This window comes from Pararcticibacter amylolyticus (assembly GCF_003130405.1).
GTDB lineage: Bacteria > Bacteroidota > Bacteroidia > Sphingobacteriales > Sphingobacteriaceae > Arcticibacter > Arcticibacter amylolyticus.
Map to the genome: position 1 here is coordinate 90,989 of NZ_QEAS01000005.1, position 115,343 is coordinate 206,331.

Here is a 115,343-nt window from a genome sequence, read left to right on the forward strand (position 1 = left end):
GATTACAGACAGTGTAACCATTAGCATGACGGGGAATGTTTCGGTGGAAGATCCATGGATTAAAACAGCTCTGCCGGATAAACAACGTGCCGATCTTACAGTTGAGGCTAACCTGCGAAACGTGGCCAGCCACCCGGTTTCCGGAGTTTTAAGCGCAACCATCTCTCCCGGAAATATAAAGGTAAACCGGCTCGTTACGTTAGAAGCGGCCAGCACGAAGAGTGTTTCTTTTAGTAAGGAGGCTTTTCCCCAGCTTTCAGTTAAAAAACCCAAACTATGGTGGCCAAACGGATATGGCGGAAAATCCGACGGCACGCAGCATCTCTATACGTGCAAACTTGAGTTCAGAGAGAATGGTGAGAGCTCAGATGCCGTAGCAAAAACTTTTGGAATCCGGAAGGTAAGTGCAGATACGACCTCTCTGAACGGGCCAGTACAATTGTATGTAAATGATGTTCCAATCCTGGTAAAAGGGGGAAACTGGGGAATGTCGGATTATATGCTCAAGGTGAGAGGTAAGGATTATGAGCCAAGAATCAGATTTCATAAAGAAATGAATTATAACATGATCCGCAACTGGACCGGCGAAGTTACCGATGAGGATTTTTATGATTATTGCGACCGGTACGGGATTATGGTATGGGATGATTTTTGGCTGAACAACTTCGGGCCGATCGATAGCCTCGAAGTATTCAGGGTAAACGCTGTTCAAAAAGTGAAGCGCTTAAGGAATCATCCCTCTATTGTCATCTGGTGCGGGGCCAATGAAGGAGTTCCGGGCGGAGATCCTGAAGGGGCTTTGAATATGGCGATAAAAAATGCCGTAAGAGAAAATGACCTGACTGATAAATTATATATTCCACGTTCAAATGCCGGGATCACGAATCCCAACTTTTCGATTAAGGGCGGTAGCCGGAATTTATCAGGCAGTGGTTTATGGGGTAACGTTGACCCCCGGACATACTTTACGGACCCGCATAATGGTTACCTGTTTTCAAAAGATAGCTGGGGAATGCGCAGTGAGCTTGGGATGGCCACTTTCGTAAATGTGGAGAGCTTTAAGAAGTTTATGCCAAAGGAATATTGGCTTCCTCCAACTCCTGAAGCCGTTGACAGCAAAACAAATATGTGGGCCAGGCACTTTTTCAGCACTCATGGTGAACTGGGGGGAGGAGCGACACCGGTGAGGTATATTCAGGACATCAACCAAAGCTATGGTCCTTCAAAGTCCCTGGATGACTTCTGCAGGAAAGCGCAGCTTCTCAATCTGGAGACGATGAAGGCAATGTATGAGGCATGGAACGATCACATGTGGAAGGATGCTTCCGGAATGCTGATCTGGATGAGCCAGTCGGCCTATCCAAGCATGATATGGCAAACGTATGATTACTACTTCGATTTAACCGGCGCCTATTTTGGAGCAAAATCGGCATGCGAACCCATTCACATTCAGTGGAACCCGGCAACCAGTTCTGTGAAAGTAATCAATAACAAACCTTATATGCTAAGGCAGGTGCTTGCGGAAGCCGAAGTGTATAAACCAGACGGCAGGAAGGTCGCTTCTTATGGCAAGAGAAGGGTACTGGATGTGCCGGCTACTTCTGCTGCAGAAGCCTTTATCGCTTTTAAAGAGGGGGACGAGTCCAGTTTTTCAGACGTTTATTTTTTGAAGCTTAAGCTGAAGGATAAAAGGGGAAAGCTCTTGTCTGAAAATTTCTATTGGATTGGTCGTAAGTATCAGGATTATAAAGTGCTAAACGACCTTCCCTCCGTCAACGGGATGCTGATCGTCAGTAAACCAAAGGTAAATACCGCAGTAAACAAGATAAATAAGGTGTTAAACTACAGAGTAACGAACCATTCGGTGAAGTCAGCCGCTTTTGGTATAAGAGCACAGTTGCTCCGGGAAGATGGCAGTCAGATCTTGCCTGCGATTATCAGCGACAGCTATTTTACGTTGATGCAGGGTGAATCGAAAGAGCTGAGCATAGAAGTTGATCCCAGCCTGTTAGCATCCGGATATAAGCTTGCTTTAAGCCCTTACAACGATAGATAAACTGTCAGGAAATTCACAAATATCATATATCACTACTTCAAATGAAATATTTTAGAAAGAAATGGACCAGAATCTTTGTATTCGGAATCCTGACAGTTGCGTCCTTCCATTCTTATTCACAGACAATTGTTTCGGATAATAAAGAACTGGAAAAAGCTTTTAGTCTTGCCATAAAGGTAGTGGAAGGGAATGTACGGGACGGAATATTGGCGGCAGGCGGGGACTATGGCGGAGAATGGACCAGGGACATTGCTATTAATTCATGGAACGCTGCCAGTCTTTTATGGCCGCAGGTAGCGGAGAAGTCGCTCTGGAGTGTTACCATTAATAGAGATACTATCGGTCATCAATACTGGGATAAGATTATCTGGTCAATTGCAGCGCTTCATCATTATTATGTGAACGGCGACAGGATGTTTTTGAAGCAGGCTTTTATCTGCAGTAAAAACACGATGAAGCAGTTAGAAGATACTCAGCTCGATCTGCATTCCGGTCTTTTTATGGGCCCCTCAGTTTTCAACGACGGCATTGCCGGTTATCCTGAACCCATTTTTGACCCCGGGAACCTGTCGACTTTTGTTCTGGATCACCCAAATTCCCACCGGATTAAATGTCTTAGTACCAATGTAACTTATTATGCGGCTTATAAGGCTCTGGAAAAAATGAGTCAAATCCTTGGAGTACATGAAGAAGGAACGTTTCGTAAAAAAGCGGTACATCTCAAAGACAACATTCTCAAAAAACTGCATAACACCAATACTTTTAGTTATCTGTTAGATCACAACGGCAAAGCCGATCGGTCACAGGAGGGGCTCGGTATTGCATTTGCCGCCCTTTTTGATATTCCCGATATAAAAAAGGCAAAGGCAGTTATTGCTAAAGCTCACGTTTCCAAATTTGGAATCCCTTCTATCTATCCGGATTTTCCGAGATACTCACCTGATACTCCGGGGCGCCATAATAACATTATATGGCCGATGGTCAATGGATTTTTTGCAAAGGCGGCAATTCATACCGGAAATTACCACCAGTTTGAGCATGAATTGAACAGTCTTACACACCTGGCAATAGATAAAGATAAGGGCAACATGGATTTCCGTGAGATATATAGTCCCTATACCGGAGCCGCTTTCGGAGGTTGGCAGAGTAATCAATTAACACCTTCCTGTAAAAGACAAACCTGGTCGGCTACTGCTTATATTGACATGGTGCTCTATGGAGTGGTCGGTATGAGGTTTAATGATGCTGAGGGAATAACTTTCAAACCGTTTATGCCTGCAAATATTTCGAAGATTCAAATTAACGATCTTAAATACCGTAATCGGTACCTGAATATTTCGGTGGAAGGCCGCGGAGCAAAACTTAAGAATATGTATGTAAACGGGGTGAAAGCAGCGAGCTCTGCTATCGGACACTTTCCTCTGGAAAAGAATGATATCAGGATCGAGATGACATTGTGATTGATGTGATCCATCTATTAACAGCTACACTAACTATTTTGAATTTATGAATAAAAAAATCAGCATTTTCCTGGTCCACTTCATCGTGCTTTCCTTTAAACTGGACGCGGCGACTGTAGATACTGTTTCTGTCTATAGTGAGAGTATGCATAAGAGCATAAAAGATGTAGTTATCAGACCTGCAGGGTACAATTCCTCTCAAAAATATCCTGTATTATATCTGCTGCATGGATATAGCGGGAACTATAGCGACTGGATAAAGAAAGACTCCGAACTGCCCCGATTGGCAGACGAATACGGAATGTTAATCGTTTGTCCTGATGGCGATTTTGCAAGCTGGTATTTTGATAGCCCTGAAGAGAAAGGTTCCCGGTATGAAACTTACATTGCTAAAGAGCTGGTGACTTATATTGATAAACATTACCCGACTGTAAACAATCGTGCCGGCCGGGCCATCACAGGGTTAAGCATGGGTGGACATGGGGCACTCTACCTGGCGTTCAGGCATCAGGATGTATTTGGAGCTGCCGGCAGTATGAGTGGCGGGGTAGATCTTCGTCCTTTTCCTGACAGTTTCGGACTTGATAAGGTTCTGGGTGAGTACAGCCGATATCCGGAAAGGTGGGAACAAAACAGCATCGTGAATATGCTTCATATGATTAAGAGTAATTCGCTCGCTTTAACTTTCGACTGCGGTGCCGACGACTTCTTTTGCCTGTATAATAATCAGTTGCACGAAAAACTCCTGGAACGCAAAATACCTCATGACTATACCTCCCGCCCGGGCGGTCACTCGTGGGAGTACTGGTGTAATTCAATAAAGTACCAGGCGATGTTTTTTAGCACCTTTTTCAACTCAACCAACAAGATGAAAGCAGGTTGAGATCCCCGCTGCATTCTTTTCAGCATCGTATCCTGAAAAAATAATTATCTTGATCTCTTTATGAAAAGATTAATTGCAATCGTCATAGTTCTTTCTTTTTGCAGCCAGTTATTTGCGCAGAAAAAAGATCTGAATTATTTGAAGTATTCGGTAGAAGAGGCGCCTGAATGGTCCGCACTTTTCAGGCGCAATTCAGGCTGGTTCGGAGGAGATGGGATTTACACTATTCCACTGAATTCCCCCGAAAATAAATCCGCAGGTCAGGGCACTCAAACGCTTTTCCTATTTAGCGATTCAATGATTGGGACCATTAAAAGCGATTCGCTCCGGGACGGCTTTAGGATGATCCACAATTCAGTTGCAATATTGAATGGAAACAGTCCATTGTCTGAGAATATGAAATTTAACTGGAAGCGAAATTCAAAAGGAGATGCCGAATCTGTATTTGAACCCAGTACTCCAAAAACGCAAAAGGGAGATTATTATTGGTTAGGGGATGGTTTTATAAACCGAACACTGAATAACACTCTGTATATATTTGGCTATCGGATTCATAATGTTTCTGAGGAAGCTTTCGGTTTCAGAGAAATCGGGAATACACTGATCAAAATACCGGCGGGTTCCAATCCTCCGTTCTCTGATTATCAGCAAATGGATACCCCTTTCTTTTTACAGGACGGAGATAATGATATAGGCTCTTTTGGAGCGGGGATTTTTGATAATACAAAAGGCTCGGGGGCTCCTTCTCCTGATGGTTACGTTTATATCTACGGTGTAAGGGGGAGGTCGAAGAACCTGCTGGTAGCCCGTGTAAAGCCCGGAGATTTTGAGCGTTTTGGGCAATGGCGTTTCTGGGATGGTAAAGCTTGGAACGCAAACATTCACAAAGCTGCAGCCGTGACCGATGGTGTTTCAAATGAATTGAGTGTGTCCCCCTTGCCTGATGGCCGGTTTGCACTTGTATTCCAGTTGGGTGGGATAGGAACTACGGTTGGCTTGCGTTTAGGTGCCAGCCCGGCGGGGCCATTTGGGCCTGTTATTAAGATTTGGGATAGTAGTAAAGATGCGGAGGAGAAGACTTACATCATGTATAACGCCAAGGCACACCCCAGTTTGTCTGCTCCCGGAGAGCTTCTGATTAGCTACAACGTTAACTCTGTAGATTTTATAAAGGACCTTAAAAGGAACCCATATCTTTATCGTCCCCGGTTTATCAGGGTGAAGTTGCTTTAATTCATTCAGACGAATTGATCGTAGAATTTTTGCATCTTTACTAACCTTTTATGAATTCGCGCGCCAATTTTCTAGAAAAGAGATACCGAACGGTTTTTTCATTTGTGGTTACTCTGTTTTTCTTCTGGGGGGTAGCCCTTACATTAGGGGACGTTTTAAACAGACATTTTCAGGCCGAGTTAAATGTTTCGAAATCCCGTTCCGGGTTAGTTCAACTGGCGATGTTCGGTGCTTATGCAGTAATGGGTATCCCTGCAGGGATTTTTTTGAAAAGGTTTGGTTATAAAAAAGGTATATTACTTGGATTGTTTCTGTACGCAAGCGGAGCCTTTTTATTTGTTCCTGCTGCTGATGCGCGATCGTTTAATTTTTTTCTTCTTGCTTTATTTATCCTGGCATGCGGATTAGCTACCCTGGAAACGGTGGCTCATCCCTTAGCTGCTGTGCTTGGTGAGGAAAGTACTAGTGATCGTCGTATTAATTTTTGTCAGGCTTTTAACGGTTTAGGCGGCGTTATAGGTCCGGCTATTGGTAGCTTTTTTATATTGAAAACTTCCGGTAGCGATCAGTCGGATCTATTAGCTGTCAAGAACCTTTATCTTGTTATAGGGTTTGTTATTCTATTGGCGGGAATGGTGTTTTTTTTCGTACGCGTTCCTTCTTCATTAAATAGTCATACGGAAGATACCAGGGATTCTTTACCAGATAAGAATAACCTGCGTGATAAAAGGCTATTCTCTCAGAACCATTTCCTGTTTGCCGTAATCGCTCAGTTTTTTAACGTGGCAGCACAGGGAGGAACCTGGGCCTACTTCATCAATTATGGTCACGAAGTGATGCAGTTTACAGATGAGAAAGCGGGATATTTTTTTTCATTAAGTATCGCAATGCTAATGGCAGGGAGGTTTGTTGGCACTGCTTTAATGCGATTTATAACTCCCTTTCACCTGCTGGCTATATTTGCATTGGCGAATGTTGTCATGTGTCTCATAGTTGCGCAGGGGGCCGGGTGGGTGTCATTTGCTGCCTTATTATCCATCAACTTCTTTTTCAGCATTATGTTTCCCACGATCTTCAGCCTTGGCTTGAAGAATCTGGGGAAGGATGTGCAGCAGGCATCCTCGTTCCTTGTTATGGGAGTAGTAGGGGGAGGGCTTTTTCCTCCTCTGATGGGCTTGATAGCTAACCATAGTGTGACTAAGGCATATTACCTGCCCATCATTTGTTATCTTGTTGTTTTTGCTTTTGGTTTTTTCTATCCGCGGCTGGTTGAAAGAGCAAAAGTTTGAGAGTTAAAAGGTAATCCTGGTACATCTATACACCATGGCAGCGCCTTATTTTTTTAAAGTATATTTAATAAAAAACAATAGTGAAGAAGTTATCAATTGCAGATATTGCTAACCAGCTTAATGTTTCTAAAAGTACAGTGTCATTTGTTCTTAATGGAAGAGCGGAAGAAAAGAGGATCAGTAAAGAACTGGTAAACCGGGTAGAGAAATTTGTCAAAGAAGTTGGCTATACTCCCAGTCCAATAGCGCGCGGACTACGAACGGGTAAGTCTAATATTATTGGTTTAATGGTTGAGAGTATTTCGGACCCTTTTTTTGCCGATATAGCTAAACTAGTGGAGAGCACTGCCTATAAAAAAGGCTACCGGATCCTTTATTGCAGTACAGATAACGACACCGAAAAAACACGGGCGCTCATTGAGGTTTTCCGGGAAAGAAACGTGGACGGCTGTATTATTTCTCCGCCGGTAGACGTTGGTAGCGAAATTAATGCTTTAATAAAGGCAGGCATGCCTGTTGTGTTGTTTGACCGGAACTTACCTGATGCCGGCGCTGATTATGTTGAAATAAACAACGAGTCCAGTGCGTTTAATGCTATCAGGCTGTTTATAGATCAGGGCTTCAAAAACATCGCATTTATCACATTCTCCTCTTTACAAACGCAGATGCTGGGCCGCTTATCCGGATATAAATCAGCGATCGGGCAGGAGGGAATGGAAGCTCATGTTCTGGAAATTGATTATAATCCCGACGAGGACAGTATGATAAAGACTGTGAACGAGTATTTTAGTAAGAATAAGAATATTGACGCTGTCCTTTTCGGCGCAGTTCAGGCTGGAATTTGTGGATTAAAAGCTCTGACCCAATTGGGCTTGAAGATACCCGAGGACGTGGCGGTGATCTCATTTGACGATCATGACGTTTTTAAATTGTTTGCTCCTCCAATTACTGCCATAGCTCAGCCAATTGAAGAAATTGCCGGTCGTATTATCAGCCTTTTGCTGGAAAGGCTGAACCCCGGACAAAGTCATTCCCAGTCACAAAAAATAGTCCTGAACACCGAGTTTAAATTAAGACGTTCGCATGTAAACAAACATCTGCTTTTAGGGAAAGTGTGAATATTAGTCCTGGTTAAAAACACCTGACCTGAACGGGAGCTGGCAACACCTGTATGATATTACCGGCGTCCCGCGATGCCTGAAGTGTAATAGTCCCAGGCCGCTTTCGCGATATCTGCTATTATTTCTTCTCCGTCTTTATACCTTTCGGTCGTGTTGTGAACAAATACAGAGATGATGAAATAATTTCCATCCGGAAGCTTTACAATCCCGATGTCGTTTATGGCCCCTGTAAGTCCTTCTTTATTGGTAAAAGAACTTCCTGTCCTGTGGGCTACCTCTGTTTCTTTCGGTAGTTTACCTTTAATTCTGTTCAGGCCTACCGATGTTTCCACCAGCATTTCATAGAGCAATTTCGTTGACTTCCTGCTCAGGATTTTTCCGTTGTAAAAATCATCAAGCAGGCGCGTCGAAAAATTAGGGGTGGTAGTGTTCAGAAATTGTGCGTCCCAGCTTTTGTGCATTTCTTCTTCATTGTTTTTGATAATGAAGGAGGGATCATTCAGGAAGTTCGAAATCGCTCTTACGCCCCCTGCCAGCCTGATCAAGAGGTCGCCCAGATTATTGTCGCTATGAGAAACAGTCCAGCGTAGTGCTTCTTCCAGAGTGATCTGGATATCACCTTTCGGATACTTCTCTCTGAAGGGGCTCCATGTATCTTCCAATAACTCGTCTTTTCGTACAAAAATCTTTTGCTTCAGGGAAAGTTGCTTGTTGTCAACTTTATTTAAAACGGCCAGAGCTATATGGAATTTGAAGATGCTGATCATAGGATAGTGCTGATTCCCACGTATATCCATGGTTTCTCCGGTTCCTGAACTCTGGATTGAAACGCCGATATCGGCTTTTTTAGTAGAGATTATTTGTTCAACCCGCTGTTTAAGATCGGTCTGTGCGAAAATTTGAGCGGTAGCTAACAGGGAAAGCAGTGTGAAAAATAGCCTTGTCATTTTTAATGTTTCTCAGCAGAGGTAAATTTATTATCAGAAATGCCCCGGTTAGCTGCTATAGTTTTATAGTTCCGGTTATACCAGATAATGAAACTGATCCAGATGGCCAGCAATACCGCAATTAATATTAATTCTGTTCTGTGCAGGCCATGCCTGAAAAAATTGTTCAGCGAATGGAGGCCGGCCACTGCAAGCAGCGAACAGGTGCTGCTGTACACTTTGCCTATTCCCCAGGTGCCGAAGAACAGAATGCCAAAGAAAATTAAGTTAGTGATGGTCCCTTCAAAGTTCAGATGCCAGACAAACCAGAGCACCGTGATGATGCTAATAGCTTGAAATTTTGGTAAGTGTTTTAGCTGTTCCTGCAAGAATCCACGCCAGCCAATCTCTTCGAGCAGGCCGTACACAAGAACGGTGAAGAGCAGCAATACCGGGAATTTACTTTCCTGGATACTGCTTACTGTGCCTATCAGTACTACGGGTAATATCCAGAAGATCACGAACGGTAAAAGTATATTATTATAGTTGCCTTTCAGTGAAAATCGAACCGGTATGCGGAATGCTTTGACGGCCACCCAGGCTCCTATAGCGGGGCCGCATCCCCGCAGCAGTATTATCAGATACCCGTTGTCTGTAAAATTAAGAAGGGTTGTTTTAACTGCCAGATAGCGAAACAGAACAGCAATTATATAAAACAAGATAATGCCCTTAATGTGGGTCTTTTTTTTCATGTCTTGAGTTTTGGAATTTGAGCGCCTAAAAATAGCGATAACAGGCTTATGTAAAATTGACGATAGGTAAGTTTTGTTATTCAACAAGTCTTTTCCTGAGCCTGCTCAAGCTTTCTGCCGTCAGTCCCAAATAAGATGCGATAATCTTGAGTGGCGTACGCTTAAAAATTTCAGGGCGTTGTTTGATCAATCTGAGATAGCGTTCCTCCGGGCTTAGAGTCAGAAGGTTGATCTGCTCCTGCTGCTTGCATAAAAACATACTTTCGGAGATGCTTTTGCCGATCCGTAAACCGATTTCATTGCGTGAATATAGCTCGTTTAAATCACGACAGCTGACAGACCACAGGGTGCAATCCTCCAGAGCTTCTGTTTTGATGCCTGAAGGTTGTTGTTTGAGGAAAGAGTAGTAATCGGTCATAAAACTGTTTTCGTACAGCAGGTTGATACAGATGTTTTTTTTGCCATTCCATACAAAGAGTCCTGCAGAGCCGGTAACAATGATATTCAGATACTTTTCGATTTCATCGTAGTCTTTGATGATTTCATTTTTCCCGAACTGCCGGATGATGATCTTCCTGGAAAATGTTTCCCAGATACTTAGTTCAGCATCGTAGTACGGAGCAAAAATTTGCTGGAGCTGTTGTGGTGTGGGCATTCGGTTTTGTTTTGCATTTTTTGACTATGCTAACGACGTCTCTGACAAACAGCTTTTATGGCAGGCATGACGGTCTGTTTATTTTTTTACAAGAGGGAAAATTTCCCTTAAACGATTGTTTCGAAGCCAGATGCTTGCCCACATCAATACTGCTATATATACGGGAAACAGCATATGACTGAATAAAGGACTGTCTATACGTACTTGCGATGCGACCGCTCCACCAAGATGGGCTGTTAGCAGAACAGCACCTAAGATCCTGGTTCGGGGCATGATGAAAAGAATGGTAGATATAAGGGCTGTACAGCCGAGAATCAGAATATGATACTCCTTGTAGCCCAGTTCATTTACGGTAGTCCGGATCACTGGTTGGGGCTTGATAAATTTGATAATGGCGTCGAATAACATAAATAAAACGACTAACCAATGCATGATGATGCCTGTAAGGCGGCTCGTTTTTGAGATTTGATTGTTTTCCATGATACCGTTGTTATTGGGAATAAGTAAAGCGATCATTCAGCACTCCGGATTTGCAGCATCTTTTCATTGCCGGAGCTTCCACAGCATCAATACCGGGTGAAGCTTCTTCATTATTCCGGCTGAGCTTGCAGCAAAATTACTAATTGAAAACCTTGTTTGGAAATAGCTTAAACTCTATCGCTATCCCACCGGTATAGCTGATCAGAAAAGAAATAAAATCCAACACTTGTAATGTATTCTCTGAGAGTTGTGGGAACGGTTCCATTTTACGGGATCGTTCCCAGATAAAACAGGTTCTTTTTTGTCACGTTCTGCGGGAGTTGCTGTCTATTTTAGCCCAAATGATTCACTATTGCTGACATTTACTCTCTGCATGGGAGCTGGTTTTCCACTCTTTATATGTTGCACAGGTGTTCAGTAAGTAAACTATTAAAATGAAGTCATATACATTTTTTCTTTTTGCGTTGCTCTTATTCTCTTTTGCTGCTCAGGGACAAACGAATGCTCCTCAGTTAGGAAAGAATACAGTCAAAGAGGTAATTGCAGCGATGACGATTCAGGAGAAAGCGCAGTTGGTTGTTGGCGCCACCGAACTGAAAAAGGCATCTTCAGCAGATACCGGGACGACTATCGGTTTTACAGAACAGAAAGTGCCGGGAGCAGCAGGAATTATGGCTGCCATTCCCCGTCTTGGTATTCCTGCGCTTATTGTGAGTGACGGACCTGCCGGAGTGCGTATCAACGTTGTCCGTAAAACTGATAAGAGCAGGAGGTATTATGCTACTGCCTTTCCCGTAGGAACGTCATTGGCATCTACCTGGGATACTGAGCTGGTGGAAGAAGTGGGGCGTGCCTTCGGAAATGAGGTAAGGGAATACGGAATAGATATCCTTTTAGCTCCCGGTATGAATATCCACCGGAATCTGCTTAATGGGCGGAACTTTGAGTATTATTCTGAGGATCCCCTGATATCCGGAAAAATGGCGGGAGCCATTGTCCGGGGAATCCAGTCGAACGGGGTAGGAACCTCTATCAAGCATTTTTCGGGGAACAACCAGGAAGCCAACAGGAATGGTGTGAATGTTATTGTATCGGAAAGGGCATTGCGTGAGATTTATCTGAAGGGTTTCAGAATTGCGGTAAAGGAATCGAATCCCTGGACAGTGATGTCATCTTACAACAAGCTTAACGGAATTTTTACTGCCGAAAGTTACGACCTTCTGAGTACAATTTTGCGGGATGAGTGGAAATTTGAAGGGTTTGTCATGTCTGACTGGGGAGGTGGAAGAGACCGTCCTGCTATGATCAGAGCAGGAAATGACCTTATTATGCCGGGAAGGCCCGGACAATCGGATATGATCGTTGCTGCAGTAAAAAATGGGACACTCAGTATGCAGGCCCTGGACAGCAGTGTTGAAAGGATCCTGAATATCATTTTAAAATCCCCCACTTTCAATAAGCGTCCTTATTCTGACAAGCCGGATTTAAAAGCACACGCTGAAGTAGTAAGAAGGGCAGGGGCCGAAGCCATGGTACTTCTGAAGAATGAAAGGCAGACACTGCCCTTCGGCAGTAAAGTCAAGAGTATTGCTGTTTTTGGGAATACCTCATTCAAAACAATAGCCGGAGGCTGGGGAAGCGGCGATGTGAATAAAGCATATGTGATTTCGGTAATAAAGGGGATCGGCAATGCCGGTTACAAACCGGATGCGGACCTTAAAAGGGATTATCTGCGATACTTTACGAAAGATTCTGCAGATCAAATGGCCGCAGGGGCGAAATGGCCAAAGGCAGCACCGGAACTGATGCTACAGGATAGTGTGATTTTTAAAAAAGCGGAAGAGTGTGATATCGCAGTGCTAACAATAGGAAGAAATTCGGGAGAGACCTCTGATCGTGATCTGGAAAAGAATTATCATCTACTGCCTGCCGAGATTGCACAAATGAATAAAATTGCAGCTGCTTTCCACGCACGGGGGAAGAAACTGGTGATCGTTCTGAATGTTGCCGGAGTAATTGATATGAAAGGCTGGAAGGAGAGTGCGGATGCCATTCTGCTTGCCTGGCAGCCCGGCCAGGAAGCGGGAAACTCGGTCGCTGATGTTTTGAGCGGAAAGGTGAATCCTTCCGGAAAACTGGCCACTACCTTCCCGGTGAATTATGAGGATATATCATCGGCAAAAAACTTCCCGGGAACACCAGTTGAGAAACCGTTGAATGTGACCTATCAGGAAGGTATTTATGTGGGATACCGGTATCACGATACGTTTAAAGTACCGGTAAGCTACGAGTTTGGCTACGGTCTGTCTTACACGAAATTTGCTGTTACAGACTTTAGACCAGGCAGGCCATCTGCGAATGGTAACTTTGAAGTGACTTGCAGGGTTAAGAATACCGGAACCGTAGCCGGGAGGCAGGTTGTGCAGCTGTATGTTTCTGCGCCGGTTAAAAACCTGGATAAACCAGCCCAGGAACTGAAATCGTTCGCTAAAACCAAATTATTGGCTCCCGGCGAATCCCAGCAGATCCGGTTTTCTATAAAAGGAGCAGATCTGGCATCTTTTTATTCTGACCGGTCTGAGTGGATTACTGACGCAGGAAGGTATGAAGTCCGGATTGGATTCTCTTCAAGAGATATTGAGAAGAAGGGGACTTTTGTTCTGAACGCCAGCATCCCTGTAGAGAAGACTCATAGAGTTTTACAGCCGGTTGAGCAGATTAAAGAATATAAACCATAAATCAGGAAGGCACTTATAATCATACAATGCACACACTCAGATTTCGAATTTTTAATACATTAGCCGCGATACTGGTTGGTATACTGGCGAGTATGCAGCCGGACTTTGTGTTAGCGGCAGGAGCGGCTATGCATCCGCAGGAGCAGATTGATTTTGTGAAAAAGCAGTTAGAAGAAAGGAAAGAACCCTATGTATCGGCTTTTAGCCTGTTAATCCACAGGGCTGATTCCTCATTTTCTATCAGGCACCACGCTGTGGAGGATTTTAGTGTTCCTGGTTTCTACCAGGATAAAGAAGGACATCGCCGGTTATCTGTGGGACTGCAGGTAGATGGGATGTCGGCTTACAGTTGTGCCCTTGCCTGGAAATTCACCGGGAAGAAAAAATATGCAGACAGAGCACTGTATTTTATGAATTCCTGGGCAAAAATGAACAGGAAGTACTCGCAGATGGACGGTTCCCTGGTGATGTCATACTCCGGGACTACGCTTATGATCGCTGCAGACCTTTTGAAGGATTATAAAAGATGGAGAACTGCCGATCAGGAGCAGTTCAAGGTGTGGACTAAAAATGTGTTTCGTCACGCTGCAAACAGTATTCGTTTCCGGGATAATAACTCGGGCGACTGGTCGAGACTGGCGTCAGTGCTGGCGAATGCTTACTTAGATGATGCGGAAGATCTGCAGGAAGATATCCGTCTTATCAAAAAAGATCTTTTTGATAAAATAGCAGAAGACGGCCACATGGTGGAAGAGGTGAAGCGGCAGGGGAATGGGATTTGGTACACTTATTTCTCGCTGGCACCTTTGACGGCATCGATGTGGGTGATTTACAATGAGACGGGTGAAAATTTGTTTTTCGCCGAAAAGAATGGTGCTTCAGTTAAGAAGGCGCTTGATTACCTGTTATACTATAACCAGCATCCTCAGGAATGGAAGTATTTCAAAGATCCGGTAACGGGCAGTGTACATTCTATGTACGGGTTCTGGCCTGCGAATTTACTGGAGGCCATGAGTAATATATATGACAGTGAAGATTATCGCGCGTATGTTGCCCCACATCGCCCTGTTATGTATGGAAAACACGACTATGCCTGGACATTTCCAACATTGATGCCTTTAAGTTTAAACGGATATAAATAGATTTGATAGACTTGTATTTATTCGTGCTAACCCCTCTAAGGGGGCTAGCACGAATTGTCAATCTAAAGTTCCGTTAATAAGGTTTTTTACCTGATTAACGAGTTTATCCAGATCAAATGGTTTGGACACGAAGTCAGTCGCTCCGGCGTTCATTGCAATACTCCTGCCGTCGTTGCTGGCTGATATGACAATGACCGGCAGCTCCCTGGTTGCTGGATTATCACGCAGTGTGCGCAGTACCTGATCGCCGGAAAGTACCGGCATCCACAGGTCGAGCAGCAGCAGGTCCGGGTGCTCCCGGTCAACGATTTGGGCTACATTCAGACTATTTATCTCCGGTATTGTCTCATATCCTTCGTCGCGCAGTACGAGTTCCAGGAGATCCAGTATGCCTTCATCATCATCACAGATCATTATTTTAGCGCGCATCAGTTCCTCCTTCGGATTTGTTCATAGGCAGAGTGAAACTAAATGTGGAGCCTTTCTGCGGCTCGCTTTCTACCCAAAGGGTTCCATAGTGGTTACGGATAATTTCGGCACATATATAAAGGCCGATACCCATGCCGGGAAAGCGTTGTTGGATATCGCCGACCCTGTAAAATCGGTCAAAGATCTTGTTTTGCTCATCCCTCGGGATGCCGACCCCCTGATCGGTGACAGCCAGTTTTACATAATCACTAACAACAGACAGGTGCACATGAATGGTTTTATGGTCGGGTGAATATTTCACAGCATTGCTTAAAAGGTTGGTCACCACTTGAGTGATATGAGATTCATCGCCATTAACGTTTGAATTCGTTTGGCCTGAGATGGTGATCTGGTAGGAACGGCTTCCCTGGCTAAACCCCTCGACTGCTTCGCGAACCATTTGGTCGAAGTCAAACGGCTCTTTATGGAGTTCGATCTTACCAGCCTGTATGCGGGAAACATCGAGCAATTCGCCGATCAGGTTATTCAACCGTTCTACGTACATAGACGTTTTACCCACTGCGCTCTTCAATTTTTCGTCGCTATAATGGGCAGTTAACCGGTTGATGATCTGCACATATCCCTTAATGGTGGTCAGCGGCGTTTTTAGTTCATGACTGGCAATGGACAGGAAATCATCTTTGCGCTGTTCAATAGCCCGTCTGTCGGTAATATCTTCAATAGCGATCAGGATGCGGTCTTTATACTGACCTTCCAGTTCGATGCGGTGCGCATTGAGTAACATAAGCTTTCTGCCGATATGGGGAAAATCATGTGTCACTTCGAAATCAGTAACCGGATTATTAGTCGGCAGGATCTGTTCCAGTAATTTTTTTAATTCAGGAATATTCCACTGCCCGTTGCCGAGATCATATAATTTTTTGCCTTCAGTTTCTTCTCGGGAAACCTTAAATGTACGGATGAAGTGATCATTGACGCTAAGTACGTTCAGATCCCGGGAGAGCACCACGAGGCTCTCCCGGACTGTCTGTACAATACTGGATAAATATTCTTCATTTTCTCTCAGGTTGTTGGTTCGTTCTTCGATGCGCCTTTCCATTTTAACCTGATTCGCCTTCAACTCGTCTTCAGCCTTCTTACGCCGGGTAATATCATTCTGAACGCCGATAAAGTAGTTTACTCTACCTTTGCTGTCCCTTATCGGCGACATGTACAGTTCGTTCCAGAACAACGTGCCGTCTTTTCTATAATTGCGGATATCAACCACGAGGTCGCTGCCGTTTTCAATAGCCTCACGCATTTTACTACGGACGGGCTGATCGCGATCTTCTTGTTGTAAAAAGCGGCAGTTATGACCGATGATCTCAGACCGTTTATAGCCTGTTATCTGCTCGAAAGCCCGGTTGCAATAAATGATCGGGTTGTCGGGCTGCTGGTTATCTGTAATGATAATACCAGACAGGGAGGCGTCCAGCGCCTTTGTCAGCAATTCAAAATCCTGTTTGTAAGTGTCATTAGAGAATTTGAATTCTCCTTTGTTTAAGCTATCCAATAGAATATCGCGGTAAATTTAACTTAAGGTAGTAACGCTCTTCAGGCTGATCAGTTTGATCAGAGATCAATTAATTTTCTTAGTTAGAATTCGTTACAAACCTGTACCTGGAAATCTGCTGCGCTACTTTACCTGCGTTATTACTTTTGTCGCCGGCGGGCCGAGATAGGATCTTTTCATCCCACCGAAATCAAGCACAATCTTCGAAATAACCAGGCCCGGATCGCCGCAAAGGATCCTGAGGGTATGTTTGCCCGGACTATTGATGTGAAGTACTGATTTTTTGACGGCACTGTTTCTCAGTACATTTTCGGACCATACCTGTGAGTATTCCATTGCCGATGTGGTGGGTTGTGATACAGGACCATCATCGATACATACACCATACTTGGTCTCTCCGCCCGAGGTTTCGTGCCCAAGAACCTTATCTGTACTTAGCGGAAAGGTTGGCAGGGCATAGGTATACACGTCCACCGAACCTGCATGGAATGTGTAAAAGTCGTATTCAAGACATGGCACAGTGCTGCTCATCGGGTTTTGGAAAGGAGCAGCCGGATCACCCAGCTGTACAGAAGCGCCTTCGTAACCAAGCCCGGGCACAATCCTCATTTTAATGTCTTCCGACTCCCGCTTATTCTGAAATTCCGATGCGTTGATGGAGATATACCCGTTGTCTTCCATAAACAGGCCATTGACATCAGCCAGGGTGGGGGATGCCGGGTTGAACACAGAAATCAATACGGATTCTTTTTGCTTGCCGGAAGTGATCGCAACCGAGCCTGAAACTCGTTCTCCCACGGGAACTTTTTTCCAGTCTACCGATACCCATATCCGGTCTTCTGTATCCGTAGATCCTCTTTTTGACTTCACGACGATCCAGTCGGCGGAGCTCTTCAATACCCATTTCAACGGACTTCTGCCTGAGTTAAAGATGTCGAAATAGTAAGATTGTCTGTTGTAGGTATTAAAAGAAGGAAGAGCATGAAAACTTCTCTGTCCTTTCAGTACATCCTCACCTTCAGCCAGGACGTTTAATACAGATGGTCCTGATAATGTAACCGAATCAAGGCGGGGAAGCTCAAAGTACGAAGCCGTAACTCCCTGCACCATGGACATCATTTGGTTCCATTTGCCGTTCAGCAATGAATTATATCCCCGGGTGATCACCTGTAAGCTGTCGTAGTACACTTTCACCTGCTCTTTCAGCTCGTTGGTGGCTGTCCGTTGCTGCCGGGCATACCATCGGTTTTTCTGAGCAGTCAGGTGCATTTTGTTCATCAGTTCGGCTCCTTTTACCGGGTAGTACAGCAATTGGTAAAAGGATGGTTTCTGATCGTCGTTAAGCTTGTCCATCAAGCTCTTGGCTAAACCTCCGATCCTCCCGTATTCCTTCAGCCTGGATTCTGCTTCCTGGTAGTTGGAAAAGGAAAAGTCGGTATCGGTGGTTCGTTCTCTTCCGTTTTTGTAGGTGTTCCATTCATAGCCCCATCCCATGGCTTCCGGTTTGCGCGAAAAGGCCAGGTGATAGTAAGCGGTTGTGATATCCAGTAACTGGTCGTAATATTCTTTTCCGAACAGGTTGCTCAGCCACGTTGCATGGTATCCTGCAATTACGTCATAATTGAATTTATCAATATCATAAGCCATGTCCATGAAAAGGGTAAAGGGGAATTCGCATGACTTAATATCTCCCACGTTGAGCAGCCACAGCCGGTCAGCGGAGGTGTCGTAAGCCTTGCGCAACTCTTCATACATAAGAGCCGGTGGCGTAGAGCTCAGCCATAAATAGTCGTGCGGTTTGCCCAGATAAGACGCATGGTAATATACTCCCGACCGGCCTGAACGTTTCTGTTCGGCGGCGTTGCTCAAACGCTTTAAATATCCGTAATTGTCATCCGGCCAGACAATCGTGACATCCTCAGGCAGTTCTAGCCCGTTGGTGTAGATATCAAGTACTTCCTTATAAGGGGTAAATGCCTGGGGGATTTGATTGGCGGGCTTCCCGAGCACATCTGTCAGGATCTTCCGCTGATCGCGCAAAGCCTCGCTTAATACTTTTACACGGTCACTTACCGAGCTGTTAACTGACATTGCTTTGTCATGTATTCCCCTGAGAGCTAGTGTGTAGACGTTTTCGAAAGCAGCATTGCTTCTAACACGGTCCCTGAGTACCTTATTAATGCCCTCTTTGTTCGTCATGTAGTCCCATTCACCCATTGTTTTTTTATCCCATTCACTGGCATTGTTAAACAACAAAGGTTCGGCGTGTACCGAGCCCATCACAATCGCAAAACTATCGGCAAGGAGTTTGTTTTCAGGTATTTGGTTAAAGGCAGTACTTGCTTCGTGCATGGCCGGGCACAGGTAATTTGCCTTTGTCCGAAGTAGTAGCTCAAAAATCTTCGCGTATGTTTTTGGGCCAATATTTCCCTGTTTCACGTCGAATGTCTTTTTTGCCCAGCGAAGCAGACCCCAGTCTTCGTCGTTTACATAAATCCCGCGGTATTTGACAGAGGGCTCGCGCGACAGCGTGACTGGTACCCGGAGGGTAAGCTGTGATCTTTTTACGATCGGCGCATCTGCCCACCAGTACCATGGAGACACTCCGATTGCTTCTGAAATGGAAAAAACACCGTAGGCAGTACCCCGTCGGTCACTGCCTGCTATGACCAGTGCTTTCTTTACTCCCGGAGCGGGATTGACAACAAGTTGAATGAGGTAAGATTCCCATTTTCCTTTTAAGCCATTGGCTTGCAGTTTTCCCTCCCGGGCCCACTTGTCAATCAGCCCGTTGCTGCCCAGTGTCCCGATAATGACACTGTTCTCTGCAAGCCGGGATTCTGATGTGATGACAGAAGGGAGCTGTCCGGTTACATTCTGAATATCTCCGGCAAACAGGCGGGTGGTTCTTTTTACAACCTCATAGTCTTTGGAATCGCAGTAAAGTATAGTTTGGGTCTGTGGGCCGGCCAGTCGGAACTCATTTTGAGTGACAGCATTGCCGGCAGACAAGCTTACCTGTGCCCGGCCGGTTTGTACCAGCAGGCTGGATAAACCGATCATCAGGAACATCTTTATTTCTGTAAGATGAAAACTGTTCATTTGTCAGGAATCTATATTTCTTAATTCTGTAGTTTTTGGTCAGCTACCCTCTTTTATTGGTTTTACTATGGAGCAAAGTAAGCCAATGAAACTTATAAAATCAGTTCAATTATTTGTCGATTCGTATCAGTTTGAACGGAACTACCCGGTTGATTTTTTGCTGTGTCACACGATTAGCCAAAGAATCCTTTCGGAATCACACCTGAAATACCGGCTGTGTGCTTTGATGAAATGTGATTATTGTCATGTTTTATGTTGGCATATAGAGATAAGTGTTGGATTTTTTAGTATTCGTTTGTATTTAACAGATTGTTTATCAAGTGTTTGTTGTTTTTGTTGGTGAGATTTTTTAAAGGTGGAGGTATCGGGCCATAATGAGGATAGAAGTAAATACACACCTTTGACTTGCTAACCTCTAAATGCAATATATATGAGAATTTTTACCAATTATTTACTTTTTTCAGTCATCTGTCTGCTCGCCCTAGGCGGATGTAAGAAGGATGAAGAAAAGAACAATGGCCCTGATCCTGGCCAGCCGGTTGTGTTCAGTGACTTCAGTCCCAAAAAGGGCTCTGTTAGTTCCAGGTTCTACATTTATGGAACAAATCTTGGTACCGATATTTCACGGATAAAAGTGTCTATCGGAGACCGAACCCTGAATGTTATAGGAGTTTCCGGCGATAAGGTTTATTGCATTGTTCCAAAGCGGACTAACACAGGCCTGGTAAAGGTAGTGATCTCCGGTGATGACGGGACGCCTGTTGCCGAGCATGTCTTCAGTGATCAGTTTACGTATGAAGCAAAAACATCAGTAGGAACCCTTGTAGGAAAAGTAGACCAGTATGGAAATTCTGCTGTTGTAGATGGCACTTTTGAAGAAGCAGGCTTCAACAATCCAACCTGGGCCCTTTTTGAGCCGCATACAAATACGCTTTTTGTGGTAGAGAGGGATAGGCTTGTCCGAAAAGTAGACATTAACGAAAGGCAGGTGTCTACTCTTATCACAAACGGTCAGGCTTCATTTAAGCAACTTCAGACAGCAACGCTGAGCTTCGATAATGACACATTGTTTTTAGTAGACGATAATGGACAAAATAATAAGAATTTTGTAGCGATTGCCTACACGCTTCGGTCTGAAAACTTCAGAAGAGTGCATCCTTACCTGTATGATCGTACCAGCTACGCCTGTGCTCATCACCCGGTAGACCATGTGATGTTTTTTAATACCTGGTGGGGCGGGGGATTAATGAAAGCGTTTTATGATCCTGTAATTGGAGGTCTAAATTCAAAAGAACTTTTCAGGGTGGGGGGAAATAATGATATTAAGACAACCATCTTTTTCCACCCGTCGGGTAACTATGCTTACTTTCTGGAAGGCGGATGTGTGTACAAAAGCAGGTATAACTGGAGCACCAGGGAACTGGAGGCACCTATTGTCTTTGCCGGGGCCCAGGGTTATCGAGGAGATATAGATGCTATCGGCACCTCGGCCAGATTTTCTTTCCTTTACCAGGGAGTATTCGTGAAAAATCCGGATTACGCCGGGAAGGAAGACGAATACGATTTTTATGTCTGTGATGTTGACAATCATAGTGTCCGTATTGTATCGCCCACAGGTGAGGTGTCTACATTTGCCGGAAAGGGAAGCCCTTCTTCCGATGGTAAAAAAGAGGGATATATCGATGGCGATCTGCGGAAAGAGGCTCGCTTTAACAGACCGAGCGGGATTGCGTACGATGCCGAGCATGAAATCTTCTACATCACTGAAATCAACAATAAAAGGATCCGTACCATTAGTGTTGAATAAGGTATAAGCACTGTTTAACCAAAGTTTTTCAGAAAAATATTATCTGCTCCGTTTACGTGGTTGAAACGGCCATGGTATGGCATTTCAGATAATACAAATCATAACACATGAAGAAATACATAATTATCCTTTTATGGATGTGGGGTTGTTTTGCGCAGGTATTTGGGCAAAACGACAGAATCCCTGTGACTGTCAAAGGCAGGGTAGTAGATAAAAATAATGAAGCCCTGCCAGGGGTTTCTGTAACTGTTAAAGATCAGCCCGGGCTGGGCGTTCCCACCGACGTGAATGGAAAGTTTACAATTAAAACGGATAAGTACAGGGTTCTGGTATTTTCCTTTATTGGATTTGTAACCCGCGAAGTACTGATCAAAGATGAACTTGAGATTAATGTTGTTCTGAAGGAAGCAGAGTCAAATGCACTGGATGAAATTGTAGTGACGGCGACTGGTCCACAGAAGAAGGTGACCGTGACGGGTGCCGTTACCACCGTAGATCTTAGTACATTAAAAACGCCTGGTTCCAGTATTACCAATGCATTAGCCGGGAATGTTGCAGGCGTTTTAACCATGCAGCGCTCAGGACAACCGGGTAATAACTCGGCAGAATTTTGGGTTCGTGGTATCTCTACTTTTGGCGCGGGTACAGCAGCCCTGGTTTTGGTGGATGGTTTTGAGAGAAGCCTGAATGAAATCAATATTGAAGATATTGAATCTTTCTCTGTACTTAAAGATGCTTCCGCTACTGCTATATATGGGTCACGCGGGGCAAATGGTGTGGTATTAGTTTCTACTAAACGGGGGAAAGCTGGTAAAGTGGCAATAAGCGGTAAGGCAGAGGGCTCTTATAATACCAGGACCTATACACCGGAGTTTGTAGGTGGATATATCTATGCTCAATTAATGAATGAAGCGCGGAGTACACGCAACCAAACCTCTTTTTATACAGATGACGATCTCGGACTTATACGTGATGGTCTGGATCCGGATCTTTTCCCCAATATCAACTGGATGAAAATGTTCCTCAAAGATGGCGCCTACACCAAGAGAGGTTCATTAAACTTTGACGGCGGGGGAGCTACCGCAAGATATTTTGTGTCGGGGAGCTATATTGATGAGGGAGGAATGTATGCTGTCGACGAAACGATAAAAGATTACAATACCAATGCCAATTATAAAAGATGGAATTACAGGACAAATGTAGATATGAACCTGACGAAAACAACCTTAGTGAAGGTTGGAATAGCAGGATCACTTGGTAAGCAAAACTTACCCGGAGGTACATACGATGAAATTTGGGCCTCATTAATGGGGCAAAATCCTATCGCTATTCCGATTCGTTATTCCAACGGGTATGTAGCTTCCAGGGGAGGAGCGGAACGGAATAACCCCTGGACCTTAATTACCCAGCAAGGGTACATCGAAAACTGGGAGAATAAGATCCAGACCAATGTGACCCTGGAACAGGATCTGAACTTTGTTGCCAAAGGACTCCGTTTTGTAGGAAGATATGGCTACGATACGAATAATAAAAACTATATCAGACGAATGAAATGGCCGGAAGGATGGGAAGCGGAAAGATCAAGGGATCCGGATGGTAACCTGATATTTCATCAGCGTATTGGTGAAAGATTATTGTTCCAGGTTTCTGATGCCAGTGGCGAGCGCTTAGAGTTTTTGCAGGGCGAGCTTCATTATGCTAAAGATATAGGCAATCATAACTTCGGGGGTACACTGCAATATACCCAGGAGAAAAAGGTAAATACCTCCAACTATGGCGGAGACCTGATTCAGGGTATCGAACGTCGTAATCAACGGCTTGCCGGTCGGTTTACATACGGGTACAAGTACCGGTACTTTGTTGATTTTAACTTTGGCTACAACGGTTCGGAAAACTTTGCAACCGGTCACCAGTTCGATCTTTTTCCTGCCATTTCTGGTGCATGGAACATTGCAGAAGAGCCATTTATAAAGAAAAACCTGAGTTGGATGAATATGTTCAAACTTCGTTACTCTTATGGTAAGGTGGGGAATGACTACATGCCAACGCGTTTTCCATACCTGGCTTCTTTCAGAACTTTTAATAATACGGACGATCCTGACAAGGGGTTCAACTGGGGGGATATTGAAAGCAACTATAAGTTTCCTGGCTTAACCTATGACAATATAGCCTCTAATGCGGTGACCTGGGAAGTGGCAACTAAACATAATTTGGGTCTCGATTTTTCATTGTTTCATGATAAGATCGGCGGTGCTCTGGATTATTTTCATGAACAAAGGGACGGAATCTATATGCCGCGGTATTTTGTCCCGGCAAGTGTTGGTCTGCAGGGAGCCGCGCCCAGTGCTAATGTAGGGTCTGCAGTATCAAGAGGCTTTGACGGGCAGATAAAGATTTCACAAAATATAGGGAAGGTAAATTTCACCCTGCGCGGTACCATGACGTATGGTAAGAATGAGGTATTGGAGTTTGACGAGCAGTATAGTAATTACCCTTACAATACCAAAGCCGGATTTAGGGTCAACCAGAACAGAGGCCTGGTTGCTCTGGGGCTCTTTAAAGACTATGATGATATCAGGGATAGCCCGGTACAGACTTTTGGATCCGTGATGCCCGGAGATATCAAATATAAGGATATAAATGGCGACGGTAAAATAGATGCTGATAATGATGTAGTACCTGTTGGGGCAACTCCTTACCCCAACTTGGTTTACGGATTTGCTCTTGTCACCCAGTGGAAAAACCTGGATATCAATATATTTTTTCAGGGTGTAGGTAAATCGTCTTTTTTTATCGATGGTTATACCGTATACCCTTTCAGCCAGGGGGACTGGGGGAACATCCTGACAGACGTGGTCAGATCAAACCGCTGGGTCCTTGGTGAAAACGAAGATATAAATGCAGCATATCCCAGGCTAAGTTATGGTGGCAATTCGAACAATTACAGGCCTTCATCATATTGGCTGAGGGAAAGTTCCTATTTGCGTCTTAAAACAATGGAAGCGGGCTACACCCTGCCAAAGAGGATTATTAATAAATTCCATGTGAATAATCTAAGGCTGTTTTTCATGGGCACCAACGTGCTCACCTTCTCCAAATTCAAGTTGTGGGATCCTGAAATGAACAGTTCCAATGGTCAGCAGTATCCGCTCGCAAAGACCTTCACCTTTGGCGTAAGTGCAACCCTATAAACTAAAAGAAATGAAAGCAAAGTACATCATCATTATACTGCTGGCTGGCTCAGGTCTTTTTACGAATTCCTGTAAAGATTACCTGAATGTAGAACATTACTTCAACGACAGGCAAAGCGAAGAACGGATATTTAACAGCAGAGACTATACGGAACAATGGCTGGCCTATTGTTATAATCAACTATTAAACTACAATCTCGAAATCGGACATAAAAACTTTACTGTTTCCAACTATGCAGATGACATGTTTTATAACGAAGGAGGAAACGGCGCTGATTACAGGAGATTTAAATTTGGAGAGTATGATTATAACTGGTACAAAGACTCATGGTCGCAATCCTATGCCGGTATCCGTCAGGCCTCGGTCATGATCAACACCATGGCAGAAGGTGGTACTTTTTCTGATAAAGAAGTGGCTCAGTATAAGGCAGAGGCCCGTTTTATAAGGGCTTATTTATATTGGTTGCTCCTGCGAAAATATGGTCCGGTTCCAATCATGCCTGAAAAGGGAGTGGATTATGATCTGACTTATGATAAGTTGTCGTATCCCCGCAACACCTACGATGAGGTAGCTGATTTTATTTCGTCTGAAATGGTTTTGGCAGCTAAAGATCTGCCATTAAAAAGGGACAATCGTAATATTGCCCGTCCTACACGTGGTGCTGCTTTAGCCACCAGGGCAAAGGCATTGCTGTATGCAGCCAGCCCCTTAGCTAACGGCAATACCGAGATGGCCATTTTTACTGATAGTGAAGGGAAGGTGCTGATCTCTCAGCAATACAGCGAAGAAAAGTGGGCGAGAGCGGCAGCCGCCGCTAAAGATGTTATGGATTTGAATGTGTACAAGCTTTATACCGCTGAAATAAAGAATAAAGGCACAACGGATTATCCGGCAACCATAATCCCTCCCTATAATCCCAAATACTCGAACAAAAACTTCCCTGAGGGATGGGCTAATATAGATCCGTTCGAGTCATACAGAGCTTTATTCAACGGTGACCTGTATGCCGCCGAAAATCCTGAGATGATCTTCACCAGAGGTGAGAATCAGACCGATCAGGAACATGGTGTGATTGCCTTAACAAGGCATCAGATGCCCCAGATGGCCGGAGGTTGGAATTGTCACGGCCTTACATTAAAGCAATGTGATGCTTATGACATGTCGGACGGACGGCCGTTTAACCGGGCGGAGATTTTAGCCAAATATGGATCCAATATGTTTGTGCAAAGCAGCGAAGTAGATCAATTTAAGCCTCTTAAGGCGAATGTTTGGAAAGAATTTGCAAACCGGGAACCGAGATTCTATGCATCAGTAGCTTATAGCGGAGCAGTGTGGACTATGTCAAGTGCGACGAACGATCCGGGTAACAATACCAACAAGCAGGTGTTTTATTATCGTGGCGAGAATGAAGGCAGGGTAAACGGTGATCGCTGGCTGCCCACGGGGATTGGAATGATGAAATATGTCAACCCGAAAGATAATGCTTCTAACGGTGGTAATATCTATCCGAAAGTAGAGATTGCCATCCGGTATGCAGATATCCTTCTCATGTACGCGGAAGCGCTTAATGAACTGTCTGGCTCTTATAATATACCGTCCTGGGATGGAACGACTACCCATGCCATCTCAAGAGATATTAACGAAATTGGCAAGGCTATTTCTCCTGTACGTATTCGCGCGGGGGTGCCTGATTATGAGATGCAGGTGTATGCAGACAGAAATAGTTTACGTAATAGTATTAAACATGAGAGGCAGATTGAATTGCTGGCAGAAAATCAGCGTTACTATGACTTAAGAAGGTGGAAAGACGCACCTGTGGAAGAAGCGAAGCAGATCTACGGTTATAATACATTGATTACTAAAGGAAACGCAGCTCTCTTCTACTCGCCTATACCGGTACCTCTCCTGCAAACCGCATTTTCCCTGAAAATGTATTTCTGGCCTATCGACTGGGATGAGTTGCGTAAGAATAAACGTATGACGCAGGCACCGGGTTGGCCCTCTTTTGATTAACGTATAATGGTTTATTATTATGAAAAGTTTCTATAAATATATCGTCGTACTGACGTTGATTATGCCTTTTGCGGCATGTAATGATGAATGGGAAGAGGAATTATACACCAATTTGGTATCTTTTAAGGCTCCTGTTGGAGGTGAAGGCGTCACTGAAATCTATCTCCGTTATAAGAAGGATGGAGAGGTGGAATATAACCTTCCTGTAATTGTCAGCGGTTCACAGGAGAGCGAAAAGGATCTGAATGTACAAATAGAGGTTGATAAGGACACGCTGAATATTTTCAACCAGGAAAAATACCAGTACCGGACAGATTTGTATTTTAAACAGTTACCTGCTCAGTTTTTTGAACTGCCTTCCGGTCCCTGCTTTATTGCGAAAGGATCACATACCGCAAACCACAAGATTAAATTCAAGTTCTCAAACCTCAATCTTGTTGAGCGATGGGTACTTCCCCTCACAATTAAGGATGATCCCTCTTATAAAGTGAATTATCGGAAAGGCTGGAGGAAAGCATTGCTTTATGTAAAACCATTCAATAGCTATTCAGGAAGCTATTCTGCGACGTCAATGAATATTTATTTTGATGGTGAGAATAATTCGAAGGCTATGGTTATGAGTACCAAAAACGCCTGGGTGGTCGACGAGAATACAGTGTTCTTTTATGCCGGGATGGTAGAAGAACGCTCTGAGGAGCGTGGTGATTATAAGATTTTAATGCGCTTTGGTGAACCTGTTGAAAATGCAGACGGTACTAAAACAGGCACTCTTACTGTAGTAGCAGAAAATCCTGCTATAAACTTCGAGTTGCTGAACCAGCCCACTTATCAGATCAAAAAGGTGGTAGATCCGACCTTGCCTTATCTGGTTAGTGAATACTGTACAGTTAACATTAATTATAAGTATAACGATATCACATCCATTCCTAATATGCCCATTCGATATAGAGCAGAAGGTTCAATGACAATGGAGAGGAGAAAAAATACAACTATTCCCGACGAGGACCAGGCGATACAATGGTGATACAATTTATCATTCAGCATCTTCCCGTTTTATTGGGAAGATGCTGAATGGATATTGCTGAATGAATTCGCACAAATTTATCTTTCATTGTATGCGGGTGGTACTTTGCTGTCACAATGAGACAAATAGACAAAATCCTGAACAGTAGTTTACCGGAGTAATATGCTATTTTTGAAATGAAAGGAACCATTTTGTAAACACACAAATGAAAGGGCATACCGGTGGAATAACGGAAATGACACGGTGGTAATGATAAACTATGACTTTAAGATTCTGTTTAACATTAATTTTTGCTTTTCTATGCCTGAGCAAGGTAGGGGCTCAAACAGCAACTTCTTCTTCTTTAGATCAACTTATCAGAAGAGTGTTGCCCAGGCATTACACCTCTTTTTCAACTGAGCGTATCTCTTCTGAAAATGGGAAGGACGTTTACGAGATCGAAAGCATCGGTCACCGGATTGTATTAAGGGGAAGCAGCGGAGTTGCCACCGCATCTGCCTTGTATCAGTATCTTACTGAATTTTGCGGTGCACAGATTACCTGGAATGGAGTGAATCTGGAGCTTCCCGCAGATCTCCCGCTTCCGAAAGAAAAAATCAGGAAGGTGACACCCTACGATTACAGATACTACCTCAACTATTGCACGTTTAACTACAGCATGAGCTGGTGGGACTGGGAGAGATGGGAAAAGGAGATTGATTGGATGGCTCTGCACGGCCTTAACATGCCCCTGGCTATCACTGGCGAGGAATATACCTGGTACTTATTATATAAAGAAATGGGCTTCAGTGATGATGACTTGAAAGCCTTTTTTACCGGGCCGGCTTATTTCGGGTGGTTCTGGATGGGCAATATGGACGGTTGGGGAGGACCGCTTCCGGTTTCCTGGATGAAGAGCCATTTCGAACTGCAGAAAAAGATACTCGTGAGGCAGCGTTCTCTGGGTATGAAGCCTGTGCTTCCCGCTTTTACAGGTCATGTTCCTGCCGCCTTTAAAAAGAAGTTCCCAAATGCGAAGCTGAAAGCCACCAACTGGAATAACGGCTTTGCCGATACGTATATACTGGATGCAGAGGATCCGATGTTTGCGGAAATTGGAAGAAAATTCCTGGAGAAACAAACCGCCCTGCTGGGTACCGATCATCTGTATTCTGCTGATACATTTAATGAAAACGAACCTCCTTCTGATGAGCCGGAATACCTTGGTAAACTGAGTGCAAGGCTTTACGACGGCATGAGACAGGCAGATCCCGAAGCGGTTTGGGTAATGCAGGGATGGCTGTTCTACAGCGATCGTAAATTCTGGAAGGAGCCGCAAACAGAAGCTTTGCTGAAGGCTGTGCCGGGAGATAAGATGATCCTGCTCGACCTTGCCACGGAAATAGAACCTATATGGAAGCGCACTCGGGCTTTTTACGGCAAACCATGGATCTGGAACATGCTTCATAATTTCGGGGGGAACACGAATTTGTTTGGCCGGATGGATGTCATCGCCAAAGCCCCTGCAGAGGCATTGAATGACCCGAAGAGCGGAAGCCTGAAAGGAATAGGATTGACCATGGAAGGGATTGAACAAAATCCTGTCATGTATGAACTAATGGCGGCCAATATATGGCGAAATACAACAATAGACCTGGATAAATGGCTGCCCCGGTATGTTCGCAACCGTTATGGTTCATCCGACCCTCATGCCCTGAAGGCATGGGATATTTTGAGAAAGACAGTATACAGAGTGCCGGCTAACAAATACATCAGGGACGGAGCTGAGTCTATTGTGCAGGCAAGACCAACGCTTGACTCCATGACCCAATGGACTAAAACAAAACTGAATTACAATGCCGCAGACTTGTTACCGGCCTGGGACGAACTGATTAGCGCCGCTAAGACATGCAAAGCCAGCGATGGTTATCAATACGACCTGGTAGATTTAAGCAGGCAAGTATTGGCAAACTATGCACTTCCACTGCAGCGCGAATTTGTTCAGGCTTACCGGGAAAAAGACCTGCGCCGGTTCCAGTCGGCATCTTCGATGTTCATTATCTTAATAGAGGATATGGACAGACTTCTGGCTACCCGGAGAGACTTTATGTTAGGTCCCTGGGTCGCGGATGCCAGAAAGTGGGGGACCAGCAACGCTGAAAAAAAACTGTATGAAATGAACGCGAAAGACCTCATCACCCTCTGGGGCGGACCCGATAGTCCCCTGCATGAATATGCTTGCCGGCAATGGAGTGGATTGATGAATGATTTTTATAAACCCCGGTGGCAACTATTTTTCAGCAGGGTCTCAGAAGCTCTTCAATTGCAGAATGAACTTAACCAGAAAGCATTCCTCCAGGAAATCAAAAAATGGGAATGGCAATGGGTAAACCAGCAAAAGGAATATCCGGTGAAGACAAAAGGTGATCCCGTACAAACGGCGATCGCGATGCACCAGAAATACCGTAAATTGATGCAGGGGCTCCGTTTCTGAGCCAGACGCGAAAACCTTCAGAGAATGTTGTCTCAATCGGTATGCTTTGTATGGATCAGTTAAAGATCTGACTGGTTAGTAAGGAAATATCAGAAAAGGAACAGCCGGAGGCATATCCTCCTGTCCGCCTTTAAACAATTCAATCACTTCATCACAGTGAAGATGATTATTCACCATTACCAGTAACTCGTTTTGCATACCATGCACAAGTACGTCCAGAACTTTTTGCGTTTGCTTTTCTTTAATGTTATCGAATCCCAGTTTCTCATATCGTACAATAGAGCCGATTGTTTCTTTGAAAAGGGACCTGGCATATGTCTGTTCCATATCCGGAAGGCCTTTTGCAGCGAGGTGAGCAAGAAGAATATGCGCATTAAAAGGCTTTCCAAAAGAGGCAAGGAAGCGTACTATGTTTAACTGGCAGTATCGCAAGTCGGTGAGGTAGGCTATTCGTTCAAACGAAATGATCCCGCCTTTATCCGGTAAAAGCAGCAGCGGACATCCTATCCTGGAAAGGATGGAACAAAATCCGCCAAATTCAGATGCAGAGCCACTGTCTGTTGCATATCCACGAACCACCATCCAGACATCCTGTCCGTTAATGACATCTGCCAGTTCCGATATGACAAGGGCCGACGCATCCAATTCATTAATAGCAGGGACAAATTTATCCAGCGTTGCTTCAAACAGGTCAGAATTGAGGTCTTGCTCAAGCTCCAGTACCGGAAGACCCGGCTTTCCGCTCCTCCCTGCAGTTACAAACACTTGTTTAGGTTTCTTTTTTAAGTTTGCAATCAGGATATTGGCCTGGTGCTGTTGGGCAATGTGCATGACATTTTTTGCAGCCATGACCGAAGCGTCCGAACCATCGTTGATAAAAAGGATCTTTTTCATCATTATTATGAGGTGAATGTTTAATAACTCATGCCATTATTATTGGTTTTTCATGCCTCAGTTAATTAACAAAGCGATAATTCGCAAAATTGTTTGAAAGAAAGAGGTGTTTTGGCACTGTTGTGACACCACGGATGCTCCTGATATTTTACAAGATCTCAGGCTCTGGCGGAAATAAGGTTAAATGTATTTTTAACATTTAAAAAATATGATTAATCTTGCTTTAATGTAACCAATTTTCAACAGGTCATTTTCCTGGATAAAAGGAGGTGTTTTGCTTTTCGGGATGGTGGAAAAAGACTTGTTTAAATTTAACTGATTTATAGATCGAATGAGTTTCTTTATGAGCATGATTAGAAATATCCTCTCCGTATTCCTGGTGTTTTGTTGTTTTTTTTGTGCTATTGCGCAGGATATCAGCGTCTCCAGCCCTGATGAAAAGCTTGTCGTCAAGCTCTCGCTGGATCAGGGCAAACTTTACTACAACATTTTCCTGCATGGAAAAGAAATGCTCGAAAAATCTCCTTTGGGATTGCGTGGCGGCCAGGTTGACTTGTCTTCAAATCTGAAGCTGACGGATAAAAGCATATCGGTTATAGTTGAAACCTATTCAGAACAAAAGATAAAGAGAAGCACCGTCCGGTATCTGGCAAACGAGCTGGTGTGCAAATTTGAGAATGGGAATAAGAATCGTTTGGAGGTGATCTTCCGGGTAAGTAACAATAACGTTGCCTTCAGGTATCATATTCCGCAAACGGGTGAAACCGCTAATCTTATTGTAGATGAGGAACTGAGTGGTTATAAGTTTCCGCCCGTCACTACCACTTTTTTAACACCCCAGGCTACACCGATGATTGGATGGATGAAAACGAAACCAAGTTATGAGGAAGAATATACGCCGGATCAGGCGATGGGCATTCCGTCCAGGTATAGGGTGGGGTATACCTTTCCTGCCCTGTTTCATGTGGGCGATATGGGCTGGGTATTACTATCCGAGACGGGTGTAAACAGCTTGTATTGCGGATCTAAATTAAGTGAAGGAACAAAAGACGGATTCTACAAAATAGCTTTTCCCGAAAGTGGTGAAAACAACGGTATCGGCAGTGCCAGGCCTGCCATTGCTTTACCAGGCTATACGCCCTGGCGGACTCTCACCGTGGGGGCAGACCTGAAACCTATTGTGGAAACGACAATTCCGTTTGATCTGGTAAAGCCGGAATATAAGCCATCGCGCAATTATTCCTTTGGCCGCTCTACCTGGAGCTGGTTACTTTGGCAGGACGAAAGTATCAATTTTGAAGACCAGAAGAAGTTTATCGATCTTTCCTCGGCTTTGGGGTATGAATTTGTCCTGGTAGATAATTGGTGGGATACGAAAATTGGCCGTGAAAAGATTGAGCAGCTGGCAGCATACGGAAAAAATAAAGGTGTCAGTTTATGTCTTTGGTACAATTCCAATGGTTTCTGGAGCGACGCTCCGCAGGGCCCTAAGAATAAGATGAATACATCTGCACCGAGGAAGGAGGAAATGGCCTGGATGCAGCGTACAGGAATAAAAGGAATTAAGGTTGATTTTTTTGGGGGAGATAAACAGGAAACACTGAAGCTATATGAAGATATTCTTTCGGATGCTAACGATTACGGGCTGGCTGTTATCTTCCATGGCTGTACCTTGCCGAGGGGATGGGAAAGAATGTATCCGAATTTTGCATCCAGTGAGGCCGTATTGGCTTCTGAAAATCTGATCTTCACCCAGCATGCTAATGATACCGAGGCATTCAACGCGAGTCTGCATCCCTTCATCCGCAACACAGTGGCTTCAATGGACTTCGGGCCTGTATTGTTAAATAAAAGGCATAACCGCGACAATAATGGAGGAACAGTACGGAAGACAACGGAAACATTTCAGCTCGCTACATCTGTATTATTCCAGTCGCCTGTTCAGAACTTTGGCATTACTCCCAATAACCTGGCCGAAATGCCTGCCCATGTGATTGATTTTATGAAACAGGTGCCGACCACCTGGGATGAGACCGTTTTTCTTGATGGGTATCCGGGAAAGTATTGTGTGCTTGCCAGGCGCCATGGCAATACCTGGTATATCGCAGGAATAAATGCTGAAGAAAAGGAAAAAACGATATCCGTTTCTTTACCAATGTTATCTGGTAAAGACTTGCTGCTTTATTCCGATACTAAAAGCAGGGAACCCAGGCGGGAGTCTGTACGGCTTAACAACAACAAAAGTATAAAGCTTACGATGATGCCGGGAGGAGGGAACATCATTGTAGGCCGGGATGCTGGTACATAACGGATGTATGAAGATATATATGAGGATCTTATTCCTTTTTATAGCTTTGTTTCAGGTCTTGTTTCTTGCAGGCCAACCTCCTACGGTTAAGTACTTGTCTTTACAAGAAGGTCTATCTAATCAGCAGGTACTTGATCTTGCTCAAGATGAATCAGGCTTTGTCTGGATTGCTACAGAGTTAGGACTCAATAGATTCGCCAGCAATTCCTTTAAGCAATATTATAAGTCGGAAAAGGCGGATGGAGTGTCTGTTAACAGTAATGAAATTAATACGCTTTTTTACAACAACGGTCAGCTTTATATCGGTACGAGGGCCAATGGCCTTAATGTACTCAACCTGCAAACAAACAGGTTTTCCTATTATCTTCATGATCCCAATAACAACAAGTCTATTGCCACAAATGATATCACTGATATTATCAAAGGTGAAGATGGGTATTTATGGCTCGCCACCTATCACCAGGGAATACAGCGCTTCGATCCGGTAAAGAAAGAATTTGAACATTTCAATAAAAAGCGGATTCCGTCTCTGCCGGAAAACAGTATCTGGTCGCTGGCATTTGATCAACAGGGATTAATGTATGTCGGCCACGTCGGTAAGGGGCTGTCGGTCTTTCATACTCGAAGCGGCAAAGTGGAAGTTCTGAATAAGGAGCGTACTAATGGTATGCTGCCGGATGATGAGGTAAAAGCTTTGTTTTGTGATAGTAAAAATAATATCTGGATTGGGACGAGAAAGGGTTTAGCGGTCTATAATCCCCTTAAACGAAGCATACAGAGTATAAGCCTTGTCAGGCAGGTGAGACAGCCTTTTGTTTACTCCATTAAAGAAATAGATGGCGCCATTTGGGTCGGGGCTGAGTCTTCTCAGCTATTTATCGTCAAGCCTGAGTATGGTATTAACAAGGATGTCCGTAATGTGCGGTCTGTTATTCCGTTTAATCTGGACAAGGGAACCAACTCCTCTGTCCAGCATATAGCCGCGGATAGCTTCGGCAATATCTGGTTAGCAGTATATGGTGTGGGGGTAGGAGTCGTCAGTCATCTTAAACCTTTTTTTAAGGTTTTTCCGGGGGAAGGCATGTCTGCTGGCAGCTTTGGAAAACTGACAGCTGTTAGTGGTATTCTTCTGAACAATGATAATAGTATGTGGCTGGCCACAGTAGGGAATGGGGTTGTTCAGATGAAGGAAGGAGAAGGATTGAAATATCCCAGCCGGGCTAACGGAGGAGCAGACGATTTCCTGCTTTCTGCTTTTTGCGATCGTAAAAACAATAAGTGGTTTGGCTTGCAAAGTGGGGGAGTCGCTGTATTTAATAGCGAAGAAAAGCGTTGGCAGCAAAAGGGGAAGCTGGAGAATATGACCGAAGTGAGGGCTATGATAGAAGACAGCCACGGTCAAATGTGGTTTGCTGCCCAGGAAGGCTTGTTTACACTGGTTCCTGAACAACAAAAATGGCAGAAGCTGATTATCAACAATCCAATGCTGGGTGATTATGCACCCCGTGCACTTGTGGAAGACAGTCGCGGTTACATATGGGCAGGTACTTATGGACAGGGACTTTATGTATTTAACAGGGATTTGAAGCTTGTCCGGAAAATATCAAAGGATGATGGGCTAAAATCTAATACGATAAACCATCTGTTCCGTGATCATAGAAATAATATCTGGATTGCGACCAATGAGGGTATAGCAGTACAGTATGTTAGCAGTGAGCTGGGTCGGATAGAAAATATTGTACCTCCCGGATCGGATGCATGGCTCATAGTTAACGCTATAGCGCAGGATCGGAGTGGAAACCTCTGGTGTTCTACCAAGTCTGGCCTGCTGCGCTATTTGCCTGAAGAAAGACGCTTTCTCAGCTATGACCGCGCTTTTGGCCTGCCTCTCGGTGGTTTTGTAAACAACAGTGTTGCTGTAGATCACAAAGGACGGATGTTCTTTGGGATGCCGGGAGGAGTTTGCTATTTTGACCCCGGTGAAATTCCACTGAAGATAGCGATGTCTTCCATAATGGTGAGCCGCTTTACGGTATTTAACAATGGCGAATCTCACACTCAATCTGAAAAGTACCCTTCTCTGGCACAGGAGATCCTACTGAACCATGATGAGAATAGTTTTCGTATTGAACTTGCTGTAATGGATTATGCCCTGAACGATCTGGTAGAATTCAGTTATAAACTCCAGGGACTTGATGAAGACTGGATTTTTATGGGTAGTGAGAAAAACCTGGATTTTCGGAACATTCCATACGGAAAATATGAACTTCGGATACGTACTCGTCAAAAAAACGAAAACTGGCCGGATAACTACAAACGCTTATTTATTGTTATATCTCCTCCATTTTATTTAAGTCCTTATGCGTTCGTCTTTTATGGTCTGCTTGTAGCGACCATTGTTTTTGTTGTCGTTTTCTTCTATATAAAAAAAATCAAAGCAGAAGCGGAACTCAGGTTGAAGAAGCACCAGCTTGTGCATGACGAAAAACTATATACGGAACGACTGAATTTTTTTACCAATATCACCCACGAACTTCGGACCCCTTTAACTTTAATTCTGGGCCCTCTTCATGATCTGCTTAACGAAGATAAGCTTTCATCAAGGCATCGGGACCTGGTTCAAACTGTGCAGAAGAGTGCTAACCGGCTTTTTGCATTGGTCAGTCAGCTGCTGGAATTCAGGAAAGTAGAGTCCCAATACAAGCAATTGGTGTTAGGAGAAGGCTTCATCGGTGAGATGCTGCAGGAGATTGTTGCCAAGTATGCAGAGTCAAATAGCAAGAAAGCTTTCTCTATCTCCTGCATAGTTCCCCGGCCTGACGTGAAGACTTCTTTTGATGCAGAAATCGTACAGCTGGTGATGGATAATTTGTTGTCGAACGCATGTAAATACACCTCTGCAGGTAGTATTGAGGTTCGATTGGAATATGAACAAGACCGGTTAAGCACATGGGCCGTCATTTACGTAAAGGACTCCGGCTGCGGCATTGCACCTGAATATCTGGATAAGATATTTGATAAATTCTACCAGGTACCGCGTTCGGCCATGCAGGGGACGGGGGTGGGTTTGGCTTTGGTCAGGGAACTGGTTGCTATCCACCATGGAAAGATTTTGGTCAAAAGTGAGCCTGAAAAAGGAAGTGAATTCTGTGTACGCTTGTTAACAAACGCTGTTGCGACAGGCGGCAACGAAAAGGATGAATCACTTTCTTTTACAGACGGGACACACCATGTGGATGGAGACCATTCTCCTTTGTTATTGCTGGTAGAAGATGATACGGATCTCCGGGAATATTTAACATCGTTGCTGCGGCATCGATATGAGATCATATCTGCAGAAAATGGCAGCAGTGGCTTTGACATGGCCACGAACCGGATCCCGGACCTGATCCTGAGTGATATTGTTATGCCGGATATGGATGGGTTCGGTATGCTCAAGAAACTGAAACAGGAAAGGGAAACAAGTCATATTCCGATTATATTCTTAACGGCTAAAGATGGAGATACTGACAGACAACATGGCTACGAATTGGGCGTTGACTCCTATTTAACTAAGCCGGTGAGTGCTCAACTCCTTTACCAGCGTATCGAAAACCTGCTGTTAAAGAGGAAGGAGACCTATGCTGAAGTCCTGGCACAATTGTCAGTGCAAAACGAGCCGGAGACAGCCCGGTCAGGGCGGGAAGAGGAATTGTGGCGGGAGAATGCTTTTGTGAGGGAGTTTGTAAGCCTGGTAGAAGAGTGCATCCTTGATGAAGTTTTAGACGCCGCTACTCTGGCGGAGAAAATGAACATGAGCCAGTCTACTCTATACCGAAAGCTCAAAGGCCTCACGGGTAAGAATATCAATCAGCTTGTTCGTAAAGTGAGAATTCAAAAAGCGGCAGAACTTCTGCGTTCGGGACAATATAATGTAACTGAAGTCTCTTTTATGGTCGGGATTAATAGTTCTATCTATTTCCGGCAATGCTTTAAAGAAGAGTTCGGATTGCTGCCTTCCGAATATCAAAAAGAAGCTTTAAACAGCAAACAACGCTAATTTGACGAAAAACTAGATGCTAATTGACGGATCTCTATACGTTCGGCGATAGCTGGATCTCCTATGTTTGATTTCATAAATCAATTATAAATCCATTTACAAATGAGTAGAACTAACAGATTATGAAAAACCTGAAGATTATTTTTATCTGCATAGCGGTGTGGGCGGTTCCCATATTGTCTTATGCGCAGCGTAAGATTTCAGGACAGGTAATCAACAAGGACAATGAGCCGGTTAATGGTGCTACAGTACTTGTCGAGGGCTCGCCTACTGAAATAACGGACACTGACGAAAAAGGTAATTTCAAATTAACGGCGTCAAAAGGCACGTTGCTGGTGACTTGCGTTGGTTACAAGAATCAGCGTGTTGCTATCGGGGAAAATACGCAGCTTTCTATCGTCCTGGAAAAGGATGATCGGTTGCTGGAGGAGGTCGTTGTTGTGGGGTACGGGACACAATCCAAACGCAACATTACAGGTGCGGTGAGCAATATCAAATCTGAAGATATTGTTCGGTCGTCTTCCTCCACAGCAGCGGGTGCTTTAGCGGGAAAGGTACAGGGGGTTTCTGTGCGTGCAAAAGACGCACGCCCCGGAAGAGGTGCAAGCATTGAAATCAGGAATATGGGAAACCCGCTGTATGTAATTGATGGGATAGCGTATGGCGGACAAACCGGAACGGACTGGGTGGGAACACAAAATGGCTCTGGTGCTGATATTTTTAATTCCCTTAATCTGGAAGACATTGAGAGCATTTCTATCCTTAAGGATGCGGCAGCTGCAGTGTATGGTTTCAGGGCGTCGAGAGGCGTTGTATTGATCACTACGAAGAAGGGAAAACGTAACGAAACTGCAAAGATAAATATCAATGGCTACCAGGGCTGGCAAAACCTGACGCGCTTTCCGGACATGGCGAATGCCGCCCAGTATACCCGGGGACTTGTTGAAGCTGCCCAGAATGAAGGACGGGACCCTAATTCCGTTTATTCGTCCCAGGAACTTGCGAAATGGCAGGCTGGTACAGAGCCCGGATATAAAAGTTATGATTACTATGATATGGTAATCAGGAAAAATATTCCGCAGCGTTACATCAATGCAAACGTAACAGGAGGAGCAGAGAAATCTAGTTACTTCCTTTCCGCAGGACATATGGATCAGGAAGCCATGATGAAAGATTTCTCTTATAAACGGACCAATTTACAGGCCAATATGGAAGCTGCTATTTTTGAGGGCTTTAGTATTGGAACACAAATTTCGGGACGCCAGGAAACGACTAAGGATGTGGGCCTTCCCGGCGGTGACGGATATTTCTCTTCCATTATCGCTATATTCAAGAACAGACCAACAGTAGGTCCTTATGCAAATGATAATCCGGAGTACCCGAACCACACAAACGATTTTCCGTATAACCCGGCCTTGTTCAGCCGGGATATAGCAGGATATAAAGACAATATTTACCGTAGCGGGAATATTAACCTTTTTGCTTCTTATAAAACGAAGTTTGGACTATCTGCCAAAGGGACAGTCTCCTATAATTATACCAACAATAAATTCGATGGGTTTCAATATACTTATGATGTTTACAGATATGAAAATAGCAGCTATATACGTACCGGGGGAAGTGATGCGGGATGGCGATATGAAACACAACGTGAACTGGTCTCGCGGTTTGCTCAGCTTCAGGTAGATTATACAAAGCAGCTGGGTAATCACAATTTCTCAGCTATGCTGGGGTATGAAAGGTCTGACTGGGACAGAACCTATAAGGGCTTAGGCGCTAATCCCTCAAGTGACTACATCCCCTTAATGAAGCTTTCGGAGCTGAATGGCCTTTCAGACGAATGGGCTTATGAAGCGCGTGCCGGATATATAGGACGAATCAATTACAATTACAGGGGGAAATATTTACTGGAATTGCTGGGACGTTATGACGGATCATATTTGTATTATAAGGGAAAACGATGGGGTTTCTTTCCCGGCGTGTCTCTGGGATGGCGCATCTCCGATGAAAGTTTCTTTGAGCCGCTTAAGAATACTGTCTCTGATATGAAAATAAGAGCGTCTGTTGGGCAAACGGGGCTGGAGGAAGGGGTCGGTATGCACGACTATTTAGCCGGCTACAATTTTGGTCAGGGTGATGCCATATTAGATGGAAGTTATATTCCGGGTGTTCAGCCCCGTGCATTGCCAATCCGGAATCTTTCATGGGTGAAGAACACCAATTATAACATCGGAGTGGATGTGGCACTATGGAATAATAAGCTGACCATTACGGCAGATGCTTTTAAGATCATACGCACAGGCGCCCCGGCCAAGCGATATGACGTATTGCTGCCGGTTGAAGTCGGATATGATCTTCCAAATGAAAATCTTAATAAAAACGGATACTACGGAGCAGAAGGTATTGTTACATACAATAATAAGATTGGTGAGGTTAACTATGTTTTAAGTGGAAATGTCACATTTTCCCGCTACAAAAGTTTAGAAACTTATAAGCCGCGCTTTAGCAATTCCTGGGATGAATACAGGAACTCTGCTGAAGAACGCTGGGGTGGTGTCTGGTGGGGATATCAGGTGATCGGACGTTTTAAGTCGGAAGAAGAAATCAGGAACTATCCGATCAATAATGACGGAAATAATAACAGGACACAACTGCCCGGTGATTTGATTTACAAGGATGTCAATAACGATGGTATTATCAACTGGATGGATGAACGCCCCATTGGATATCCAACGGGATGGGCGCCAATGATGAGCTTTGGAGGTCGTATAGGCCTGGATTGGAAAGGCATCGACCTGAACATAGATCTGGCTGGAGGAGCCGTTCAATCATGGTTCCAGGACTATGAACTGAGAAACGCTTTTCACGGAGGGGGAAATTCGCCGGCCTATCTTCTGGAAGACAGATGGCATCGTGCGAATCCTTACGATCCTAACAGCGAATGGATCCCAGGTTATTATCCGGCAATCCGTAATGGCAACACAGGACCCAACAGCGCGAACAGCGATTTCTGGCTCACTAATGTGCGCTACCTCAGGGTGCGAAACCTGGAGCTCGGATATAATCTGCCCAGGGCGATAACAAGCAAAATCAGGGCTGAGAAAGTTCGCTTCTATGTCAACGGATCTAATCTGTTTTCTTTCGATAACGTAAGCAAGTTTCAGATCGATCCCGAAATTGAAGCACGGGCAGCTGTTGTGTATCCTCAACAAAAGGTATTTATGCTGGGATTCAATATGACATTTTAAGGAACCGGAAATGAAAAGACTATATATATCTATTGTTTTATTAATATGCTTCTGCATGTCAAGCTGTAATCATGACGACTGGTTTGACCGTGATCCGAAACAGATGATTACCGATGATCAATTATGGAATAACCCAAAATTGATAACATCTTTACTCGCAAACTACTATAACAGGTTGCCAACCCTGCATGGAGTATTCAATACAGGGGGAATGACGGAGATTGACGATGCAATGTGGTCAGGTCATCGCGATCAGAACTGGAGAAATGATTTTCAGTTCGGAGATGATTACGGCCGCTATTGGGATTACGGACTTATCCGCGACCTTAATCTCTCTCTGGAAAATATCGGGAAGTTAAGCACACAGCTGTCTGATGAGCAAAAGCGGCAGTTTATAGCTGAACTTCGCTTCATTCGTGCTTTTGTTTATTTCGAAATGGTAAAGCGCATGGGGGGAGTGCCGATCGTGACGACTCAGCTGATCTACGACTTTAGTGGTGATCCTACGCCATTGCAGGTCCCGCGTGCGAAAGAATATGAGGTTTACGATTTTATTTTTACAGAACTGGAAGCCATTAAAGAAGATTTAGCCGGAAATATCAAAAGTAAAACCCGGGCTAACAGGTACGCGGTGCTCGCCCTTGAAAGCCGGGCTATGCTCTATGCCGCTTCTATTGCTAAATATAACAGCTTAATGGGCTCTCCTGTTACAACTCCGGGGGGAGAAGTGGGAATTCCGGCCTCAATGGCAAATGATTATTACACTAAATCATTAACGGCTTCAAAAGAGATTATCAGCGGCCCCTACAAACTTTTTAACGAGAACCCTGATAAAGGCGCCAACTTCTACGACATGCTGAATAAGAAAACAGGAAGTGAGGTAATCTTCGCTAAAGATTACGTGACCGGTTTGAAAGTTCATCGTTTTGCTTATGATAATATTGTTAAAAGCCTTACCGAAGATAATGAATCTTCTTCGACGATATCTCCATCTCTCAGTTTCGTCGAGAGCTTTGATTATCTCGATGGAAGTAAAGGTGTTCTGCATGATAGAGACGCAGCTGGTAACTATATAGCTTACTCCCGGATCAGCGATATCTTCGCGAATAAAGACGCCCGTTTGTATGGTACCGTTGTCTACCCCGGTACAACATTCAAAAATCTTCCGGTGAGCATACAGGCAGGCGTGGCTGTATGGAATGATGGAACTTATCAGTTGACAACGGCGGCAGAACTGGGAAAAAACTATACAGATGGTCAGCTCTGGACTGGATTTGACGGGCCTAAGGACGATGCGATGGATGTAAGTAATACAGGGTTTTATATTCGTAAATTCGTAAGTGATGCCCCGGCGGCAAGCACGAGGGGAACATCTGCCGCAAATTGGTGGCCGTGGTTTCGCCTTGGCGAGATTTATCTGAATGCCGCGGAAGCTGCATTTGAACTGGGGCAGGCAGATGCACGCGACTATATTAATACATTGAGGGAGCGGGCTGGTTTTCCGGCGAATAGCATTCAAACCCTGACAACGGATATTATCCGTAATGAGCGCCGTGTCGAACTTGCATTTGAAGACCATCGTTACTTTGATCTGAAAAGATGGCGTATTGCACATTTAGTTTGGGATGGATCTGAAAATGATCCTAACGCTGTAGTCCATGGGTTATTCGCGTACCGGGTGATAAGGCCAGGACATCCCGATAATGGCAAATTTATATTCGAGCGTGTAAGGCCAAGCCGCTTCCGGAGGGCGCGGTTCTTCCGTTTGGCTAATTACTATTCTTCTATTGCTCAGGACGTATTGAACAAAAATCCAAAACTCGTTAGAAATCCATTTCAGTAATCTTATTGCGATGAAAAGTAAGCTTTTAATATCCCTGGTCATAACGGCTGGTTTGCTGTTTACAGGTTGCGAATATGATAATTTTGAGGCTCCCGGAGCCATGCTTTCCGGGAAGGTGGTGTATGAAGGAAAGGCAGTTGGTGTGCGAAGCAACGGTCCCCAGCTGGAACTTTGGCAGGATGGTTTTCCGCTTCGCTCGTTAATACCAGTGTTCATCAATCAGGATGGAACTTTTTCTGCCAGTTTGTTCGACGGAAAATACAAACTGGTTCGCAAAGGAGATTCACCATGGCTGCAGCAAGCGACAGATACGATCATTGTGAATGTTAAAGGGAATACCTATTTAGACGTCCCCGTAACACCCTATTTCACCATTACTGATGAGTCTTTTCAAAAGTCCGGGAACACTGTTACGGCGCGGTTCGCTGTTAATAAGATCGTAGAAAATGCCAGGGTTGAATTGGTGCGCCTTTATTTAGGCAAGTCAATATTAACGGATCAGGTACAACGCGAACTCCGGGTAGATGGTAATGCTGATAACCTGGTGTTTGGCCAGCAAACTGTTATCGCGGGCGAGATTCCAGACAACCTGAAAAACCTGGACTATGTATTTGCAAGGCTGGGTGTTAAATCAACTTCATCCGGAGAGTATTATTACACCCCGGTACAAAAAGTTGCTCTGAAATAAGACCCGGTTTTGCGGAAGAGCAATGCGGGATTCCCCTCATTGCTCTTATATTGTGATTTGACTCCATTGCAGATGTTTTATAACATATTTTAACAATACGATTACCTTCAATGATTAAGATGAAGAAAGAATACGGATGCACGCGCTTAGCGCTCCTCATTACTCTTATAACCGGTTTTCTTGCAAATTCCTTCGGGCAAAGTTATAGATATGGTCCGGCAGACAAAGATTTTGCAGGCTACCTGTTTGCCTATTTCAAAGGAAACGCAGTAGAAGATGAGGCGGTTTGCTTTGCGATCAGTACGGACGGGTACACCTACCGGGCGTTGAATGAAAACAAGCCTGTTATGGATTCAAAGAAGATCAGCAGCACAGGTGGCGTGCGCGACCCGCATATTCTTCGCGGAGAAGACGGCCGCTCGTTTTACATGGTTCTCACTGACATGACTTCGTCAAAAGGCTGGGATTCTAACCGTGCGATGGTTCTTTTGAAGTCTGATGATCTGTTGCACTGGAAACATACTGTCATTAATATACAACAGCGTTACAAAGGGCATGATAACCTGAAGCGCGTGTGGGCTCCTCAAACCATATATGATTCAACTGTTGGTAAGTATATGATATACTGGTCCATGCAACACGGCAATGGGCCTGATATCATTTACTATGCTTATGCGAACAGTGCATTTACTGACCTGGAAGCAGAGCCTAAGGTTTTGTTCCGTCCTAAAAATGGCAAATCATGTATTGACGGCGACATCATCAGCAAGAACGGACTCTTCTATCTTTTTTACAAAACAGAGGGCGATGGGAATGGAATAAAACTGGCAATTACCGATTCCCTGACATCCGGAAAGTGGATTGAACAACCTGGTTACAAACAGCAAACCAGGGATGCTGTAGAGGGATCAAGTATATTTAAGCTGAACCATTCGGATAAATATATACTGATGTACGACGTATATGGCAAGGGAAAATATCAGTTTTGCGAAACGGTAGATCTGGATAGATTTAAAGTGATAGATCAGGATGTAAAGATGGATTTCCATCCCCGGCATGGATCTGTTATTCCGGTTACCCGTAAAGAACTAAAAGCCCTGACTGGGCGTTGGGGAGTGCCTCAGGGGATGGAAATAACGATGAGGAAGAATCCGGTGCTTGATGGATTTTATGCTGACCCTGACGTGCTGTACTCCAATAAGACCAGGAAATATTATATCTATCCTACCAGTGACGGGTTTGACGGCTGGGGAGGCTACTATTTTAAAGCATTTTCTTCAGGAGACCTGACAAATTGGACCGACGAAGGAATTATCCTGGATTTAAAGAAAGATGTCTCCTGGGGAAACCGTAATGCCTGGGCTCCGGCCATCACTGAAAAGAAAGTAAAAGGAGGTTATAAATATTATTACTACTTCACTGCTGCTCAAAAAATTGGGGTTGCTGTATCGGACGGGCCTTCTGGTCCTTTTGCGGATTCGGGCAAACCTCTGATTGATTTTAAACCTGAAGGAGTGAAAGGAGGACAGGAGATTGATCCCGCTGTGTTCAACGATCCGAAAAGCGGCAAAAGCTATTTATACTGGGGAAACGGGTACCTGGCAGTTGCAGAACTCAATAAAGATATGATTTCGGTTAAGAGAAACACCGTAAGAGTGCTGACGCCGGATAAAACGTTCAGGGAAGGTGCTTATGTGATATACCGGAATGGAACGTACTACTTTCTATGGTCAGAAGATGACACACGCAGTGAAAATTACCGGGTACGCTACGGGACGTCCAGATCGCCGTTGGGGCCTATAGATATACCGGAAAATAACCTGATTCTTCAAAAAGATCCCTCCCTTGGTATTTATGGTACCGGACATTGTTCTGTGCTGAAAATTCCCGGAAAGGATGAATGGTATATAGTCTATCACCGGTTTAATTACCCGGATGGAATACATATGGGGGATGCAGCGGGCTTTAATCGCGAGGTTTGTATGGACCGCCTGTTTTTTGACAGCAAGGGATCTATTCTTCCAGTGGTTCCGACACTGTAGTGCCTGCAATCTCAGAATGAAACGCAGGTCGGCGGAGCCTTCTTCTGCACATACAATACCAGGGCCCGGATTTCAAATCCGGGCCTTTCCTATTAAGACAAAACTCTTTGTTCTTGCACAGTAACCCCAATTTTTTCATAAACTGATACGAATCGACAAACGATTGAACAAATTTTATAAGTTTCATTGATTTACTTTGATCCTTAATAAAACCAATAATAACACGCAACGCAGGTGCACAGGTATACAAGCATTACATCTGCAAGGCATAATGAACGTTTATGAAATTAAAATCACTTACCTTAATTGTTGCAGGCTTAATTTTGCAGGCCACCTCTTTTGCTCAGGTCAATGTTGTTGAACCGGCTAAGGTATGGTCGGAAGAAAAAGCGAACGAATGGTACAAACAACAACCCTGGCTGGTAGGCGCTGATTATATACCGGCAAATGCAATTAATCAATTGGAAATGTGGCAGGCCAGCACTTTTGATCCCCGTACCATAGATAAAGAGCTGGGTTGGGCAGAGGGCCTCGGGATGAATACGATGCGGGTATTTTTGCATAGCCTGGCGTACAAAGCAGATCCTGCAGGTTTTAAGTCACGTGTAGGGCAATTTCTGAGCATTGCAGATAAGCATCACATAAAACCGATGTTTGTGTTTTTTGATGATTGCTGGAATAAAGTCCCTCAAATGGGCAAACAACCTGAAAAGAAAACGGGAATACATAATTCAGGCTGGATGCAGGATCCGGGCGATCCGGCTTATAATGAACCTGCAAATTATCCCGCTCTGGAATCGTATGTGAAAGATATATTGAAGACCTTTTCACATGACAAGCGTATCCTGCTTTGGGATCTTTACAACGAACCGGGAAACAGCGGGAAGAAGGGCACCAGTATAACTTTATTGACGAAAATCTTCACATGGGCACGGGAGATTAATCCTGATCAGCCAATTACTGCCGGACTTTGGAGTTGGGGCGAAAGCTTTCAGGAGCTCAACAGGTTTCAGCTGGCTAACTCCGACGTCGTTTCATACCATTGTTATGATGAACCGGAAAGGCATCTGCGCACTATAGAGCTGCTGAAGTATTACGGAAAACCACTGTTCTGTACAGAATATATGGCCCGTACCCGTAACAGTACGTTTATCAACACGTTGCCATTACTTAAAAAGCACCAAGTTGCGGCTATAAACTGGGGATTTGTCGACGGGAAAACCAATACGAAATACGCATGGGATACCCCTATGGCAGATGGTGGTGAACCAAAATTGTGGTTTCATGAAATATTCAGAGCAGATGGTACTCCCTATAAAAAGGAGGAAACAGACCTGATCCGTAAATTAACCAGCACCAACAGTAGTGTTAATGCTACTGGCAGTCTAGTCAAATAGAAAACCATCATAAACACATACATAGAACACTAATTTAAATTCATGAAAAGGTACAGATTCATTTATGCTGTATTATTGACGGTGTTTGCAGTGAACATTGCAAATGCTCAGAACAGCAGATCAACAAAAACACAGTCGCAGAACAACACACTTAGTACACAAGAAAAGAAAGAAGGCTTTCAGCTGCTTTGGAACGGGAAAGATTCAAAGGGCTGGCGGGCCTTATTTAAGGACCATTTCCCGGAAAAAGGCTGGCAGATGAAAGACGGAATTCTCACCGTAAAATCATCAGACGGACAGGAGCAGGGGTCTGGCGGCGACATTGTGACCATCAAAGAGTACTCTGCTTTTATATTGAAATTTGATTTCAAACTCACTGAAGGTGCGAACAGTGGCGTTAAGTATTTTGTCACAGAAAGGGAAAAAACCAAACTGTCGGGTATTGGCCTGGAATTCCAGGTGCTTGATGACGACCGTCACCCTGACGCAAAACTGGGTAAGAACGGAAACCGCAAACTGGCATCTTTATACGATTTGATCCCATCGAATAAGCCAGCCTCAGTGATAAAGCCTATAGGTGAATGGAACTCCGGTGAGGTAAGAGTATACCCTAATAACCATGTTGAACACTGGCTGAACGGAGTTAAGGTGGTTGAGTATGAGCGTGGATCGAAGGAGTTTAAGAATCTTGTTGCAGGAAGCAAATACGCAAAGTGGGAAAACTTTGGTGAAGCGCCAAAAGGCCATATCCTGCTGCAGGATCATGGTAATGAAGTTTCATATAGAAACATCAGGATAAAAGAGCTTAATTAACCGGTGAATGGAGAAATCTAGAAGGGATTTTATTAAGACTGCGGCAATCGCCGCGGCTGGTACCTACGCAGGAACACTTGGCATGACGGCAAAAAGCTACGCTAGTATTCTGGGTGCTAATGACAGGGTAAGGGTAGGAGTGGTGGGTTTTTCAGACAGGTTTAAAGATACGCTGTTTCCATGTTTTCTGAACCATTACAAAGAACTGAACTTCGATATGGTTGCTGTTTCCGACCTCTGGAGCTATCGCCGGGAACTGGGAGCAGAGCATATTAAAAGTAAGATCGGTCATGGTGTTAAAACCTGCCGGAACAACGACGAGCTTTATGCTTTGAAAGATCTGGATGCCGTAATCATCAGCACTCCTGACTTTTCACACGCTTTAAATGCTATTGAGGCAGTACAGGCAAAAAAAGATGTGTACTGTGAAAAGCCTTTTGCAGAAACGATGGACGATGCGCGAGCTGCTTTGAAGGCCGTAAGGGCATCAAAACAAATCCTGCAAATAGGATCACAAAGGCGCAGCGGGCAGAATTATCAGGCTGCCGCTGAGTTTATCAAGCAGGGGAAATTTGGCAATATTACTATGGTCGAATTGAGCTGGAACGTCAACCAACCAGGGCGCTGGCGTCGCCCGGCCCTGGTAGCGAAGCTTAAAGAAGAAGATACCGACTGGAAGCGGTTTTTATTAAACCGGCCCTTTGAGCCTTTTGATCCGCGGATATACCTCGAATACCGGCTGTTCTGGCCTTACTCTTCCGGGATGCCCGGACAGTGGATGAGCCACCAGATCGATACTGTACATTGGTTTACCGGTTTACAGCATCCGCGCAGTGTAACCGCTAACGGCGGGATCTATCAATGGAAAGACGGCCGCCGTAACTGGGATACCACAACTGCCGTTTTTGATTACGGTCCGGCTGACGATTTGAATAAGGGATTCCAGGTGGTATTTACATCGCGGATGCATAACGGGGACGAAAAACCTGCTGAGATCTATTACTCCAACGGAGGAGAATTGAATCTTATTACCAATACGGTATCGCCGCAGGGAGGCCTTACAGCCGGCGCTGCTTCAGCAATGGGCATGAAACCCAACTTATTGCCGGATGTAAAGCTGGCCGCGCCATCTTCCGTGATTGCCTCGGCCAATACGGGCGCCGATATATTGAGTTCCAATCACATGCGAAACTGGCTGGAGTGCATCCGCAGCCGGAAAGAACCTAATGCGCCGGTAGAGGCGGGCTACCAGCATTCTATAGCAAACATCATGACCAACGCTGCTGTGCGTACTGGCGGAAAGGCAACATTTGATGCTGCCACCCAGGAAGTGATGGTAAACGGTAAAGTGTTTAAATATTAATATTACGACAGAGATGAACAGAAGATTATTGACATTATTACTCCTCTTGCCCTTTCATGTTTTATTCGCGCAGAAGAACCTTCTGACGGATTTTCCGAAAGGCTATACACCCCAGGAAGTTGGAAAGCGTCTGGCACACCGTTTTGTAGGTGGAAAACATGCGCTTCATGCAGGGAAATGGATCAGCTACCCGGAAACGTTCAATTGGAATGGTTCCCTTAAATTTGCTGCACTAACAAAAGATAAAGAGCTTCTCAAGCTTTTGCAGGATAAGTTTGAGCCGCTGTTTACGACTGAAAAGCAGTTGCTGCCTATTATGAACCATGTGGATCTGAACATGTTTGGAAGTTTACCTCTGGAGCTTTATCAGATCACAAAGGAAAAGCGATACTTCGAATTAGGAATGCCATATGCCGATACTCAATGGATTGTTCCGGAAGATGCCAGTCCACAAGCAAAGGAATGGGCTGAAAAAGGCTATTCATGGCAAACACGCCTGTGGATTGATGATATGTATATGATCACCATCGTACAAACACAGGCTTATAAAGTGACCAAAGACAGGAAGTATATAGACAGGGCGGCCAAAGAAATGGTACTTTACCTGGATGAGCTGCAGCGCCCTAACGGACTTTTTTATCATGCTCCTGATGTACCGTTTTACTGGGGGCGTGGCAACGGATGGATGGCTGCAGGTATGACAGAGTTGCTTCGTTATCTGCCAAAAGATAACAAAGACCGCCCGCGTATTCTTAAGGGTTATCTGACCATGATGAAGAGCTTGAAAGAACACCAGGCTCCATCCGGTATGTGGAATCAGTTGATCGACGACCCACAATGCTGGGCTGAGACATCAGGTACAGCTATGTTTACATATGCTATGATTACAGGAGTGAAGCAGGGATGGCTGGATAAACAGGAATATGCACCTGTAGCCCGGAAAGCCTGGATGGCGATGGTCCCGTATATTAATGAGAACGGTGCAGTGAGGGAAGTTTGTGTCGGAACAAATAAGAAGAACGACAAACAGTATTATTATGATCGCCCCCGTAATGTAGGTGATTATCATGGGCAGGCTCCCTATCTCTGGTGCACTGTTGCCCTTTTAGAAAAGATGTAAAACAGACCTGAACCGCTTCATGTCAATAGTAGCGTGCTAATAGATCCCGGGGCTTTTCCCCGGGTTTTTTTATTCTTTTTTATCTTTTCCCAGTGAACTGATATATTCCTGCGGTGGTACATTGAAATATCTCTGGAAGTTTTTATTAAAGAGGCTCTGACTGCCGTATCCCACCATTTTTGCAATTTCAAACATTGAGAACTCATTTTGAGCAATGAGCTTTGTAGCCTTTTTGAGCCGCGTCACGTCTATCAGTTCTTTTGGTGATAACGCAGAAAGAGACTTGATCTTCCGGTAAAAAGTAGGCCGGCTCATATTCATGTGTTCAGCGAGCTGATCAATATTCAGATTAGGATCTTTGAGGTTTTTGCGGATATAATCATCCAGCTTCTTCAGAAAGGCCTCGTCTGTTTTTGAGTGAGCCATAACGCGGACATCCTCAAAAGGCGAGCTTGCGAAATGCGCCTTTATCTTTAACCGGTTAGCCAGCAGATTCGCAATCTGTACCAGCAGTAGCTCAGGAGAAAATGGTTTCTGGATATAGAGATCGGCACCAACCTCTAATCCTTCAATATGCGACTGGTAAGTGTTTTTTACGGTTAGCAGCACCACAGGGATATGGCAATATTCTACATTCGTTTTAACCAGCCGGCAAAGCTCGAATCCGTCTATTCCCGGCATCATGATATCTGATATGATGAGGTCAACAACTTCAGTATCCAATATCTTTTGAGCCGCTTCTCCGTTTTCAGCAAGATACAGTTTATAGGTGTCACCCAAAACCTGAGACAAAAACTCCAGGATATCCTCGTTGTCGTCTACAATCAGAATTCTGTATGTCATGTTCATTTTATCTTTTTCCAATTGCTTAGTTTAAATTCAAATTCCTGATGAACCGGTAAAGTTAATTGGAAAACCACCATATTGGTATCACTTGATATCAATTTAATCGAACCATTATGTAATTCTGCCAGTGATTTAGCGAGAGGAAGCCCGATCCCGGTTCCAGGTTTGTCTTTGCCGCGTAACCTGAAGAATGGTTCAAATATGCGTTCACTGAATTCTTCAGGTATGCCTTTTCCATCATTGCTGAACAGAATGGTGAATTGATCGTCACCCGCCTGAACCTCATTTAAGCTTACTTTGGCCGTTGTTGCAGCATATTTAATAGCGTTCGAAATCAGGTTACTGCAGATCTTTATCAGCGCTTCCCTGTCTGTAAAGGCAACTACAGGAGTGGCAGGGAACACCGCGTTTAAAGTTATATTGTTTTTTTCGGCTTCCTGTCTGAACGCTTCGATCTGGGTTTTCAGCAGACCGTTAATGTCGGTGTTCACGAAGTTTAAACCGAACTGGTTCATTTCGGTTTTCCGGAAGTCAAGCAGCTGGCTGGTCAGTTCTGCCAGACGTTTCGCATTTCGTTCTACCATGCGTAAACTGCCTTTCATGCTTTCCTCCGATGTTTTAGCTGCCATGAGCTGGACCGGTCCCAGGATCAACGTGATAGGCGTTTGTATCTCGTGCGCGATGTTGGTAAAAAACTCAATCTTGGCCTGGTATATCTCTTTCTCTTTTTCGTGTTCAAATAGTTTCAGCTTATTCAGGTTTTTACGTTCAATATAACGATGGTAGTAACGCACAGACCAGAACAGGCAGAATCCCAATATAAGTAAGTAGAAGAAGTAAGCTGCATTGGTTTCCCAGAAAGGGGGAAGGATCTTAATGAAAAGACGGCGTTCCTGACCAGTCCAACTCCCTACATTACTCTTTGCCCTCACGATAAAAGTATAGTTTCCCGCTGATAGATCCGTAAAGTAAGCTTTACGGTTCCTGCTGAGATACGTACGGTTTTTATCAAGTCCCTGCATTAAAAATTCATACCGGGTAACTTCAGGAGATGAATAGTTCAGCGCAGCAAATTCAATACTGAAATTATTCTGATCGTAGGGAAGAACGATGGTATCGGTATACAGGATAGATTTGTTAAGCGGACTATCTTCTGTGTTGGGAACCACCTCTTTATTGTTGATCTGAAACCCCGTGATATACGTGGGCGGTCCTTGTTCTTTCCGTTCAAAATCTTTCGGATTAAAAGCGATCATCCCCTTTACCGACCCGAAATACATTTTGCCGTTGTTGTCTTTATATGCAGAATTGAAATTGAACTGATCGGTGATCAATCCATTGGATTTCGTATAAACTTTAAAAGTTTCCGTGCGAAGGTCCATACAGATCAGACCTTTGAGCGAACTGATCCAGAGATGTTTGGAATCATCTTCCAGCATCCGGAATAATATGTTGGTGGGCAGACCTGTTTCGGTATTGAATTTTTTTATTGTTTTCCTGTCAGGACTTAACCTGATCAGTCCTCCTCCCTCGGTTGTAAACCACATAGCATGATCGCTGTCTTCCAGGATACCATATACGGCAAATTCATTTATGATCTTATTATTGACAGTATCTCCGAAGCGAATGTTCCCATGAGCGCCTGTTTTGGGATTATAGTAGAATGCACCACGGACCACACTTCCGGCCCAGATGTTTCCCTTGCTGTCTTCTTTGATGTCAAAGACATAAGAATTGAGAGGTATTTCAGGAATGCGGGTAAACGTTTTACTTTTTCTGTTGTAAGAAAACAGGCCTGACCTGTTATAGGCTGTGCCGATAAGTAAGGTACTGTCTCTGGTGAGATAAATGGAGAGAACAAAGTCACTTGCTTTGTCGTCTTTTTCACCGATAAGCCTGAACCTGTCTGTTACTTGTCCGGTGCGTATATTCATTATTTCCAGTCCCTTAAAGAAGGGGCCAATAAATAGCTGGTCTCCTAATGCGAGTAGTCCATGTATATTGGGATAAGATATATCGCCTTTTTTTCCGGTCGATGTATAGTTCGTGAATTTTCCTGTTCGGAGGTTAAGCTTATTAAGTCCCGCATCTTCAGTACCGATCCATAAATTGCCCCTGTTATCCGGACAAATTTCCCGAACTGCATAGCCGGATATGGAGTTAGTACCCGGTACCGGGTAATATTTCTCGAACCGCGCATTTTCCTTTGAATAATAATTTAAACCGCCGAAGAAGGTACCGGCCCACATGCCGCCCCGGTTGTCCCTGTATACTGCATAAACGGCATTGTCTGCAATAGAATAAGGATCGCTTGCCCGGTTCCTCAAGCTTATACTTGTATTGGTTGCGATATTATAAATGTAGATACCTGATTCGGTAGCTATCCAGTACTCATCTTTGCCGCCGGCTGTGATATCACGGACATATACATCATTGTTGTCCCGTGAGCGCAACGGGAGTGTCCTGACTTCGCCCGTTTTGATATTATAGCTTTTTAGCCCCTGTTTAAAACATCCAATCAATACTGTGTTTTCGTCGACCGGAAGGATCTTGCTGATAGAGCGTGAGTTGGCCGGACTGTTCGGATCGCTGATCCGGACCTTTTTGACTAGTTTAATCTGAGGAGTATAGATGCTGATGACGCCATCATCATCACCAACCCATAGATTTTTCCTGCTGTCAATGGCAATACGCGAGGCGCGGATCTTCAGATCTTCAACCTTCTTCTCTTTCTGGTTATACCTGTAAACGGTTGCATTTGCCAGGTACCACAAGTTGTTTTCGCTGTCAACCAAAAGACGGAGGATAAAGGTCTGGAACGCCTTTTCCAGTGGAGTAAAGGTTTCCAGGTAGGGGTTAAACATGAAGAGTCCTTTACCTGTCCCTATCCACAGCATCCCGTTTTTATCTTCTGCAATAGTGGTTATGACATTGTTGCCGATATTGCCGAATTTGTTCTTTTTGTCTTTAAACGTTTTAAATGTATAGCCATCAAAACGGTTTAGCCCGCCCCGCGTACTCACCCATATCAGTCCTTTCTTATCCTGTATAATAGAGGTGACCGAATTGTGGGCCAACCCATCGTCCGCCTGATAATGTTTGAAATAGTAAGATTGCCCTTTGCAGGTGAGAACTGCAAAAAGGATCATTGCCGGGCAAAGAAAAAGTGAAAAAAGAAACCGCATGAGTTATACGAATATCAAAGATAAATAAATAGGCCGGTTTGTTGTCGTCCTTTAGCTGCCAGGTATAAATACCCAAAGCATTATAAGTGGCTTATCGTGATTTAGCTGTCCTTTCTGTAAGATGATTTGAGACGAATCGACAAAAATATGAACAGAATATAAACGCACTATTCCTTTAATTTGATATGCAATTAACCATATTTATAAACAGTACCGCAAATCATCGTTTCCTGTAATCCGTATTTTTTGCTGGTACACAAACTTTTCTTATGAAAGAAAGATCTTTTACCGCAATCCTGGCAGCCTTTCTTCTTTTAACAGCTGCTTGCCAAAAAGAAACGCTAAAAGGTGAAAATGATTCAGGTGATGGGGGGACAAAAAAGAACGGTGCCAAAACAAGTGATGCACCACCATTAGGCACACTTATAGACGGCGCGGTTTATCGCATCAGGGGAGTGTCATCGTTACCAGGCGGGCCGGTAGTGGAAGTAACCGGTAACTCAACTGCCGAAAATGCAAAAATCCAGCAATGGGGATGGTTCCCTAACAGCGGACAGAAATGGAAGCTTGTGAAAGTTGACGCTACGTATTACAAACTGATCAATATGACCAGTAATAAATGCCTCGAGTCTCCTTCAGCTACCTCGGGTGATATTTTGCAGCAGGCTACCGATGACGGCTCCGACTCGCAGCTCTGGACAATCGCTTATTCCTCCGGCAGTACAAATCTTTTCTCTCTTACTAACAAAGCTACCGGTATGAAAATGGCGGTAGATCCCGGCGATAGTACCCCCGGCAGGAAAATAAGGCAGCTATCCACCATAAGCGGCACTCAGGACTTATTTAATTTTCATAACGTTAACTTTCGGAATCCGCTGATCAATGCAAGCAGGGCAGATCCTTATGTTGCACAGAAGGACGGTAATTACTATTTCATGTATACCCGTGGCAGTAATTTAGCTATCAGAAAGACCACTTCCATGTCTTTACTGGCCAATGCAACAGATGTAGTAGTATTTACACCGCCTTCAGGTACAGATCATTCTTCCAATCTCTGGGCTCCCGAGCTGCATTTCCTTTCAGGCAAGTGGTATATCTATTTTGCTGCAAATGATGGAAACGGAGATAACCACCGCATGTTCGTACTCGAAAATTCCAATTCAGATCCCACTACCGGTACCTGGACATTCAAGGGTAAAATTACTGACCCGAGTGACCAATGGGCAATTGACGGTTCCGTGCTGACCGTTGGCTCATCCAATTACTTCATCTGGTCTGGCTGGGAAAGCGTTGCCTCCAGGTACAAGCAATATATCTACCTGGCCCCCATGTCGAACCCATGGACTATAAGCGGTCCGAGAGTGAAGATCTCTTCTCCAACCAATACCTGGGAAAAGCATGAACCAAGCTCAATAGGCGCCGGAGTGAATGAAGGGCCTATTATGCTGCAGAAAGATGCCAGCAGCCCGGTATTTGTAATATTCTCTGCCAGCCGTTATACCAGTGACGATTATTGCCTGGGTCAGATACAGCTGAAGGCCGGCGGAGATCCAACAGTAGCAGCCGACTGGATAAATAAAAAGCAGGTATTTGTGCGAAACGATGCCAATTCTGTGTATGGACCCGGTCATAATGGTTTCTTCACCAGTAGTTACACCGATCCCAATGGGGTATCTAAAACTGAAAACTGGTTTATTTACCATGCACGCAGTGCTCCGAATAACACCGGTTCAAGGACGCCGAGAATGCAAAAGCTGACATGGAACTCAGATGGTTCGCCGAATTTTGGTACAGCTGTGGCAAATGGTGTTGATATACCGATTCCTGTTGGGGAATAAAGTTTTATCCCTAAAGTAACTTAATAACAAAAGCGGCCTGAAAAAGCTTCAGGGCGCTTTTGTTGCAAATCATCGGTAACAGGAACGAGTTACCTATCACTCATAAGCCTATGATTTTCGTTTCTATAAAGCAGTAAAATCACGACTTCAGATGTCCGAATCAGGCTGTTCAAAGTTGAGATAAATCGACAAAAGGTTGAACAAATTATAAAGTGACCATTCCTTTACTTTGGCTCATGGGAGCATGACTGATTATTGAAGGGATGAAATATTAGAACTTTTACAGCAAGACCTTTAAAAAATATGCTCATATAAACCCAATAGTAAACTATGTTCGCCCCCCTTTTGCGGTAGTATAAAGGGAGGGGAATGAAAAAAGGATTTTATGAAACTAAATTTACTTGCCGCATTTATAGCCGACGGATGATTTATCGGCGAATTATTTACACCAATTAAAATCAGAAAATTAACATTTCATTTTTTATTATGATCAAGAACTACTTATTGTATAATAGAATAACAACAGCACGAGGGGTTATTTTATTTATATGTGCGTTCCTGGTGCCATTTCTGGTATTAGGACAAAACAAAGCTATAAAAGGAACTGTAACGGATGCTAAAACTGGTGAAGCGTTGGTGGGCGTTGCAATAAAGGTTCAAAACAGTTCTTCAGGAGCGAGTACTGACATGAATGGAACATTCAAACTTCAGGTATCGCCTAACGCTGTCCTTTCCGTGTCTTATGTCGGCTATGAATCGCAAACAATTGCAGTTGGAAATAAAACGGATTTCCAGATTAAACTTAACCAAAGCAGTAAAGCACTGGAGGAGGTTGTTGTGGTAGGATATGGAACAATGAAAAAGAAGGACCTCACCGGTTCTGTTATTCAAATCCGCCCAGACAAGATTGCAAATGAAAATCCGAAAACAGTTCAGGATATCCTGCGTGGTACCCCTGGCTTACAGGTAGGATACGATGCTTCTGCGAAGGGAGGTGGTACCATGCAGATCCGCGGTCAGCGTTCGGTTTATGATAAAGGTGGACATAATAATCCGCTGCTTATCCTTGACGGCATGTTGTTCTACGGAGAGCTTTCCGAAATCAATCCCGATGATATTGAGCAGATAGATGTCTTGAAGGATGCGTCTTCTGCGGCCGTTTATGGATCAAAAGCAGCGAGTGGTGTGATTATTATTACCACCAAGAAAGGTAAGCAGGGAAAACCGGTGATCAATATGACAATGAATGTAGGTACCACTCAACAAAGTGATTACCGGAAAAGGTTTGATACAGACTCATATTTGCAGCATCGTCAGGATTGGTTTACAAAGAATACATATGGTGTGAATCCTCAAACTGGTGCTTATGAAGCATACCAAGCGGGAGTTTACTCCAGCCAACCTGGCTTCTTTATGAGGCCTGACCAACTGCCTTCAACTGTTTCTCTGGATGCATGGAGGGCTTACACATCCAATGAAGCAGGTGAGTCAGATCAGAGTATCTGGGGAAAGAGGTTGGGATTCAGAGGTAATGCGCTTCAAAACTTCCTTGACGGTAAGACTGTCGACTGGGCTGATATAGCTTATAGAACAGGGCTTAATCAGGACTATAATGCCAGTGTTAGCGGCGCAGGTGAAAAAATAAACTATTATTTATCCATGGGATATTTGAAGAACCAGGGGGCCGTTATAAGTGATCAGTATCAGGCCGTTCGCTCTAATATGAAAGTGAATGCCAATGTGACTGATTGGCTGGAAATCGGTGCAAATGTAAATTTTCAAAATAGATCTGATGGTAATGTTGACCTTGATCTGGATTATTTCCTGCGCAATAGTCCGTATGCTGATTACACTGATGCGGCTGGTAACCCAGTTCAATTTCCTCTGAGTTCTGAATATAGCCAAAGAGGTTATAATTATAATTTTGATAAACAATATTTGGAACTGGAAAAAGGCTACACGATACTGAACAGTATTTTTAATGCCAAAGTAAAACTTCCCTTTAATATTGCATACTCTTTCAACGCGACACCTAGGTATGAATTCTTCTACGATCGTTATTTTATGTCGGCGCAACTACCAGGCTCCGATCCCGCATCCAGAGGAGCAAACAGGGAACAGGCAAAACGTTTTGACTGGGCGTTTAATAATACTATCAATTGGGACTACACTTTCAATAAAAAGCATCACCTGAATCTTACCCTTGTGCAGGAAGCCGAAGAGCGCCGGTTCTGGAAAGATCGTATCGAAGCCCGCAACATAAAACCGTCTGATGCATTAGGCTTTCATAACACTAAGAACGGTACAAAAGAAAACAGCACTTTCCTAAGTGAAGATACGCATCAAACAGCAGATGCACTGTTGGCTCGTTTGTTCTATTCTTACGACAATCGTTACATGTTGACCACGTCCATCCGTAGAGACGGGTATTCTGCTTTTGGCACCTCAAATCCCTATGCTACATTTCCATCGGTAGCGTTGGCATGGGCATTTACAAACGAAAAGTTCTTCAAATGGACTGATATTATGAGTACCGGGAAGTTACGTGTTTCCTACGGCGAAAATGGTAACCGCTCGCTTGAGGATCCATACGTCGCTCTCTCAAACCTTTCTGAAGGTGCTGGCAAAATGCAGGGCTATATTAACTCTTCCGGGCAATTATCTTTATATCGGTACTTAATGGCTGATAGATTAAAGAATGCATCGTTGCAATGGGAGAAGACAGAGTCCTTAAATTTTGGACTCGATTTTGGATTCCTTAATGACCGCATATCCGGTAGTTTAGATTACTATGTCATGAAAACACATGATATGATTATGAATCAACGTCTGCTTAAGGCTACAGGATTTGATAACATTACCACCAATTTGGGGCAGGTTGATAATCATGGAATTGATGTGGCGTTAAATTCTCTCAATATTCGTAAGGATAATTTTCAGTGGTCTACTACTCTTGGATTCTCCTATAATAAGAATGAAATAAAGCATCTCTATTATCAATATGAGAATATTGTGGATTCCGAAGGTAATGTAACAGGCAGAAGAGAGATGGACGATATAAAGAACGGTTGGTTTATCGGAAAATCGATTAACACAATTTGGGACTACCGCGTCACTGGAATCTGGCAGGCTAATGAGGTAGAAGAAGCAAAAAGATATGGCCAGGTACCTGGGGATCCCAAAGTAGCTAATAATTATACAGCAGATGATGTTGTCAATGCCGACGGTTCGGTAACTCCCGTGTACAATGATAAGGATAAAGAATTTCTTGGGCAATCCACGTCACCTTACCATTGGTCAATACGAAATGAATTTGTCTTTCACAAAAATCTGAGTTTCTCATTCAATATTTACTCCTATATAGGACAGAAAAGGTTGGCAGGTGCTTACCTCAATAACGATGATGATGGGGGACGTATGACTTATGCTCTGCAAAACGTGCCTGCAAAGGAATACTGGACCCCGGATAATCCAACCAATGACTATGGACGCATCGAAGCTAAAGGACCTACAGGGGCTTCCGGAGCTCAAAAATTGTATGACCGCTCGTTTGTTCGGCTTGACAATATTTCTGTAGGTTATACTTTACCTAAAATGTGGAGTTCAAAATGGAAATTAGGAAGTGTTAAACTTTACGGTACAGTCCGCAATGCTGCTGTTTGGACAAAAGAATGGGAATATGGTGATCCGGAAACTGATCCTGCATTTGATAAAGGGGGAGGTTTGGCAACACGTGTCTATACATTAGGACTGAATTTAACTTTCTAACCATTAATAACAATAAGTATGAAAAAGATAACTCAAAAACTGAGTCATATATATATTGGTCTCACCCTGTTCTTAGGTGGTTCAATACTGATTAGTAGCTGTACAAAAGATTTTTTGAAGCCCGATCCTCTTTCCGTTTATGAACCTGATGAAACCTTTACATCGGAAGCTGGTCTAATGGCGGTCCAGGCGATAGCTGACCGTCAGCTCAAACAATATTATGCAACAGATCATAATGAAATGCTTACCCTGGGTACGGAATACATTTTCTCAGAATTAATGGTTGCTGCAGCAACCGACAAGCGGAGCATGCTTTGTGACGTGGCGAATATGCTTACTCCTACCAGTGATAATAGTACTACTAATAACTTGGATCGAACAAATAGTATCTGGCATTACTGGCAGGAAACCTACAATGGCATCATGAATGCTAATACTATTATAAAATACGTAGATCAGGTGCCCGGCCTAGACGAACCCACCCGAAACGCTTACAGAGGGCGAGCTTATTTTCACCGTGCTTTTCGCTATATGGCTTTAGTTTTTCAGTACGGAGACGTTCCGCTTATCACCAAGATATTAGAGGAGCCTAAGCTAAACTATAGGAGTACAACCCGTGAGGCTATTCTGCAAATGATTACCAAGGATATGGAATTCGCGGTGCAGTGGGTACCTGAGCAAAAAAATATGAGCTTGATCGGCCTTGTAAATAAGGGAGCTTGCCGTATGTTACTTGCAAAATGTTATCTGGCAATAGGGGAATATGCAAAAGCAAAGGAACAGACCGATATATTAATTAATCAGTCCGGTTATTCGCTTATGCAGGATAACTTTGGTACATTCAACGATGGTGGTGAACCACAGACATGGCAGATTACCCGGAATGTAATTTGGGATTTACATCGTCCCGAAAATAAACTGATATCAGCAAATAAAGAGGTTGTCATGGGGATACCTAATCGGGGGGCAGAAGCTGAATCTTTTATTAAAATGCTAACTATGAGGGTTCTATATCCTTTTGCTTTTGACAATAGAGTACAGACAAAAGATGGTAAGCAGGCATTGTTAAATATTAGACGCAATGATGCAAGTTACAATCCAAATTATGATTACATGCGGGCATTCGGACGTGGCATAGGTACTTTTCGTCCTACTTATTTTCAAACCAATTCTCTATGGCGTGTTAATGGTGTGATGGATGCGACCGACCTGCGTCATAGTTCTCAGTCTGGTAATTGGATCCGGATGGAAGATTATCGTGTTAATAACAAAGCGTCTTCTGAGTTTGGAAAACCACTTACATTGTACAATCCGGCAAACGGAAAACTGTTGTGCAGTGACACTATCCGGCGTTGGTATGATGTCCCTCATTATAAGTTTTTTCTGGATGATCCAGTAAATGAAGCTAATATTAGTGGCTCTGACGGCCTCAGAGGGGCGACAAATGGGGGAATTGCCGATTGGTATTTGTATCGGTTGGCCGAAGCATATCTGCTTCGGGCAGAGGCCAAATACTACTTAAATCCTTCTGATGGAACTATTAAAGACGATCTGAATGTGCTTAGGCAGAGGGCGAAATGCAGCCAGCTATATCAGGGCACTGTTACGATTGGAGATATTATGAACGAGCGTGCTCGTGAATTGTATTGGGAAGAATGGCGTAATGTAGAACTGAAGCGAGTATCGCTTTGTCTTGCACGGAGTGGTAAACCCGATGAATGGGGTAATACCTATAGTCTTGAGAATTTTGATAAACAGAGTGGTACGGGCACTGCAGGAGGAAGCTATTGGTACCAACGTATCGTGCACTATAGTATGTACAATAAAGGACCGATACAAATCAATGCTACTGGCAATAGTAACCCCAATTATACTATGGATAAAAAAAACATGTATTGGCCAATTCCATACTCCGAGATAACTGCTAACACCAAAGGGAGACTTAGCCAGAACTATGGTTATGATGGTTATGATGCTAATACGCCTAAGTGGGATAAGTGGGAAGAAGCTGTGGCAGATGAAGATAAAACTAACTAAGCCTGTAATAGCTAATAACGATATATACTTCGATGCTCCGGATCATTTTATAAACGTACGGACTATCGCGTATTCATAAAGCATTATTTTTAGCCTCCTTTTGCGTATGTAGAAGGAGGCTTTCTTTAATAAATTCAATAAAGTAAAGTTCGATATAACCCCATAACCATGTACAGAAGATTATTTTTATCGCTGCTTGCAGTACTCTCTTTTCAATTTTTGATTGCCCGGCAGAAAGACCTTGCGAGCTTTCCCAAGGGTTCCACTCCCCAAGAAGTAGGTAAGCGCCTGGCTTATCACTTTGTGGATGGCAGGCACGAACTTTATGCAGCCAGTTACATTCATTACGCCGAAGTTTGCAGTTGGAACGGTGCTCTGGATTACGCATTGAAAACAAAGGACGCGAAGCTAATCAAGCTTTTGCAGGATAAATTTGAACCGTTCTTTTCGAGAGAAAAAGCCCTGTTGCCGCCAATGAACCATGTGGATTACAACATGTTCGGAAGCCTGGCACTGAAGCTCTACCAGATCACAAAGGACGAGCGTTACCGGAAAATGGGACTGGAGTATGCCGATTCGCAATGGACCTTGCCTCAGAATGCAAAGCAGGAAGAAAAAGCCTGGGCCGATAAAGGTTTTTCCTGGCAGACACGCCTGTGGATAGATGATATGTATATGATCACTGTTGTGCAAAATGAAGCCTATAAGGTAACTGGCGACCGCAAATATCTCGACCGGGCAGCAAGGGAAATGGTTATGTACCTGGATGAGCTGCAACGTCCGAACGGACTTTTTTATCATGCTCCCGACGTCCCTTATTATTGGGGACGGGGAGACGGATGGATGGCCGTAGGGATGCCAGATTTATTACGTGTGATGCCAAAAGATCATAAAGACCGTGCCCGTATAATGGAAGGTTACCTGAAGATGATGAAAAGCCTTAAAGAGTACCAGAGACCAAATGGAATGTGGAACCAGCTCATTGATCAGCCTGATTTTTGGGCTGAAACCTCAGGTACCGCCATGTTTACCTACGCTTTCATCGCGGGTGTGAAGGAAGGATGGCTTGATGCAGTGGAATATGCTCCGGCGGCACGCAAAGCATGGTTAGCTATGGTACCTTACATCGACGAACGGAATAACGTAACAGAAGTGTGTATCGGTACAGGTAAAAAGAACGATAAACAATATTACCATGATCGTCCGCGCAATGCGGGAGACCTTCATGGTCAGGCACCTTACCTTTGGTGCGCAGCTGCTCTTATAGGCAAGTAGCAGAGATTTTCTTATTAGCCGTTGATGTTATAGTGAAACAGGGTCTAAGAGCGATGGCATCAACGGCTAATTTTAACGGCTAACTAAACCAAACAATCAACTCCTTCAGCACAACGAAATGGATAACCCCGACGGGGTTATAACATAGCCCTCGACGCCGAAACTCGCATTAAAATCGCCTTTTTAAACCGCATTTCGTAGCTTTGATCCTTCATATTTAAGCTTTATGCAAAAAAAGATCATGTTGCTGGGCTCGGGAGAGCTGGGTAAGGAATTTGTCATAGCAGCCCAGAGACTGGGACAATATATTATAGCTGTAGATTCATATAATGATGCACCTGCCCAACAGGTGGCTGATGAACGCGAAGTGATTAACATGCTGGATGGTGAGGAACTGGACCGCATTGTTGCTAAACACCAACCAGATATTATCGTTCCTGAAATAGAAGCCATCCGTACAGAGCGCTTCTATGATTACGAAAAACAAGGTATCCGCGTCGTACCAAGCGCTAAAGCAGCCAATTTTACTATGAACCGGAAGGCTATCAGAGATCTGGCTGCCAAAGATCTTGGTTTGCGCACTGCGGCTTATCGCTACGCCAATAATCTGGAAGAACTTCAGCTCGCGGTTGAAGCGGTTGGCGTGCCTTGCGTAGTGAAACCACTTATGTCATCCTCTGGCAAAGGTCAGTCAGTAATTAAGAAAGAAGCTGACATTGCAAAAGCCTGGGATTACGCACAGAGCGGCAAGCGTGGTGACCAGTCGGAAGTGATTGTTGAAGCATTCGTGAAATTCAACTCGGAGATAACACTGCTTACGGTGACGCAGGATAGTGGAATCACGTTGTTCTGCCTGCCTATAGGTCATCGCCAGGAAAACGGGGATTACCAGGAAAGCTGGCAGCCAGCACAAATAAGTCCTGAGCATTTAAAAGAAGCGCAGGAAATGGCTGCTAAAGTAACCCGCGAACTTACAGGATCCGGTATATGGGGCGTAGAGTTCTTTCTTGCCGATGAAGGAGTCTATTTTTCAGAATTGTCTCCAAGACCGCACGATACAGGAATGGTTACCATGGCAGGTACCCAAAACCTTTCGGAATTTGAACTGCATGCCCGGGCTGTGTTGGGCCTGCCCATAGTTGAAATTACGCATGAGCGAAATGGGGCCAGCGCTGTGATCCTTGCTCAGTCCGAAGGGAGTGCACCCGTATTTACAGGTGTAGAGCAGGTACTTGCTCAGCCTAAAGCGGATATCCGCCTGTTTGGCAAACCTGTTGCGCGGCCTTACCGCCGGATGGGAGTGGTCCTTACATACGATTCTCCCGACACGGAAATTGATGCAGTTACCCAACGCGCAATAGACCTGGCGAAGCTGGTGAAGGTAACGCCCTCTAACCCGTAATTCTATTTATTACAGAATATTATCCGGCATAAAGCGGAGATCCTATACAGAGGTCAAAGCTTTATGCCGGTCTTTTTTCGGGAATCTCCTGGTAACATTCCAATGCCTTCCTGAGGTTTTCCCTGATCTTTTTTACGAGGATCCTCGGACCCAGAACTTTTAATCTGCAGCCAAAGCCTAATAACTCACGCTCCAACTCGTAGTTCAGCACAACGCGGATACTGAACACCTTACCATCTGCATTCTCAGTTAACAACTTTTGCGTATGATGAAGAGGTTTTGTTATCACGTATGGTGCATTTTCATGATCTACCTGGAACACTACTTCGCAATCGCTCTGCTTGGGAGACTTGGTAACCCCAATCAGATTTGAATAGTAGGTCGATAAGTCGACCTTGGTATTAGGCCTGTAGGCCTCTCCTGAATCGGGTTCAATGCTGATGATCCGGTCGAGCGCCAGCGTCAGCAATGGTGCATTTCTCTGGTGTGAGCTGCAAAGTACAAACCAGCGGTTCCGGTATTCCTTCAGTAAATAGGCGCTGATGCAAAAAGTACTTGCCTGCCGGGCTTTAAATGACTGGTAAGTGATGCACAGCGCCGTTTGAGAAATAATGGATTTCCTGATCACTTCTATAAATTCCAGGCCTTTCAGGTTATCATTCTTTTCAAAATCGATCACCGGTGCCGCTGCCGTTTTTTGCACATATATTTTATCTTCAAGTTTGCTTATCATTTCATTCACATCCGTAAAATGGCTGAAGCCTTTAAATTGCTTCAGCAGATCTGCCACCTCTGTAAGCACCTGCATATCCTGATTGGTTAAGGGGATATTCGTAATACTGTAATTCTTGTCTGAATAGGTATAGAATTTTTTATCCACGACAACAATCGGAGCCTCATACCCCAGTTTATTGCTGCGCATCATTTCTATATCAGCTTGTACCGTCCGCCGGCTTACACCCTTATCTATTCCCTGGAATTCATAAAGCGCATCTGAACATGCTTCTATCAGGTCATCAAGCGTCCACTTCTTGTATTTATGACGGAGACAATTGTCGATAGTCCGGTAACGGATAAGAGCATTGCGGTTAACAGGCATAGAATAAAAATTTTCAGAAAAATATTAAAAAAAAGCTACTGCGCAAAAACATTGCGTACCAGCCCTGTTATTTTGAATCGTCAAATAATAAAATTCATGGAAAAGGAAAAGATCAGCAACGCGGAGATCAGCGCTTTAGGGGTAACCGAACTGGAATTACTGGTAAGCTTTAGCCGTGTCGCCAATGGTTTGTTGAAACACAATGTAATGCCTAAGGAAATAATCCTGGCAAACCTTGAATCATTGATAGACGATCCCATGCCCTATGCTTTGAAAAAAGGGGGTAAGTTTAAGAATCTCGCTGAAAAAGTTATCGAACTTCGTAAAGAAGGAAAGTTTGTAAAACAGCAGCGCAGCAACCATATATTAAGAGAAGCATTGATAGACTTTCCGGTTTTTGGAAAGGATCATATAGAAACCGGGGCCCTGGGGCAAATGAACACTGCTATGAAATTGCCCGTATCGGTGGCCGGGGCCCTGATGCCTGACGCTCATCATGGATATGGATTACCCATTGGAGGTGTTTTGGCCACCAGGATTGATACGATTATCCCTTATGCCGTTGGTGTGGACATCGCCTGCCGGATGTGCCTGAGTATTTTCGATCTCCCTGCAGAAACGGTTGATACCGAAAAAGAAAAACTTAAGAAGTTATTGACGGATCATACCGTATTCGGGATGGGAGGGGTAACTAAAAGTTATCATGACGCATCCTTATTTGATCATCCCGAATGGGAAGCAACCAAAGTGATCAGGTCCTTAAAAAATAAGGCCTATACACAGTTAGGGACTTCTGGCACAGGGAATCATTTTGTGGAATGGGGAGAATTGACAGTTTCGGATAATGTCCTGGATGGAATACCGGCAGGAAAGTATCTGGCTCTCCTGTCGCACTCTGGCTCCAGGGGATTTGGGGGAAGCATCGCCAGCCACTATTCGGAAATAGCTATGAAGAAAACGGAACTTCCGCCGGAAGCGAAACACCTGGCATGGCTGGATATGGGTACGGAAGAAGGACAGGAATACTGGATTGCGATGAACCTTGCCGGAGAATATGCTTCTGCAAACCATCATGAAATTCATAATAAAATTTCCAAAGCACTCAATCTGTCTCCGGTTATGCGTATTGAAAATCACCACAATTTTGCATGGAAAGAAAGCCTGGCTGACGGTACTGAAGTGATGGTGCACCGTAAGGGGGCTACCCCGGCCGGCAAAGGGGTATTGGGGGTGATTCCTGGTTCGATGAGTACCCCGGGATTTGTAGTTCGCGGGAAAGGAGAGACAAGTTCTATCAACTCCGCTTCACATGGTGCGGGAAGGTTAATGAGCCGGAGCGCTGCTTTCAAAACGATCAGGAAAGAGCTTGTGGAAGCTGAATTAGCCGATAAGAAAATTACTCTTTTAGGTTCCGACCTGGATGAAGCTCCGATGGTATATAAGGATATTCATGCGGTAATGGCGGCTCAAACTGATTTGGTAGAGGTACTGGCATCTTTTCAGCCGCGTATTGTGAAGATGGCCGATCCTAAAGAAAGGCCGGAAGACTAGTTCTCGTAATATTTTCAGCTGCACAAAACACTGCGCAGCTGTTTCTCTTATCCGTTTAGTAATAGCGGTGTTTATATTAAACCACCTGGATGCTTTTATTGGTTCAGCATCCGGTTAAGTTTGTTAAACATTTTAATCCAGCTTTGGTAAGCTCCTGTCTTCTTAGCTTCTTCTTCTGCAACGGTTTGATGGATCGATACCTTAGTTTGTGAACCGACAGGCTCGAACGTAACGGTTGTTACGAGCTCTTCCGGCCAGTCTTCGGTCTTACCGGCATTAAGCGAACTGACCGAATTTCCATGTTCATCGGAGAGTACCATGGTGAAAACCAGTCTCTGCGGAGGCGTCACTTCCTGGTATTTACCCTTAATCCAGCAGTCTCCGTGCACGGGGTCATGAATGCAGGAATGGAACGTACCGCCTTGTGTGACGTCAATAGCTTTGAATTCAATCGTACATCCATCCGGAGCATACCATTTTTCTAACTTTTCTTTTTCAGTCCACGCCTGGAATACGACTTCGGCAGGTGCATCAAACAAATGAGTGATGAAGAGTTCTTTTTTGTCTGTTTTCATAATACTATTTCTTGGTTTCTTTAAGGAGCATGTCCAGCTTTTCAAAGCGCTGGTTCCATAGTTTTCGCGATTCGGTCACCCAGTCTGCTACCTCATCAAGCTGGCTAAGTTTTGCCTCACAAAATTGTTCCCGCCCTTTCTGGACGACTGTTATAACCCCGCATTCGCTGAGGATCTTAATATGTTTCGCAACAGCCTGCCTGCTCATGTCAAAATCTTCGACTATCTGGCCAATGTTAAGCGGCCCTTTCGACAGTTTCTGAATGATCATTCTCCTGGTCGGATCCGCTATCGCCTGAAAAACATCTCTTCTTTCAATCATAATACAACCAAATGGTTGTCAAATATAAATACAACTATTTGGTTGTGCAATAGCTTGTCGTTTTTTTTCTTACAAGCAGAGGCTGCTCTGCCGTTTTCGACTGTAAGGGTGCAAAAACTTATTGATGTGAAGCTGGTTTATACACCATATAACCCTAAAATGAAAAAACATAGCTTTTTCTACCGGAACGGGCTGAGCATTGTGTTTCTGTGTTTGTTCGTGGCGGCAATGCTGGCCCAGTCTCTTACTGGCTGGAAGGAACATAACCAGGAGCGTGAAGATGAACACGCGATGCCGCTTGATTTTAGCACCTATCTTACGAGCGGACATTTCATTTCATCAACATTTGAAAACTTCCAGAGTGAGTTTCTCCAGATGGCTTTATACGTTCTGTTAACAGTTGGCTTGCGGCAGCAAGGCTCCGCGGAGTCCAAGAGTCTTGATGAAGAAGAAGAGGTTGACCGTGAACCTAAGGCTTCTGTCAATGCTCCCGGCCCCGTAAAGAAAGGCGGCTGGCAGCTTAGGCTTTACAGCAATTCATTGTCTATTGCCTTTTTTACATTGTTCTTTATTAGCTGGGGGCTGCATTTATATGGCAGCTGGCAGGATCATAACGCAGAACAGCTGCTCAAAGGAAAAGCACCTGAAAGCATCATTGCCTATCTTGCTGAACCAAACTTCTGGTTCGAAACTTTCCAAAACTGGCAGAGCGAGTTTTTGTCTGTACTTTCCATCGTGGTGCTGACGATCTTCCTGAGGCAGAAAGGATCTCCTGAATCCAAGCCGGTAGACGCACCGCATATGGAAACAGGAAAATGAAAGCAAAGTGAGATCGCTATATTTGATGTTATATAATAACAACGCATTCTCCCATGTTCAGAAGATGTTTGTCGTTTCGGTATCCAGGCTTTTTCTTTGGCAGTACAGTACAAACTGTTCAGGCTCAGCAAAAGGAAGCAGCATTAATGATTGAAAGGGAAGTTAAGACCCCGCTGAAGTTAACCCTTGCCGAAATGGGAACCTTTCCTCTTGCCTTGCTGATCTTAAAGGACAAAGACGAAAGAGAAAATACCTGTTTCACTAAAGATACATTATGCAGCTAATTAATCCTGGGGTGAAACGATTCTACTGGTTTATCCTGATATTGCTGCTGCTTGCTTCCCTGGTTTATTCTCAACCTTTACGTATAGCAGCGGCAGCGAACACCCGGTATGTGATCCAGGAACTGCAGGCTGATTTTAAAAGAAAAACCGGAATTGAGACGGTAGTTGTTGTCAGCTCCTCCGGTAAACTCACGGCGCAAATAAAGAATGGTGCACCGTTCGATATCTTTCTTTCTGCAGATACGCAGTTTCCCGATGCTTTGTATAAAGACGGCTTTTCAAATGTGAAGCCGCGGGTGTATGCCCTGGGAAGTCTTATTATTTGTTCCTCTTCAACAATCGACCTGAAGAGCTGGAAGACCCTGGCCGCAACCAGGACGATCGGCAAGATCGCAATTGCTAATCCGGTACTGGCACCTTACGGAAGAGCAGCCGAAGAAACTCTTCAAAAACTCGGTTTATGGGAAAAGGTCAAATCTAAAATAGTGTTCGGGGAAAGCATTGCCCAGGTCAATGCATATATTTCAGCAGGAGCCGTTTCTCTTGGCTTCACTACTGAAGCTTTCCTGTACGAAAATCATGGCATTCAGAAGCTTAAATGGATGAGGGTAGAGGATAAGATGTACGGTAAAATTGAACAGAGTATGATCCTTTTGTCAAATGCAGCGAAAGGGAACCAACAGCATGCCTTAAAATTTTTTAATTATCTACAGTCTCCTGCGGCGAAAGCCATCCTTAAAAAAAGTGGATACAAGGTTCCTTAATCTCAAAAACAATGGATTGGCTCCCTATTTTGCTTAGCATGAAACTCGCGGGTATCACTACCCTCATTCTTTTTTTTATCGGCCTTCCGGTTGCCTGGTGGCTTTCTGAAAAGAATTCAGTTTTCAGCGTCATTGTTGAAGCGGTTATTACCATGCCATTGGTGTTACCGCCATCTGTATTGGGTTTTTATTTGCTCCTGGCTTTTAGCCCTCAGCAGTCCTTAGGAAAGTGGCTGCAGGAAACGTTTGATATAAGTCTTGTTTTTTCCTTTAAAGGCTTAGTGATCGCTTCGGTTATTTACAGTCTCCCATTCATGATAAGTCCCCTTAAATCCGCTTTTATGCATTTGCCGAAGTCCATCAGTCAGGCATCTTATACAATGGGGAAATCGAAGTTTCAAACATTATGGTATGTGTTGCTTCCCAACATCAAACCAGCTATGCTGACGGCGGCGGTATTGACCTTTGCTCATACCCTGGGAGAGTTTGGCGTTGTTCTGATGATCGGGGGGAATATTCCGGGAGTTACTAAAGTGGCTTCAATTGCCATTTACGACTCCGTGGAAAGTATGGACTACCAGCTTGCCCATTATTATTCCCTGGTTTTATTTGCCCTTACTTTCATTATCGTGATCACTGTTTTTATATTGAACCGACGTTTAGGAAAAAGTCCCCTGGAATGATTGAAATTAACATCAGAAAACGAATCAGAACGTTTAATGAACTTGACTATATCCAGGTTAAAACATCCTTTATGCCTCGCGCTGTTACTCAGATCACAGGTCCTTCCGGTGCGGGAAAAACTACTCTGCTGAAGGTAATAGCGGGCCTGGTCCATCCCGAAGAAGGTACATTGTCAGTGAACGGAGAAGTGTGGTTTGACAGGGCAAAGGGTATAAATTTCCGTCCCCGGGAAAGAAAAACCGGTATGGTTTTTCAGGATTATGCGCTCTTTCCACATATGACACTCAGGCAGCATTTACTTTACGGAACCCGAGATGAGGAATATATTGAAAGGCTGATAGAGATAGGACAGCTCGGGAAATTTTGTAAACACAAGCCCCGGCATCTTTCTGGCGGACAGCAGCAGCGCCTGGCAATTCTGAGAGCGCTCTCAACTAAACCGAAATTGCTCCTGATGGACGAGCCTTTTTCAGCCCTTAATAGCTCTTTAATAGAGGATATGATGCGTGACCTGAAAACTCTGTTCAACGAGCTGCAGCTCACATGCCTGATTGTAAGTCATCAGCAAAGGATAACAGAAGCGTTTTCTGATTTTACTTTTTCGCTGGATACACCTGGGGAATGAGTGGGTATGGATAATTATTCGTATTCTTACATAACCAATATGATCTATTATGAAACTTATAGCAAGAGCATCCATTCAGATTCAAAAGCCGGTTGACGAAGTATTTGAGGGAATCGTTAATCCGGATAAAATGACCAGGTATTTCATTTCCGAAAGCACCGGGAGGTTGGAAACGGGGCAGGAGCCGGTTTGGAAGTTTCCCGAGTTCTCCGACAAGTTTCCGGTAAAGGAGGTCCGGTCAGAGGTCAATCGGTCTGTTTCATTTGTATGGGATGAGGAAACTGTTGTGAGTATTGTACTGGAAGAACAACCTGACAAAAGCACCGTGGTAAAAGTAACTGAAGATGGGAAACTGTACAATGACGCAAATTTGAAATGGGTAATAGGAAATACAGAAGGCTGGGCAAATTTTCTTGCGTGTATGAAAGCTTACCTGGAATATGGGGTAGAACTCCGGAAAGGAGCCTTTGATTTTTTGAAAGCAGCTGAACCGTCAGATGATAGTAAATGAGAAAGATCGTTTTATATGTTTATCAGGTTGTATAGGTAGCTGAAAACCTTTGTCTGAATCCTGAAGACGGCATAAGCTTAATTAACCGGTGTAAACAGATTCATGTCCGTCGTTACGCAGCTTATTGATAAAAATGGAAAGTCAAAACAGAATATATAATTCTGCAGTGTTTTATAAATTTTTCATTTGTGCCATAATCCTTCAGTGCATATTTAAACGCCTGGCTGATACATTAAGGAGAATGGATATAGAGGCGTTTTTTTCAATAAAAAGATGGTATGTGAACCTGGCTATTACTGCTTTTATTGAAAGTTGGTCCTACCTGTTTGCTCTTGGATTATTTGTTGTGATATTCGACCGCTTAAAGGGTTTTATATTTCTGAAAATTGTTTATCTAATCGCAATAGCCTTCCTTTTTGCCTGGCTTTTTGATTTTAATCGCTGGGTGTTTTCATGGCCGGAAATAACGGAAAAGATACCCGCAGTTCTGTCTTATACACTAACGGGGACTGCTTTGCTGATCTCTTATGAGCTTTCGGTTTTTTCAAGAGCAAAAGTATAAGATGCCTTTTCGGAAATGATTGACAGCGGTTGCCCCGGCAGGCTTCCAACAGAGTTGATTTTACAGGTGGAAAGTACTATACTTGTCAGAAGCCGGTTCAGAGAACTACGCTGACCCTGTCCTGCCCCGCGAGGGACCCGGTCCCGGATGCGGGCACGATGAGAGAACTATGAGAGCACGGTGAGTGCACCTTTTTCCAGCAAAACGTGCACTCACCGTGCTCTCACCCTGCACTCACTGTGCTCTCATCTCCCATAGAGGCCCCACAGAGGGCGAGGCGGGTAGGAAATATCCTGCCAATCGTCTGCGTGTGAACCTTCCTGTGGTCAGTAAACCAGGGTGGAACACTGAAGGCCGGGCAAAGTCTTTATTTACCGGTCAGTCTCATTACGAAGCTATAAGTATATTTTTTATCCAGCAGTCTGTACTGCTCATGTGGTAGGGCGCCCCAGCTGTCATCTCCTCCGATTCCGCGCTGGTTCAGGTCTATATGAAGATAGACATCGTGGCGGGGAGGCAGATCAGTTGGATGCTGCTGCTTTTTGGTTAAGCCCGGATCCAGGTCTTCCACGGAATGGTTGATTGCACTGAAACACAGGGGCTGGATTCCTTCAAACAGCAATCCCTGGCCATTGTCGTCTGTCAGACGTAGCCATCTGACATCTGTCTTGTAGCCGCTTTCCTGTGGCCTGATATAGCCCTTAAAGTATTGGTTTTCTGTTTTATCCTTGTAGACTCCGATAAATGCTGACTGCTTTCTGTCGCTATAGTTTTCCCATGGGCCTCTTCCGTAGTATTCCAGATTGTCAAGTCTTCCCGGGAGTTGCATGCTCATTCCGAAGCGGGGAAGCTCAGGCAGATCTCTGCCTGTCATATCAATGCCCGCAGTCACTTTTATTGCTCCGTCATTCTGAATCAGATACTCAACAGAATAGGGGACTGAGATCGATGATAGTTCGAAATCCATTTTTATGGATACTCCCGACGGCGTTTTTTCACCCACTTTGATCTGCTTCAGTTTCATGTTTTCGTGGGCGGCCCTCCAGATACCTAGTTTCGAAGGCATATTATTTCCGAAATCATTGTCTGTCGGAGCTCTCCAGAAGCTGGGTTCCGGCAAGTTTCTGGTCAGCCTCAGTCCGTCTGATACTGAATACCGGACCAGTTTGCCATTGCTCAGGTCAAACTCCCCGCTTACTTTTCCTGATTCGAAACGGAGGGTCTGGTTGTCCTGTTTTACCAGGAGGTTGCCTCCTTTATCTGTTGGCTGTGAAAAATAGTTTCCGGATATCGAAAACTGTTCCCGTGCAATCTCAAAGCCTGCAGGGACAAGCTGGGTTGCCTTCTTTGTCAGCACATAGAAATCGATAAGAAATTCATCTCCTACTGAGGTTTTTAAAGAGGGTAGCTTAAGACGGACGTCGCCCGATGAATGCGGTGGAACATTAACAGTAAATTCTCCTTCTCTGATAATTGCCCCGTTCTTATTTAGTTTCCATTGGATCTGGTAGTCATTCAGATTTGTGAAGTCAAACTCGTTTTTAATGGTGAATACACCTGCCGAAAGGTCTTTCGCCTTGAAAAGGACATTCTGGTAAACCTTTTTTACTTCATAAAGTCCGGGATCAGGAGTACGATCAGAACTTAGAAGTCCGTCTGCGACCCCATTTTCGTCATTTTGCCAGTAAAATCCTCCGAGGTCGCCGCCATAGGCCCAGAATATTTTGCCGTTATCATCTGTTGTCCTGATGCCCTGATCTACCCAATCCCAGATAAAACCGCCCTGCATATGTTTACTGCTCCGTATGATGTCCCAGTATTCCTGGAAATTACCATTACTGTTGCCCATCGCATGCGAATACTCGCACATAATATAAGGGCGGTCTTTCTTTGCAGAAGCATAGTTTTTCATGGAGCCTATGCGCGGATACATGGGGCATACAATATCGGTGTTTTCATTCTCACCAGCCTGCTCAAACTGTACCAGTCGGGTGTTGTCTCTCTGCTTGATCCATTTATAAGCGTCGTAGAAAACCGGTCCGTTTCCGCATTCATTTCCCAGCGACCATATAATAACGGAGGGATGGTTTTTGTCTCTTTCCACGAGTCTGTGTATCCTGTCAAGGTGAGCTGGAGCCCATAATGGCAGATATGCGGGATGTTTTGACTTGTCGAACCAGCTCTGCCATTCGGCACCCATGCCATGAGTTTCGATGTTTGCCTCATCAACCACGTAAAGGCCATACTGGTCGCAGAGCTTATACCAAAGGGGATCGTTGGGGTAATGGCTTGTTCTGACAGCATTGATGTTGAACTGTTTCATCAATTGAATGTCCCGGATCATTAATTCCTTTGATGGAACATGCCCGTTGACATCGTCGTGTTCATGACGGTTTACCCCTTTTACATATACCGGAACCCCGTTGATCAACAGTTGTGCATCTTTGATCTCTACCTTTCGGAAACCGATCCTCGTGCCGGTTAATCCGAGTACTTTTCCGGCCTTATCTTTAAGTGAAATGATGCACTGGTAAAGGTTCGGATGCTCCGCACTCCACTTTAATGGTGCTTTTACAGATCCGCTGATCGCTATACTGGTTATAGAATCCGATGACAGGTCAAAATTCTTTGTTCCGGAATAAACGCTTTTCCCATCTTTATCCAGTACAGAAATGGAAAGGTTTCCTGCTTTTACTGTGTTTCCGGAAAACTGCCTGAGGTCGACGGAGGCACTGAAGAGTCCGTTCTTATATTCTTTATCAAGATCTGCCTTTATGAAAAAGTCCCATACGCTCAACCTGGGCAGTGAGTAAAGAAAGACGTCTCTCTCAATCCCGCTGAGCCGCCAGAAGTCCTGGTCTTCAAGATAGCTTCCGTCGTGCCAGCGGAACACCTGTACTGCCAGCAAGTTTTTGCCTTTCTTCAGATTCCGGGTGATATTAAATTCGGCGGGTGACTTCGCCGCTTTAGTAAGCCCCACTTTTTGACCATTTACATAGACGAAGGTACAACCGGTGATTGAACCGAACTGGAGGATGACCTCTCTGTCCTGCCAGTTTTCAGGTATTGTAAATTCTTTCCGGTAGGTACCGACCGGATTATTATCCCCGATATACGGCGGTGTGGCCGGATGAGGATAAGTGATATTTGTATAGATTGGTATGCCGAATCCTTTCAACTCCCAGTTTGAAGGTACGGGTAGCTCGCTCCATTGGGAATCGTCGAGGTCTGTCCTGTAAAAGTCTTTGACCCTGCCGGCATGTTTGTCTGTATAGCTGAACTTCCATTTCCCGTTGAGGGACTGGTAATACGGGGAGTGGCTGTAGTCATCTTTTATTACGTCCTGGAGATTTTCAAAGAGCATAAAAGAGGCATGTGGCCGTTCTTTGTTCTGTTCAACAATAGCCGGGTTTTCCCATTCATTTTGCTGAGGAAATGCTTTCAGGCACAGCAGAAGGCAAATACTTGTTAGAAAAAGTCTGTTCATAAATATCTAAGTGTCGGTTAGTATAAATATACTCCTGCAAAAGAAAATCAATCGGGACGTATGCAGGGGGGAGGAATTCATTATTTAAGCGGGGTATAATGGTTTTTGGGGCTTATTACTATAATTTAAGCAGTTCAATATAGGAATTTCAGGGCTTGGTCGGATAATGGAAGGGAGTTAATTGTTAGGTTTTGTCCGGGCAGGCGGAACGGGGTGATACTATGTTTTTCGTTTGGGCATCTTTATAAACGGGCATTAAATAAGGGAGGTAAGCACGATAAAACCTCCCTTATCTGAATTGTCTGTTTGGTAAGAGATCAGGCGGCTTTTACAGTGTCGAATGTATCTGCAAAGCAGCTGAACGTGTCATTTGCGGCCTTAATGGATACTTCTTCATCTTCAGGGGTTTGGGCGGTTTTGTTCATGACTTCCGTGAATAGAGCCCATTTTTCTCCGGTAGCTTCGCCATATCCTGAAAAGAAAGATACGCCTTGTGTAATTCCCATTTTTTCGAGCATCTTCACGATAATACTTCCGCCCATAATGGATCCTTCCATAACGTACAGGGCGCCGAGGGCTTGCAGTGTGTTGCCGATTTGCGGAATAATGGCGGGGGGAAGATCGTTTACATCTGCTCCCAGAGCTTCTATGTCAGCTTTTATAAAGGAAGAATTCCTGCGTTCTTTATAATCAGGAAGCAGTTCTTCCGTGATGAACGGGCGGATCGCGTTCTCCACCCCACTAAAGTAAGCGTAAAAATATTTGAGAAGATCAGCATAGTCCTCATTGCTGTTAATCGTTTTTAAGCGGGTCACGACCCTTTTTTCAAGATCCTGATGTGCTGTCCTGGTGGCTTCTTTGATTGATGTACTTAACATAGTGACTGGTATTGAATAATTTAATTATAGCTATTTTAATTTTAATCTGGTACTGATCATTCCGGCAGCGGACATCTTTACAGACGGAGCTGAAATTTGACTGAATGTTTTAATAACAGCAACCTGTTCTTTTTTGAATGATCTGCTACCTGCTTTTCTATTTATCAAAGCGAGTGTGGCGCTAAGGCATATTTCATCCGGATCACCTGATGCCGGTTCTCTTTCTCCTTTTACATACAGGTCGGGATTCATCCCGCTAAAATAGCCGGACCACCCGGACGCATTTTTTATCAGGAAACCGGAAAACCATACGCTGTACTGATCAATATTAACGCCAAAAAAGCCAACCGGCTTTCCGTACGTCTTTTCGCCTACAATTGTTACCGGCAAATAGGGCTTCATACAACTGATTAACATTTCACTGGCAGAGGCCGTTGCTGTGGAAGTAATGAAATAAAGGTCGGTGATGCTTTCCAGACTTCCTTTTTTACTAAACCTGAAAGTATTTCCTGCTTCTGTGTAGTCCACATCGGCCAGTGTGGCATATCTTCCCTTGTAGATAACGGGTTTCCCGTTTTCATCGAGGTAAGGCTGATGTTTGAGAATTGCCGCTTTCCCGTTTTGCATCTGTGAATTGAATTCTTCTGCGAACATGATCTTTCCGTCTAAAGAAGGCGGTGCGAGCAGGTTGGCAATGTATTCGGCGGCTTCAATAAAACCTCCGGAATTGTTTCTTAAATCAATGATCATATCATGCGGAGATGCCTGTGCGAACCGGGAAAAGATTGCATCGAGTTCCGCTTTACAACTGCTAAGCCTGGGAAAAGATCCGAAGGCGAGATATGCAATTTTATTTTCTCCTGCCCGGATAAGAGAGGCATGGAAGGCCGCCTGGTCTATATTCATACCGGCAACGCTGTTCCCGGGTGCCAGAGTCCCCTTCTCCAGATAAGAATATTTGGGGATACCCGCTGAATACGGGGTTTCGTATGGGTGGCCGGTAGCCGGATCGGTTGGCAACTGTGAAATATCAAAGAGTTCGGTTTTGAAAGCCTCGAGTTCATTTGCAAAGGTCCCATATCTGTTACGCGGGTTAAAAACGTCATAGGAAGGAAGCGCATGATTCCACAGATAGATCTGCCTGGCATAAAGAAAAATTGAATCGAGGGTGAGCTCGGTTCGGCTTCCGCTACTTTCATCTTTTTTGCAGGATGCGTACAATAAGACCAGCAGCAGAATGCTGAAGGCAAGTTTTGCTGTACAGTTTTTGTCCCGCAGTTTCATTTTATTATTCTGTGATGGTGGTTGGGGCGCTGCTGTTTTGTTGCCACATATACATAAATATGCCGCCAGGTGATGCGTCATCTTCCTCTGTGTATAGCGTAACAGAGGCGATGTTGCCAGCTGGAATATCTGCGGGGACACGGAATTTGAGGGATGTTTGATCCTGACTTGTTACCGGGGCAGAATATATTCCATTTGAAGGGTCGCCGGTGATCATAATGTCTGCGCGGATAAATTTTCCATAGAAGTATTTGCCGGCGGCCGCAGGCATTGAATATGTGAAACTTATTTCTGCTCCTTTCTTTATTGTTTGCCCTGCTTCGTTGAGTGAATAGGTGTCGTCTATATCTAAAACAAGGGGCTTCCCTATATGGTATGGACCCTTCACGGTAGTATTTCTGCCGCTTACCACTTTTACCTGATAATAGCCCGTGTCAAGCCTGCCGTCGAGGGGAATCTTTACCAGGATCCTGTTTGACCACAATTTGTCTGCATCCTTCAGGCTGACAGGAATATCGGTATTGGCGCTGTTAACCATATACAGCCTTGTCTGGGTTGTGTCGGGAATGAAGTATTGCCCGGAGAGGTTGATCGTACTTCCAAGGGTGAGAAAATCCGATCCTACGATTTCAAAAACCGGGGCCGGCTGGTTTATGGCCGTTTTCAGCTGATAGGTCTTTGTGCTTCCATCCTGCGCCGTTACGGTATAAACGGTGTTTTCATCAAAGGGTACCTCTGCTCCTGAAGCGGGGTTAATCTTAGCTCCTTCTGATATACTAATCACCGGCTTGATATGTCCGGGAACAGGTTGGAAGGGCGGCCAGTACAGAATAATGGAGTTCCCGGTTACCGATGCTTTCAGTTCGTTGCCTTCGGTATCGGTAATGATGAACTGTTCGATATTATTATATGGCATGCTGACATATTCTTTGCGGCAGGAGAGCAGGAACATGCCTGATATAAGCAGTGATAAAAAGCAGAATTGATGGGGCGTATATTTTAACATTTTTGAATGATTTACTGTATTCTATTAATCAGGGACAGGCTATTAAGCCTGTCCCTGCCGGGGCTGAATGGATACCGTGAGATTTTAATTAAAGAACCTGACCACGGTTAAACCAGTAGACTCCCCTGTTATTAACAGCTACGCCCTGGCCTTCCGCGTCTGTAAACTGAACGGCATAGGTTACGCCGGTTGAATTGTTCCTCACGAAAATGATGAGGTTTTCAACAACTGCGATATCTCCTTCAGGCTGGTAGGTATACCATCCGGTGGCATTCAGATCTGCATTTGCAGGATCGGTAGTTGAACTTTCTCCAAGAGACGTTACGGGAACAGCATTTGTATAGTCACTCAGGCTAATGGATGACAATGCTGTAGTTGTATTCAAATATCTCAGGCTATATCCCGTGGCGGGATTTATAACCGAGTTATTATAGCTGTTGAAAAACAAGTGGTGGGTGAAACCACTTGAGGAAGCCGACTGAGCACCGGTAACCAGGTTGGCATATACGGTTCCGTAGGTTGCCGGCCCTCCTGTTGGCGGAATTGGATTGCCCCAGTTGCCTACTAATGTATCAGCCGCAGGCGATACGGTCGCTTTTGCATTCTTTAAACTTAACGGAGAGCTTGTATCGTTTTCCTTTTTGCAGGAAGCCAGGACAAAAGATAAAGCGATCACCGCAAAGGTTATTCTTGCAAAGTTTCTGATGGTATTTTTCATAATGGACTTATTTTAATGTTGTTATTAAATTGAAGGTTGATATTCCGATTGCGTTTCTGAGCGTGATGAATGAGCGCGGGCATTGTCCGTCCGGTTATGGCGCCTTATACCGGCGGATGCTTTTATTCATTCAACCTGAGGTCGTTTTTACCCGGGCCAACGCAGCGGTCATGTAAAGACCAGCCCGGGCAAACTATTCAGCCCCGTGATAATAAACCTCATTTGTCTTAATATTCCATAGGCGATCTTTAATGTTTCTGTGAACTATCTGGCTGTAACGGTCAGGCTCATCCTGCGGGTGCTTGCTGCCCAGTTACCGAACTGAAATACAAAAGGTGAGCTGCTGAAAGATCCTGCGGGGAAGTTCTCCGGGATCTTTACTGTTATCTGCAGCCTGTCAAAATTATCTACCGGCAGATCGTAAGTGGTTCCCTGGACGGTGACCCTGACAGATTTAAGGTCTACAAACACATAACCCGGGGAGGGAGCGAAGCTGATTGTTCCGCCCTGGACACCGGTCTTGCCCTGCAACGCTACCTGGGGAGATTTGTAAACGATATGTACTGGTTTTTCCAGCGTTACCTGGTGCCCGAGGAAGCTGATCTTTACATCGTAATACCCGCTGTCGATGCTAGCAGGCAAGGTGCCCGCGGATAATATGTAGCTGTCTTCCGTGGTATTATTCGGATTGATATTAGCGGTGCTGAGATCGGTCTTAAATACCTGGCCCGACTTTTTGCTTACCAGGGTGGCGTCGAGACTTGCAATACTGGTGCTCTGAAGATTGCCGCGCAGTCCTCCAAGAGATGCGTTGGGAGAGGCTTCCGGGTTGCCGGTAGCCCAGTACAAATTGAGAGAAGGGGGATTCTGCTGTACAATTTCAAGTGAATAGACCCGCATGCTGCCATCTGTTCCGGTAACGGTATATGTATGATCTTTCTCTGAAACGGCAACCGGCGCTGTTTCTCCACTCAATAATGCTCCCTGATCAAGGATAATTTCGGGCTGGATCACATCCAATGCATAATAATAGGGAATGTAGACAGTGATGGTATTCTCTATATTGTCTATCGCTCCGTAAATAACAGTATCCCGGAGGTTGATCACTTTATATGTACTGATCCTGTTTTGGGGAATGGGGGCATAATCTACTGTTTTTTTGCAGGCTGAAAATATAAAGGCGGCTATCAGAGATATGAAGAAGAGGGTATATTTCGTTTTCATTGATTTAAATGAGAGAAGTTATTTTAATTCAAATTTTGTGCTTCCTGCCGGCACGATCACATATTCGAAGGTGAAATACATGTGGGGTGTATTCCTGAGCATCTTTTCCGGTGTATAGGAATCTTTATAGCAGCTGATCATTTTGATCTTCGCATAATTGCCTTTAGCTGTGCGCAGTACAACAGTGCGTATGGGGGCAGGTTGCCCATTGGCTTTAGTGAGGGCATTTCCCAATGCATATGCCACGTGCTGTTTGTCGAAGCTGCCGTCGCCCATGACCATGCCTCCGAAATCATAAAGATACCAGCCAGTGCCCTCCCCGAAAGCGCCGGAATCATCTGTTCCAATCAGGCCCTTCGCTGTTTTGAATTCTGAATCAGCCGGAATACTGATCACTTCGTCAAAGGGCTTATCCAGGATCATAATTCCGCCTTTGCCAGGCCCTCCGCTACCGTAGTTTGAGCTGTTGCTACCATTGTTGCTGCCCATAAAGCTATTATAGAGGCCACTTAGAGAAAGGTCCCATAGGTTGGTCCTGGCGTAAGAAAGAGGCTGTTCTTTTTTGAATTCAAGGCTAAAGAGCACTTCCGTTTTTTCGGCGGTAGGGTTCTCATCATCTGTTTCCACTGCGAGATTTTCCACCCGCTGGAGTTTGTAAAATGGGACGGCAGTTCCTGTTCCTTCCTGCTCTTCCGCCTCTGCTCCGTCACCTTTAGAGCAGGCGGAGAAAATGAGAATGACAGCTGCAAGCAGTATTGGGATTGTTTGAAGGAGAGAGCTTTTTAGTCGTTTGGTCCGGTTCATCTTTGCTGATATTTGTAATTATTGTTTGTTCGTATCCAGATTCCTGCTTCCGTCCTGTTGTACATAATATCTGAATGTCAGGTAGGGGGCAGGCCAGTAGAGGTCGGTTACAGCCGGCGGGTTTCCCTTGTACACATTCAGGAGTTCGAGCTTGGCATATTTTCCATCGGGAAGCTTTAGTACATAAGTCCTGTTTTTCAATGGTATGGCCAGGTGGGAGTTGAGACTATAGGTGAACCAGCCGGAAGAGTTGTCTCCGGAAGACCAGCCAATCTTCATAATGTCGCTGGCTTCAAATTCGGAGTCAGCCGGAGCGCCGGTTACTTCATTATAGGGCTTGTCGTATTTTACTACACCCGTGTTGCGGGCAGGTCCCTGATACCCGGGATTATATGGGTTTTCAGCGTTGTTCAGATATATTTCACTGTTGTACGGCCCTGTAAAGGCAATATCCCAGTCCCCGGTTTTTAAATACTGTGAGGAGTCGGAACCCGAGCGGATCCAGATCTGTTTCTTATCCCTGAAGCGGAAGAGGAAGGTATGGAAAGGCCTTTTTTCTTTTCCGTCTACTCCGGCAGACATAGAAGCATTAGTATCACCGGCCAGGTCGTATATCACTGTGCTTTTTCCGTCTTCCAGTAAAGGCTGGACGTCGTCTTTGCTGCATGAGATCATGGCGGTCAGCAACAGGGGCAACAACAATCGTCTGCTGTGATGTGTTCTTATGCTCTGCCGGGTGTTGTTACTTCCTGTGTTCATTATCTTCATGTTCTTATTATATGGATATACCATTTGTCTGTATTTAATGCCGGTTGTTCTGTTACTTATAAAACCGGTAGGTTAATCCGCCAAGGATCACCCTGCCTGGTTGTCCGGGCATCAGTTGAGCGGTGTAGTCAAAGAGGTTATCTCCTGTAAGCTGTATGCTGAGGCGCTGATGAAGCAGTTTTTTCTCTGCTGAGGCATTGACAAGAAAGTATCCGTCGACAAATGTGTCGTAACGGTCGATGTAGTAATTGCCATTTGCGTCGCCGAAGGGATACTTTCCGCGGTAGTTTACCCGGAAAGAGAGGCCGAGGCCTGGTTTCCTGAAGTTGTAAAAGATCCTCAGGTTCCCCATATGCACGGAGCGGTTTTCAATTCCCCAGTAGTCAGAGGCTCTGGAAACTGTAGTCTGGCCTGTGGTGTTATTTCGTAGACTGTTGTAAGGCCAGCTGCCATTTCGGATACTATCCTCTACGCTAAGGTCTTTAGCTCTCAGGTACTGATAGCCGAGTGAGATTTCAATGTCTTTTGAAGCCCGGAGAGACAAGGATGCGTCTGCGCCCTTGTTTACTACAACCGGAAGATTAATATAGGAATAGATCCATCTTCCTCCCGTTGCCGTTGCTACCTGGAAACTGTTGATCTGGTTACTGATCCGGTGCCTGTAGGCACTCACTTCTATCTTTATTGATTTCAATGGTTCCATAACTGCTGTCAGGTTGAGCGTCTTGCTCCGCTCCGGCTGCAGTCCCCCCCGCAGTTTATTCAAGGTGTAATTACGAAGTTCGCTGATCTCTCCGGCTGCCTGCATTTCATTCAGAACCTGCCTGGCTACATCTGCGCCCAGTACGGTATAGCCCACGAGGGCGTTTGTGAACATCTGGTATCTCTGTTTAAAGTCAGGTGTTTTAAACCCTGAACCCAGGGCTCCCTTTAGGGTCAGCCAGTGTAAAGGAGAATAACTTAACCCGATGCCTGGGTTTAGTCTGCCACCATAATTACTGTGCTGGTCGTACCGTGCGCCCCCCGTGATGCTGACAGCCTGAAAAGCTTTCCAGTCGCCCTGAAGATATATGAAGCCATTTTTCATGGCCTCGGTATCGCCAAAACGATGGTTGGTCATCTGCTCAACGGCAAAGCCGGCTCCTCCCGTGAGGTTGAGGTTATAGACCTTGTTATACGCAAATTGTTGTTCTGCACGGTGTACAGTCTGACGGAAAGTATTGGGGTCTGCGGTGCCGCCGTTTGGATATAGGATTTCCGATTTCCACCGGTAATGGGTGAGATAATAACGGCTCAGAGCCTGTAATCCGCTTTCATAGATGCTGTTCAACGAAACTGATGCATTGACGTCGGCCTCATCCATGTGATCTTCATAGGTATTTGTGCCATAAGCTCTTGTCATCTGCGACTTGCGTAAGGCATACCTGCCGGTTGCACCCAGGGTACTTGCCTTGTTTACCCTGTACTTGACTCTGCCCTGCAGGGTGTAATTGTCATAGGGCGGGAGAGTAGTGCCGCTTGTCTGATAACGGGTATTGACGTTAAATCCATCTGTCCTGTAATAATTCGCCCCAATATTAAAGGTGCCATTGCCCGAAGAGAAGGGACTTTCAGCTTCGAGGGTGGCATCTGTCATGTTAAGGGAACCATAGCGCAATGATGCCAGTCCCTGCGGGGTATTAACGCCATGGCGGGTTATGATATTAATTGCCCCTCCCATGGCTTCGCTTCCGAAAAGGCAGGATGCTGCACCTTTGATGATCTCTATCCGTTCAATATTGGTAACGCTGATCCTCGAAAGGTCCAGGCTGCCTGAATTTCTGCCGATCATGGGTTGTCCGTCTATCAGGATCATGATATATTCTGAAGAAAATCCCTGGACCTGTACGCCTGCCGAACGGTTGCCCCCGGCAAGGTCATTTACAATGGCAATACCTGTTTGTTCTTTTAATATTTCGTCGAGCCTGCGGCTCCCCATTAGTTCGATTGTACGGCGGCTGATAACGGTAACCGGCATGGCGCTGAATTCAGCCCTGATCAGGTTGTCGGGATTGCTTTTGGAACCTGTAATACTTACTTCGTTCAGTTCGCTGCTGCCTGCGGGCAGCCGTACGTTCAGGGTCGCGGCTGAGCCGGCATTGACTGTGGTTTTGCCAATCCAGGTCTTATATCCGATGGAACTGATCTCTATGTTGTAGACACCTGCAAACAGGTCTTTCACAAGGAAATTTCCATCTTTGTCGCATTGCACCCGTATATGGTCGGGTTCGAGCAATACAGTTGCCCCGGCAAGCGGATGGCCGCTTTCGTTTTCGATGTGCCCCCGGAGGCTGCCCCTGCTTTGGGCCGCCGCACATACCGGTAATGTCAGCATGAACATTGACAGCATAATAATTTCTCTCATTAAGTATTCGGTACGGTAAAAATGTATTGTGTTATTTTTAATGATTCTAAATAACAGCAGCAAATCTTGAAATTGTTTTCGGGAAAGGCTGTATTAAATCCAAAGTATTTTGTATGAAATCCGAAGTATTTTGTATGAATTACGTGAATAAAAACACGGGTAATAATCTGTTGTAATGCTGTGATAAGAATTTTCTCATTTTTAAATTGTTGATTTTTAATGTTTTGTGTAAGTGTCAGGATCGGTGCCGGACCTTCGGTTTTCTTTTCTCAAAAAACATACAGAGATACCTGCTTTTTTGTAATTAGTCTTAATAACTACTTCTTTTGTGCCGTCCTCCTTTATTAAAAGAGGATTTACTGATACTTATTTCATGAAGGTTTTCTTTTTTGCTGTATTCATTATATGGGGAAGCTCGTCTGTAAAGGCAGCAATGCCTCCTGAAAGGATTATTACACTAAGCGGAGCGCTGACGGAAACTGTTGATGCTCTTGGTTTAGGAAAGAATATTGTGGGTACCGATGTTACGAGCACATACCCTGCGTCTTTGAGCAGGGTGCCGAAGGTGAGCCGCAACCGCTCTGTTTCGGCAGAAGGCTTAATGGCGTTTCGGCCCGGCCTGGTTCTGGCTCCTGAAGGAGATGTGCCGAAAGAGATACAATATCAGCTGAAGGAAGCCGGGATCCGGTTTGTCAGTATCAGGCAGGAATACTCGGTAAACGGGGCACTTAACTTTATCCGAAAAGTAGCTGCAGCCTGCGGGGTTCAGGCAAGGGGAGAGACCCTGGCAAAACAAACCTTTGTCAGGGTTCAGGCAGCTCTTAGCAAGGTAAAGAGCAACCCGGTTACCAAAGGCAGGGTATTGTTTATTTATGCAAGGGGCAGCGGTACGATGCTTGTCGCCGGGAAGGGGAGCAGCCTGGACGCGATTATCAGGCTCGCCGGTGCCCGCAATGCTATTCAGGAATTTACCGATTTCAAACCTTACACAACTGAGGCCCTGGTAAAGGCAAACCCGGATGCGATTTTGATGTTCGACTTTGGCCTGAGCAGCCTGGGGGGCCGTCAGGCTGTCCTGGCGATGCCTGGCGTGTCTCTTACAAATGCCGGTAAAAGCAGCCGGGTGATCGATATGGATGGTTCGTTGCTGACCAGTTTCAGTACCCGTCTTCCGGATGCAATTGCCGGATTGAATGAAAGGCTTACAGCAAGCAGGTGAACCGGTAAATAATAATGAAGAAAACGTTTATTTATTCAAGCCTCATGGGGGCGCTTTTTATAGCTCTTGCTTCCTCGCTCGCTATGGGGGCAATGCAGGTGCCGTTGAGAGATGTATTGATTATACTGGCAAAATACGGGGGACTAATGAAAAACATTGCGGTGGATCCTTCATACGAGGGGGTGATTCATATAGTCAGGTTGCCGCGAGTCTTACTCGGCGTGCTGGTAGGGGCGGCTCTTGGGGTTTCGGGGGCGGCTATTCAGGGAATCTTCAGGAATCCGCTTGCAGAACCCGGACTGATCGGTATCTCCGCAGGTGCGTCACTTTTTGCTGTTGCGATCATTGCCCTTGAAGTGTCGCTTCTGTCCGTGCTGAGCAACGTTCTGGGATATTATTTGCTCGCGATCGGTGCATTCACGGGAGCCGGTATAGCGGCATTAACCGTTTATCAGCTTTCGAGAACTGAAGGCAGGCCGAACGTGGCCACTATGCTGCTTGCAGGTATTGCAATCAACGCGCTGGCGGGAGCTCTGACGGGGCTTATTACCTATATGGCGGAGGAGCAGCAGCTCCGCTCGATCACTTTCTGGATGCTGGGAAGCCTGGGAGGCGCTACATGGCAGTCAGTAGGCTGTATTGCACCGTTCGTTCTGATCCCTGTCTTCATATTGCCGCTTCTGGGTAAGAGCCTCAATGCTTTTGCACTTGGCGAAACGCAGGCCGATTTGCTGGGACTCCGCACGGACAGGGTAAAGCTCCAGGTCGTTCTGCTGGCTACCATGGCCGTTGGCGCATCTGTTGCAGTATCGGGCATTATCGGGTTTGTAGGCTTACTCGTGCCGCACACGATACGGCTTATCGGCGGGGTGGATAATAAGTATGTTTTACCTGCTTCCGCTCTGCTGGGCGCACTTATCATGACCGTTGCCGACCTGATCGCGAGAACCCTGGCGGCACCTGTAGAGCTTCCTATCGGGGTAATTACAGCCTTGCTGGGCACCCCAATGTTCCTGTATATCCTGGTGAGAGATAAGAAAAAGGTGTTATATTAAAATCTCAATATGCTTACACTTCATTCAGTCGGTTATAGTATCCAGAACAGGGCGCTGCTTAAGGACATCAGTTTTCATCTGGGACAGGGTGAAATGATGGCTGTACTTGGCGCCAACGGAGCCGGGAAATCTACCCTTCTCCGGTTGTTAAGTGCCGAACGCAGCCCTTCCCGCGGTGTGATCCATTTTCGCCGGAAAGATCTCGCGGCTTACAGTCACCGCGAACTCGCATCCCTTCGTGCGGTCCTGAGCCAGCAAAACGCTCTGAGTATGCCCTTCCAGGTAGAAGAGGTGGTGATGATGGGACGCTATCCGCACTTCAGCCACCGTCCGGGCAGAAAAGACGCAGTAGCTGTTGCAGAAACAATGGAAGTCTGCGGTCTTAGTCACCTGGCCGACCGGAATGTTCTCACGCTGTCGGGCGGTGAGCAGCAACGTGTCCAGTTTGCGAGAGCGCTGGCGCAGATATGGGACCGGCCGCAATCCCTCATTCTGATGGATGAGCCGGTGGCAGCACTGGATCCCGAATACCAGCAGCAGCTGCTCGCTATTACAAAAGCACTTTGCAGTCACGGGTTCACTTCTGTGGCGGTTTTACATGAGATCAACCTGGCGGCACAGTATGCCGACCGGATCCTGATGCTTAAAAACGGGAGAAAATGGCACGACGGTACTCCTGCTGAGGTATTAACCCCTTCGCATATTTATACCGTGTTTAATGCCGAGACAGAGGTGTTTATCAACCCCAAGACCCTGCGTCCGTATGTGATGCAAAAAGAAGTTAAACTAGATGCCTCCCGGTTTAATTCCCTGCTTCCACTGAAGCCGGCTGCATCTCTTACATTTTCAGATCGCTCGGAGCAATACCAAAATATTTCTTGAAAGCTACACTGAAATTCTGCTGGTGATTGTATCCGGTCAGCTGCGCCACTTCAAAAATACTTTTACGTTCGTCGAGCAATAAATTGCGGGCTTTTTCCATCCTGACGCGGGTGAGGTAATCGTGAATAGTGACCGAAAAGTAATCCTTAAAGAGCTGTCTCAGCTTGAACTCGTTCATGGTCACTTCAGCTGCCAGTTCTTTTTGCGTAGGCGCTTCGGCATAATGTTCATCCAGTATGTTCCGTGCTTTCAGCAGCTTGTTGACATCCTCTTTAGGGTACAATTGTTCCTTTTTATCCTTACTATCCTGTAATTGCTCAAACTGGTATAAAAGCAGTTCTGAAATCTTCGACTCCGTATGGATTCTCCTGGCTTCACCGCTTCTGCGGGTATCTTTGAGGTCGCTGATCACCCGTTGCATTTCATAGGTGACGACCATATCATCCTTAGCAAAAGAAGTATACCGGCCTTCCATAATGGCCTGTACAAAATGTTCGTGTAAACTCGACGCGGGGTCTATCAGTTTGAAATAGAATTCTTTTGAGAGTACCATCAGGAAATAAGAGTATTCCAGTCCCGCCTGTAATTCATATTCCTCTGCTGAAGAAGGAATATACCGGACATTGTGCCTGCTGCGTCCGGGGCCCGGGTCTTTCTGTTTGCTTCCGGAAATCTTCCGGTAAAAAACGAACTGACTGGTAATGGTTTCTCCTTTTACCTCTGTATGGATCTTTACCGGCCGGTCGAAACTCATATCCGAATGCAGCAGAAACATTCCCCCGGTGGAGATCTGGTAGCTTTCCATTTTTACGGGAGTACGCTGCAAACCTGTCCGTTTTTCACTTATGGGACTGTTAGGGGCGCACTTATCAGGGACGTCTTCTATAAACAACCACTCGGGGAGTCCCACTATTTTGCTCTTTATGATCATGGCACACGCATCAAAGGACTTAAGTTCAGCTCAAATATAATATTATTTATAATCTTTCTAAATAATATTGTGATTGATTTGTGTTTCCTGATGCGCTGCCTGAAGGAAGGTTTTATTTAGCCTTTCAGATCTTAGCCCATGTCCATTTCACTCCGAAGGTGTACCATCTGCCCGGCATTGGAGATGCGCCGGCCTCCACGTATTCCTTGTTGGTTAAATTCGTGGCGTCAATATAGACTGTAAATGCTCCCGGAGTAACGGAAAGCCTGTTATCGATGAGCAGGTACCCTTTAGCAGCTGAGTTAATCCGTTCTGCGTACCGAAGGCCCAGGCTCATATTTAAGAGGTTGCGGTAGTTAAGGATGATGTTGCCGGTTATCTGGTGGCGCAGGCTGTTGATGGCATAATTGGAAATCAGGCCAGCAGCATTTTTGACGGATACCTCCGGCGATAGCCATGTATAGGAGGCCCGGGTGATCACTCCCCATTTCTGGCTGCTGTTAATTTCAGTAAAGCGATAATCTGCATTTAGCGAAAGTCCCCGGGTGTTAATCATTGTCGAGTTCATCGGCTGCCACGGATCTTCTATCCTGTATTTGATCCAGTCGATAAAGTTGCTGGTATGCCGGTAGAAGCCACTCAAAGATGCATTCAGACGCGATGATGACCATTTCACTCCGGCTTCTGACGACACCGAGTGTTCGGGCCGGAGTTCGCTGTTTCCGATATTCGTGGGGCCGGTATAATAAAGGTCGGTAAACGTGGGAAGCCGCTGGCCTGTCCCGACATTGGCAAATAACCTGACCTGATCCACAACCTGCCAGCCAGCGTCTATTCCTGGGAAGATTTCCCACCCGTAATCAGAATTGTAATTAAGATAGGCGCCGGCATTGACCAGTACCGAAGGAATGGCAGTAAAGCTGTATTCTGCTGAGATCCCCGCGTTGTTTCGTTTGCGGTCTCCAAGGTTATTGCTGTTGATCTGTTCACTGCGAAATTCAAATCCGGCGCCGATGGTTCCCAGCGAGGTATGGAACGTGTTGTTTAGTTCAGCGCCGGTCACGTCCGTTTTATGAATATTATGGAAAGCGTCGGGGTTTTGCCTGACGAAGATATAATCATCCTTATTGTGCCGGAAGCTCAGACGAGGTTTCATCACCCAACCTTCCGTCACCTGCCAGGTGCTGCTGACACCGCCGGTGAAAGTTGTGACGGCCTCTTTCGATTCCTTGTCTTTGGGGGCGGCGTAGAAGAAGCTGGCCCCGAAGTCGTTATTGATGAAGCCCGCCATGACATCGATCGTATTTCGGTCTGAAACTTTAAAAGAGCTTTGATAATAGGCCTTTGTGTTATTGAATGATGTATTATAACGATAGCCGGAGGCGGCGTCATTTGAAAAGGCGAGCATGTGTTTTGATGCCTTACCCGCCAAAGTGCCTCCGATCCGTATGCCATTTCCACCGTAGGGTGCCTGATTGGAAGTGTCTCTTTTAAAATTGCTTCCGGTATATGCGTTCGCGTAAAATTCTGTTTGATCAGGTTTTCTTGTGACAATGTTAATGGCTCCGTTCAGAGCGTTCAGCCCGAAGATTCTGGCTGCTGCCCCTTTCAGGATTTCTATACGCTCGATTTCATCGACCGACACCGGCAGGTTCATGGTGAGGTGCCCGGTCTGGGGATCATTTACTTTTACACCGTTCAGCAGAACCAGTGTCTGATCGAAAGTGCCGCCATCTATCCCGATATCTGTCTGAACGCCCCAGGGGCCTCTTTGCCTCACATCCAATCCGGCTACATAGGTTAATAATTCATTCAGTGATTTTACAGGCATCGTATTAATGACAGCCCGGTCGAGCACCTGGATGTTGCGGTTCTGCTTTTTAAAAGGGATTTGGATCCGGCTCTCGCTCACCACGATTTCATTTAATGTCTGACCGTTTTCCTGGGCTATTGAAAGAATCGGAAACAGAAGGACGGATAGTAACCATAAAGGCATGTAATAAGCCTGGTATAAACTTTTCATGCCGCAAATGTAGAGTCTGCAACTTTTGCTACAGGCTGCCGGATTTTACTTTTGTGATAGTCCGGTTTGGGAAAATTAGCCATTTTTTATATTTTTCCGGACTATATAAATTTAATGGGTAGTCCGGATAGGGTTCTTTTCGCGGGTTTAGTCTCCATCGACAGAGACAGTAGTATTGCGGTGTATTTGCAGATTGCGAGGCAGATTGCAGGGGCGGTAAAGCAGGGTATCCTGCAGCCCGGCTTACGTTTGCCTGGTTCCAGGACATTATCGCTGGAGCTGAACGTTCACCGAAAGACGGTTGTAGCGGCATACGATGAGCTGGAGTCGCAGGGATGGATTGAAATGAAACCCAATAAGGGCGCCTATATTCATTCCGAACCGCCGTCGGCAAGCTCCGTGACAGCCGGATCTTCCGGTCGTCGCGCTGAATTTGCTTCCCAGACGGGTTATACTTTCAGGCGGAGTATCCTGCTGGATAAGCCGCAGGAGCCTAATCCGGGCTGGCTGACATTTTCCGATGGTATGCCGGACATACGGCTTGCGCCTACCAGCAGGCTTGCACATACCTTCAGCGGGATTATGAAACGGAAGAACAACCGGAAATATCTTGGCTATTCCGGTGTTGAGGGGAATGTTTTTTACCGCGAGACCCTGGCAGATTACCTGAATAACACGAGGGGCCTCCATATTACGAAAGATAACATACTCACAACGCGCGGTACCCAGATGGCGATTTTCCTCACGTCAAGCCTGCTTCTTGCTCCTGGTGACCTCGTCATTGTTGGCAAACTTGGGTATTATGAGGCCAACATGATCTTTCAGCATTTTGGTGCTTCGCTTATGCAGGTCCCTGTCGACAAGGACGGGATCTCCGCAGATGCTGTCGCGGAGCTCTGCCAGGCAAACCGCATCCGGATGATCTATCTTACGCCAAGTCATCATTATCCAACGACCGTTACGCTAAGTCAGCGAAGGCGAAATGAACTTCTGGAGCTCTCTGCAAAGTATGGATTTATAATCCTGGAGGACGATTACGATCACGATTTTCATTATAATCCAGGGCTCCCCTTACCGCTCGCCAGTTCCGACCAGCAGGGAATGACCATTTACACCGGTTCATTTTGCAAGGCCCTGGCGCCCGGATTGCGGATGGGCTACCTGGTTGCGCCTCTTAACCTGATAGATGAACTGGGGAGGTTAAGGCAGATCGTGGACCGCCAGGGAGACGTAACCATGGAACAGGCGATAGCAGAAATGCTGGCCGAAGGAGAGATCCTGCGGCAGTTAAAAAAGAATCAGAAAATATACAGGGAACGGCGGGATGCTTTTTGTTCTTTATTGCAGAACGAACTGAAAGGTGATGTGGATTTTATTACACCTCCCGGAGGGTTGTCTGTGTGGACGGAATGGGACAGGAGAATGAACCTCATGCGGATCAGTAAGCAATGTACGAAATATGGCTTGCTTCTTCCGCCGATGCTTCTTTATCAGAACGAATCAGTAACTGCCATGAAGCTGGGCTTTGCCGATCTTAACGACACGGAGATGCAGGAAGCTGTCGGGATACTTTCGCGCGTGGTACGGGAATCAGCTTAATTATCACGATCTTTTTGTTTTGTTGATGAAAATATTTATCATAGCGTTCCAAAAGAACCAATTGATATTTAACCATATAATTCCATGAAAGCTAAGCTGACCATATGCCTTCTCGCACTTGCCTGGAGCTCCTATGCACAGGTAAAAAAAGATTTATCGCCGGATGGCTGGAAAAAGCTTAGCCTGAGAGAAAAGATCGGTCAGACCATGCTTATGCTGCCCGACAGGGAGTCGGAACTGCGGTTGGGAGGAGGCAGTCTGGAGGGCTTTTTCAGACGGTATCCGGTCACCGGGTTTTTCATGGGGTGGAAGCTCTTTACGGGGATCCCGGAAAACAGACAGGCAGAACATCTTAAGAATGCTGCGGCAGAGTATCAGAGGGCAAGCCGGTTGCCTCTTATCTTTCAGCAGGACTACGAATATGGCGTCGATCTCCCGGGAATGACTTCACTTCCCAAAGAAATGACGCTGGGAGCCGCAAACTCGCCTGCTCTCGCATATGATTACGGAGCCAGTCTCGCAAAAGAAGCCAGGTCTGTGGGTGTAAAATGGGTGCTCCATCCGGTTGCCGACCTGAATATTAACCCTCTTAATCCTATTGTTAATACAAGGGCGATTTCAGACGACCCTGATAAAGCCATCAGGCTGCTGGGGCGGCAAATAAAAGGCTTGCAGGAGAATGGCGTGGCGGCTACTATTAAACATTTTCCGGGAGATGGGATGGACTCCCGTGACCAGCACCTCACGACAACCACGAACTCCCTGAGCATGGAGCAATGGAAGCAGTATCATGGTAAGGTTTTCCAGGCCCTGATTGACAGCGGTGTTGCGGCTATCATGCCGGGACACATTACGTTGCCGGCATATCAGAAAGAAAAGTTAAACGGCTTCTTCCCCCCTGCAACCTTGTCGAAAGAACTGTTAACCGGTCTTCTGAAAGGAGAGATGCATTTTAACGGCGTCATTGTGTCTGATGCGATGACTATGGGAGGCTTCAGGGGCTGGTATCCCAACCAGTTGGAAGGTGAGATCCAGAGTTTTCTGGCGGGAGTGGATGTTTTGTTATGGCCCTCTCCTGAATTTATGGATACTGTGGAGGTGAGGATAAAACGGGGTGAAATTCCGATGGCCCGGCTCGATGACGCCGTAAGCCGGATCTGGCGAATGAAGAAGCATTATGGTTTGTTCGACCGGAATAACCAGCTGCTGCGTGAAATGACAGGCCAGGAGAAGGAGTTTGCGCAGAATACAGCAAGAAAGATCGCAGAAAATGCTGTGACATTGGTGCGGGACCGCTACAATGCAATTCCGGTGAGTCCGGCCAGAAGTAAAAAAATACTGGTGATCGGTGTAACGACTGAAAGCCGGAAAGGAGGGGATGGAGGGCTTGCTGTACTAAAGAACTTCCCCGAAGCTCTGAAGAAAAAGGGATTTGAAGTAGATTTTCAGCGGAACCTTCTTTATGAAACTCAGGGATGGACGGAGGATGTTACCTCAAAGTATGATAAAATAATTGTGGCAGTGGTTCGCCAGACCCATACACCTTTCGGCCCTCTTCAATTATATGATGACGAAGCCCAGACTGCCTGGGGCATTAATGCAATGGCCAAGGATAAGATTATCGTAGTGTCGTTCGGCAGTCCGTATATTTTAAATGAATACTTCGAGAGGGTAAATACCTGCCTCAATGCTTATTCAAACAGCCCGGAAATGCATGAGGCTGTAGTGAAGGTACTCACCGGCGAGATTCAGGCAAAAGGGGTGTCTCCGGTAGTATTGGACAGGAAGTTGCCCGGCTTATAAGGAATGCTTCCCGGCGGCAGAATTGCGTTGCGGCCGGAATTGAAACAAGCTCTTAGAATTGCCGGTATCTTCCGGGAGACGTTTTGCAGGAGGATGCGGCCTTATTTTGAACATTTCTGCCAGAAACTTCTACAATTGTATCATACCGTCAGGTCTTATCCTGTTAGTTTTACGAGGTTTGACAGGCCTTCTTTATTTTGAAGCTGACCAGACCTGATGTTTGTAAACCAATTAGAAGATTATATGATGATACGATCCCTTTTTTCTACGTTCGTGGCGGACGATGTTTCCCCGGAACGGAGATGCAACCCCGGAAGGAATGCGCAGCCGGTAGCGTGCAGTACCCGCCTAAAGACCATTTGCAAACATCTCTGCGTCCTGTCGGCCCTGGTTCTTCCGGCGGTCTTCCAGGTAAGTTTTGCTCAAAAAAAAGAATATCCTTTTAATGACTTCCGGCTGTCTTTTGAAAAGCGTGCAGATGACCTGGTGTCCCGTCTCACCCTGGAGGAAAAAGTATCACAGATGCTCAACTCTGCACCAGCAATCCCACGTCTTGGAATACCCGCTTATGACTGGTGGAATGAAACGCTGCATGGGGTCGCACGCACACCTTTTAAGGTAACCGTTTACCCCCAGGCTATTGGAATGGCAGCTACATTTGATCCAGCTTCACTTTTTAAGATGGCGCAGTTCAGTGCACTTGAAGGCCGGGCGATCTATAACAAGGCAGTGGAAACGGGAAGAACGAATGAGCGGTATCTTGGATTAACCTATTGGACACCCAATATCAATATCTTTCGTGATCCGCGATGGGGACGGGGGCAGGAAACTTATGGAGAAGATCCCTTTCTGACTGCTTCCCTCGGGGATGCTTTTGTCCGCGGCCTGCAGGGCAACGATCCGAAATACCTGCTGGCAGCAGCTTGTGCAAAGCACTACGCTGTACATAGCGGGCCTGAGCCTCTCCGGCATGTATTTGATGTAGATGTAAGTGCTTATGATCTCTGGGATACCTATCTGCCCGCCTTTAAGAAGCTGGTGGTGGATTCGAAAGTAGCAGGTGTAATGTGCGCTTATAATGCTTTCAGGACGCAGCCATGCTGTGCCAGTGATATCCTGATGACAGATATTCTACGCAATCAATGGAAGTTTACAGGGTATGTTACATCGGACTGCTGGGCTATCGATGATTTCTTTAAAAACCATAAGACCCATCCGGATGCGGCGTCGGCTTCTGCCGATGCGGTGTTTCACGGAACGGATATAGATTGCGGGACAGATGCTTACAAGGCACTTGTGCAGGCTGTCAGGGAGGGAAAGATCACAGAAAAGCAGATCGATGTTTCGGTAAAGCGCTTGTTTATGATCAGGCTGAGGCTGGGGATGTTTGATCCGCCATCCATGGTAAAATATGCACAAACGCCTTTTTCTGTACTGGAGAAGCCGGAGCATGGACAGCACGCGCTGAAAATGGCACGCCAGTCTATTGTTTTGTTAAGGAATGAAAATAATACCCTTCCTCTGAAAAAGACGTTGAAAAAGATCGTGGTGCTGGGGCCGAACGCCGATAACTCTATTTCTATACTGGGAAACTATAATGGTGTCCCGTCCAAATTGTCTACCATCCTTCAGGGTATAAAAGATAAGGTTGGGAAAACCACTGAAGTGGTATACGAGAAGGCGATCAACTTCACTAATGACACCCTTCTGATTTACGAAGATGTCAGCCGCCAGTATTCGATTGACGGGGCGCAGGGCTTCCGTGCAGAGTATTTTTCGAATAAGGAATTGACGGGTGAACCCCTGCTGGTCAGGAAGGAGCATGAAGTAAACCATTTGTGGCAGGAAGGCGAGCTGCTTACTGCAGGGGTTCGTGCGAACAATTTTTCGGCGCGCTATACTACCGGTTTCAAAGCGGAGGCAACGGGTTCTTTGACGTTTGAACTGGAAGCAGATGATGGATACCGCTTTTTTGTGAACGGCAAAGAAGAAGTAGATGCATGGACACGGAACAGGTGGGGCAGCAGGACATTCACCCTGGAAACCCGTAAAGATTCTGTTTATAAGCTGGTGCTTGAATACTGGCAGGGAGAAGGGAAAGGAAATGTCCGGCTAAGTACAGGAAACTACCGCCGCACGGATTTTGCCGCTTTGGCGCAGCGGCATAAAGATGCAGATGTATTTATCGTTGCGGGGGGAATCTCTCCGCAACTGGAAGGAGAGGAGATGAAAGTGGATTATCCTGGATTTGAAGGCGGAGACCGTACATCTATTCTGCTCCCGGCAGTTCAAACCAGCTTAATGAAGGCTCTTTCTGCCGCAGGAAAACCAGTCGTGTTCGTCATGATGACGGGAAGCGCAATCGCTACGCCATGGGAGGCTAAGAATGTCCCTGCCATTGTCAACGCCTGGTATGGCGGCCAGGCAGCCGGAACTGCAGTGGCTGATGTCATTTTTGGCGATTATAATCCCGCAGGCAGGCTGCCCGTTACTTTTTACGAGAGTGATACCGATCTGGCTCCGTTTGATAATTACAGCATGGAAAACCGTACCTACCGGTATTTTAAAGGCAAGCCTCTGTATGGATTTGGATATGGGTTGAGTTATACATCTTTCCGTTACGATCAGCTTACTATACCATCTGCGGTTGCTAAAGGTAAACCTGTGACCGTGAGTGTGCGGGTTACGAATACCGGGAAAACCATAGGAGAAGAGGTTGCCCAACTGTATTTTAGGAGTGGTGATCAATCTGTTAAGACAGCATTAAAGTCACTTAAGGGATTTGACCGGGTGAGCCTGAAGCCCGGAGAGAGTAAGGTTGTTGCCTTCAGACTTAATGCGGAGGATCTGACCTATGTGAATGGGGACGGGCAAAGGGTGCCATTCACTGGAAAGTTGAGTATATCTGTTGGCGGCAGCCAGCCTGATGAAACAAACCGGACAAGCGGCAATATTCTTTCCGGGACATTGCATATAAAATAGTACTTATATCTTATGAGGAAAGGGCCAGAAAGCGCGGACGCTTTCTGGCCCTTTTCGTTACATCTTTAATGGCGGATTTTTAAGGTTTTACCTATGAAAAACGATCGTGTAAAATAATGTATTTTGTTAAGTGTTTGATATTTAGTGTTTTTTGGCGGGTTTGACCGTATTTTTGAACAATTGTTGTTGAACATCTCTCCCATTAAAATGATGATTATTCCCCTCCTGCAGCCGCCTCTCAAACTAATTTAGCTTTCATTATAAACCAGAGTTGACCAATAAGTTGACGCTTGCTTCGATTAGAGTTACGGCGTATTTATAAAAAGATAACCATAAAATAACCAGGATTAATTTAAAGTGCTGACCCGGATCAGCGCAACAAACAGAAAAAATAAATGATTATGAAAAGCTTTATTAGAGGTCCCAACTACCGGTTGGTTGACGAATCTTTATTATATTTTCATTTTAAGGTATTAACTCTTCAATTAGAAGCCATGATAAATTACTATTTAATATTACAGACGCCTGAATAAAAAATTTCAATACAAATGCAAACGTTTGCATTGTTTCGGACAGCGTGATTATTCAAGCTGTATTAAAAATATCCTCATTTAGTAAAAACTAGTTATTTATAACTTTTAAAACCAATTATGAAAAAGTTAGACTTTCAAAAAGTATTTGGATGGATTTTGCTTTTGCTGATCTTTCCAATGCTGACTTTTGCTCAGAATGTGACTGTTACCGGCAAGGTAATCGACGAGAATGGGTTAGCATTACCTGGTGCCAGTGTCAAAGTAGGCACAGGCTCCGGAAGCACGTCAACGGATGTGAATGGGAATTTTAAATTTAATGTGCCTGCAAGTGCTACAACGCTCATAGTTACCTTTTTAGGGTATCAACAAAAGAAAGTATCAATACCTCAAAACAAAACCAATATAACTATCAGTTTAACGCCTTCTGCTCAAAGCTTAAATGAGGTCGTAGTGATCGGTTATGGAAGTCAGCGGAGAGAGGCTGTTACAGGTTCTGTTTCTTCAATAGGAGGCGAGGCTTTGCGGGAAGTGCCTTCAGCCAACATTACACAGGCCCTGCAGGGACGCTTGCCGGGAATAGACATGACACAAACATCAAGCCGGCCTGGTTCTGGTATGCAAATTCGAATTCGCGGGACTCGCTCCCTAAACCCAGATCCAAATTCCGGGCAGGATGCTCCGTTAGTGGTGCTGGATGGTATCCCGTTTTCCGGCTCTATAAATGATATTGATCCAAACAACATAAAAAGTATAGACGTCTTGAAGGACGCTTCTGCAACTGCTATATATGGCTCGCGTGGTGCTAACGGAGTAATTCTGGTTACCTCTTTCAGGGGGCAAAAAGGGCAGCCGGCAAGATTATCATACAACTCATTTTATGGGCTAAAGAATGTATTTTCAGAATTCCCCATGATGGATGGACCTCAGCTAAACAAGTTGAGAGCCGAAGCTCTGCGGACCGTTGATGAATTAAAAAGAGGTCCTGTCTTCGGCCCCTCTGCTGATGAACAGGCTAATGCTAACACGGATTGGCAAGATTTGCTATATCGTACAGGAAAGACAATGAGTCATGACGTGAGTCTTTCTAAAGGTTCCGAAAAAGGGAATTTTTCCGTTGGGGTTGGCTATTATCGTGATGAATCTGTTTTGCCAACAAACGACTTCAGCCGGTATTCTTTGAGGGCATCTGTAGACCAGGAAGCTGGAAAATACTTCCGTTTTGGACTCACATCAAATAATAGCTATGGTGTTACTCAAGGTAACCAGGTTGGTGTGGGTGATGCGCTTGGAGCCTCTCCTTTAGCTTCTCCTTATGATGAGCAGGGGAATTTAAAAAGGGCTACTCAAGCTTCAACTACAGATTTCTACAGGGTTTGGACGAAGGAATCGATTGAAGCTCTTAAAGACGATTGGATAAGTGAGTCCAAAGGTTTGGGGTCATACAACAGTCTATACGGAGAAGTTAGTGTTCCATGGGTAAATGGTTTAAAAGCACGTGTGAATGTAGGGTTAAATATTCGGCAAACAACGGGTGGCTTTTTCACCGGAAGAGGAGTAACAAGTCCTACAAACCCCGATGAGCTTTCTTCAGCGGGCATAAATAACTCGACAATGACTGACTGGACAATAGAGAACCTTCTGACCTACAACCGTAATTTCGGAAAGCATGAAATTAATGTAGTTGGTTTGTATTCGGCAGAGGAGAATACATTTTATCGGTCAGATATTTCCGCTGTAGATATTGCTGGCGAACATTTTCAATATTATAACCTTGGGCAAGCACTTGGGAATATTACTATTAATCCTGATAATCAAGGCCACACGGTATGGGGCTTGCAATCATGGATGGGACGTGTCATGTACAACTATGATAACCGCTATATGCTTTCTGCCACTTTGCGGGCAGACGGATCTTCAAGGCTGGCTCCGGGGCATAAGTGGCATACGTATCCTGCCGTATCATTAGGATGGAATATAGCCCAGGAGTCCTTTATGCAAAGTATTCCATATATAAGTAATTTAAAATTACGCGTTGGATACGGCGTAACATCAAATCAGGCGGTTGCCCCATACGCTACTTTGGGTCGTCTGGCCAACAGATACTATAACTTTGGAGATACAGGGGAGGATAGCTATCAGAACGGCTATATCATTTCTGAACTTCCTAATGAAAATTTGGGATGGGAATTCACGAATACCTGGAACTTTGCACTGGACTTTGGATTATTCGGGGGACGACTTAGTGGTACCATGGAATATTACAGACAGCATACCAAAGATATTCTTTTAGGTGTCGATTTACCTCCTACGGCCGGAGTTCCCCGCTATACAAATAACATTGGTGAAACCGAAAATAAAGGTTTTGAACTCTCACTTAATGGCATCATTATAGATAATCCCAAAGGGTTTAGATGGGAAGCGGGTTTTAACATTTATACCAACCGTAATAAATTATTATCGCTTACTTCCGGCAGGCTTCGTGATGAGGGAAACTGGTGGTTTGTGGGACAACCGATTAATGTAATTTTCGATTACGAAAGGATCGGTCTTTGGCAACCTGGTGATCAATATATGGATGTTCTTGAACCGGGGGGGAATACAGGTATGATCAAAGTTAAATATACCGGAGATTATGATGAAAATGGCGTTCCTGTGAGAGCTATTAACGCTGACGACCGGCAAATTTTGAAATATGATCCAGATTTTCAGGGTGGATTTAATACTCGCCTGACATATAAAGGGTGGGATTTAAGCTTGGTAGCGGCATTCAAAAAAGGAGGAACTCTTATTTCTACTTTACATGGAGCTACAGGTTATCTCAATTTATTAAATGCGCGTCATAACAATGTCGATGTAGATTATTGGACACCAGAGAATACTAATGCAAAGTATCCGCGTCCGGGAGGTATAATCTCAGGTGACAACCCAAAATACATGAGTACAATGGGTTATTTTGATGCATCTTATCTGAAGCTGAGAACAATTTCTTTAGGTTATAGCCTCAGCGGTAAATGGATGCAAAAAGCAGGCATAAATCAGGCAAGGGTATATTTTACGGCACAGAATCCATTTGTATTATTTTCTCCTTATCATAAGGAATCAGGTATGGATCCTGAACCGAATTCTTACGGAAATCAAAATCAAGCAGTTACATCTCAGATTGTGCAGAGGCTACCCGTTGTAGCGAACAACGTTCCTTCAACTCGCAATTATGTGTTCGGACTCAATTTCACTTTCTAAATTTCTACTGTCATGCAAAGAATATATAAGATTTTAATGATTGCCACCCTGTTTGTTGCAGGTGGATGTAAAGATATACTGGAAGAAACTCCACGAGATCGTTTTGAACCGGGCTTCTTTAAAACAGAAGCTGGAATAAGAGGGGGGCTGACAGGTCTTTATTCTGGATTACGAAGGCTTTACGGGCAACCATATTATTATAATGCCACTGAAACCGGAACGGATGAATATACTTACGGACAACAAGCAGATGATAATTTTCGTAAAGCGGATTTATCCGGTTTAGGCATTCCCGATGCCCAGAATAGCCGCTGGGATGTCCTGTGGAATACCGCATATGCCAACATCAACTCAGCAAGCGGTATTATCACTAATGGCACTGAAGCCAATATGCCAGCTGCGCTTATAGCTGAGGCCCGGTTCTTTCGCTCTTTTAGTTATTTCTTATTAGTGCAGACATTTGGAGGAGTTCCATTGGATTTAGGAAGCGGTATATTAACATATAACACTAAGCCGACCCTTAGTTCTGTCCGTAATACTGTTCCTGAAGTGTATACTATCGGCATTTTTCCTGACCTAAAGCAAGCTGTCGAGGAGCTGCCTGATAATCCCCGTGATATAGGTGCTGTTACGAAAAATGTAGCACGCCTTACATTAGCAAAAGCTTATTTAACGTATGCGTGGTGGCTTCAGAACCCCAATAATGTGCCTACATATCCTGAAACTCCAAGGACCGACCCTGATGGGCATGATGCACAATGGTATTTTCAAAATGCCTATAACATCGCCTTGGATGGGATAAATAACCCCGGCCCCTATGCTTTGCAACCGACATTCTACGATGTGAATTTAGCACAGAATGACCGGAACAAGGAAATTATGTTGTGGGCAGACCATACGGAAGCTAATGCTCAGTATAGCGAGAGCAATATTACTGGCTGGGACGGAGGTGACGGTCAAAATCAAGCGGTTTGGATGGTAACATGGTATTTTCAGAACCTTAAAGCCAGTAGTGACCCGGCGAGCTGGAAGCCAGCCGATGTAATGTTTCGCACTGTGCAGGCAGGACAGTCTTATAGCCGTCCCTGGATGAGAATGACCCCGCCAGTTGACGTGTTTACCAAAACATTTTCTAATAAAACAGAGGATTCGCGTTTTAACGGTACCTTCACTACTGTATATAGAGGTACCTGGTATCTTAACACTCAACGGACAGAAGCCAGACTCTATGGTGCTAACTTAATGCCAATAGAAAAGAACGGTAAGGTGCTTTCTTTTCTATCTGCTGATCCTGGTGGCATTAATTACTCAAATTCAACCTATAATGATAATACTGAAGCGGGACAATTACCCGGACGGGCTGACTATGTAGTTCCGTTGGATAAAATCTCCAGAAGTATTTACCCGGGCTTATGGAAACTTGGTTCTTACAGAAAATCAACTGATTATAACGATGACAAAATAGCGAGTTCTCGTCCGTATAATATTTTGAAGTATTCTGAGTTTTATTTTGTTGCAGCTGAAGCTGCTGTTAAGGGAGCATCTGTTCAAGCTGGGAGGAGTGCAAGGGAGTTAATTAATGTAATTCGTTCACGTGCAGGTAAATGGAAATTTGATGTGGCTGAAAATGTTGAAAAAGTAGAAGATAATTCCGCTGCAATGGTTGCTGCAACTCCTGCCTCAATTGACATAAATTATATTTTAGACGAGCGTTCCAGGGAGTTTTTCGGCGAAGGGTACCGCTGGCATGATCTTGCACGTACCCAGAAGTGGGAAGAGTATGCGGGATCTTATCGTATCTCCCAAACAGCCGGAGCTTCGCCTGTTACAATAACCCGTCAGTTGCCTAAATACCTTTATCTGCGGCCTATTCCGCAAGGGCAGCTGGATAGGATGAGTGGAGATGCTGACTTTAAAAAGGCTTATCAGAATCCAGGTTATTGAGCATTCAGATGAAGCGAGTATAATTTAATACCGAATGTGTTTTTCCTAAGTGGATGCCACCCTGTCGTCAGGGTGGCTATCCACTATATTCTAATTAAAGTTGATAGCACCAGTTTGATAACTTAACGATGAATAATAAATGTTTCTTAGTTGTTGTGATCGTATCATTACTATTTTCATGCACTCATAGCACTAAAGACGAGAGCTTCGCTGCTAATAAGGTCGTGCTGAGTGTTGGCAAGGTTGGCATAACGGAATATGAACTTGAAAAAAACCTTAAGCTGTTTAAGGATGCTTATCGTGATACCGCCAATCAACAACCCAGTGTTGTTGAGATTAAGAAATGGATAGAAGGATTTGTTGACCGTACTTATTTTCTGGCTGATGCCTATGAAAAGGGTTATTATAAGAGACAGGAAGTGACACAAGGAGTAGCCAGTATGGAGAGACTGATCATATCCCAACGGAAAGGCCTGCTGGAGCAATTTATGCTAAATGGAAAACTAACCATCAATAAAAAGGAGCTTGAACTGGCCCGGGAGAGGAGCCGGAAGAAGATCAGTATAGAATACCTCAGGTTCGAAGACTTCGATGCCGCGAAACACTTTATTGGAGGAGTGGAGATAAAAGGAAGTGAGAAATTTCGTGAAGCTGTAGATAACAGCAGGAAACACAATGCCATTTTTTACGAAGAAAAGATAATTGAATGGCCCTTTACGGACTTTTCACAATATCATGAATACTTATTTAATTTGAAAGAAGGCGAAGTGACGCCCATCCTGACTATGCTGGATGGATGTTACCTGTTTTATATTAAAGATATCGCTATATCAAAGAATGGAACGCCGGATAATGAAATAATTCAAAAGCTGAAATTTCAGAAAGAGGCTGAGATAATAGCGGGATATAAAAAAGAGGTTGATTCGAATACCAATGTTATTTACAATTCTGATGTGCTTTCCAAATTTGGAGGTATCTTATCGTCAAGAGCTCCCCTTCATAAATTTGAAAAGAAGGATTTTAGCGATATACTAAGCCTGGATGCGTTTACCTATATTTTGAAACAAAAAAGGATCCGCTACACTGTGTCGGATTTAATAAACTATTATAACTACCTGCCCCTGAAACCTGAAATAAGAAACATAGAACAAATAGGTGAAATTATAAGATCTATGGTTTACAGCGAGTATTCATATCTAAAGGCTAAGGAGTGCGGCATAACAGCCGATCCTAAATTTATACTCGACCGGGAAAATTACCAGAAGAATCTTATCTACGATTATTATGAAACCGAACAACTGAAAAGTTCTGTTAAGTTGTCAAAGGAGGATATATCAGGTTGGTATAACAAGCATCGAAGCGAATATGTCCAGCCTGTGGGGGTAAATGTGTCTATTTTCTCTTTTAAGGATTCACTAGATCGGAACAAGGGGTTTTCGGACATCTTGCGATATCACAATGACAAACTGAGAGCCAGTCAGATAAAAGTTGCCGAAAGCATTCAATGGAATATTAATTCCAGCTATAGAAAACCTGTCTTATCTGAAAGGGTAATGCAACGGTTATTACTTTCAAAAAATGGACAGGTTCTGCCTCCGATAGAACTTGCCGGGAAATATTCGGTAATAATAAAAAATTACGATTACGGGCAGCTTAATATGCAATTGGACGAAGTGAAAGAGTTGATTGCAGGACACATAAAATCAGCAAAGCTAAAGGAAGTGAAAGAAGGGTGCTTAACACTTTTAAAGCCTAAATACCCTTGTGAAAACAAGATAGAGTATAAGAAATATCTCTAAACTGCCAGGAAAAGACTAACTCCCAATAAATCAATAACTTTTAAAATTTGAAGATTATGAAAAAGAAAATCCATTTGATTTTAGTTTTGTGTCCTTTATTTTTAGCTATTAGTATTACTTCAGTAAAAGCGCAAGGGACTTACTGCAATTCTAGTTTACGTTTTTGTATGGCTACCTCATACTCTTCCGGGGATATGCAAACATCAAATACGGCATTTTATGCCACCGTCACTTCTGGTATTTATTATAGCGCATCTATCGAACCTTACGGATCAGATCATTATGGATTTGTTTGGATACAATATGGAGGAGGAAGCTACATCCTTGAAAGTAATGATGAAGGCTTTAAATCCCAGAATGGGGTGTTTAGCTCTTCTGGCGAACAGTGGATTGATATATTTGCAGAAGCCAACCGGGCTCATTCTTATGTATCGGTTTCCTGGTAAATAAAACAGAATTTCAACTATGACAATAGTGAAATTTTGATTAACAGACGAAATCTTACGTTGTCTTTTTTTATTTAATACTTTGGGAGTTAGTCTTTCCCTTTGAATAATTCGGCACCAGCCACTAGCGGGGAAGGCTAATCGTTCCTCGTTCTAGACGGTAGATGGGGCAATATAATCCTGTTTTTTGCCCCTTCCCACAATTTGACATTTCTGCCTGATAATTAAACATTCGTGCGGGGAGTAAATCCTGTGGACCGGTATATTTGCTGCTTATGGTTGCTTTTTTTACGAAGAACCGCCAGCTTTTATAAACTGCAAAACAACACACATAACCATAATTTCATCGAATGAAGAGAATCTTTCTTACCCCAATTCTTAGCCTTCTTGTCGCTTTTACTTATGCTCAGGATGCAACCATCTTTAGTCCGGATAAACATCTAAAGCTTGATCTTGCTGTTAGCGCTGGCAAAGTTTCTTATTCTGTGTTTTATAAAGGCAAGGTCATGATAGAAAACTCACCGCTTGGCCTTAAAACGAACGAGGGTAATTTTACCTCAGAAATGAAGTTTCTTGGCAAATCGGAAGGGAACGTCGATAAAAAATATACCGAAGAAAAAATAAAGAAATCTGAAGTTCACTATGTTGCAAATAAGCTCATTTGTACGTTGGAGAATGCAGCTAATAAGACAATCAGCATTGTGTTCCAGGTAAGCAATAATAATATAGCTTTCCGTTATGAGATCCCGGCCTGGGGAGAACGCATGGCCTGTGTGGTTGAAAAAGAGGAGACAGGATTCAGGTTCCCGGCTGTTACTACCACTTTCCTTTCCGGCATGATGAGCCCTATGGTGGGGTTTGCAAGAACAACTCCGAGTTATGAAAATGCTTATACAGCTGATGCACCGTTGATAAAAGCACGGCCGAATAAGGACGGGTATGTTTTCCCGGGACTCTTTCGCGTGGGAGAAAACGGATGGGTTCTCCTGTCGGAGACCGGGGTGAGCAGTCTTTACTGTGCTTCGCATTTAAGTGAGCGTTCCGAAGAGGGTGTCTATTCGATTGAGTACCCAGACGTCAGACAAAATAATGGGTTTGGGAGTACTGGTGCCGCAATTGCGCTGCCCGGTGTGACACCCTGGAGAACGATTACAGTAGGCGAAAACCTTAAGCCAATTGTTGAAACCACCATTCCTTTTGATGTTGTAGATCCGCTTTATAAAGCGTCAGCTAAATTCAAATATGGGCGGTCTGTATGGAGCTGGATCATATGGCAGGACAACAGCATGAACTATGATGACCAGGTAAAATACATTGATCTGGCAGCGGCGCTGAAATATGAATACATCCTTATTGACGCCTTGTGGGATACGAATATAGGAAAGGACCGCATGAAGGATCTGATAAAATATGCGAATTCCAAAGGTGTAGACGTGTTTTTGTGGTACAATTCGAATGGGCCGTTTAACGATGCGCCGCAAGGTCCCAGGAATAAGATGAATACATCTATAGCCCGGAAAGAAGAGATGAAGTGGCTGAGGGATGCCGGAGTGAAAGGCCTGAAGGTGGACTTCTTCGGGGGGGATAAGCAGCAAACCATGCAACTGTATGAAGATATCCTGTCTGATGCGAATGATTATAGTTTAATGATCATTTTTCACGGAACTACTTTGCCGCGGGGATGGGAAAGGATGTATCCGAACTTTGCCGGAAGCGAGGCGGTTGTCGCTTCAGAAATGCTGGTCTTTTCACAGGGAGTGCGGGATACAGAAGCTTATAATGCGTCGTTGCATCCCTTTATCCGGAATGCCGTTGGAAGTATGGAATTTGGAGGTGTAGTACTGAATAAATACCTGGTTAAGGATAATGCTACAAGGAATAAGCGTCTAACTACTGATGTGTTTCAGCTTGCTACTGCTGTTTTGTTCCAGAATCCTGTGCAAATGTTTGCACTTACTCCGAACAATCTGACGGACGTTCCTGCGTTCGAGATAGATTTTATGAAGCAGGTGCCTGTTACCTGGGACGAGACCGTCTTCATCGATGGATATCCGGGCCAATATTGCGTCCTGGCACGTCGTCATGGGAACGATTGGTATGTGAGCGGAGTAAACGCAAAAAAGGAAGCTCTAAAGCTGAATCTTAAACTTCCGATGCTTGCCGGGAAGAAAGTCCGTCTCTATAATGACGATAAGAATAAGGCTGTCTTTATGAGCGAAGTGATGATTGAGAAAAATGGAACGTTTAAAACAGTGATCCAGTCGGGGGGAGGAATCGTTTTGGTGTCAGCGAATAAGTAGTTCGCGTTCCTGAGCCTGTAAGGTTTTCTGAAAAATTGTATTGATAAGAAAAGAAGGCGTGCAATATCTGGTTCTGAGATATTACACGCCTTTATTGTTGCTTAATTGCGGATCATATTATCCGGTATTGTGACAGAATTTTTTTGCCAAGGTATTATTAATTGATTTGTGTTGTGAGTGTTTGAACTGCAGGTTTTTAGTGTTCGCTTTTAGAATGTGGTATACTTTCGGTAGTATGTAGAACCTTTACCTGAACAGGAGTTTGGTAAACATTTTTGACATGAATTTAGTCAATTGTGCTAGGTCTGCCTGCTATATAATGATAGATTTGTTTTGCGGGCGAGTAATGCAAGCCGGCTTAACCAGTGATAAATTTAAAAGGAGCGTCAAATCCTTTCTTTTTTAGGAGAGGATCGTTATCTTTAAAAAAACCAAAATTATAGACAAGACTTCTACATGCGAAAGGATATAATTTTAAGAAAGGCCGGACTTTTGTTCCTCGGGTTTATTTTCTCTTTGCAATTGCTGGGAGAAAAACCAGATCTCAGTTTTACTACTTTTACATCACGGGATGGCTTATCTGCCAACACTGTTTATGCAATTCTCAAGGATCATTTTGGCTTTTTGTGGGTGGCGACAGAAGATGGCCTTAACCGTTTTGACGGTACCTCTTTTAAGGTATACCGGCATATCAGCGGCAAGCCTGCTTCTTTGCCTGCAAATCATGTCAGTTCACTTTTTGAAGATTCTGAAGGGAATCTGTGGATCGGAACTAACGGTGGGTCGGTGAGTATTTATGACAGGAACAAGGATGAATTTATAGATTTAGTCAAGGACAACCCCTCTATTGCCGGCCTCGCTGCAACTTCGATCTCGGAGGATGACGGGGGCAATATCTGGGTCGCTTCCTATAACGGGCTGTATGTTCTGGATCGGGGAACCCGTAAAGTCAGTCGTGTTTATAAACAAGAGAAATCTCCGGGAAAATTTCACAGCAATACGATCATCTCGCTTCTCCGTGATTCGCGCAAAACGATGTGGGTAGGCACGAGCGCCGGGTTATACCGTTATGACAAGAGGAAGGATGCCTTTATCCCGGTGCTGTATTCTGCGGCCGGACCTTGTTTTATTCTTTCTTTGTCGCAGGATAATAAGGGACGTATTCTGGCGGGAACGCAGAGCGGACTCCATATATTAAGCCCAGCCGGAAAAAGGATAAAAACGATCAGTCATGACGGGGTCCCCTCTATCAGCAGTGATATTATTTATGATGTGAAGAGTGCCAGGAATGGACTTGTGTGGCTTGGAACTGAAGAAGGATTGAATCTTGTTGATATCGACAAGGGATTCGTGTATAAATATCCGGCAGACCGTAGGAGTAGAAACAGCCTGAAAGCCAAGTCAATACGATCTATATGCTTTGATGAAGACGGAATTGGCTGGATCGGGATGTTTCAGGGAGGTATAAGCAAGTATGATCAGAATTATACCAGCTTTAAGCTTGCAGAGAGTAATCCTTTTGATCATAAAGGCCTGAGTGCCCCGGTGGTAACATCATTTGCAGAATATCCGGGAAAAGGAGTGTTTGTGGGTACTGACGGTGGGGGGGTGGATTTGTTTCAGCCCGCAGGCGGGAGTTTTACTCATTACCAGCTTTTACCGGAAAATTCGGCAAAAGGAGATAAAACACTTTCAGTGCTCGCTCTGGCAATGACCCGGGATAAGAAGTTGTGGGTTGGAACCTATCTGGATGGGGTATATGTGGTTGACCTGACAAATGGTAAAAAAAGACACCTGGTTAAAGGAACAGGTCCGGAGAACCTGAATTTTAGTGACGTTTTTTCTATCCGCGAAGACAGGAGCGGACTTATCTGGATTGGTACAAACGGCGGAGGAGTTAACCTTTATGACCCATCGAATGGCAATATCCGTAAATTGCTGAACAGCCCGGGAAACCCGGCGGATCCCGGTCATCTTTCTCACCCTGTAATAAGAGCCCTGGAGGAGGATCACAGCGGAAATATGTGGATCGGTTCTTTTGGCGGGGGAATTTCAGTATGGCATCCGCAGACGCAGAAATTCAGCTTCTACTCGAGGGAGAAAAACGGGCTCCCCAGTAATTATATCATTACAATCTGTGAAGACAGAAAGGGCAATATCTGGGTGGGAACTAACGGAGGAGGGCTCAGCCTGTTAAACCGGAAAACAGGCCGTTTTGTCACTTTTTCTGAAAAGGACGGACTTGCTAATGACGCTGTACAGAAGATTATTGAAGATAAGGAAGGAAAGATATGGGTGAGCACGAACAGGGGGATCAGCAGTTTTGATCCCGCAACCAGGAAGTTCAAAAATTACTCTCATCACAATGGACTTCAAAACAGTCCGTTTGTTCTGGGCGCGGGCCTGTGTCTGGCAGACGGCACTTTGTTTTTCGGAGGGCAGGAAGGATTCAATTATTTTGACCCCTCTGTTTTGAGAATGAACCGCAATGTGCCATCCGTGGTGCTTACTGACCTTAGAGTAAACAACGCTGCTGTTATTCCTTCGGATAAAGGACCTCTCAAACAGTCGGTATTGCTTGCTAAAGAGATCGATCTGAAGTACAAGGATAATTTTTCAATCAGTTTCGTAGCACTGAACTATACAATTTCAGAGCAGAATCAGTATGAGTACCGCCTGAAAGGGATAGATAAGGACTGGATAATGGCAGGGAAGGAGCATACTGCCTATTACACAAACCTTGATCCCGGACAATATATATTTGAGGTAAGAGCAAGTAATAATGACGGGGTGTGGAACAGGGAAGGAAGATCTGTCATTATTAATGTATCGCCCCCGTTCTGGCGTACGATCTATGCGTACGTTTTCTATTTGCTGAGTATACTGGGATTTATCTTCTGGATCCGGTATCGAGGGATAAAGAAACTGGAAATGAAGTTTGCCCTGGAGAAGGAACGTATTGAAGCGAAACAACTGATTGAACAGGAGCGCCGGCATGCAGAGCATTTGCACCAGATGGATTTGATGAAAATTAAGTTCCTGACCAACCTCAGCCACGAATTCAGAACGCCATTATCACTGATAGTGGGGCCTGTGGAGACTCTGATAGAAAAAATTAAAGAGCCCGTGCATGCTACCCAACTTGGCCTGATCAAGCGTAACGGCCGCAGACTGATGAACCTGGTAAATCAGCTCCTGGACTTCAGGAAGATGGAAGAGCAGGAGCTAAAGCTTCATCTTGCGGAAGGAGATATCGTGTCGTTTGTCAGGGATGCCGCTGATTCATTTGCTGACGTGGCAGTAAGAAAAAAAATATCTTTTAAGTTCTCTTCTGACATTGTGAGCGCTTATGTCCTGTTTGATTATGATAAGATAGAACGGATCCTGTTTAACCTGCTTTCAAATGCATTCAAATTTACACAGGAAGATGGCGAAGTAATGGTAAAGATCGCCACGCGCGGAGAACAGGCAGGAGATGGACAACTTTTACTGGATATTGTGGTGGCTGATACGGGAATCGGGATTCCGGACGATGTACAGATGAAACTTTTTGAACGGTTTTTCCAGCACGACCCTGGCCCTTCAGTGCTGAACCAGGGAACTGGAATTGGCCTTTCTATTGTCAGGGAGTTTGCCAGAATGCATGGTGGATCTGTTGACGTCCAGAGCCGCCAGGGAAAAGGCAGCAGCTTTATCGTTTCTGTCCCTTTCGTTCTGCCGGAATCGAGAACCGAGACCATTACTGTCCCCGAATGCGCTTTACACGCTTTATCTGCAGATACTGAAGAGCTGCCGCAGGAAACCCCGGGACACGCCGTAGAGACTGCATCGGTTCTTATCGTGGAAGATGATGACGACTTCAGGTTCTATATTAAAGATAACCTAAAATTATCATACAGGATCCTGGAAGCTTCGAACGGGAAGGAGGGCTGGCAGCGCGCGCTTGCATGTCACCCTGACGTGATAGTATGTGACGTTAATATGCCTGTCATGAATGGGATAGAGCTGAGCCGGAAGCTTAAGGCTGACAAGAGGACCTGCCATATTCCGGTTATACTGCTGACTGCTTCGACCGGAGAAGATGAACAGATAAGGGGCCTGGAATCGGGAGCAAACGACTATATGACCAAGCCTTTTAACTTTGTAGTTCTCAATGTCAAACTTAAAAACCTGCTTACTCTGAATCAGGTACTCAAGGATACTTATGTGAAACAGGTGAAGGTATTGCCTTCTGCTGTTAAGATCGAGTCTGAGAATGAAAAGCTTATTAATAAGGTGCTTGTCTATATAGAGGAAAACCTGAACAACCCGCAGTTGTCGGTTGAAGCTATGGCCCGGAGCCTTTTAATGAGCAGGGCATCGCTCTATAACAAGATCCTTGAAATTACGGGAATGAGCCCGGTGGAATTTATCCGGTCAGTGAAACTTGAGCGTGCAGTTGTGTTACTGGAGCAAAGCGACTTTACGATCGCACAGATTGCTTACAACGTTGGCTTCTCGACGCCGAATTATTTCGCCAGAGCATTTAAAGCTAAATACAATATGGTACCTTCCGAGTATCTGACCAAAAAGAGAAAACTGCAGCTGGAAGAGTGCTGAACGAATAGTGGCATTACATGCAGATAGACAAAACCCGCAGTCTGGCATATCCAGGCTGCGGGTTTATACATTATACCTTATTTTTTAGACAAATTTGCTATATCGCACTGCCTTTTCATCCTACTTTTGACCAGTAACGAACGAGTTAGAAACCGGCTGTATTATTAGCATAGCTTAATATAGCGCAACGCCTCCTTTGACACATGAACACAGCAATAAAAAAGATTCCAGCACTAGTCCTCCTTTTTTTTACCGGTTTTGCCGGGCTTATGGACGCGAAAGCACAAAATCCCATTGTTCAAACAAGATATACTGCTGATCCGGCCCCAATGGTATATAAGGATACGCTATTTTTATATACCAGCCACGATGAGGACAATTCAACCTGGTTTGTGATGAAAGACTGGCATGTGTATTCAACAACGGATATGGTGAATTGGGTTGACCGTGGAAGCCCTCTGTCTCTTGGTACTTTTAAATGGGCTGAGAAAGATGCCTGGGCTTCCCAGTGCATCGAGCGCAACGGGAAGTTCTACTGGTACATTTGTGCAAATGATAAGGATTCCCATGGGATGGCCATTGGGGTGGCGGTATCCGACAGCCCTGCCGGTCCTTTTAAGGACGCACTGGGGAAACCTCTTGTTTCCGGCGGATGGGGCTTTATCGATCCGACGGTCTTCATTGATGACGATGGTCAGGCCTATTTATATTGGGGAAATCCTCATCTGTACTATGTGAAGCTCAATAGCGATATGGTTTCATATGAGGAGGGTACAGGAGTTGTGAAAGTTCCTCTGACAGAAGAGGGGTTTAAGCTACGTATTCATAACGCGCACAATACGTTTGAATGGGCTGAGTCGATAGACGGCCTGGCTTCGCATGTTGTGAAGAGCAAGGCAGGGGATAAGTATTACTGGTATGTAAGCGCAACGGAAAAGAATAGCAACAGGAAGGTGATCGGAGTGGCGGTAGGAGACAGGGCCATCGGGCCTTTCTCTGATGTATTGGGTAAGCCTTTCATTACGGAGTATTGTGATGGGGCAAATATCAATCCGACTGTTATATGGGATGAAGCAAAGCAGGCCTGGCTTACCTGGGGGGCATCTGATCTGTGGTATACGAAACTGAACAGTGATATGATATCATCCGCCGCAGGGTTTGGACCGGAGAAGATCCCGGATGGGAGGAAAGAGTGGTTTCGTAACCAGATCAATGGTACGGTAAACAGCACTGAAAAGAGATTTACGACCTATGAAGAAGGGCCGTGGGTTTATAAGCGAAACCAGCGTTATTACCTGTTCTATCCGGCGGGTGGTGTGCCGGAACACCTGGCGTATTCGACGAGTGAGAGCCTTTCAAATCCAGACTGGAAGTATGGAGATACCGTCATGGCGATCATTAAGAAGGGCGGTGCCTTTACTAATCATCCGGGAGTAGTGGATTACAAGGGAAAAACCTATCTTTTTTACCACAATGGGGCATTGCCGGGTGGCGGTGGGTTTAACCGTTCTGTTTGTGTGGACGAACTGCTTTTTAATGATGACGGATCGGTTCGGGAAGTTACTCCGACAGCGGGGATAGAAGATGCAGTGGGAACTCTTAATCCTTTTAATCGTGTTGAGGCTGAAACTATCGCCTGGTCTTCCGGCCTTAAAACTGCCAGGGACAGTGAAAACGGGGGGATATATGTAACTGATGTCCATAATGGGGATTATATCAAAATAAGGGGAGTTGATTTCAAAAAAGGTGCTTCGTCTTTTAGCGCGGGTGCAGCGGCTGAGGCCGGAGGGATAATTGAAGTGAGGCTTGACAGCCTGAGCGGGCCTCTCGCCGGGGCACTGCAGGTTAAAAGTACAGGTGGGACGAACAAATGGAAATCTTTTTCTGCGAAGATGAAAAATATTGAGGGCTTACATGATATTTTTCTCGTTTTCAGGGGGAAGGACGGAGAGTTATTCAATTTCGACTGGTGGCGTTTTGCGCCGGTCAAATAGCGGTTTAATAGTTTTTTTTCTTACATAATCTTGTTATCTGAATGATTTTGAAAAGCAATATGAATCAGGCTGTCTTTGCAGTCATCTTTTCTCTGATTGGTCTTCTTTGGACAGATGTGCTCCGGGCTCAGACTGTGTGGCTGGATGAACTCGATCTAAGTGTGGCGACCCAGGGGTATGGTATGCCGGGGAAGAAAAAGTCTGTTGAGGGTAAACCTATTACCATCGCGGGAAAGACTTTTGAACGTGGTTTCGGAACTCATGCGGAAAGTTCGCTTTTTATACAGCTGGATGGAAAAGCATCTTCTTTCAACGCCATGGTGGGCATAGATGATGAGGTTGCGGGCCATGAGCCTGCAGCAGAGTTTCATGTGATTGGGGACGGAAAAAAACTCTGGTCAAGCGGGGTGATGCGCCTGGGCGACTCAGCCAGGCCGTGTTCTGTTGCCCTTGCCGGTGTTAAGAAGCTCGAACTGGTAGTTAGTGACGGAGGGAATGGAAACTATTATGATCATGCCGACTGGGCTGACGCTAAATTTGAGGCTTCAGGTGTAAACTCCTTTGTTACTACTAACCCGGTATCCAGCGTGCCCTATATACTTACTCCCGCACCGCCAGCATCACCAAGGATTAATGGGGCGACTGTATTTGGGGTGAGGCCTGGCTCTCCTTTCTTATTCCGTATCCCCGCTACAGGCGATCGGCCAATGACCTTCTCGGCATCCGGCTTGCCGAAAGGCTTGAAAATAGATGCAAAAACGGGGATTATTACGGGACAGATTTCGAAAGCCGGGACCTTTAATGTTATGCTCGGCGCGAAAAATGCCAAAGGTACAGCATCAAAGAAATTCCGGATCGTTTGTGGTGACCGTATCGGCCTCACTCCTCCGATGGGCTGGAATAGCTGGAACTGCTTCGCCGGAGAGGTTTCGGCTGATAAAGTAAAGAGGGCCGCTGATGCGCTGGTAAAGAGCGGCCTGGTTAATCATGGCTGGACGTATATCAATATTGATGATTTCTGGCAGAACCACCGGGATTCCAAGGATCAGACACTGCGGGGCAAGCTGCGTGACGACTCCGGCAGGATCGTTCCAAATGCGAGGTTTGGCGATATGAAGCCGCTGGCAGATTATGTTCATGACCTTGGCCTGAAGATAGGGATCTATTCAAGCCCGGGTCCATGGACCTGTGG

General features: G+C 44.8%; 74 protein-coding genes (2 of these 74 running past the window's edge). 50 read left to right on the forward strand and 24 right to left on the reverse strand.

All coding sequences use genetic code 11. The annotated features are described in order from the left end of the window. From DDR33_RS07605 to DDR33_RS07630, 6 genes are all read left to right on the forward strand, one after another. Window positions 1-2,056: the 3' portion of a glycoside hydrolase family 2 protein gene (locus DDR33_RS07605; RefSeq protein WP_109415178.1), read on the forward strand. It extends 602 nt beyond the left edge of the window; only the last 2,056 of its 2,658 coding nucleotides appear in the window; its start codon lies beyond the left edge, outside the window; it ends in the stop codon at window positions 2,054-2,056. A gap of 41 nt (window positions 2,057-2,097) precedes the next feature. Beyond that, window positions 2,098-3,516 carry an MGH1-like glycoside hydrolase domain-containing protein gene (locus DDR33_RS07610; protein ID WP_109415179.1) on the forward strand — a complete coding sequence of 473 codons (1,419 nt, stop codon included), beginning with the start codon at window positions 2,098-2,100 and terminating at the stop codon, window positions 3,514-3,516. Window positions 3,517-3,562: 46 nt separating this feature from the next. Next, complete coding sequence (locus DDR33_RS07615) at window positions 3,563-4,399, forward strand: alpha/beta hydrolase (protein WP_109415180.1); 837 nt, start codon at window positions 3,563-3,565, stop codon at window positions 4,397-4,399. Window positions 4,400-4,459: 60 nt separating this feature from the next. After that, window positions 4,460-5,632, forward strand: a complete 1,173-nt coding sequence (locus tag DDR33_RS07620) for a DUF4185 domain-containing protein (protein WP_109415181.1) — start codon at window positions 4,460-4,462, stop codon at window positions 5,630-5,632. A gap of 104 nt (window positions 5,633-5,736) precedes the next feature. Then, the gene (gene fucP / locus DDR33_RS07625) at window positions 5,737-6,921 is read left to right on the forward strand and encodes an L-fucose:H+ symporter permease (RefSeq protein ID WP_317047427.1); all 1,185 of its coding nucleotides are present in this window, start codon (window positions 5,737-5,739) and stop codon (window positions 6,919-6,921) included. 80 nt (window positions 6,922-7,001) lie between these two features. After that, window positions 7,002-8,039, forward strand: coding sequence for a LacI family DNA-binding transcriptional regulator (locus DDR33_RS07630; RefSeq protein ID WP_238387710.1), 1,038 nt, complete (start codon window positions 7,002-7,004; stop codon window positions 8,037-8,039). Window positions 8,040-8,098: 59 nt separating this feature from the next. Here the strand turns inward: DDR33_RS07630 and bla are convergent, their stop codons facing one another. The 4 genes from bla to DDR33_RS07650 form a co-directional block, all read right to left on the reverse strand. After that, window positions 8,099-8,989, reverse strand: coding sequence for a class A beta-lactamase, subclass A2 (bla, locus tag DDR33_RS07635; protein WP_109415184.1), 891 nt, complete (start codon window positions 8,987-8,989; stop codon window positions 8,099-8,101). A gap of 2 nt (window positions 8,990-8,991) precedes the next feature. Further along, window positions 8,992-9,720: a CPBP family intramembrane glutamic endopeptidase gene (locus DDR33_RS07640; RefSeq protein WP_109415185.1), complete on the reverse strand. Its 729-nt coding sequence runs from the start codon at window positions 9,718-9,720 to the stop codon at window positions 8,992-8,994. Between the two features lie 76 nt (window positions 9,721-9,796). After that, complete coding sequence (locus DDR33_RS07645; protein ID WP_109415186.1) at window positions 9,797-10,375, reverse strand: Crp/Fnr family transcriptional regulator; 579 nt, start codon at window positions 10,373-10,375, stop codon at window positions 9,797-9,799. A gap of 78 nt (window positions 10,376-10,453) precedes the next feature. Then, the gene (locus DDR33_RS07650) at window positions 10,454-10,855 is read right to left on the reverse strand and encodes a DoxX family protein (protein ID WP_109415187.1); all 402 of its coding nucleotides are present in this window, start codon (window positions 10,853-10,855) and stop codon (window positions 10,454-10,456) included. A gap of 434 nt (window positions 10,856-11,289) precedes the next feature. On the opposite strand from DDR33_RS07650, the gene DDR33_RS07655 reads away from it, so the two are divergent. Both DDR33_RS07655 and DDR33_RS07660 read left to right on the forward strand, forming a co-directional pair. Then, window positions 11,290-13,593 carry a glycoside hydrolase family 3 C-terminal domain-containing protein gene (locus tag DDR33_RS07655; RefSeq protein WP_109415188.1) on the forward strand — a complete coding sequence of 768 codons (2,304 nt, stop codon included), beginning with the start codon at window positions 11,290-11,292 and terminating at the stop codon, window positions 13,591-13,593. Window positions 13,594-13,619: 26 nt separating this feature from the next. After that, window positions 13,620-14,735, forward strand: coding sequence for an alginate lyase family protein (locus tag DDR33_RS07660; protein ID WP_202913678.1), 1,116 nt, complete (start codon window positions 13,620-13,622; stop codon window positions 14,733-14,735). A 57-nt stretch (window positions 14,736-14,792) separates the two neighbouring features. Here DDR33_RS07660 and DDR33_RS07665 read toward each other — a convergent pair whose 3' ends face one another. The 3 genes from DDR33_RS07665 to DDR33_RS07675 all read right to left on the reverse strand — a co-directional run bounded on the left by DDR33_RS07665 (window position 14,793) and on the right by DDR33_RS07675 (window position 19,818). Further along, on the reverse strand, window positions 14,793-15,164 hold the full coding sequence (locus DDR33_RS07665) for a response regulator (protein WP_109415189.1): 372 nt from the start codon (window positions 15,162-15,164) through the stop codon (window positions 14,793-14,795). Then, window positions 15,154-16,716 (reverse strand): PAS domain-containing sensor histidine kinase, encoded by a 1,563-nt coding sequence (locus DDR33_RS07670; RefSeq protein WP_109415190.1) that lies wholly within the window; start codon window positions 16,714-16,716, stop codon window positions 15,154-15,156. The genes DDR33_RS07665 and DDR33_RS07670 overlap by 11 nt, the downstream gene beginning before the upstream one ends. Before the next feature lie 123 nt (window positions 16,717-16,839). Next, on the reverse strand, window positions 16,840-19,818 hold the full coding sequence (locus DDR33_RS07675) for a glycosyl hydrolase 115 family protein (protein WP_202913679.1): 2,979 nt from the start codon (window positions 19,816-19,818) through the stop codon (window positions 16,840-16,842). A gap of 430 nt (window positions 19,819-20,248) precedes the next feature. On the opposite strand from DDR33_RS07675, the gene DDR33_RS07680 reads away from it, so the two are divergent. From DDR33_RS07680 to DDR33_RS07700, 5 genes are all read left to right on the forward strand, one after another. Next, entirely contained in the window at window positions 20,249-21,625 is a 1,377-nt protein-coding gene (locus DDR33_RS07680) for an IPT/TIG domain-containing protein (RefSeq protein ID WP_109415191.1), read from the forward strand. A gap of 107 nt (window positions 21,626-21,732) precedes the next feature. After that, window positions 21,733-24,816: a SusC/RagA family TonB-linked outer membrane protein gene (locus DDR33_RS07685; protein WP_109415192.1), complete on the forward strand. Its 3,084-nt coding sequence runs from the start codon at window positions 21,733-21,735 to the stop codon at window positions 24,814-24,816. 10 nt (window positions 24,817-24,826) lie between these two features. Then, window positions 24,827-26,830, forward strand: coding sequence for a RagB/SusD family nutrient uptake outer membrane protein (locus DDR33_RS07690; RefSeq protein ID WP_109415193.1), 2,004 nt, complete (start codon window positions 24,827-24,829; stop codon window positions 26,828-26,830). A 19-nt stretch (window positions 26,831-26,849) separates the two neighbouring features. Further along, window positions 26,850-27,854: a DUF4973 domain-containing protein gene (locus DDR33_RS07695; protein ID WP_109415194.1), complete on the forward strand. Its 1,005-nt coding sequence runs from the start codon at window positions 26,850-26,852 to the stop codon at window positions 27,852-27,854. Between the two features lie 259 nt (window positions 27,855-28,113). Then, window positions 28,114-30,327 (forward strand): alpha-N-acetylglucosaminidase, encoded by a 2,214-nt coding sequence (locus tag DDR33_RS07700; protein WP_109415195.1) that lies wholly within the window; start codon window positions 28,114-28,116, stop codon window positions 30,325-30,327. A 75-nt stretch (window positions 30,328-30,402) separates the two neighbouring features. Here DDR33_RS07700 and DDR33_RS07705 read toward each other — a convergent pair whose 3' ends face one another. Continuing rightward, a complete protein-coding gene (locus tag DDR33_RS07705) occupies window positions 30,403-31,224 on the reverse strand; it encodes a hypothetical protein (RefSeq protein ID WP_109415196.1) in 822 nt (273 codons plus the stop codon). 340 nt (window positions 31,225-31,564) lie between these two features. Between DDR33_RS07705 and DDR33_RS07710 the strand changes: the two genes are divergently transcribed. The 10 genes from DDR33_RS07710 (at window position 31,565) to DDR33_RS07755 (ending at window position 50,082) form a co-directional block, all read left to right on the forward strand. Beyond that, on the forward strand, window positions 31,565-33,529 hold the full coding sequence (locus DDR33_RS07710) for a glycoside hydrolase family 97 protein (protein ID WP_109415197.1): 1,965 nt from the start codon (window positions 31,565-31,567) through the stop codon (window positions 33,527-33,529). 7 nt (window positions 33,530-33,536) lie between these two features. Next, a complete protein-coding gene (locus DDR33_RS07715) occupies window positions 33,537-37,568 on the forward strand; it encodes a two-component regulator propeller domain-containing protein (protein ID WP_158280676.1) in 4,032 nt (1,343 codons plus the stop codon). A gap of 122 nt (window positions 37,569-37,690) precedes the next feature. After that, window positions 37,691-40,816 carry a SusC/RagA family TonB-linked outer membrane protein gene (locus DDR33_RS07720; RefSeq protein ID WP_109415199.1) on the forward strand — a complete coding sequence of 1,042 codons (3,126 nt, stop codon included), beginning with the start codon at window positions 37,691-37,693 and terminating at the stop codon, window positions 40,814-40,816. A 55-nt stretch (window positions 40,817-40,871) separates the two neighbouring features. Further along, window positions 40,872-42,659: a RagB/SusD family nutrient uptake outer membrane protein gene (locus DDR33_RS07725; protein ID WP_202913680.1), complete on the forward strand. Its 1,788-nt coding sequence runs from the start codon at window positions 40,872-40,874 to the stop codon at window positions 42,657-42,659. A 10-nt stretch (window positions 42,660-42,669) separates the two neighbouring features. Continuing rightward, the gene (locus tag DDR33_RS07730; protein WP_109415201.1) at window positions 42,670-43,347 is read left to right on the forward strand and encodes a DUF3823 domain-containing protein; all 678 of its coding nucleotides are present in this window, start codon (window positions 42,670-42,672) and stop codon (window positions 43,345-43,347) included. A 119-nt stretch (window positions 43,348-43,466) separates the two neighbouring features. Beyond that, on the forward strand, window positions 43,467-45,389 hold the full coding sequence (locus DDR33_RS07735; protein WP_109415300.1) for a family 43 glycosylhydrolase: 1,923 nt from the start codon (window positions 43,467-43,469) through the stop codon (window positions 45,387-45,389). A gap of 281 nt (window positions 45,390-45,670) precedes the next feature. Further along, a complete protein-coding gene (locus DDR33_RS07740; protein WP_109415202.1) occupies window positions 45,671-46,786 on the forward strand; it encodes a glycoside hydrolase 5 family protein in 1,116 nt (371 codons plus the stop codon). Between the two features lie 42 nt (window positions 46,787-46,828). Further along, window positions 46,829-47,599: a 3-keto-disaccharide hydrolase gene (locus DDR33_RS07745; protein WP_109415203.1), complete on the forward strand. Its 771-nt coding sequence runs from the start codon at window positions 46,829-46,831 to the stop codon at window positions 47,597-47,599. A gap of 7 nt (window positions 47,600-47,606) precedes the next feature. Further along, window positions 47,607-48,962: a Gfo/Idh/MocA family protein gene (locus DDR33_RS07750; RefSeq protein WP_109415204.1), complete on the forward strand. Its 1,356-nt coding sequence runs from the start codon at window positions 47,607-47,609 to the stop codon at window positions 48,960-48,962. 13 nt (window positions 48,963-48,975) lie between these two features. Next, window positions 48,976-50,082, forward strand: a complete 1,107-nt coding sequence (locus DDR33_RS07755) for a glycoside hydrolase family 88/105 protein (RefSeq protein ID WP_109415205.1) — start codon at window positions 48,976-48,978, stop codon at window positions 50,080-50,082. A 69-nt stretch (window positions 50,083-50,151) separates the two neighbouring features. Here the strand turns inward: DDR33_RS07755 and DDR33_RS07760 are convergent, their stop codons facing one another. Further along, the gene (locus DDR33_RS07760) at window positions 50,152-50,925 is read right to left on the reverse strand and encodes a response regulator transcription factor (RefSeq protein ID WP_109415301.1); all 774 of its coding nucleotides are present in this window, start codon (window positions 50,923-50,925) and stop codon (window positions 50,152-50,154) included. Between the two features lie 2 nt (window positions 50,926-50,927). Beyond that, window positions 50,928-54,077 (reverse strand): ligand-binding sensor domain-containing protein, encoded by a 3,150-nt coding sequence (locus DDR33_RS07765; RefSeq protein ID WP_238387711.1) that lies wholly within the window; start codon window positions 54,075-54,077, stop codon window positions 50,928-50,930. 305 nt (window positions 54,078-54,382) lie between these two features. Between DDR33_RS07765 and DDR33_RS07770 the strand changes: the two genes are divergently transcribed. The 5 genes from DDR33_RS07770 (at window position 54,383) to purT (ending at window position 64,433) form a co-directional block, all read left to right on the forward strand. Further along, entirely contained in the window at window positions 54,383-55,951 is a 1,569-nt protein-coding gene (locus DDR33_RS07770) for a family 43 glycosylhydrolase (protein WP_109415207.1), read from the forward strand. Between the two features lie 486 nt (window positions 55,952-56,437). Continuing rightward, window positions 56,438-59,719 (forward strand): SusC/RagA family TonB-linked outer membrane protein, encoded by a 3,282-nt coding sequence (locus tag DDR33_RS07775; protein ID WP_109415208.1) that lies wholly within the window; start codon window positions 56,438-56,440, stop codon window positions 59,717-59,719. A gap of 18 nt (window positions 59,720-59,737) precedes the next feature. Beyond that, complete coding sequence (locus tag DDR33_RS07780; protein ID WP_109415209.1) at window positions 59,738-61,756, forward strand: RagB/SusD family nutrient uptake outer membrane protein; 2,019 nt, start codon at window positions 59,738-59,740, stop codon at window positions 61,754-61,756. A 168-nt stretch (window positions 61,757-61,924) separates the two neighbouring features. After that, window positions 61,925-63,031 carry a glycoside hydrolase family 88/105 protein gene (locus DDR33_RS07785; protein ID WP_109415210.1) on the forward strand — a complete coding sequence of 369 codons (1,107 nt, stop codon included), beginning with the start codon at window positions 61,925-61,927 and terminating at the stop codon, window positions 63,029-63,031. 226 nt (window positions 63,032-63,257) lie between these two features. Further along, window positions 63,258-64,433: a formate-dependent phosphoribosylglycinamide formyltransferase gene (purT, locus tag DDR33_RS07790; RefSeq protein WP_109415211.1), complete on the forward strand. Its 1,176-nt coding sequence runs from the start codon at window positions 63,258-63,260 to the stop codon at window positions 64,431-64,433. A 61-nt stretch (window positions 64,434-64,494) separates the two neighbouring features. Here purT and DDR33_RS07795 read toward each other — a convergent pair whose 3' ends face one another. Beyond that, window positions 64,495-65,532, reverse strand: a complete 1,038-nt coding sequence (locus DDR33_RS07795) for a helix-turn-helix transcriptional regulator (protein ID WP_109415212.1) — start codon at window positions 65,530-65,532, stop codon at window positions 64,495-64,497. A 96-nt stretch (window positions 65,533-65,628) separates the two neighbouring features. On the opposite strand from DDR33_RS07795, the gene DDR33_RS07800 reads away from it, so the two are divergent. Beyond that, on the forward strand, window positions 65,629-67,083 hold the full coding sequence (locus DDR33_RS07800; protein WP_109415213.1) for an RtcB family protein: 1,455 nt from the start codon (window positions 65,629-65,631) through the stop codon (window positions 67,081-67,083). A gap of 95 nt (window positions 67,084-67,178) precedes the next feature. On the opposite strand, the gene DDR33_RS07805 is transcribed toward DDR33_RS07800, so the two are convergent. Together DDR33_RS07805 and DDR33_RS07810 are read right to left on the reverse strand one after the other, a co-directional pair. Then, window positions 67,179-67,658: an SRPBCC family protein gene (locus tag DDR33_RS07805; RefSeq protein ID WP_109415214.1), complete on the reverse strand. Its 480-nt coding sequence runs from the start codon at window positions 67,656-67,658 to the stop codon at window positions 67,179-67,181. Window positions 67,659-67,662: 4 nt separating this feature from the next. Continuing rightward, window positions 67,663-67,980, reverse strand: coding sequence for an ArsR/SmtB family transcription factor (locus tag DDR33_RS07810; protein WP_109415215.1), 318 nt, complete (start codon window positions 67,978-67,980; stop codon window positions 67,663-67,665). Between the two features lie 159 nt (window positions 67,981-68,139). On the opposite strand from DDR33_RS07810, the gene DDR33_RS07815 reads away from it, so the two are divergent. From DDR33_RS07815 to DDR33_RS07845, 7 genes are all read left to right on the forward strand, one after another. Further along, window positions 68,140-68,799: a DUF6766 family protein gene (locus DDR33_RS07815; RefSeq protein ID WP_109415302.1), complete on the forward strand. Its 660-nt coding sequence runs from the start codon at window positions 68,140-68,142 to the stop codon at window positions 68,797-68,799. Window positions 68,800-68,852: 53 nt separating this feature from the next. Then, window positions 68,853-69,083 carry a hypothetical protein gene (locus tag DDR33_RS07820; RefSeq protein ID WP_109415216.1) on the forward strand — a complete coding sequence of 77 codons (231 nt, stop codon included), beginning with the start codon at window positions 68,853-68,855 and terminating at the stop codon, window positions 69,081-69,083. Beyond that, window positions 69,074-69,847 (forward strand): molybdate ABC transporter substrate-binding protein, encoded by a 774-nt coding sequence (gene modA, locus DDR33_RS07825; protein WP_109415217.1) that lies wholly within the window; start codon window positions 69,074-69,076, stop codon window positions 69,845-69,847. Before DDR33_RS07820 ends, modA begins: the two co-directional genes overlap by 10 nt. 11 nt (window positions 69,848-69,858) lie before the next feature. Then, window positions 69,859-70,530, forward strand: a complete 672-nt coding sequence (gene modB, locus DDR33_RS07830) for a molybdate ABC transporter permease subunit (RefSeq protein WP_109415218.1) — start codon at window positions 69,859-69,861, stop codon at window positions 70,528-70,530. Continuing rightward, complete coding sequence (locus DDR33_RS07835) at window positions 70,527-71,156, forward strand: ATP-binding cassette domain-containing protein (RefSeq protein WP_109415219.1); 630 nt, start codon at window positions 70,527-70,529, stop codon at window positions 71,154-71,156. The genes modB and DDR33_RS07835 overlap by 4 nt, the downstream gene beginning before the upstream one ends. Window positions 71,157-71,205: 49 nt before the next feature. Next, window positions 71,206-71,667 carry an SRPBCC domain-containing protein gene (locus tag DDR33_RS07840; protein ID WP_109415220.1) on the forward strand — a complete coding sequence of 154 codons (462 nt, stop codon included), beginning with the start codon at window positions 71,206-71,208 and terminating at the stop codon, window positions 71,665-71,667. Between the two features lie 241 nt (window positions 71,668-71,908). Then, window positions 71,909-72,229 (forward strand): hypothetical protein, encoded by a 321-nt coding sequence (locus tag DDR33_RS07845; protein WP_146198726.1) that lies wholly within the window; start codon window positions 71,909-71,911, stop codon window positions 72,227-72,229. Window positions 72,230-72,596: 367 nt separating this feature from the next. Here the strand turns inward: DDR33_RS07845 and DDR33_RS07850 are convergent, their stop codons facing one another. From DDR33_RS07850 to DDR33_RS07890, 9 genes are all read right to left on the reverse strand, one after another. Further along, window positions 72,597-75,716, reverse strand: a complete 3,120-nt coding sequence (locus tag DDR33_RS07850) for a glycoside hydrolase family 2 TIM barrel-domain containing protein (RefSeq protein ID WP_109415222.1) — start codon at window positions 75,714-75,716, stop codon at window positions 72,597-72,599. A gap of 317 nt (window positions 75,717-76,033) precedes the next feature. Next, window positions 76,034-76,594: a biliverdin-producing heme oxygenase gene (locus DDR33_RS07855; protein WP_109415223.1), complete on the reverse strand. Its 561-nt coding sequence runs from the start codon at window positions 76,592-76,594 to the stop codon at window positions 76,034-76,036. A 30-nt stretch (window positions 76,595-76,624) separates the two neighbouring features. Next, window positions 76,625-77,878, reverse strand: coding sequence for a S41 family peptidase (locus DDR33_RS07860; protein ID WP_158280677.1), 1,254 nt, complete (start codon window positions 77,876-77,878; stop codon window positions 76,625-76,627). 4 nt (window positions 77,879-77,882) lie between these two features. Further along, complete coding sequence (locus tag DDR33_RS07865; protein ID WP_146198727.1) at window positions 77,883-78,794, reverse strand: hypothetical protein; 912 nt, start codon at window positions 78,792-78,794, stop codon at window positions 77,883-77,885. Between the two features lie 178 nt (window positions 78,795-78,972). After that, window positions 78,973-79,602 carry a hypothetical protein gene (locus DDR33_RS07870; protein ID WP_109415226.1) on the reverse strand — a complete coding sequence of 210 codons (630 nt, stop codon included), beginning with the start codon at window positions 79,600-79,602 and terminating at the stop codon, window positions 78,973-78,975. A 264-nt stretch (window positions 79,603-79,866) separates the two neighbouring features. Then, complete coding sequence (locus tag DDR33_RS07875; protein ID WP_109415227.1) at window positions 79,867-80,826, reverse strand: hypothetical protein; 960 nt, start codon at window positions 80,824-80,826, stop codon at window positions 79,867-79,869. An 18-nt stretch (window positions 80,827-80,844) separates the two neighbouring features. After that, entirely contained in the window at window positions 80,845-81,630 is a 786-nt protein-coding gene (locus tag DDR33_RS07880; RefSeq protein ID WP_109415228.1) for an HmuY family protein, read from the reverse strand. A gap of 18 nt (window positions 81,631-81,648) precedes the next feature. Further along, window positions 81,649-82,422, reverse strand: coding sequence for an HmuY family protein (locus tag DDR33_RS07885; RefSeq protein ID WP_238387712.1), 774 nt, complete (start codon window positions 82,420-82,422; stop codon window positions 81,649-81,651). 28 nt (window positions 82,423-82,450) lie between these two features. Continuing rightward, complete coding sequence (locus DDR33_RS07890) at window positions 82,451-84,802, reverse strand: TonB-dependent receptor (RefSeq protein WP_109415229.1); 2,352 nt, start codon at window positions 84,800-84,802, stop codon at window positions 82,451-82,453. A 373-nt stretch (window positions 84,803-85,175) separates the two neighbouring features. On the opposite strand from DDR33_RS07890, the gene DDR33_RS07895 reads away from it, so the two are divergent. Genes DDR33_RS07895 through DDR33_RS07905 form a run of 3 tightly spaced genes read left to right on the forward strand, consistent with a single transcriptional unit; the run spans window position 85,176 to window position 87,958 of the window. Then, a complete protein-coding gene (locus tag DDR33_RS07895) occupies window positions 85,176-86,021 on the forward strand; it encodes a heme/hemin ABC transporter substrate-binding protein (RefSeq protein ID WP_109415304.1) in 846 nt (281 codons plus the stop codon). A 14-nt stretch (window positions 86,022-86,035) separates the two neighbouring features. After that, window positions 86,036-87,076, forward strand: coding sequence for a FecCD family ABC transporter permease (locus tag DDR33_RS07900; protein ID WP_109415230.1), 1,041 nt, complete (start codon window positions 86,036-86,038; stop codon window positions 87,074-87,076). Between the two features lie 9 nt (window positions 87,077-87,085). Further along, a complete protein-coding gene (locus DDR33_RS07905) occupies window positions 87,086-87,958 on the forward strand; it encodes a heme ABC transporter ATP-binding protein (protein ID WP_109415231.1) in 873 nt (290 codons plus the stop codon). Here DDR33_RS07905 and DDR33_RS07910 read toward each other — a convergent pair. Together DDR33_RS07910 and DDR33_RS07915 are read right to left on the reverse strand one after the other, a co-directional pair. Next, window positions 87,915-88,889 carry a helix-turn-helix transcriptional regulator gene (locus DDR33_RS07910; RefSeq protein WP_109415232.1) on the reverse strand — a complete coding sequence of 325 codons (975 nt, stop codon included), beginning with the start codon at window positions 88,887-88,889 and terminating at the stop codon, window positions 87,915-87,917. The genes DDR33_RS07905 and DDR33_RS07910 overlap by 44 nt on opposite strands. Before the next feature lie 124 nt (window positions 88,890-89,013). Then, entirely contained in the window at window positions 89,014-90,912 is a 1,899-nt protein-coding gene (locus tag DDR33_RS07915) for a TonB-dependent receptor plug domain-containing protein (RefSeq protein ID WP_109415233.1), read from the reverse strand. A gap of 114 nt (window positions 90,913-91,026) precedes the next feature. On the opposite strand from DDR33_RS07915, the gene DDR33_RS07920 reads away from it, so the two are divergent. From DDR33_RS07920 to DDR33_RS07970, 11 genes are all read left to right on the forward strand, one after another. Next, on the forward strand, window positions 91,027-92,511 hold the full coding sequence (locus DDR33_RS07920) for an aminotransferase-like domain-containing protein (protein WP_109415234.1): 1,485 nt from the start codon (window positions 91,027-91,029) through the stop codon (window positions 92,509-92,511). 84 nt (window positions 92,512-92,595) lie between these two features. After that, the gene (locus DDR33_RS07925; protein ID WP_109415235.1) at window positions 92,596-94,314 is read left to right on the forward strand and encodes a glycoside hydrolase family 3 protein; all 1,719 of its coding nucleotides are present in this window, start codon (window positions 92,596-92,598) and stop codon (window positions 94,312-94,314) included. A 243-nt stretch (window positions 94,315-94,557) separates the two neighbouring features. Further along, window positions 94,558-97,296 carry a glycoside hydrolase family 3 C-terminal domain-containing protein gene (locus tag DDR33_RS07930; protein ID WP_238387713.1) on the forward strand — a complete coding sequence of 913 codons (2,739 nt, stop codon included), beginning with the start codon at window positions 94,558-94,560 and terminating at the stop codon, window positions 97,294-97,296. 650 nt (window positions 97,297-97,946) lie between these two features. Then, window positions 97,947-101,069 carry a SusC/RagA family TonB-linked outer membrane protein gene (locus tag DDR33_RS07935; protein WP_109415236.1) on the forward strand — a complete coding sequence of 1,041 codons (3,123 nt, stop codon included), beginning with the start codon at window positions 97,947-97,949 and terminating at the stop codon, window positions 101,067-101,069. A 12-nt stretch (window positions 101,070-101,081) separates the two neighbouring features. Continuing rightward, the gene (locus tag DDR33_RS07940; protein WP_109415237.1) at window positions 101,082-103,013 is read left to right on the forward strand and encodes a RagB/SusD family nutrient uptake outer membrane protein; all 1,932 of its coding nucleotides are present in this window, start codon (window positions 101,082-101,084) and stop codon (window positions 103,011-103,013) included. A 128-nt stretch (window positions 103,014-103,141) separates the two neighbouring features. After that, window positions 103,142-104,812, forward strand: a complete 1,671-nt coding sequence (locus DDR33_RS07945) for a peptidylprolyl isomerase (RefSeq protein ID WP_109415238.1) — start codon at window positions 103,142-103,144, stop codon at window positions 104,810-104,812. A 56-nt stretch (window positions 104,813-104,868) separates the two neighbouring features. Continuing rightward, a complete protein-coding gene (locus tag DDR33_RS07950; RefSeq protein WP_146198728.1) occupies window positions 104,869-105,258 on the forward strand; it encodes a hypothetical protein in 390 nt (129 codons plus the stop codon). Window positions 105,259-105,608: 350 nt separating this feature from the next. Next, a complete protein-coding gene (locus DDR33_RS07955; protein ID WP_109415240.1) occupies window positions 105,609-107,558 on the forward strand; it encodes a glycoside hydrolase family 97 protein in 1,950 nt (649 codons plus the stop codon). 456 nt (window positions 107,559-108,014) lie between these two features. Further along, a complete protein-coding gene (locus DDR33_RS07960) occupies window positions 108,015-112,157 on the forward strand; it encodes a hybrid sensor histidine kinase/response regulator transcription factor (RefSeq protein WP_109415241.1) in 4,143 nt (1,380 codons plus the stop codon). Window positions 112,158-112,360: 203 nt separating this feature from the next. After that, entirely contained in the window at window positions 112,361-114,151 is a 1,791-nt protein-coding gene (locus DDR33_RS07965) for a family 43 glycosylhydrolase (RefSeq protein WP_109415242.1), read from the forward strand. Window positions 114,152-114,210: 59 nt separating this feature from the next. Then, window positions 114,211-115,343: the 5' portion of an NPCBM/NEW2 domain-containing protein gene (locus tag DDR33_RS07970; protein ID WP_202913681.1), read on the forward strand. It continues 895 nt past the right edge of the window; only the first 1,133 of its 2,028 coding nucleotides appear in the window; its start codon is at window positions 114,211-114,213; its stop codon lies off the right edge, out of view.

Bases quoted from the DNA above. Each gene is read 5' to 3' on its own strand.
- DDR33_RS07905 (WP_109415231.1), top strand. From the start codon at position 87,086: ATGCTTACACTTCATTCAGTCGGTTATAGTATCCAGAACAGGGCGCTG.
- DDR33_RS07745 (WP_109415203.1), top strand. From the start codon at position 46,829: ATGAAAAGGTACAGATTCATTTATGCTGTATTATTGACGGTGTTTGCA.
- DDR33_RS07810 (WP_109415215.1), bottom strand. From the start codon at position 67,980: ATGATTGAAAGAAGAGATGTTTTTCAGGCGATAGCGGATCCGACCAGG.
- DDR33_RS07655 (WP_109415188.1), top strand. From the start codon at position 11,290: ATGAAGTCATATACATTTTTTCTTTTTGCGTTGCTCTTATTCTCTTTT.
- DDR33_RS07785 (WP_109415210.1), top strand. From the start codon at position 61,925: ATGTACAGAAGATTATTTTTATCGCTGCTTGCAGTACTCTCTTTTCAA.
- DDR33_RS07955 (WP_109415240.1), top strand. From the start codon at position 105,609: ATGAAGAGAATCTTTCTTACCCCAATTCTTAGCCTTCTTGTCGCTTTT.
- DDR33_RS07660 (WP_202913678.1), top strand. From the start codon at position 13,620: ATGCACACACTCAGATTTCGAATTTTTAATACATTAGCCGCGATACTG.
- DDR33_RS07760 (WP_109415301.1), bottom strand. From the start codon at position 50,925: ATGACATACAGAATTCTGATTGTAGACGACAACGAGGATATCCTGGAG.
- DDR33_RS07850 (WP_109415222.1), bottom strand. From the start codon at position 75,716: ATGAACAGACTTTTTCTAACAAGTATTTGCCTTCTGCTGTGCCTGAAA.
- modA (WP_109415217.1), top strand. From the start codon at position 69,074: ATGCAGCTAATTAATCCTGGGGTGAAACGATTCTACTGGTTTATCCTG.
- DDR33_RS07700 (WP_109415195.1), top strand. From the start codon at position 28,114: ATGACTTTAAGATTCTGTTTAACATTAATTTTTGCTTTTCTATGCCTG.
- DDR33_RS07945 (WP_109415238.1), top strand. From the start codon at position 103,142: ATGAATAATAAATGTTTCTTAGTTGTTGTGATCGTATCATTACTATTT.
- DDR33_RS07845 (WP_146198726.1), top strand. From the start codon at position 71,909: ATGGATATAGAGGCGTTTTTTTCAATAAAAAGATGGTATGTGAACCTG.
- DDR33_RS07840 (WP_109415220.1), top strand. From the start codon at position 71,206: ATGAAACTTATAGCAAGAGCATCCATTCAGATTCAAAAGCCGGTTGAC.
- DDR33_RS07965 (WP_109415242.1), top strand. From the start codon at position 112,361: ATGAACACAGCAATAAAAAAGATTCCAGCACTAGTCCTCCTTTTTTTT.
- DDR33_RS07755 (WP_109415205.1), top strand. From the start codon at position 48,976: ATGAACAGAAGATTATTGACATTATTACTCCTCTTGCCCTTTCATGTT.
- DDR33_RS07915 (WP_109415233.1), bottom strand. From the start codon at position 90,912: ATGAAAAGTTTATACCAGGCTTATTACATGCCTTTATGGTTACTATCC.
- DDR33_RS07815 (WP_109415302.1), top strand. From the start codon at position 68,140: ATGAAAAAACATAGCTTTTTCTACCGGAACGGGCTGAGCATTGTGTTT.
- DDR33_RS07900 (WP_109415230.1), top strand. From the start codon at position 86,036: ATGAAGAAAACGTTTATTTATTCAAGCCTCATGGGGGCGCTTTTTATA.
- DDR33_RS07775 (WP_109415208.1), top strand. From the start codon at position 56,438: ATGATCAAGAACTACTTATTGTATAATAGAATAACAACAGCACGAGGG.
- DDR33_RS07665 (WP_109415189.1), bottom strand. From the start codon at position 15,164: ATGCGCGCTAAAATAATGATCTGTGATGATGATGAAGGCATACTGGAT.
- DDR33_RS07740 (WP_109415202.1), top strand. From the start codon at position 45,671: ATGAAATTAAAATCACTTACCTTAATTGTTGCAGGCTTAATTTTGCAG.
- DDR33_RS07795 (WP_109415212.1), bottom strand. From the start codon at position 65,532: ATGCCTGTTAACCGCAATGCTCTTATCCGTTACCGGACTATCGACAAT.
- DDR33_RS07950 (WP_146198728.1), top strand. From the start codon at position 104,869: ATGAAAAAGAAAATCCATTTGATTTTAGTTTTGTGTCCTTTATTTTTA.
- DDR33_RS07865 (WP_146198727.1), bottom strand. From the start codon at position 78,794: ATGCCATATAATAATATCGAACAGTTCATCATTACCGATACCGAAGGC.
- DDR33_RS07690 (WP_109415193.1), top strand. From the start codon at position 24,827: ATGAAAGCAAAGTACATCATCATTATACTGCTGGCTGGCTCAGGTCTT.
- DDR33_RS07835 (WP_109415219.1), top strand. From the start codon at position 70,527: ATGATTGAAATTAACATCAGAAAACGAATCAGAACGTTTAATGAACTT.
- DDR33_RS07615 (WP_109415180.1), top strand. From the start codon at position 3,563: ATGAATAAAAAAATCAGCATTTTCCTGGTCCACTTCATCGTGCTTTCC.
- DDR33_RS07765 (WP_238387711.1), bottom strand. From the start codon at position 54,077: ATGATCCTTTTTGCAGTTCTCACCTGCAAAGGGCAATCTTACTATTTC.
- DDR33_RS07735 (WP_109415300.1), top strand. From the start codon at position 43,467: ATGAAGAAAGAATACGGATGCACGCGCTTAGCGCTCCTCATTACTCTT.
- DDR33_RS07645 (WP_109415186.1), bottom strand. From the start codon at position 10,375: ATGCCCACACCACAACAGCTCCAGCAAATTTTTGCTCCGTACTACGAT.
- DDR33_RS07890 (WP_109415229.1), bottom strand. From the start codon at position 84,802: ATGAGAGAAATTATTATGCTGTCAATGTTCATGCTGACATTACCGGTA.
- DDR33_RS07820 (WP_109415216.1), top strand. From the start codon at position 68,853: ATGTTCAGAAGATGTTTGTCGTTTCGGTATCCAGGCTTTTTCTTTGGC.
- DDR33_RS07880 (WP_109415228.1), bottom strand. From the start codon at position 81,630: ATGAACCGGACCAAACGACTAAAAAGCTCTCTCCTTCAAACAATCCCA.
- DDR33_RS07620 (WP_109415181.1), top strand. From the start codon at position 4,460: ATGAAAAGATTAATTGCAATCGTCATAGTTCTTTCTTTTTGCAGCCAG.
- DDR33_RS07710 (WP_109415197.1), top strand. From the start codon at position 31,565: ATGAGCATGATTAGAAATATCCTCTCCGTATTCCTGGTGTTTTGTTGT.
- DDR33_RS07805 (WP_109415214.1), bottom strand. From the start codon at position 67,658: ATGAAAACAGACAAAAAAGAACTCTTCATCACTCATTTGTTTGATGCA.
- DDR33_RS07870 (WP_109415226.1), bottom strand. From the start codon at position 79,602: ATGAAAAATACCATCAGAAACTTTGCAAGAATAACCTTTGCGGTGATC.
- DDR33_RS07705 (WP_109415196.1), bottom strand. From the start codon at position 31,224: ATGATGAAAAAGATCCTTTTTATCAACGATGGTTCGGACGCTTCGGTC.
- DDR33_RS07680 (WP_109415191.1), top strand. From the start codon at position 20,249: ATGAGAATTTTTACCAATTATTTACTTTTTTCAGTCATCTGTCTGCTC.
- DDR33_RS07935 (WP_109415236.1), top strand. From the start codon at position 97,947: ATGAAAAAGTTAGACTTTCAAAAAGTATTTGGATGGATTTTGCTTTTG.
- bla (WP_109415184.1), bottom strand. From the start codon at position 8,989: ATGACAAGGCTATTTTTCACACTGCTTTCCCTGTTAGCTACCGCTCAA.
- DDR33_RS07920 (WP_109415234.1), top strand. From the start codon at position 91,027: ATGGGTAGTCCGGATAGGGTTCTTTTCGCGGGTTTAGTCTCCATCGAC.
- DDR33_RS07780 (WP_109415209.1), top strand. From the start codon at position 59,738: ATGAAAAAGATAACTCAAAAACTGAGTCATATATATATTGGTCTCACC.
- modB (WP_109415218.1), top strand. From the start codon at position 69,859: ATGGATTGGCTCCCTATTTTGCTTAGCATGAAACTCGCGGGTATCACT.
- DDR33_RS07730 (WP_109415201.1), top strand. From the start codon at position 42,670: ATGAAAAGTAAGCTTTTAATATCCCTGGTCATAACGGCTGGTTTGCTG.
- DDR33_RS07960 (WP_109415241.1), top strand. From the start codon at position 108,015: ATGCGAAAGGATATAATTTTAAGAAAGGCCGGACTTTTGTTCCTCGGG.
- DDR33_RS07685 (WP_109415192.1), top strand. From the start codon at position 21,733: ATGAAGAAATACATAATTATCCTTTTATGGATGTGGGGTTGTTTTGCG.
- DDR33_RS07675 (WP_202913679.1), bottom strand. From the start codon at position 19,818: ATGAACAGTTTTCATCTTACAGAAATAAAGATGTTCCTGATGATCGGT.
- DDR33_RS07930 (WP_238387713.1), top strand. From the start codon at position 94,558: ATGATGATACGATCCCTTTTTTCTACGTTCGTGGCGGACGATGTTTCC.
- DDR33_RS07925 (WP_109415235.1), top strand. From the start codon at position 92,596: ATGAAAGCTAAGCTGACCATATGCCTTCTCGCACTTGCCTGGAGCTCC.
- DDR33_RS07640 (WP_109415185.1), bottom strand. From the start codon at position 9,720: ATGAAAAAAAAGACCCACATTAAGGGCATTATCTTGTTTTATATAATT.
- DDR33_RS07860 (WP_158280677.1), bottom strand. From the start codon at position 77,878: ATGAAACTGCGGGACAAAAACTGTACAGCAAAACTTGCCTTCAGCATT.
- DDR33_RS07875 (WP_109415227.1), bottom strand. From the start codon at position 80,826: ATGAAAACGAAATATACCCTCTTCTTCATATCTCTGATAGCCGCCTTT.
- DDR33_RS07800 (WP_109415213.1), top strand. From the start codon at position 65,629: ATGGAAAAGGAAAAGATCAGCAACGCGGAGATCAGCGCTTTAGGGGTA.
- DDR33_RS07695 (WP_109415194.1), top strand. From the start codon at position 26,850: ATGAAAAGTTTCTATAAATATATCGTCGTACTGACGTTGATTATGCCT.
- DDR33_RS07940 (WP_109415237.1), top strand. From the start codon at position 101,082: ATGCAAAGAATATATAAGATTTTAATGATTGCCACCCTGTTTGTTGCA.
- DDR33_RS07750 (WP_109415204.1), top strand. From the start codon at position 47,607: ATGGAGAAATCTAGAAGGGATTTTATTAAGACTGCGGCAATCGCCGCG.
- DDR33_RS07885 (WP_238387712.1), bottom strand. From the start codon at position 82,422: ATGGTATATCCATATAATAAGAACATGAAGATAATGAACACAGGAAGT.
- DDR33_RS07895 (WP_109415304.1), top strand. From the start codon at position 85,176: ATGAAGGTTTTCTTTTTTGCTGTATTCATTATATGGGGAAGCTCGTCT.
- DDR33_RS07725 (WP_202913680.1), top strand. From the start codon at position 40,872: ATGTCAAGCTGTAATCATGACGACTGGTTTGACCGTGATCCGAAACAG.
- DDR33_RS07650 (WP_109415187.1), bottom strand. From the start codon at position 10,855: ATGGAAAACAATCAAATCTCAAAAACGAGCCGCCTTACAGGCATCATC.
- DDR33_RS07720 (WP_109415199.1), top strand. From the start codon at position 37,691: ATGAAAAACCTGAAGATTATTTTTATCTGCATAGCGGTGTGGGCGGTT.
- DDR33_RS07610 (WP_109415179.1), top strand. From the start codon at position 2,098: ATGAAATATTTTAGAAAGAAATGGACCAGAATCTTTGTATTCGGAATC.
- DDR33_RS07715 (WP_158280676.1), top strand. From the start codon at position 33,537: ATGAAGATATATATGAGGATCTTATTCCTTTTTATAGCTTTGTTTCAG.
- DDR33_RS07855 (WP_109415223.1), bottom strand. From the start codon at position 76,594: ATGTTAAGTACATCAATCAAAGAAGCCACCAGGACAGCACATCAGGAT.
- purT (WP_109415211.1), top strand. From the start codon at position 63,258: ATGCAAAAAAAGATCATGTTGCTGGGCTCGGGAGAGCTGGGTAAGGAA.
- DDR33_RS07770 (WP_109415207.1), top strand. From the start codon at position 54,383: ATGAAAGAAAGATCTTTTACCGCAATCCTGGCAGCCTTTCTTCTTTTA.
- DDR33_RS07910 (WP_109415232.1), bottom strand. From the start codon at position 88,889: ATGATCATAAAGAGCAAAATAGTGGGACTCCCCGAGTGGTTGTTTATA.